The organism is uncultured Sphingomonas sp., from assembly GCF_937859915.1.
In the GTDB taxonomy this organism is placed as follows: Bacteria; Pseudomonadota; Alphaproteobacteria; order Sphingomonadales; family Sphingomonadaceae; genus Solisphingomonas.
On sequence record NZ_CALMAW010000118.1, the window covers coordinates 25677 to 139809 of the forward strand.

The following is a 114133-nucleotide window of genomic DNA, read 5'->3' on the forward strand; positions in this document are numbered from 1 at the left end:
CCAGATCGTCGACACCGCGTCGGGCCGCGCCGATCGCTCCTTCCAGCAGATCATCATCCGCGGCTTCACCCCGGCGGTGGCGACGCTGCCGACGACCTCGATCTTCATCGACGGCGTGCCCGTCTCGACCGCCACCGCGGTGCAGAACATCGAGGATCCCGAGCGGGTCGAAGTGCTCAAGGGCCCGCAAAGCGCCTATTTCGGCCGCCAGACCTTCGCCGGCGCGGTCAACGTCGTGACCAAGGATCCGACCTCGGAGTTCAGCGGCACGGTCGACGGCTCGCTCGGCACGCACAACAATCACGACGCGCAGATCGCGGTCAGCGGCCCGATCCTCAAGGACGACATCCTCGGCTTCCGCGCCAGCTATCGCGACTGGGCGAAGGACGGCTCCTACAAGAATGCCGGCGATCCCAGCCAGACGCTGGGCGACCAGCGCACCCGCAGCGCGACCCTGTCGCTGGTGTTCAAGCCGACGTCGAACTTCAAGGCGAAAGCCTTCGGCATGTATTCGACCAACAATGACGGGCCGAGCGCGACCGGCCTGATCTCGGCCTATCAGGTAACCAACGGGGCCGGCCAGACGATCCTCGCCAACCAGTCCAACTGCACGCTGACCGGGCGCACCTCGACCGGCGCCGCAATCGCCAATCCCTATGTCTGCGGTACGCTGCCGTCGCTGTCGACCAACCAGCCCTCGGCCACGACCGTGCTCAACCCGACGGTCCAAAACTACCTCAACAGCTCGGTCGGGCGCGTGATCGACCCGAGCGACGGCGTGCACGACTATGGCCTGCGCAGCCGCTATTATCATCTCCATCTCGCGATGAGCTAGGCGATCCCGGATACCGGCATCACGCTGTCCTCGCTCACCGGCTACAATAATGAGCGCAAGAGCGAGCTCTCCGACCTGTCGGACGTCTATGACGTCAGCTCGCCGGTGACCAATCCGAAGGCCGGGTCCGAGACCTATTACGACTATCCCTATCTGGTCGAATATGTGAACCGCGACTTCTCGCAGGAACTGCGCGCCAGCCTCGACAAGGGCCCGTTCCGCGCGACCGCGGGCGTGAGCTATCTCAACGCCTTCTTCCAGAGCGGCGGCGGCGGCAGCCCGGCGATCCCGGTCTCGATCACCAGCGGCGCGACGCGCTCGAAGACCTATGGCGGCTTCTTCGGCCTCGCCTATGACATCACCTCGAAGCTGACGATCAACTTCGACGGCCGGTATCAGATGGACGACCTGATCGCGTTCGCCAAGCCGGGCGGCGTGACGCTGACCTCGAGCACCTTCGCACCCGCCGGCACCTATGCCGCCGGCAGCAAGCTGGTCGAGAAGAAATATTACAACTTCATGCCGCGCGCGATCCTGAACTACCAGATCACGCCGCATACCCTGGCCTATGCGTCCTATTCGAAGGGCATCAACCCGGGCCTGTTCACCACCGTCTTCCTCAGTCAGCCGGCGGCAACGCAGGCGGCCGCGGCGGCGGCGGGCTTCCAGATCGCGGTCAAGCCCGAGAAGCTCGACAATTACGAGGTCGGCCTCAAGGGCAAGCTGTTCGACAACAAGGTCCGCTACGCGCTCAGTGCCTATTACGGGATCTGGTCGAACCAGATCAACCAGCTCAACATCATCGTGCCGGTCAACAACATCCCGACGACGCTGTCGGGCTATGCCAATACCGGCAAGGTCCGCATGCGCGGCATCGAGGGCGAGTTCGCCTTCTTCCCGACCTCGCGTCTGTCGCTCAACCTGAGCGGCGCGATCAACGACAGCTATATTCTCAAGCTGACCAACTATACCGTCACCAGCCTGACCGGCGTCACCAACTATCGTGGCAAGCAGAATCCGCTGACCTCGAAATATTCGGCGGCGGCGTCGGCGGAATATGACGTTCCGCTGCCGATCTACGACGGCCTGGCCGCGTTCGGGCGCGTCGACTTCACCTACAAGTCGGGCGTCTTTACCGATGCTGCGAACATCACGCGGACGCCGGACATGAACCAGGTCGATCTCCACGCCGGCGTGCGGAGCAAGGCGATCACCGTCGAGGCCTATGTCTCCAACCTGTTCAACAACAAGGCCTATGGCAGCGCGATCGACTATTACGCGTTCAGCGCCAACCTGTCGCATCTGGCTTATAATTCGGGCGTCGCGGTGTCGCTGCGCGATCTGCGGACGGTCGGCATGCACATCCGCTACGCCTTCTGATCCGAACCCGGGCCCCGCGCAGGTCGGCGCGGGCCCCTCGGGCAAGAGTGTGTGACGACGGCGATCCGCCTGACGAGCAGTCGTCGGGCGGATCGTTCATAGGCGGCCCGGTCTGCTAGGGCGGCGGGACATGAGAGAGGTGTGGCGATGGCGTTACCGAATCCGCTGATCAACCGCGACCGCGCCGAGCAGGTGATGGACCTGTTCGGAGTCTCGGCGCTGATCCTCGCCGAGCCGATGAACGTCTATCATGCAACCGGCTTCTGGCCGCAGACCGTCGCGATGGGGCAGGCGGGGATATCCTTCGCGATCGTGCCGCGCGACCGCACCAGCCCGGTCCGGCTCGTCACCAGCCAGTTCGTCCATTATCTCTACGATCTCGACGCGCCGCCCCGCGATCATGCGCTGCAGATGATCCTGTACACCGCGCCCGACGGCATCGAGGGTAACGCCGCGCCGCCCTTCTTCTTCGCCGAGGCGGTGGACGGCACGCCCGACCCCTATGATCGATTTCCGCGGGCCGCGACCGCGGCGATGGTCGCCGCGCAGGCGCCGTCTATAAACGCGACGCAGGCGCTGCTCACAGCACTGGCCGAGATGGCCGTCGCGGGGCTTGTCGGCACCGATTCCGGCATCCCGGAACAATTGTTCGGCGGTCGCTTCCGCTATCGTGCCGCCGATCCGCTGTTGCGCCGGATCCGGATGATCAAGACTGCGGCCGAGATCGCGCTGATGCGCCATGCCGCGACCAACAATGCCGAGGCGGCGCGCAGCGTGATCTCGGGCATGGCGATCGGGGACAGCTATGACGACCTCCGCCGCGGCTTCTTCGCCGAGACCGGGCGGCGCGGCGGCATCCCGATGTTCATCTCGACCGACAGCATGCCGGTGCGCCAGCGCGACGGCTTCATCCGCGAAGGCCGCTCCTTCGCGATCGATGCGGTCAGCCATTATGCCGGCTATCACGGCGATTATGGCCGCACCGTCTTCGTCGGCACGCCGGGCGCGACCGTCCGCCGCGCGCTCGACGCGGCGATCACCGCCAATGAGGCGATTGCGGCGGCGCTGCGCCCCGGCCTGCGCTATTCGGACGTGACCCGGATCGGACGCGAGGCGGTCGCCAAGGCCGGGTACAGCATCACCGTCGCCTGCGGCGCGTACAGCGTCGGGCTGCTCCACACCGACGAGGCCTTTAAGGATGACGGGCTCGCGTTCAGCAAGGCCGACCATCTCATCGAGGAGAACATGATCCTGTCGGTCGACTGCCCGACGCTGCAGGTCGATGCGGCGGGCAATGTCCATCTCGAGGATCTGTGGCTGATCACCGCCGAGGGGTGCGAGCCGCTGTACGAGCGCGACGAGCCGTTCATCCAGATCTGAGCGGGCGGCCGCGGCGCCGACTATCCAAGGAAGATACGATGTCCCTGCCTACCCCGTTGATCAACCGCGACCGGGCGGAGCAGGTGATGGCGCAGTTCGGCGTCGGTGCGCTGGTGCTCGCCGATCCGATGAACGTCTATTATGCGACGGGATTCTGGCCGCAGACTCTGGTGATGGGCCATATCGGCTCGACGGTCGCGGTGGTGCCCGCCGACCGGACCAAGCCGGTGGTGATGGTGACCGCGCAATTCCTCCATTATTTCTTCGATCTCGACGCGGTGCCTGCGGGCAGTCCGCTCCACATCCTGCTCTACACCGCGCCCGATCAGGACGGCGAGGGTGCGCTGCCGCCGTTTTTCTTCCGCGCGGCGGCGGACGGGGTTCCCGACGCGCATGAGCGGGCGACGCGCGAGACCACCACCGCGCATCTCGCGGATCATCCCGCCTTCGCCAGCGCGACCCGCGCGCTGCAGGCGGCGCTCGACGGCGTGGTCGGCGATCTCGCCTCGGACGATCTCGTCGCGCAGGCGCTGCTCGGCGGCGCGTTCGTCCCCGCCGGTCCGCTGCTGCGACGCATCCGGATGATCAAGTCGCCGCACGAGATCGGGCTGATGCGGATCGCCGCGCGCTGCAATCGCGACGCGGCCCATGCCGCGGTCGCCTCCGTCGGGCGGGGGGCGCGCTATATCGACCTCCAGCGCGCCTTCTTTCGCGAGACCGGCGCACGCGGCGGCAAACCGGTGTTCATCTCGACCGACCACAGCAGCTATCGCAACCGCGAGGGCGTTATCCGCGAGGGCCGCGCCTTCTCGATCGACGCGGTCGCCAGCTATGCGGGCTATCATGGCGATTATGGGCGCACCGTGCTCGTCGGCGAGCCGCAGCCCGCGCTCCGCCGCGCGCTCGATGCCGCGATCCTGTGCAACGATGCGGTATCGGCCGCGCTACGCCCCGGGCTGCGCTATTCGGACATCATCCGGATCGGGCAGGAGACGCTGGTCCAGCACGGCCACGACATATTGACGCCGTCGGCGCCGCACAGCGTCGGGCTGCTGCACACCGACGAGGCGTTCAAGGACGATGCGCTGACCTTCGTGAAGGCGGACCATCTGATCGAGCAGGACATGATCCTCAGCATCGACTGCCCGATGCTGCAGACCGACATGGGCGGCACGGTCCATATGGAGGATCTCTGGCTGGTCACCGCCGACGGCTGCGAGCCGCTCAACGACCGCGCGGCGCCGTTCATCCGGATCTAGCTCCGCCGCGACGTCGCGGGGACGGTCGGACGACCGCCCCCGCCGGTCGGTCAGCGGTGACGCATCGGGCCGTGGTGGATCGGGTGATGCATCATGTGGTGGTGCATCGGACGATGATGATAGGGGCGTGCATCGGCGACGGTGGCGAAGGCGAGGGTGCTGGCGAGCACGGTCGCCGCGAGAAGGACGGTACGCATCTGAAGGATCTCCTGGCGCGCATCGTGCACGCTCCTGGCAGACGCGCCCCGCTTATGATCGTTCCCCCCGGTGCGTGGACGCACCCAAATTGTCAGCGATCGAGGATCGTTCGGTAGAGCGCGAGATAGTCGTCCGCCATCCGGTCGATCGAGAAACGATCTTCGACGGCTTGGCGTACCGTCGCGCGGTCGAGCGTGCCGATCCGGTCGAGCGCGGCGCGCGCCTCCTCGGGCGTCTCGACGAGAAAGCCGGTGACGCCGTGCTCGATCAGTTCGGGCATCGATCCGCGCCGGCTGGCGATGACCGGGGTGCCGCACGCCATCGCCTCGATCACCGACAGGCCGAACGGCTCGTCGAAGTTGATCAGGTGCAGCAGCGCGTGCGCATGGCCGAGCGCGTGCGTGCGCTGCGTGCCGCCGACGACGCCGTGGAAGGCGATGGCGCCGCCGTCGACCGCGGGCGCGACGCGCGTCTCATAATAGCCCTGATCCTGGACCAGCCCGTACAGGTCGAGGCGGCGGCCTGCGTGGCACGCGAGCGCGATCGCCTCCGCGGCGCCCTTGTCGGGGTGGATGCGCCCGAAGAACAGCAGATCGTCGCCGCCGTCGGCCACGAACGGAAAATCCGCGATCGGGATGCCGTGATGGATCGTCGCGGCATAGCGCAGCGCCGGGTGGCGGTCCGCCGCGCTGATCGCGACGAAATGCACGCGGTCCTGATAGGGCGCGTACATCGGCAGGATGCGGTCGGACGAGAAGCCGTGGATCGTCGTCACCATCGGCGTGTCGATCAGCGGCGCGAAGGCGTGCGCGGGAAAATCGGCCTGGTTGTGGATCAGGTCGAACCGGTCCGCCTGCGCGAACAAATGCGACAAATGGCGATATTCCCACACCTTCGCGTCGATCGCGGGATCCTCGGAGTAAGCGGCGGGGACGACGCCGTCGAGCGTCGCGCCGGTCAGGCTGTCCAGCGTCGCGAACAGCGTCACATCGACGCCGCGCGCGACCAGCGCCTCGGTGAGCAGGCTGGTGACCAGCTCCCACGGCCCATAGCCGCGCGGCGGCGTACGCCACGCGATCGGTGCCAGCATGGCGATCTTCATGCGATGATCAGTCCTTCATTGGCGCGCAGCAGGCCGGGCACGGACGGACCTTCGAGGGTCGAGAGAAGCGGTGTTCCGTGCCAGTCGACGATGGCGTCCTGTGCCGTCAGGTTGAGCAGGATGCGCAGCCGCGCGTCGCCATGCGCGCGCGCATAGACGAGGACGCCGTCCGGCGCGTCGAGCAGCGACATCGTGCCGACGGACAGCGGCGACTGGGCGCGCCGCAGCCGCAGCAAATCGCGGTACAGCTGCAGCATCGCCGTCGGATCGCGGTCCTGCGCGGCGACGTTGCGCGTCCGCCAGTCGGGGTTGAGCGGCAGCCAGGGCTCGGTCGTGCTGAACCCCGCGAACGGGCTGGCGTCCCACGGCATCGGCGTGCGCGAGCGGTCGCGACCGATGCCGAGGCCGGGCTGGCGCAAATCCTGCGGATCGCGCACCCGGTCGGGCGGAATCGGCACTTCGCCGATGCCTAGCTCGTCGCCCTGATAGAGCGTCGGCGTGCCGCGCAGCGTCAGCAGCAGCATCGCGGCGACCCGCGCCTGGGCCTCGCCGATCCGCGCGGCGATGCGCGGCGCGTCGTGGCTGCCGAACACCCAGTTCGGCCAGCCGAAGGCCGGCAGCGACGCCTCATAGTCCGCGATCACCCGGCGCAGCACCGCCGCGTCCCAGGCATTCTCGACCAGCTGGAAATTGAACGGCAGATGCACTTCGGGCGTGTCGGGCGTGCCGTACCAGCGCGCGTGCCGGTCGTTGGGCAGGAAGATCTCGCCGACCAGCACGCGGTCGCCATAGCCGTCGGCGAGCGCACGCATCTCGGCGGCGATGGCGTGCGCCTCGGGCTGGTCGGTCGAATGGCGCTGGAGCAGCCGATCGCGTTCGGTGATGCCGGGGTGCCAGTCGGGATTGACGGGATTGTCGGGGAACCCCTCGGCCTTGACGATATGCCACAGCACGTCGATCCGGAAGCCGTCGACGCCGCGATCGAACCAGAAGCGCATCGCGTCGAGCATCGCCGCGCGCAGCGCCGGATTGCGCCAATTGAGGTCGGGCTGCTCCTTCAGAAAGGCGTGAAGATAATATTGGCCGGTGGCCGCGTCCCATTCCCACGCCGACCCGCCGAAGTCGCTGATCCAATTGTTGGGCGGCCCGCCGTCCGGACCGGGATCGCGCCAGATATACCAGTCGCGCCTGGGATCGCTGCGTGACGAACGGCTCGCCTGGAACCAGGGGTGCTGGTCCGAACTGTGGTTGGGCACGAAATCGAGCAGCAGTTTCAAGCCCCGCGCATGGACCGCGGCGAGCAGCCGGTCGAACGCGGCGAGATCGCCGAACATCGGCGCGATCCCGACATAGTCGGCGACGTCATAGCCGAAGTCGGCCATCGGCGAGGGGAAGATCGGCGACAGCCAGATCGCGTCGACGCCGAGCGTCGCGACATGGTCGAGCCGGGCCTCGATGCCGGCGAGATCGCCGATGCCGTCGCCGTCGCTGTCCTGGAAGGAGCGCGGATAGATCTGGTAGATGGTGCCGCGCTGCCACCAGGGCGCATCCGTCTCGTCGTTCGTCATCGGATGCTTCCAGCGTTCTTGGCGACCTAGCGTTCCGTCCGCGCCATCAGCTCGGCGAGATCCGCCGTCCAGTTGACTGCCCACGTGTGGGTGCCGTGGCCATGCGTGTCCGCGGTCTCGGGCACCAGCCGGAAGCGCGCATGCGGCATCCGCCGGACCGCCTGCTGCGGATAGTCGAGGTTGCGCGGGTTGATGAAATCATCCGCCGAATTGATCCACGTCATCGGCGCGGTGATCGTCTCGAGCCGGCCCCAGGGATCGTAGCTGCGCGAGGAATCGACCTGGTAGATCAGGTCGTTGGCGTCGATCTGCGGGAGCGCTTTCGCGACGCGATCCTCGGCGAAGTGCGCGGCGGCGTCGCGGTTCGGATAGAGTTTCTGATAGTTGAGCGGTGCGGCGCCGGCGATGAACAGGATCGACTCCGCGGCGCGCAGGCCCTGCTGGGGTTCGCCGACATAGTCGCCATGCTGCCAGGCCGGATCGGCCTCGATGTCGTCGATCAGCAGCTGGCGCCACATGCGGTTGAGCCCGGCCAGCTCGACCGGTTCGCAGGCGAGCGGCATCAGCGCGCGGGCGAAGTCTGGATGCGTCTCGCCCCAGACGAAGGCGTGCATGCAGCCCATCGAGGTGCCCATGATCAGCCGGGCATGCGCTATGCCCAGCCCCTTGGTCAGCAAGCGATATTGCGCCTCGACCATGTCGTCATAATCATAGTGCGGGAACGTCATCCGCAGCCCGTCCGAGGGTTTGGACGATTGTCCGTGGCCGATATTGTCGGGCAGGATGATCCAGTAGCGGCGGATGTCGAGCGGCTGGCCGGGTCCGTAGAGCTGGTCGGCGAATTGCGGACTGAGGAATTGCCGGCCGGTACCGCCGGTGCCGTGCAGCACCATCACCGCATTGTCGATCGCGCCGCTGGCGTCGCGATGCGGCTGTCCCAGCGTCGTATAATGGATGCGCAGCGTCGACAGCGTGGCGCCCGACCGGAACCGGAAATCGGGGATGTCATACTCGGCGTCCCGCGTCGGCCAGCTCCGCGTCGGCGGTGTCGTGGGGGCGAGCGGCGCCGAGGCCTTGGTCGGGGTGGCGGCAAGCAGAGCCAGCGCAAGCAGGAGCATCGAGATCCCTTCCGGTCGTGAGCAGCGATCCGCTGGTCCGCGATCACGGCTATCGCAAAAACCGTGCAGCGTCCAAGCGGCCTGGGCCCGCCGACCCCGGATCGGCGCGGGTGCCTCGCAGTCGGCGCCGGCATGGCGTGGACGCGCTGGCGGCGATCACACCGACATTGGGCGACGCGCAAAATCGTATCGAGGATCGGAACGCCGCGCCATGGGTTGGATCGACGACCGTCGGACGAGCCGCTATTGGCGTGCGGGGTGCTCAGCGAGGTAGGTCGTGCAGAAGTTTGATGCGTCGTTTCTGGCCGGGGGCGGCGAGATGGGCGTTTTGTTGCGGGCAACCGACTGGTCCGCGACGCCGCTCGGGGCGGCCGAGACCTGGCCGTCCACGCTGCGGTCGATGCTTTCGGCGCTGCTCAATTCGCCGATACTGGGTGCGGTGCTCTGGGGGCCGGAGCTGCTGTTCCTCTACAACGACGCCTATGTGCCGTCGCTCGCCGATCGCCACCCCGCGGCCTTGGGACGCCCGGTGTCCGAGGTGTGGGGGGACGCCTGGGCGCAGGTGTCTGCCCCCTTCTATCATTGTCTCGCAACCGGCGAGGGCTTCAAGAGCGAGGACGTCGTGCTGCCGATCGTGCGCCACGGCGTGCGCGAGACGACCTATTGGGATTTCAGCGCGACCGCGATCCGCGACGACCAGGGCGCGATCGTCGGGCTGCTCAACCAGGGATTCGAGACCACGCAGCGGATCCGCGCGCAGCGCGAGCTGATCTCGGCCGAGGCCTCGTCGGCGCAGGTGCTCGATGCGACGTCCGAGGCCTTTTACGCGGTCGATCGCAACGGGGTGACGACGCTGTGCAACACCGCGTTCGTCAAGATGCTGGGCTTCGACAACAAGGCGGATGTGATCGGCCGCGCGCTTCACGGCCTCATCCACCATTCACACCCCGGCGGCGCCCATTATGACCGTGTCGACTGCCCGATCTACCAGGCCGCGGCGAGCGGCATCGCGGCGTTCGTCGACGACGAGCTGTTCTTCCGGCTCGACGGCACCGCCTTCCCGGTCGAGTATCGCGCCGAGCCGATCGTCGTCGACGGCGTGCTGACCGGCGCGATCTGCACCTTCTCCGACGTCACCGAACGCCGCGCCACCCAGGCGGCGCTGGCGCAGCTCAACGAGACGCTCGAACAGCAGGTCGTCGCGCGCACCGCCGAGCGCGACCGGATGTGGGAGACCTCGCTCGACCTGCTGCTGATCCTCGATTTCGACGGCGTGCTCCGCCGCGTCAATCCGGCCTGGACGACGATCCTCGGCTATGCCCCGCACGAGCTGGTCGGCCACCATACCGTCGAGTTCGTCATCCCCGACGATCATGACACGGTCCGCGCCTACACGGCGGCGGCGGCGGGACACAGTCCGCGGATCGAGAATCGCTGCCGCCACAAGGACGGCTCGATCCGCTGGATCTCCTGGGTCGCCGCCCCCGCCGGCGGCATGACCTATGCGACCGGCCGCGACGTCACGCTCGACAAGGCGCGCGCCGAGGAACTCGCCGAAACGCAGGAGGCGCTGCGCCAGAGCCAGAAGATGGAGGCGGTCGGGCAGCTGACCGGCGGGCTCGCCCACGACTTCAACAATCTGCTGACCGGGGTGATGGGCAATCTCGAATTGCTCCAGCTGCGCATCGCGCGCGGCCGGTTCGACGACGTCGATCGCTTCATCAACGCAGCGCAGAGCGCCGGGCGCCGCGCCGCCGCGCTCACCCAGCGGCTGCTCGCCTTCTCGCGCCGGCAGACGCTCGATCCGCGGCCGACCGACGTCAACCGGCTGATCCTCGGCCTGGAAGAGATGCTGAGCCGCACCGTCGGCCCGGCGAACCGCATCGAGGTGGTCGGCACCGCCGGCTTGTGGACGGCGATGATCGATGCCGGCCAGCTCGAGAACGCGCTGCTCAACCTGTGCATCAACGCGCGCGACGCGATGCCCGACGGCGGCCGGATCACGATCGAGACCGCCAACAAATGGATGGACGACCGCACCGCGCGTGACCGCGATCTTGCGCCCGGCCAATATCTGTCGATCTGCGTCACCGACACCGGCACCGGGATGACCGCCGACACGATCAAGCGCGCCTTCGATCCCTTCTACACCACCAAGCCGATCGGGCAGGGGACCGGGCTCGGCCTGTCGATGATCTACGGCTTCGCGCGGCAATCGGGCGGCCAGGTGCGGATCTATTCCGAGCTCGGGCAGGGGACCACGGTGTGCATCTATCTGCCGCGTCACGTCGGCGAGGCGGATCTGCCCGTCGTCCACGACGACGGCGCCGCACCGCATGACGGCGAGGGCGCGACCGTGCTGGTCGTCGACGACGAGGCGAGCATCCGGCACCTCGTCGACGAGGTGCTCGAGGAGACGGGCTATAGCGTGATCGGCGCCGCCGACGGCGCCGCGGGGATCAAGATCCTCCAGTCCGCCAAGCGGATCGATCTGCTGATCACCGACGTCGGCCTGCCCAACGGCATGAACGGCCGCCAGGTCGCGGACGCCGCCCGCGCGCTGCGGCCCGGGCTCAAAGTGCTGTTCATCACCGGCTATGCCGAGAATGCCGCGGTCGGCAACGGCCATCTCGAACCGGGGATGGAATTGCTGACCAAGCCCTTCGCGATGAGCGATCTGGTGCGCAAGGTGCAGGAAATGCTCGCGCCTTCGCCCGGCGGCTGAGCGTCGTCGCGCCGAACTTTTTTTGGCGGTGGACCAGCGCTACGGCGTGACGGCGCGCGCGGAGCATGCGACGACGCCCCGATCTGAGGAGACCATCGCCATGAAGACCCGTGCCGCCGTCGCGTTCGAGGCGAAGCGCCCGCTCGAGATTGTCGAACTCGATCTCGAGGGCCCCAAGGCCGGCGAGGTGCTGGTCGAGATCATGGCGACGGGCATCTGCCACACCGACGCCTATACGCTCGACGGGCTCGATTCGGAGGGCCTGTTCCCGAGCGTGCTGGGGCATGAGGGCGCCGGCATCGTGCGCGAGGTCGGGGCGGGCGTCACCTCGGTCAAGCCGGGCGATCATGTCATTCCGCTCTACACCCCGGAATGTCGCCAGTGTAAGGCGTGCCTGTCGGGCAAGACCAACCTCTGCACCGCGATCCGCGCCACCCAGGGCAAGGGGCTGATGCCCGACGGCACGACGCGCTTCTCCTACAAGGGCGCGCCGATCTTTCATTATATGGGCTGCTCGACCTTCTCCAACTTCACCGTGCTGCCCGAGATCGCGGTCGCCAAGATCCGCGACGACGCGCCGTTCAAGACCAGCTGCTACGTCGGCTGCGGCGTCACCACCGGTGTCGGCGCGGTGGTCAACACCGCCAAGGTCCAGGTCGGCGACACGGTGATCGTGTTCGGGCTCGGCGGGATCGGGCTCAACGTGCTGCAGGGCGCGCGGCTGGCGGGGGCGGGGATGATCGTCGGCGTCGACATCAATCCCGACCGCGAGGCCTGGGGCACGCGCTTCGGCATGACCCACTTCGTCAATCCCAAGACCGTCGAGGGCGACATCGTCGCGCATCTCGTCGCGCTGACCGACGGCGGCGCGGACTATACGTTCGACTGCACCGGCAACACGAATGTGATGCGCCAGGCGCTCGAGGCCTGTCACCGCGGCTGGGGCACCTCGATCGTGATCGGCGTGGCCGAGGCGGGCAAGGAGATCTCCACCCGCCCGTTCCAGCTCGTCACCGGGCGCAACTGGCGCGGCACCGCGTTCGGCGGCGCCAAGGGGCGCACCGACGTCCCCAAGATCGTCGACTGGTACATGAACGGCAAGATCGAGATCGACCCGATGATCACCCATGTGCTGACGCTCGACGACATCAACAGGGGATTCGAGCTGATGCACGCCGGCGAGAGCATCAGGAGCGTGGTGGTCTACTGACATCCCGAGTCACCCCGGCGTCCGAGCCGGGGTCTCGCTTCTTCGTTGAGGCGGTCTGGGCAGCGGAAGCCCCGGTCGAGGCTGGGGTGACGAAGAGATTGCAAGGGAAACGCATGGACACGCTATCGACCAATATGGCGTTCGGCGGCACGCAGGGCGTGTACCGCCACGCTTCGTCCGCGACGGGCACCGACATGACCTTCTCGGTCTACATCCCGCCGCACGCCGAGGGGACGACATTGCCGGTGGTCTGGTATCTATCGGGCCTGACCTGCACCCACGCCAACGTCACCGACAAGGGCGAGTATCGCGCCGCCTGCGCCGAGCTCGGGCTGATCTTCGTCGCACCCGACACCTCGCCGCGCGGCGAGGGCGTCGCCGACGATCCCGACGGCGCCTATGATTTCGGGCTCGGCGCGGGCTTCTACCTCGACGCCACCGAGCCGCCGTTCGCGGCCCAGTATCGGATGGCGTCCTACATCACCGCGGAATTGCCCGCGCTCGTTGCGGCACACTTCCCTGCGGATATGGCCCGCCAGTCGATCATGGGCCATTCGATGGGCGGCCACGGCGCGCTGACCCTGGGGCTGACCCATCCCGACCGCTACCGCGCGATCTCGGCCTTCGCGCCGATCGTCGCGCCGAGCCAGGTGCCCTGGGGCCGCAAGGCGTTCGGCGGCTATCTCGGCGCCGATCCCGCGGCCTGGCGCCGCCACGACGCGGTCGCGCTGATCGAGGATGGCGCGCGGGTGCCGGCGCTGCTCGTCGACCAGGGTGACGCGGATAAATTTCTGTCCGAGCAACTCCGGCCGGCGCTGCTGGCGCACGCCTGCGCCGCGGCCGGGATCGACCTCGAGCTGCGGATCCAGCCCGGCTACGACCATAGCTATTATTTCATCTCGACCTTCATGGCCGAGCATCTCCGTTGGCACGCCGCGCGGCTAAGATAAGTCTCGATACCGTCATTGCGAGCCGCACCCCCGGGCCGGGCCCGGGGTCGCCATGACGCGTTCGGGAAGATCGACTACGCCGCCAGCGCGTAGCGCCGACAATGGTCGAGATAGGCCGCCTCGTGCGTGCCGGCGAGCGAGACCACGCTTTCCCACAGCCAGGTCGGCGCGTCGATCGATCCGGCGCGGTCGGTGTCGAGCAGGGCCAGCCAGTCGCGCCGCGTCGCGTCGTCCATCTGCCGGGCGTGCGCCTTGCCGACGACGAAGGCGAGATAGCGCGCGGCCTTGACCGCCTCGCTATGGCCGAACTGCTCGATCTCGATCTTGAGGTCCTGCGGCGCGAGCTCGCGGATGAACAGCGAGCGGCCGAGCATCCGCACCGGGATGATGCGGTCGCCGAGATGCGGCGACAGCGCACGGGCGGCGGCGGCGACGCGGTCGCCATTGTCCTTGGGCATCTTGGCGCCGGGGCTCGCGGGGGCGATCGGTGCGGTCGCCTCCTTGAGGTCGACCAGCGCATAGTCCGATCGGCCCTTGGCGTTCTTGAGCCCGAGGATCGCGGCGAAGCGCCATAGCCCCAGCGAGCTGCAGCCCTTCATCCAATAGGCGGCATCGACCAGCCGGACCTCGCGGTCGAGGTCCTTATGATCCAGCGACAGCACAAGGTTGGCGACGCCTGGATCCTCGAACACGTCCTTGAGCGCGGCGCGCTCCTTGGCGTCGAGCGCCCAGAATTTGCGCCCGAGCGGGATCGTCGGTTCGACCGCGTCGAGGCGTTCGCGGGCGAGATGCCGCCAGCGCCGCCCGATCGCCCGCTTGCGCACCGAGGTGACGACCTCGGGCTCGGGGCCGGATGCGCCGCTGGTCGGGTCCTGCATCGCCGCGGCATAGCCCTCGATCATCGCCTCGATCATCCGCGCCGTGGTGACGCCGGGGAGGTCGGAGCCGCGCGCGGCGGTCGCCAGCGACAGGCCGAGCCGGATCAAATCGTGCGCGGGGTTGCCGATCACCGCCTGGTCGAGATCGCGGATCTGCACCTCGACGCGACCGTCGCCCGCGGCGATCGGGCCGAGATTGCCGAGATGGCAGTCCCCGCAGATCCAGATCGACGGCCCCTGCGGCACCCGCCGCGCGCTCGGCGAGGCGGCGAGCCATTCGTAGAATTTGGCGGTGTTGCCGCGGACATAGGCATGCGCCGAGCGCGCCATCTTGAGCGTGCGCTTGGCCTCGAGGATGGTCGCGCGTTCGGTGATGTCGGGCGTGGGCTGGGGCATGCTGGCAATTGTCCTCGATAGATGAACGCTCAACGACCGGCGCGGCGGTTCGGCTTCGTTTAGGCCATATATTTCAGGGTGATGGTCCAGGACCGAATGCCGCGCGTTCAGATGTCGCAAGCCCGATGCCGGGCGACAGGAGATGCGATATGGCGACGACACTCAAGGCCCATTTCGAGACGCGGCGCGACGCCGACATGACAGTCGAGCGGCTGGTCCAGGAATTCGGCGTCGAGCGCACCGATATCTTCGTCACCACCACCGGCGGCGAGAACAGTGCGGGCGAAGAGACGGCGGGATCGGACGGCGAGGCCGGGCAGCCGGCTCCCGAGGCGCGCGACGATGCGGCGCTGCATGGCCCGATCGAGGTCTCGGTCGATCTCGAGGACGAGGGCAAGGTCGCGGATGTCCGGTCGGCCTTCGCCGAATTCGGTGCCGCGGATCTGGCGGAAGGCTGAGCGACACGATCTATCGGATCAGCAGCCCTCGTCACCCTGGCCTTGCGCCGGGGTGACGGGGTTGTGGCCGCTGCGTCACCGACGACGCAGCGGCCTTAGCTCATTTGTCGGCGCGCAGCAGCGCGGTCTCGGCGAGATGCTCGGCGATGAACCAGACCTGCGGCTCGTTGGTGCGGATCACATTGCTGACGAGCAGGTCGTTGGTGCCGTCGTCACCCGATTCGTCGGCCTGGTCGGCGCCCTCATGCGCCTGGCGCAGGATGATCTCATGCGCCTCGAGCAGACGCGACAGCTGCGTCGGCACGTCCTCGCGGCCCTTGGGTGGGCGGGGGATCTTGGTCATCTCGGCGACATCGGGTGCCATCGCGATGCTGATCCCGCCGAGCGCCATGATCCGCTCGGCGATCATGTCGACGAGCTCGACCTGCGCCTCATAGTGCGTGTCGAGCAGCAGATGGAGCTGGTAGAAGGTCGCGCCCGACATCTGCCAATGATGCTTCTTGTACATGTCGCGGAGCGTCATCGTGTCGGCGAGCATCTGGTTGAGCGTCGCGACGCTCTGCGTCCGCGCATTGTCCTCGAGCGCGAGCGGCAGGTTCTTGAGCGTGCCATAGGGCTGGATTTCGCGATATTCGACCTTGTACTGCGGCTGGGCCTCGGTCGTCGGTTTCGCTGCGGCGGGTTTCCTGGCCATGTCTGTTTTCCCTTCCCGGACGGCAGGATGCGCCGCCAATTGGTGCTGCTCAAACGGCACCGGCGCGATTAAGTGCCGATGCCGTTGAGACATTTGATGGTGCCGCCGCCGGGCGAACCCAGCGGCGGTGGTCGTCAGGCCGCGGCGGGCGCGAGAAAGGCCGCGGCGTCGAGATCGGTGGTCAGTTCGCGATCCCACAGGCGAAGCTGCCCGCAGGTCTTGACGAACGTCTTGGCGTCGGCGGCCTTGCCGAGCTCGATCAGCCCCGCGTCCATGTCGTCCTCGCCGATCCCGGCCTTGTCGATCAGCGGTAGCGCATCGGCGGTATAGCCGATGAACTTGCTGTGCCCGAAGGCGTCGCTGACGAAGTCCTTGGCGGTCTTGTCCTTGGCGAGCATCGCCGCGCCATCGACCGACAGCACCAGCGCGACGGCATCATAGAGGATCGACGGTCCGCCATCGATCTTCTGCTTGCCCTCGACCAGCGTGCCGTCGTCGAGCGTCGCACCCGCGACCTTGGGGGTGATGATCTCGTACACCGCCTTGGCAGCGACGACCGCATCGATCAGCGCGGTGACGATCGCCGCCTCGGCGCCGTCGGTGACGAGAATGCCGAGCTTGCGGCCCTCGAAACTGCCCTTGGCGGTCTTGGCGATGCTGAGCGCATCGGACGGCGGCAGGTCGGTGCGCGTCTCGACCGCGGCGGGGGCCGGCGCCGGCATCGCCTTGAGGCCGAGACCGGTCGCGACGGTCTGCGCGAGCTTCGCGTCGATGTTGAGCAGATGCCCGACCATCAGCTCGCGGATATCGACGCGCTCGACCTTGGAGAGCTCGAACACCAGCGCGTCGCCGATATGCTTCTGCTCGATGTCGGTCTGGCTGATGAAGAACTGACGCGCCTGGCTATAATGGTCGGCGAAGCTCGCCGAGCGCACCTGCGCCTTGCGACCGGTCTCCTCGGCGGCGAAATGCTTGTAGCCGGTGGTCGGGCTCTCGCGCGGGCCGGCCCAGCTGTTTGGCTCGTAATTGGCGCGACCCTTGGGGTTGCGCATCGCCATGTGGCCGTCCTGCTGGAAATTGTTCACCGGCACATGCGGCTGGTTGATCGGGATGTGCGTGAAGTTCGGGCCGCCGAGGCGCTTGAGCTGCGTGTCGAGATAGGAGAAATTGCGGCCCTGGAGCAGCGGATCGTTGGTGAAACCGATGCCGGGTACGACATTCTGCGTGCAGAAGGCGACCTGCTCGGTCTCGGCGAAGAAATTGTCGACGACGCGGTCGAGCACGAAGCTGCCGATGATCTTGAGCGGGATCTGGTCCTCGGGGATCAGCTTGGTCGAATCGAGCACGTCGAACTCGAACTTGTCCGCGAACTCGTCGTCGAACAGCTGGACGCCAAGCTCCCACTCGGGCGGCGTGCCCATCGTGATCGCGTCCCACAGGTCGCGGCGGTGATAGTCGGGATCGGCCCCGTTGATCTTGACCGCCTCGTTCCACAGTACCGACTGCAGCCCGAGCTTGGGCTTCCAGATGAACTTGACGTAGGTGCCCTTGCCCTCGGCGTCGATCAGCCGGAAGGTGTGGACCCCGAAGCCCTCGATCATGCGGAACGAGCGCGGGATCGTGCGGTCGGACATGATCCACATGATCATGTGCATCGATTCCGGGGTCAGCGAGATGAAGTCCCAGAAATTGTCATGCGCGGTCTGCGCCTGCGGGAAGCCGCGATCGGGTTCCTGCTTGGCGGCGTGGATCAGATCGGGGAATTTGATCGCATCTTGGATGAAGAACACCGGGATGTTGTTGCCGACGAGGTCCCAATTGCCCTCCTTGGTGTAGAATTTCATCGAGAAGCCGCGCACGTCGCGCGCCAGATCGGGCGAGCCCTTGTTGCCCGACACGGTCGAGAAGCGGACGAACATCGGGGTCTTCTCGCCGACCTCGGACAGGATCTTGGCGGTGGTGATGTCCCCGAGCGATTCGGTCAGCGTGAAGGTGCCGTGCGCGCCGAAGCCGCGGGCATGGACGACACGCTCGGGGATACGCTCATGATCGAAGTGGAAGATCTTCTCGCGGAAGTGGAAATCCTCGAGCAGCGCAGGGCCGCGCGCGCCGACCTTGAGATGATTCTGGTCGTCGGCGACCGGAATGCCCTGCTGTGTGGTCAGCACCTCGCCGTCGGCACCGGCGATCTGGTGGGTCTCGCCCCCTTCGCCGATGATCGTCTCGAAACTGGTCGCCTGCGATGCAGCGCCCGTATCCTTGCCCAATGTCTTTGCCATGATCCGCGAACCCTCTGTGTGCACCTCTCAAAAGCGCACGCGCGTCGAGAGAGTTGCCGGATAATCGGGAATGTTAACCTAGAGCATAACGATTGTCCGCTGCCCACCGTGCCCGGTCGGTAGGCCTGCCGAGATCGCATCATCGCGTCGCGGTTTCCGCACCGCGCGCGCGTTTGTGGGGTCCGGCTGCGCAACCTCGACGGGTGCGGAACATTGGGAGCGGCGGGACGATCGCTATCGCCATTCAAGGAGACGTGATGATGGAAATGCGGAAATTGGGCGCGCAAGGCCTCGAGGTCTCCGCGCTCGGGCTGGGCTGCATGGGCATGTCCGAATTCTACGCCGGGCGCGACGAGGCGGAGTCGATCGCGACGATCGACCGCGCGCTCGATCTCGGCGTCACCTTTCTCGACACCGCCGACATGTACGGCGTCGGCGCCAATGAGGAACTGGTCGGCCGCGTCGTGCGGCAGCGCCGCGAATGGGTCGTGGTCGCGTCCAAGTTCGGCAATGTCCGCGGCGCCGACGGCAGCTATCAGGGCATCAACGGCCGGCCCGACTATGTCCGATCCGCTTGCGACGCGAGTCTCAAGCGGCTCGGGCTCGACGTGATCGACCTCTATTACCAGCACCGCGTCGACCCCAATGTCGCGATCGAGGAGACGGTCGGCGCGATGGCCGAGCTGGTTCAGGCCGGCAAGGTCAAATATCTGGGTCTCTCCGAGGCCGCGCCCGCGACGATCCGCCGCGCGCACGCCGTCCACCCGATCTCGGCGCTGCAGACCGAATATTCGCTGTGGAGCCGCGATCCCGAGGCGGAGATCCTGCCGACGCTGCGCGAGCTCGGCATCGGCTTCGTGCCCTACAGCCCGCTCGGCCGCGGCTTCCTGACCGGCCAGTTCAAGTCGGCCGCCGACATCCCCGAGGACGACTATCGCCGCAACGCGCCGCGGTTCCAGGGCGCGGCGTTCGACAGCAATCTCGAGCTCGTCCGTGCGATCGAGACCATGGCCAACAATAAGGGGTGCACGCCGGCGCAGCTCGCGCTGGCCTGGGTGCTCGCGCAGGGCCTCGACGTCGTGCCGATCCCGGGCACCAAGCGCCGCACCTATCTCGAGGACAATCTCGGCGCGCTGAATGTTACGCTGAGCGCCGCCGATCTCGCGCGGATCGACGAGATCTTGCCGCCCGGCGCCGCCGAAGGCACCCGCTATGCGGCGCCGCAGATGGCGTCGCTCAACCTGTGAAGCGTGCGCGGCCGCTCCGGCGGCCGCGTTTCGCCCGTTCAGCGGGGCGTCATCCCTTCGTCCGCCCGCCGGCGGCCGCGATCGCGGCGACCATCGGCGCATTGCCCTGTGCCTCGGCGACCGACGCCGCGCTGTTGCCGGCCGCGTCGGTCACGCCCGGATCGGCGCCGGCGGCGAGCAGCATGTCGACGATCGCGGCGTGCCCGAACAGCGCGGCCATCATCAGCGCGGTTTGGCCGGACTCGTTACGCAAGTTCACGTCGGCGCCGGCCTCGATCAGCAGCGCGGCGATCTGCGGATAGCCTTTGAAGGCGACCCCCATCAGCGCGCTGTTGCCGCGCGCGGAGTCGACGAGATCGACCGAGCCGCCGCGGGCGAGCAGCAAGGCCGTCGTCGTCGCCTGGCCGCTGTAGCTGGCGAGGATCAGCGGCGTGAACCCCTTCGCGTCGCGCGCATTTACGGCGACGCCGGCGTGCAGCAGCGCCGGGATCACGTCGTCGCGACCACTCCGCGCGGCATCCATCATCAGTTCGACCAGCCGCTCGGGGGAGGGCAGCGGCCGGGGTTCGTCCGAGGAAACGGTGTCGGTCATGGTCTGGCTCCGCATTCGGCCGGCCTATCCGATCGATCGTGCCGGAAACCGTCCAGCCGGGATTCGGTTCATCGCGCCTTTTCAACGCCGCCACGATCGGTTGCGGGAGCTCGCCGCTTTGCTTGCGTTCGGCGGTGGCGCCTTTCATGACGTCGATGTCCTGCAAGCGGAGACGGATATGGCGTGCTTTGTCCTGGTGCATGGCGGCGGTCATGGCGGCTGGTGCTACGCAAAGGTTGCAGCGCTGCTGCGCGCGGCCGGGCACGACGTCTATACGCCCACGCTGACCGGGCTCGGCGAACGCAAGCATCTGCTGACGGTCGATACCGATTTGTCGACGCATGTCGCCGACATCGTCAACACGCTCGTCTATGAGGATCTGCGCGACGTGCTTCTAGTCGGGCACAGCTATGGCGGGATGGTGATCACCGGCGTTGCTGACCGCGCGCCCGAACGCATCCGCGAGCTGGTCTATCTGGATGCGGCGCATCCCCGCGACGGTGAGTCGCTGGTCGATACCGCGCCGCAGGCGATGGCGTTCGCGCGGGCGTCGGCACGGATCGTCGACGGCATCGAACTCGCGATGTGGCCGACCGAGGAGATGATCGCGGCGATGGGGTGCCACGATCCCGCCGACGTCGCCTTGCTGCGGGCGCGGATGATGCCGCATCCATGGAAGGCGTTCGAGGAGCGGCTGCGCTTCGTCAATGGCGAGGCCGCGGCGCGGCTGCCGCGGACGAACGTCAACTGCAGCGCGTCGCTGCAGCACAGCTCGCCCGACGACCGCGCTCGGCAATGCGACGGGCATCGCAATGTCGAGATCGATACCGGCCATGATCTGATGATCACCGAGCCGCGGCGGGTCGCGGATATCCTGCTCGACGTCGCCGGCAGCTGATCGTGGCGCGTCGGCGCCTATCCGTCGTGCCTCACGTGCCGCGCAGCATCTGCATCACGCGGGCGCGGATCCGGCCATAATTGTCGGGGCGTAGCGGGCCGAGCAGGCCGTGCTTCTCGGGCGGCAGATGCGCGAGCGGATGGCCGTCGCTGCGAAACACATAATGGTCGAAGTGGGATCGCCAGGCGGCCCGTTCGGGCGCGGGCCGCTCGGCGATCGCGATCATCGCCAGCAGCAGCGTCGCATAGGGCGCATCGGGTCCGGCGCTGAACGCGTCCCACCAATGATTGACCAGGCCGTTGAAACCGCTGGTGGCGTCGACCTGATGCCACCATAATTTCGGCAGATACAGCGCGTCGCCGGGGTCGAGGTCGGCGATGATCGCCTGATCGGCGATGGTCGTGAAACGCGGGAAGCGCGGATCGCTGCGCGGCGCCGAGGTGGCGAGGCTGGTCGGTTGGCCCGCCATGGTGTGGTCGATCGGACCGACATACAGATCGCCGATTGCCTCGGGTGGATAGAGCGTGAAGCGGCGTCGACCCGCGACCACGCAGGCGAGGTTGTCGAGCGTGTCATAATGCGTCGCGATCGTCGAGGCATGCCCCAGCCAGATCCGCGCACTGCTGGGCTGCGACAGCAGCGCTGGCCGATTGGCAGCCGAGAAGCCGGGCAGATAGGCGTTGATCGGTAGCGAGCCGACGTACAGCGAGGGTGCTGCCGGGTCGTCGCGCGGGGCGAGCATGGCGGCCAGCGCGTCGGCGAAGCGCATCCGCCGCCGGATGAAGTTGAAGCCGTCCGGCGCATCGCCATAATCATAGCGGCCGGCGATGCCCGGCGGCCCGACAAAGGCCTCGACCTCGGCACCCGCGTCGAACGGCGAGAGATAGGCGGCGAGCGCGGCGGTGCCCTGCGCCGCGGCGGCCACCACCGGCCAGTCGCGGGCGAGGCCGCGCAGGATGACGGGCCGACACGGCGAGACGATGTCACGCAGGAAGGCGTCCGGTCCGGCAACGCCCGCGGCGTCGATCTCGGGCGCCGTCGCCATCTCAAAGCACCCCGGCGCCAAGCGGGGCGGCATCGCCCGCCAGTCGCGCATTCTTGATCGTCGCAAGCCGGGCGATATTGCGAAACGAGGCGATGATCAGATAGATCAGCTGGAGATAGCCGCGGTGAAACAGGTCCACTATGACCTCGTCGTCGAGACCGCGCAGGCGATCCTGGCTGATCGTATAGAGGCCCTGGAGCGTCCGGCGGCTGCCGTCGTCGAAGCTCAGGCCGATGTCGACGGGCTCGACCAGCTTGTGGTCGAGCACCATATGGATGAACGCCTCTGTCGGTTCGGCCCCGGCGCGGAAGGTGCCGAGCGCGGCGATGATCCGCTGGAGCGGCGACGCGGGTTCGCCGTCCGGCGTGAACAGCGCGTCGCCGTCGAGATCGGCGGTCACGCGCGGGCTGTCCAGATCGACCGCGAGGCCGGCCTCGCCGATGTAGAAGCCGGTTCGCGTGCGATCGAACGGGCAGTGGCCGAGCGTGATACCCTCGGGGCCGTCGAACAGGTCCTCGCCTGGGTCGATGCCCAGCATTGCGCCGCAAAAGAAGCGCCCGGTTTCCGGGTCCTTGGACAGCAGGATAGGCAGATCGCCGGCCAGCAGGGGGATTTCGACCGTCACGATCGGGCTGAACCGCTCGGCGGCGCATCCCCGGCCCAAAGGCTTCGCGATCAGGCGGAGATGACGATGATGAGCGCTATCAAGCGTGACGATATTCGGCATTGTCTCTCCGTTGATTTGATATCCCACCCGCGCGACTCTTGCGGTCGCCCTGTGACCAAGTCCCTGTTTCGCAAGTCACGCTGCAATGCGACACAGTCAGAAATATTTCAAAGATGACCAATTCGAGTATTGATAGCGCTAACGTCGCGGCGTATCCAGAGCGCAGATAGTCTTCTGGGGAGGAGAATCGGCGGCTGCGCAAGACCGCCTGCGTCTACAGCCATAGCATAGCGACAATAAACGGCAGGTCCGAAGAGGCTTGTCGTGACCAGGGAGGATGCGACTGCCGGCCGACGACCAGTCGGGTGCGCGAGCACTTGCGCGCGAATGACACGGCAGCGTGTGTTTGTCAGACCGCACACGGGAGAGGGAACGTGGCTCAGGCTCACGACATCATCATGACGCGTCATCGGCAGCCGGCAGCGCGGCGCAATGCCCTGCTGTGGGGGGCGTCGTTGCTCGCACTAGGCTATGCCGCCAGCAGCGCGAGCGCGCAGGCCGCGCCGCAAAACGGCACCGCCCCGCCGACATCGCTCGGCGCCTCGGTCAACAGTGCGCCGCCCACCGGAACGGGCGTCGCGCCGGTCGACAATGGCACCGCGACCGACAGCGATTCCGCCGCCGCCGCCGGGGCACCCAAAAGCGCCGCGACCTCGCCGTCGGATTCGCAGCGCAATGGCGAGATCGTCGTCACCGGTCTGCGCGGTTCGCTCCAGCGCAATCTCGACATCAAGCGCGAGTCCGCCGGGATCGTCGATGCGATCTCGGCCGAGGACATCGGCAAATTCCCGGACTCCAACGTCGCCGCCGCGCTCCAGCGCGTGCCGGGCGTGTCGGTCAGCCGCGGCACGACCAGCCTCGGCGGCCTGCCCGGCACCACCGGCGATGCCACCGCGATCACCGTGCGCGGCTTCGGACCCGAGTTCAACGAGACGCTCTATGACGGCCGGCCGGTGTCGTCGGGCACGAGCAAGCGCAATTTCGATTTCAGCACCGTCGGCGCCGATTTCGTCGGCGAGCTCGACATCCTCAAGACCCCCGACGCGGCGCTGACCGCGGGCGCGATCGGCGCGACGATCAACATCAAATATCCCAAGCCCTTCGATCATCCCGGCCTGCGCATCGCGGGGTCGGCATCGGGCTCGATCAACGACGGCGCGGGCAAGGTCGCGCCCGCGGGCGGGCTGCTGGTCAGCGACACGTTCGACGACGACAAGTTCGGCATCCTCGCCGACGTGATCTACACGCAGCACAAGACCGAGACCAACCACATCAACAACCAGGGCTGGGAGGGCGGCTATTACGCCGCCTGCCAGCTCACCCCGACCTGCACCGACGCGCAGCTCGCCAACAAGACGATCCCCGGCTTCTACAGCCAGGATTACGGCATCTATCAAGAGCATACCACCGACACCCGGATCGACGGCCGGATCGCGCTGCAATGGCGGCCGAGCGACAATCTGCTGTTCACCGTCGACGACAATTATTCGCGCGAGAAGGTGCGGGCGGATCAATATGGCGACAGCGTCTGGTTCAACCAGGGCAATCTGCGCGACGTGCAGCTGGATTCGAACGGCACGACGCTCAACTTCATGCAGACCAACTCGCCGACCGACTTCCAGGGGCAGATCAACCAGCAGGTGCTGCAGAACAACCAGCTCGGCGCCAACGTCAAATGGGACGCGACCGACCATCTGAGCGTCGTCGCCGACGGCAGCCGGTCGCGCTCGTGGCTCAACCCCGACGGCCAGTTCAGCAGCCTCGACGTCGACGTCGGCTATGGCGGCACCAACGCCAGCACGATCGGGCTCGTCAACAACGGGTCGAGCGGCATACCGACGCCGACCGGGATCGGCCCCGATGGCAATGCCGCGAACTTCCTCGGCAACGGGATCATCGGCTCGCACGTCGTGCCGATCACCAGCCAGCGCAACCGCGACACGGTGACGCAAGGGCGGCTCGAGGCGGCGTGGAACCAGGACGGGCTCAAGATCCGGCTCGGCGGCCAATATGTGAAGGACGTGTTCCAGCTGTCGAACTACGACACCTTCACCAACAATTTCTGGCAGGCCTATTCGGGCTACGGCCCGGCCAGCGGTTCGGCGACGGGCGTCGCGCTGCCGTCCAACCTGTTCAGCGGCAGCTTCAGCACGGCCGGTTTCATCCCGGGCTTCTCGGGCGGCGGCGGTCTGCCGCCCCGCGTGCTGATGTTCGATCCCTATGCGGTGCTCAGCTATCTACAGGGGCTGGGCAATCCGCAGACGATGAACATCCCGGGCTATAATTACAGTTCGGTCAACGGCTTCACCGGCACCTACGACACGGTGCTCAACCCGGCGAGCTACCAGCGGATCAGCGAGCAGACCTGGTCGGGCTATCTGACGATCAAGCAGGACACGCATATCGGCGCCATGCCCTTCCACATCAATCTGGGCGCGCGCGAGGAGGTGACCAAGGTCGTGTCGGCGGGGCTCGGGCAGCTGCCGACGTCGCTCGCGATCCAGCCCGGCGACATCACCGCCTTCCTGATCACCTATACGCCGACCACCGCGGTCTCGACGACGCACAAATATTCCTATTTCCTGCCCAATCTCGATCTCGGGCTCGAGGTGACCGACAAGCTCAAGCTGCGCTTCGACGCGTCTCGAACGCTGACCCGGCCGGCGCTGAGCCTGCTTACCCCCGTGCTCAACGTGCCCAACACGCAGCGCGTCGGCGCCCTGGTCGCAACCGGCGGCAATCCCAAACTCAATCCCTATCTCGCCGACAATTTCGACGTCGGTGCGGAATGGTATTATCGCCGCAACAGCTATGTGTCGGTCGATCTGTTCGCCAAGCGCGTCACCAACTTCATCGTCGGCGGCTCGATCCAGGAGCCGATCAACGGCGTCATCGATCCGACCACCGGGCAGCCGGGATCGTTCACCGTGACGCGGCAGGTCAACGGCCCCTCGGCGGTGATCAAGGGGGTCGAGCTCGCGGTCCAGCACGTCTTCGCGGACACCGGCTTCGGCTTCACCGCCAACGCCACCTTCGTCGAGACCAACAAGAAATATGATCCCAAGAACCTCACCGTCAGCGGCTTCGCGGTGACCGGTCTGGCCAATTCTGCCAATTTCGTCGGCTTCTACGACAAGAACGGGTTCCAGGCGCGCGTCGCGGTCAATTGGCGCGACGAATATCTCGACCATTTCGGCCAGACCCAGAATAATTCGGCGTTCGGCACCGAGCCGACCTTCGTCAATGCCAGCACGCAGGTCGATTTCAGCAGCAGCTACGACATCAGCAAGCGGATCAACCTGTTCTTCGAGGCGCTCAACCTCAATGACGAGACTCTGGTCACGCACGGGCGCTACAAGAACCAGATCCTCGACGCCTTCCGCTATGGCCGCCGCTTCACCGTCGGCGTGCACTTCCGTTTATAGGGCCCCCTCCTGGCGGGGAGCCGATCCTGGTCGGCTCCCCGGCTTTTTGACGGTATTGCGGGAGCAGCTCGGCCGATGCAGGATGGCAGCATGATCACGCCGGTGCGCGATATCGTCATCGTCGGCGGGGGCACCGCGGGCTGGCTGACCGCGGGTGTGATCGCCGCGCGGCACAAGGCGCGGATCGCGGCGGGCCGTGTGTCCGTGACGCTGGTCGAAAGTCCCAACGTGCCGATCATCGGGGTGGGCGAGGGGACGTGGCCGACGCTGCGCGCGACGCTCGAGAAGATCGGCGTGTCCGAGACCGACTTCTTCCGCGAGTGCGACGCCGCCTTCAAACAAGGCGCCAAGTTCGCGCGCTGGGCGACGGGGGCCGACGACGACGCCTATTATCATCCGCTCATGCTGCCGCAGGGCTTCACCCAGTTCAATCTCGCCCCGCATTGGCTGCAGGACGGACAGGGCCGCAGCTTCTGCGACGCGGTGTGCGCACAGGGGCAATTGTGCGAGGACGGGCTTGCCCCCAAGATGATCACCACGCCCGAATATGAGGCGGTGGCGAACTACGCTTATCATCTCGATGCCGGCAAGTTCGCGCCTTTCCTCCAGAAACATTGCACGACCAAACTGGGCGTCCGCCATATCCTCGCCGATGTCGGCGAGGTTCGCCTGGCGGAGAATGGCGACATCGCCTGCGTCGTCACCGCGCAGGCCGGCGCCATCGACGGCGACCTGTTCGTCGACTGCACCGGCTTTTCGGCGCTGCTGCTCGGCAAGACGCTCGGCGTCCCGTTCCGCGACTGCGGCGACGTGCTGCTCTGCGACACCGCGCTGGCGGTGCAGGTGCCGTACGCCACCCCCGACGATCCGATCGCCTCGCACACCATCTCGACCGCGCAGCAGGCCGGCTGGATCTGGGATATCGGGCTGCCGACGCGGCGCGGCGTCGGCTATGTCTATTCGAGCCGGCACAGCGGCGAGGCGGACGCCGAGGCCGAGTTGCGGCGCTATATCGGCCCGGCACATGCCGCGCTGCCGATCCGCAAGATCGCGATCCGCTCGGGGCATCGCGAGATCTTCTGGTCGCGCAACTGCGTCGCGGTCGGGCTCGCGGCGGGCTTCCTCGAGCCGCTCGAGGCCTCGGCGATCGTGCTCGTCGAACTGTCCGCCAAGCTGATCGCCGAGCAGATGCCGGCCTGCCGCGAGGTGATGGACATCGTGGCGGCACGCTTCAACGAGGTCACCACCTATCGCTGGGGCCGGATCATCGATTTCCTCAAGCTCCATTATGTGCTCAGCAAGCGCACCGACAGCCGCTTCTGGACCGACAATGTCGATCCCGCCACGGTGCCGCCGCGATTGCAGACATTGCTGCGCCTGTGGACCTACCAATCGCCTTGGTTCTTCGACGAATTCGATCGGCTCGAGGAGGTGTTCCCGGCTGCGAGCTACCAATATGTCCTCTACGGCATGGGGTTTCGCACCGAGGTCGATCCGCTCGATGTCGTCGACGGCGCGGGCACCGCCGCGCGGCTGCGGCGCGAGACCGAGGCGACGACGCAGTCGCTGCGGCGGCAGATGCCGCGAAACCGGGATCTGATCCGCAAGATCCGCGACTATGGCCTGCAGACGATCTGATCACGACCCGCATCGATGGACAGGGCAGGCGGTGACTGATAAATCAGGGGTCTCGATATAGGGGTGCATGACTATGCCGGTGACGGGTATTGGCGGCCTCTTCTTCCGCGCCGCGGATCCCGGCGCGCTGTCGGCCTGGTACAAGGCGCGTTTCGGCATCGATTACGGGCGCGAGACCTGGCATCAGGCGGCCGGTCCGACGGTGTTCGCGCCATTTGCCAGCTCGACCGACTATTTTCCGGCGGACAAGCAATGGATGCTCAATCTCCGCGTCACCGATCTTGAGGGCGTGCTCGGCGATCTCGCGGCGGCCGGGGTCGCGATCCAGCGGGATCCCGAATGGGATTCGCCCGACACCGGCCGCTTCGCGCGGATCCAGGATCCCGAGGGCAATGTGATCGAATTGTGGGAGCCGCCGGCCGATTAGGGCTTGCGCGCCAGCCAGATGACGTGGCGCGGCGCATCGGCATAGTCGTTCGCCGCCAGGTCGAATTCCTCGACCGCGAAGCCGGCATCCTCGAGCCGATCGAAGAAGTCGCGGTCCGGATAGGACGACCAGACGGCGAGGATGCCGCCCGGCCGGAGCGCGTCGCGCGCGGCGCGCAGTCCCCAATTGCAATAGAGCCGGTCGTTGAGCAGGTCGATCAGCCCGTCCGGGCCATTGTCGACGTCGAGCAGGATGCCGTCGAACGCCGCCGGATTGCGCACGATCACATCGTGCACGTCGGCAATTTCGAGCGACACGCGCGGATCGTCGAGCCTGCCCTCGAACAGATGCGCGAGCGGCCCCGCCGCCCACGCCGCGACCTCGGGCACGAGCTCGGCGACGCGGATCGAGGCGGCGGGCGTCGTCGCGGCGAGCGCGGCGGCGAGGGTGAAGCCCATGCCGAGCCCGCCGATCAGCAGCCGGACGTCGGGGAGCGCGAGCCGGTCGCAGACCATGCGGGCGAGGCCCTGTTCGGAGGCGCTGTCCCAGCTCCCCATCAATTGCTCGCGACCGTACATGATCGCGAACTCCCCGTCGCGGCGCATCAGCCGCAATTGCCCGCCGTCGGGCAGCGCGGCGGTGTCGACGAGGATCGCCCATGTGTCGTCGTCTTCGAACCAGATCGGCTCCGGCGTGGCGCTTTCGAGGGTCATGACGGCGCCTTGTATGCGCCCGTACGCGGGCGGCGGATAATGGGAACGGGCGAAGGCGCGAGCGCTGAATAGGCGTGACAGAGATCAACCGACCGTCACCCGGCCTCGAGCCGGGGTGACGGTGGATGGGTTGCTACGGACGATCGCCGGCGCTGGTGGTGCGCGCCGCGCGGAATTCGCTGTCGGCGCTCCAGTTCGGCCATTCGCGGCTGGTGACGAGCTTCTGCCCGACGTCGTAGACCAGGGTCAGCGTCTGCGTCACGCCCTGCCAGTTCCAGTCGGCATGCCACTCGTCCGAGGGCTGGTGATAATGGTCGCGGACATAGGTCTGGGCGAGCGCATTGCCACGCGCCTTGCCGCCCTCGACGAGGTCGCGACCCGATTCGACGCTGACCGCGGGCACGCCGCGCTTGGCGAAGGAGAAATGGTCCGAGCGGTAGAAATGCCCGGCGGCGGGATCGGGATCGGGGGTGAAGGCGAGGCCGAGCGGCTTGCCCGCCGCGACCAGATCGTCGAGCAGGCCGAGCTTGGCGCTGCCCGAGATGGTGAAATCATGCGCGGCGCCGCTGACCGAGAGCGCGTCCATATTGATGTCGGCGACGGTGCGCCCGAGCGGATAGACGGGGTTCGCGGCATAATATTCGGAGCCGAGCAGGCCCTTCTCCTCCGCGGTCACCGCCATGAACACGACCGAGCGATCCGGCTTGGGCGCGTGTGCGAAGGCGCGGCCGAGTTCGATCAGCGCGCTGATCCCGGTGCCGTTGTCGATCGCGCCATTATAGATGCGGTCGCCGCGCGCATCGGGGGCGCCGATGCCGAGATGGTCCCAATGCGCGGTGTAGAGCAGCGTCTCGTCGGGGTGGGTCGTACCGGCGACGCGGCCGAGGATGTTGTGCGAGCGGATCACGCCGACGTCGGCGGCATAATGCGCGTCGAGCGTCGCCTTGAGCGGCACCGGCTTGAAGTCCTGGCGCTGCGCGGCGCGCTTCTCGGCGTCGAAGTCGAGCCCGGCGGCCTGGAACAGCTTGACCGCGAGATCGCGCTGGATCCACGCCTCGAGCGGGGCATGCGCCGCCTTGGGATCGGCGCGGACGATGTCGAACTGCGGGTTGGTGTTGGAATTCTTGACCGTCGCCCAACCGTAGGCGGCGGGAGCGGTCTCGTGGACGATCAGCACGCCGGCGGCGCCCTGCCGCGCGGCCTCCTCATATTTGTAGGTCCAGCGGCCATAATAGGTCATCGCCTTGCCGCCGAACGCGCCTTCGCCGGTCTCGAAATCGGGGTCGTTGACGAGCACGACCGCGATCTTGCCGTGGAGGTCGACGCCCTTGAAGTCGTTCCACTGCCGCTCGGGTGCGGTGACGCCGTAGCCGACGAACACCAGCGGCGCCTTGGCGAGGTCGACCTGCTTGGCGCCGTCGAGCGGCGCGCGCACCGCGATCTCGCTGCCCTGGGTGAGCGGCATCGCGGTGCCGCCGATCGTCATGGCGAGCTGCGGCTGGCCGACGATCTCCGAGCGCAGCAGCGGCACCTCCTGTGTCCACTGGCGCTTGCCGCCGACGATCGCACCGCCCGGTGCGAGCCCGGCCGCCTGCATCTGCTGGATGATATAGGCGACGGTCTTCTGCTCGGCGGGGGTCGCCGGACCACGGCCCTCGAACGCATCGGACGACAGCGTCTTGTCGACCGCCGACAGCCGTTCGGCGCTGAACGTCGGCGGCGGGGCGGCGGCGGCGAGGGCGAGCGGCGAGATGGCGGCGAGGAGGAGGGCCCAGTTGGTACGCATCGGTGACGGTCCGTTCGTCAGAGTGAGGCGCGACCGTAGCGGACGCGGTCCGCCGCGCAAGCATGGCGATCGCCGCTGCCCGTCGCGCACAATAAGACTTTCCAGCGCGCATCGGACCGCCTAGACGGCGCGTATCCCCGGGGGGCCGCTCATGCGCGGCTGAGAGGTGGGCAGCAGCCCACGACCCGCTGAACCTGATCCGGCTAACACCGGCGTAGGGAGGGTCCGCGGCCGGTCCGTTGTCCCTCCATGTGGAGCGGAAGCGAGACGATGGCTGACGACAACCTTCATGACTGTTGAAAATGGCGCGCGCGGTCTCGGGGCGCTGTATAGAGGTGCGGCCTGGCGCGCGCTGGCGATGCCCGCGCTGCTCCTCGCCTCCTCCGCCCATGCCGCCGCCGCGCCCGACGACACGGATCCCGCGAGCATCCGTGTCGTCGGGCGTCCTGATCCCGAGGGGCTGCTGCCGGCGCAGGCCGCACCGAAGGCGGTCAGCGCGATCTCGGCGGACTTCATTTCCAAGCAGGCGCCGACGCTCAACGCCTTCCAGCTCGTCAGCCTGCTCCCCGGCGCGAACGTGTCGTCGAGCGATCCCTACGGCCTGTCGGTGAGCTCGAGCCTGACGCTGCGCGGGCTCGGGCAGGACGAGATCGGCGTGCTGATGGAAGGCGCGCCGCAGAACGACATCGGCTATTATTACGCCTATCCCTCCCAGCTCGCCGACGCCGAGAACATCCGCCAGATCAGCCTGTCGCAGGGCGCGGTGGACATCGACTCCCCGACCGTGGGCGGGGCGGGCGGGCTGCTGTCGCTGTCGCTCGACGACCCGCACGCGCGGCGCGGCGCGCTGGTCGATCTGTCGCTCGGCTCCTATGCCGAGCGCCGCGCCTTCGTCCGGCTCGACAGCGGGACGATCGGGGCGACCGGGCTCAAGGCGTTCCTGTCCTATTCGTACAACCGCGCCGACAATTGGCGCGGCGCGGGCTTCGACACCCGCAGCCACGTCGACGCCAAGCTGCTCGACGAATGGGGCGACGGCAACCGTGCCAGCGTCTCGGTGTCGTTCAACGACGCCGACACCTCGACCTATCCGAGCCCGACGCTCGCCGACTGGCAGGCCGAGGGGCGCGGCTTCAACTACGACAAGCACTATAGCGACGGCGACACCAATTACTGGCGGCTCTACCGCAGCCCGTTCCGCAACATCTATGTGTCCGCGCCGGTGCATGTCGCGCTCAGCGACCGGCTGACGCTCGACAGCACGAGCTATGTGCAGTTCGGCTACGGCAATTCGCCTTACGGCACGACGCTGGGCGAGACGGGCAATTATCTCGGGACCGAGGCGCTCGCGCCGATCGCGCTGCCCGGCGCGGAGGGCGGCGAGGCGACGGTGCTCGGCAATTTCACCGGCAACCAGTTCCGCGCGGGCAATGTCAGCAAGCTCGGCCTCCACCTCGGCGCGCATCGGCTCGTCGCGGGCCTGTGGTTCGACGACGGCACCGATCACGACGTCCAATCCTATACGGCGATCAATGCCGACGGCCACCCGACCGACCCGTGGGGCTATGCCGACAACGCGATCCGCACCAACGACGGCCGGCTGCTCGCCTATGAGAATGAGCGTACCCGCACCGTCACCAAGGGCTTCTTTCTCGCCGACAGCATCGCGGTGACGCCGCGGCTGACGCTCGACATCGGCTTCAAGGGCGTCGACGTGCTCCACCATGGCCGCAATGATCTGCCCGGCCCGCAATCGAGGGTGCGCTTCGACAGCTTCGCCGCGCTGCCGCGTGTGGCCGCCCACTACCAGATCGACGACCGCCAACAGATCTTCGCCAACGTCACGACGAACTTCCGCGCGCCCGACGAATATACGCTCTACAACAGCTATGACGGCGGCGAGATCAGCGGGCAGGGGACGACCAAGCTCAAGAATGAATATTCGGTCTCGGAGGAGCTCGGCTACCGCTATATCGGCGCGAACCTCTCGGCGTCGCTGACCGCCTTCCACTATCATTTCCGCAACCGACAGCTGGCGACCGTGATCGACGACGGCGGCGCGCTGATCAACTCGACGATCAACGCCGGCCGCCAGACCAGCTACGGGCTCGACGGCGAGATCGACTATCGGCCCGCCAAGGGCGTCAGCCTCTACGTCTCGGGCGAATATCTGCATGCGCGGATCGACGACGACCTGCCCGTCGACGGCGACTATCTGCCGACCAGGGGCAAGCATGCGGTGTCGAGCCCGACCGTCCAGCTCGGGCTCGGCGGCACCTATGACGACGGCCGGCTGTTCGGCAGCGCCGCGCTCAAATATGTCGGCCGGCAATATGCCACCTTCACCAACGACGAGAGCATCATGGGCTATGCGACGCTCGACCTGTCGGTCGGCGTGCATCTCGCAGGACTGATCGATGCGCAGCGCACCGATCTGCGGCTCAACCTGATCAACGCGACCAACCCGCATGTGCTCTCGGGCGTCGAGGCGATCAGCACCAACGCGCAGGACACGGTCGGCCGCAACGGCACGCCGATCGCCGGATCGCCGCCGGCTTATTATGTCGGCAGCGGACGGGCGCTGGTCGCGACGGTGTCGCGGGCCTTCTAGCGATGAGGGGCCGCGCCTATACGCACGCGCTGCCGATCCGGGCAGACCGCGGATGAGCAGCGTGGCGCCGCCCTCGAGCCATCTCGTCCACGGCATGGGGCTGGCGCTCGAGACGCCGCGCTGGCCGGCGATCACGACCGCGGAGGCGGACGCGATCCTGCGCCGCTTCCCCGCAGCCGGCCGACTGGTCGGGCTGCGCTGGCATTCGCCGCGGCCCTTCTCGGCTGCGACGCTCGTCCAGACCAGCCGCGGCGAATTCCTGCTCAAGCGGCATCACCACCGGCTGCGCGACGCCGCCGGTCTGGCCGAGGAACATGCCTTCATCGCACATCTTGGCGCCGCGGGCCTTTCCGTGCCGGACATCCTGACGGCGGACAGCGGGGCGACGGCCGTGATCGCGGGGGACTGGAGCTACGAGCTGCACCGCAAGGCGCCGGGCGCCGACCTCTATCGCGACCGCCCCTCCTGGACGCCCTTCCTGTCGCACGACCATGCGCGCGCCGCCGGCGCGGCGCTGGCCCGGACGCATCGCGCGGCGCGCGACTTCGCCGCGCCCGCACGACCGCCGCGGCCGCTGGTCGCCAGTTTCACGATCCTGCCTGCCGCCGACCCACAAGCTGCCGCCGATGCCTATGTCGCGGCGCGGCCGGCGCTCGCGGCGTTCCTGGCGCCGCGGGCGTGGCAGGCGCGGATCGCGCAGCTGATCGACGCGCTGGGCGAAGGGCTGGCGGACCGCCTGGCCAACCAGCCGTCGCTTTGGACGCATAACGACTGGCATCCCTCCAACCTGCTCTGGTCCCGCGACGGCGCGGTCCGGACCCTGTTCGACTTCGGGCTGGCGACGCGGACCTGCGCGGTCCATGATCTGGCCACCGCGATCGAGCGGACCGCCATCGCCTGGCTGGACCTGGGGAACGGGCGCGACGACACCATCGCCGACGCCGATGCCGCGGCAGCCCTGATCGCCGGATATCGGACCGAGCTTCCGCTGAGCAACGACGATGTCGAGACGGTCGCGCGTCTGCTGCCGCTCGTTCATGTCGAATTCGCGCTGTCCGAGATCGACTATTTCACGGCTATCCTCGCCGATCCGGACCAGGCGGCGCTGGCGTGGGACGGCTATCTGATCGGCCATGCCGACTGGTTTTGCTCGACCCCGGGGCACGCATTTCTCGCGCAGCTGACCATCGCGGCGTCGGCCTGATGTCGTGGCTCGAGATCGTCGCGGTCGTCATCAGCTTCCTCGGAATCTGGTTTACCGCGAAGCGGTGGATGCTGTGCTGGCCGATCAACCTGCTGGCCTGCGCGCTGTACTTCGCGCTGTTCCTGGACGTGCGGCTCTATGCCGACATGGTGCTGCAGGCGCTGTTCGGCGCCGCAATCGTCTATGGCTGGATCGCCTGGGCATCGGGGAAAGCGAGCGGCGGCGATATTGCGGTCGCGCGGCTCGCGCCAGCGCCCGCGCTCGGCGGATTGCTGGCCGGCGCGGTCGGCGCCGTCGCGATCGGTTGGTTCACCAGCCGCCACACCAATGCGGCGCTGCCCTGGACCGACGCGACGCTGAGCAGTTTCAGCCTCGTCGCCCAATATTGGACGGCGCGCCGCCACGCCGCGAGTTGGCTGCTCTGGATCGTGGTCGACATCGCCTATGTCGGGATGTTCCTGTTCAAGGGGTTGCTGCTCACCGCCGGTCTCTATGCTGCGATGGTCGCACTCGCGGGGTTCGGCTATGCGCGGTGGCGGAACGCGGCGACGTCCGCCTAGCCGGTAGGACGGGCCGTTCCCGAACCGCTCGACGATCGCACCCATTTCTGCGATCGAGGCCGCGATGGCGACTTCCAATCGACTGCGGCGATCCGCGCGGATCATCATGCTCGACGAGGCGGGACGCGTGCTGCTGCTCCGCTTCGCCATCCCGCGCAAGAGCGGCCCCTATCGCTTCTGGGCAACGCCGGGCGGCGAGGTCGAGCCCGGCGAGGCGCTTCTCGCGGCGGCGCAGCGCGAACTGCTAGAGGAGCTCGGCCTCTCGCTGCCGCTTACCGGGCCGGTGCACCACGCCGCGGGCGTGTTCGAGTTCAAGCATGAGGTGGTCGACAATCGCGACGTCTTCTACCTTGCGCGCTTCGTGGGCGGACCGATCAGCCTGGGCGGCATCGACGAGGCCGAGCGATCGGTCCTGCAAGACTGGCGGTGGTGGAGCGCCGCGGAGATCGAGGCGAGCGCCGACCCGATCTATCCGCCCGATCTCGCGAGCGTGGTTCGTGCGCTAGGCGGCGATATGGAACGGGTTGTTGGCGGCGCTGCGCCGACCGACGACGATCGCCTGTCCCGATAGCGGCGCCGGGAGCGAGCGCGACCAACGCGCCGACGCTGCGGGGCGAGCCCCGCACGCGCGTCGCGTCAGATCAGCTTGGACACTTCCCAGACGATCGGCGCCCAGAGCAGGGCGGAAAGCGGTACGGCGAGCAACAGACCCCTGATGGCGCCGCCTTCGGGGCGCGCCGCCGGCTCGGAGACATGCTGCGGAAGCGCCATCGATCGGGGTTGGGCCGACCGTGCGCGCCGCCGGGGCGCGCGCGAGATCGGCGCATAGCTCACCCTGAGATTGTAATCGGCTTGTGCCATATTGCCTCTCCTCGCTTGCTTTCGTTGATCGATTAACCATCAAGGAGAAAGTTGGTTGCAAGGGGGCCGCGGCCGTCCTGCCCGGTTAGGCCAGCGCTGCTGGCATGCGGCACGCAGACGTCGAGCTTTGCCGCTATTGGCGACCGTTCACCCGGTCCCAATAGGTGAAGGCGCGATCGATCTTCTCGGCGAGCGGCGAGCGGCGGGGCGGCGCTTCCGGAAGCGCGGGCGTGGTATCCGGGCGGCGAGACTGCGGGAAGATGCCATCGACGAGCGTTTCGCTCGCCTTGGCGGCGGCGACGTCGTCGGGGGACAGGATCTGCAGGAATTCGCAGCCGACATCTGTTCCGGCGCGGCGCACCGCGCGGGCGGCGCGCACGCCGATGCCCGCGATGCCGATCGTCATCATCATGCCCGGCTGGATCTCGATCGCCCCCGACAGAAGACAGCCGGTCGTCGAGAGATCGACCAGTTCGACGTCGATCGGCAGATCGTCGATCGCGCGCAGCGTAGACGGTCGGGCAACCATGTCCCGGCTGGCCCGGTCGATCCGAATATGCCCGATAATCGCCATACACCACCCGAACTGATAGCCGCAGTCGCCGTTCGGCCTAGGGCCCAATGGTAACCGCGACGTTAACTTGCAAGCCGTTGCACAGCCTTCATTACTGTAACATGGACCGCCCTACCGCATGAATAGGGCTGCAACAATCGCGCAGCGACCGGCGCGACCGGCGCACGGCCCATCGCATCGCAGCCGTGCCAATGCGACGGCGTTCGAAGTGATGGCGTGCGCGGATCATCGTGCCGCGTATCCAGCGGCGCGGCGGGGCTGGACGGCCGCGCAAATCCCGGTATCGCGCGAAAGGCGGGCAAGCGTTGCGCGGAGAATGATCTGATGGCCTTTCCGATAGATGCCGTTCGCGCACAATTTCCGGCGCTGGCCGTGTCGGACGACGGGCGGCCGCGGCTCTATTTCGACGCGCCCGGCGGCACGCAGGTCTGTCTCGCCGCGATCGAGGCGATCGGTCACCATCTTCGCGCCGGCACCGCCAATCTCGGCGGGCCGTTCGCAACCTCGCTCGCCTGCGGCGCGCTCAGCCGCGCGGCGCATGCCGCGGCGGCCGACCTGATCGGCGGCGATGCCGACGAGATCGCCTTCGGCCCCAACATGACCACGCTGACGCTCGCCCTGTCGCGCGCGCTCGCGCAGTCCTGGCAGGCCGGCGACGAGATCGTGCTGACCCGGCTCGATCACGACGCCAATGTCGCGCCGTGGCTGCTCGCCGCGCGCGACCGCGACGTCACCGTCCGCTGGCTCGATTTCGACCTCGATAGCGGCGCCTTGCGCTGCGACGATCTCGCCGCGCTGCTGTCGTCGAGGACGAGGCTGGTCGCGATCGGCGGGGCCAGCAACGCGCTCGGAACGCTCAATGACGTCGCCGCGATCGTCGAGATCGTGCGGCGCGGCAGCGATGCCTTGATCTTCGTCGATGCGGTGCAGTCGGTGCCGCATGTGCCGACCGACGTCGCCGCGCTCGGCTGCGACTTCCTCGCCTGCTCGCCCTATAAATTCTTCGGTCCGCATATGGGCGTGCTGTGGGGCCGCACCGCGGAAATGGCGAAGATCGCGGCCTACAAGGTCCGGCCGGCGACCGAGCAGCCGGCGGCGCTGCGCTTCGAGACGGGGACGCCGTCGTTCGAGGCGCAGGCCGGGCTGGTCGCCACGGTCGACTATCTTGCGACATTACGTCCCCCGCTGCCCGTGGCGGGCGATCGACGGACCGCGTTGCGCGCGGCGATGACCGCCTGCGCCGACTATGAGGCCGGCTTGACGCAGCGCCTGCTCGACGGCCTGTCGCGTGTCGCCGGGCTGCGGCTCTACGGGCCGCCAGGCGTCGCAGGGCGGGTGCCGACCTTCGCCTTCACGATCGCCGGCCAGGCCCCGTCCGCCGTTGCCGCGCAGCTCGCGGCGCACGGAATCCACGCCTGGGCCGGCCATTTCTACGCGGTCGAGGCGATCCGGCGGCTCGGCCTTGCGGACAGCGGCGGGCTCGTCCGCGTCGGGCTGTGCCACTACAACACCGCTGCCGAGGTCGACCGGCTGGTCGAGGTGCTGGTCGCGATCGGGCGCGGGCGCGTCGCATGACCGAGGCCGATCATGAGGCGAAGCAAGGCTGCACGCACTTTCTGTCGCAGCATGTCCCCGTTGCCCCGCGGACGCTGCTCGCGACGCTGGCGGCGCATCCGGCCGCGGCCGCGCGCGCCGACGTCTATGGCGAGGGCGGGGCGGTCGGCCTGCTCGAACAGCGCGTCGTCGCGCTGCTGGGCAAGCCGAGCGGGCAGTTCTTCATCAAAGGCGTGACCGCGCAATTGTGCGTGCTGCGCGCCTATGCCGAGGCACGGGGCACGCGCAACGTCGTGATCCATCCGCTGAGCCATCTCGACCATGACGAGAGCCACGCGATCGAGCGTGTCGCCGATCTCACCGCGATCCGGCTCGGGCGGCATGCGCCGTTCACCGTCGCGGATCTCGAGCGGGTCGACGTGCCGCTCGCCGCCGTCGTCGTCGAGCTGCCGCTGCGGCGGGCGGGCTATCTGCTGCCCGATTACGACGCGCTCGTAGCGATCGCCGCCTGGTGCCGGGCGCAGCGCGTGCCGCTGCATATCGACGGCGCGCGGCTCTGGGAGGCGGCCGCCGGCTACGGCGTCCCGCTCGACCGGATAGCCGCGCTGGCGGACAGCCTCTATGTGTCCTTCTACAAGGGTCTGGGCGGGCTCGGCGGCGCGCTGGTGGCGGGATCGACGGCATTCATCGCATCGCTGGCGGCATGGAAGACACGCTATGGCGGCGATCTCTACACCGCCTATCCGCAGGCGATATCGGCGCTCATCGGACTCGATCTGCAGCTGCCGCGCATGCCCGACTATGTCGCACGCGCCCGCGCGCTCGCGAAAGGGCTCCAGTCGTTGCCGGATATCCTTCTCCAGCCACAGATACCGCACGGCAATGCCTTCCAGATCTGGATGCCCGGCGATCCCGCGGCCCTGGCGGACCGCCATCGTGCCTTTGCGCGCGCGCACAGAGTGTGGCTGTTCGGCGGGTTCCAGCCGACCGCGCTGGCGAGCCATGCGATGGCCGAAATCGTCATCGGCGACGGCTCGGATCAATATTCGATCGAGCAGGCGGTCGGCTGGATCGGCGCGTTCCTGAAGCAGCGCGACTGAACGATCCGCGCCGCCACGATAAATGTTGCAGTCACCCCACGAAGTCCGCAATCTCAACAGCATGAAACAACCGCTCCTTGCTTTGCTGCTGGTCGCCGCCGCGCCCGCCCCCGATCCTGCCGCGCTGCGCGCCACCATCACCAAGCTGGTGGCGTTCGGCACGCGCCACACCCTGTCGACGACGACCGATCCCAAGCGCGGCATCGGTGCGGCGCGGCATTGGGTGTCGGGGCGGATGGACGCGATCGGCGCGGCGTGTGGCCATTGCCTCGCGGTCGAGACGATCGGCGCGACCGTGTCGGGCCCGCGCGCACCCGCCGGGGTTCGGGTGGAGGACGTGATCGCGGTGCAGAAGGGGACGGGCGATCCCGATCGCGTGGTGATCGTTCAGGGCCATATCGACAGCCGCGTCAACGATGTGATGGACGCGACCAGCGACGCGCCCGGCGCCAATGACGACGCCTCGGGCGTGGCGCTGGTGCTCGAGGCGGCGCGTCTGCTGTCGCGTGAGAAATTCCCGGCGACGATCGTCTATGCGGTGCTGTCCGGCGAGGAACAGGGCCTGTGGGGCGGCAAGCTGCTCGCCGACACCGCGCACGCGCGCGGCTGGAAGGTCGCCGCCGTGCTCAACAACGACATCGTCGGCAACACCCACGGCATCGGCGGCGAGCATGTCGACGATGCCGTGCGCGTGTTCAGCGAGGGGATCGAGGCGGCCGCCGACGCCAAGGGCGTCAAGCAGCAGCGTGCGATCGGTGGCGAGGACGACTCCCCGTCGCGCGCGCTCGCTAAGGCGATCGTCCAGGTCGCCTCGGCCGACAAGGCGATCGGGCTCGACGTCATCGCGGTGCGCCGGCCGGACCGGTTCCAGCGCGGCGGCGACCATATCCCCTTCCTCGAGGCGGGCTATCCCGCGGTGCGCTTCACCGAGGCTACCGAGGATTATGACCGGCAGCACCAGCTGGTCCGCACCGAGAACGGTCGCCGCTACGGCGACACGATCGAGTTCGTCGACTTCCCCTATCTGGCGCGGGTGACCGCGCTCAACGTCGCGACGCTGCGGCAGCTGGTGCGCGCGCCGGCGGCGCCCGCCGACGTCACCATCGCCGGCGCGCTCGCCGACGACACGCATGTCGCCTGGAGCCCGGTGCCGGGCGCCACCGGCTACCGCGTCCGCTGGCGCCGCGCCGACCGCTTCGTCTGGACCGACATGCGCGATCTGCCCGCCTCGGCGACCGCGGCCGACCTGCCGCACGTCAACATCGACGACCATTTCTTCGGCGTCTCGGCGCTCGGCATGGGCGCGGAAAGCCTGGTGAGCTTCGCCGGTGTCCCCCCGCGCCCGGCGCCGGGCGCGACCAAATAATTGAGCCCCCTGTGACGCTCGCTCAGAATGTAAAGGCCGGCGCCCTTTCTTCCGTCATGCTGAACTTGTTTCAGCATCCCGCCTCTTCAAGACTTCGCGCTTATTGGGGCGGGATCCTGAAACGAGTTCAGGATGACGGTCTATGGTCGTTCAGGACAGGATCTTGTCGATCGCGGCGGCGGTGAGCGGATGATAGGTCGGGCGGGCGTGCGCATAGATGCGCCGCGCGATCGGCTTGCCCCAGTCGCCCTGCGATTCGAGATCGCGGTAGAGCGGCACGATCAGCAGCTGGCGGCCGACGCTGCCGAGATACTGGTCGAGCGCGGGCACGATCGGATCGTAGCGGTTGCCGATCGCCAGCGCGAACCAGGCCGAGCGCAGATAGGCATTGGGTGAGGTGGACAGGGCGAAACCCTTGTCCATCTCGGCGAGGCGCGCGGCGGTCTGCGTGCGCGGCAGGCTGTCGAGGAAGCGCAGCCATTCCTGCGTCGACCAATGCGTCGTGTCGATCGAGGCCACCGGCGCGCCCTTGTCGAAGGCGGCGACGACGGTGTCGATCCGCGCCAGCGTCGCCGAGCGGACATGCACCGCATTGTCGGGCAGCCCTGGCTGATACGCCCAGCGATCGAGCTGGAGGCTGGCCTCGAGCGCGGCATCGCCCTTGATCAGATGGGCGCGCAGGTCGGCGAGGAAGCCGGCGGTCGTCTGCGGCTGGAAGGCGTGGCGATCGAAATAGCCCTTGAGATAGGCGTCCCAGCGCGGCCGGCCGACCGCCTGTTCGATCGTGCGCAGAAAGGTCGAGCCCTTGTTATAGTCCATCTCGCCATAGGCGCCCTCGGGATCGCCGTGCAGCCTCGTGCCGGGCGCATTCGGGCCGCCGGCGGCCTTGATGTCGCGCTGGAGATTGTCCCACGACAGGTCGGCGAGCGTCGCGGCGCGTTCCTTGCCGTAGACCGCCTCGTCGATGCGGTTCTCGAAATAGACGGTGAAGCCCTCGTTGAGCCACGAGTCCGACCAGGTCGCGTTGGTCACCAGATTGCCCGACCAGCTGTGCGCGAGCTCGTGCGCGATCACGTCGACGTTGGACTTGTCGCCGGTGATGATCGTCGGCGTCGCGAAGGTCAGCGTCGGATTCTCCATCCCGCCGAACGGGAAGGAGGGCGGCAGCACGAGCACGTCGTAGCGGCCCCAGCGATAGGGGCCGTAGAGCGCCTCCGCGGCATCGACCATCTTCTCGGTGTCGGTGAGCTCATGCGCTGCGCGATCGAGCATCGTCGGCTCGGTGTAGACGCCGGTGCGCCCGGCCAGCGGACGGAAGGCGAGGTCGCCGACCGCGAGCGCGATCAGATAGGGCGGGACATTATGGTCCATCCGGAAGCGATAGCTGTGCCGGCCGGGGCCGGCGGGCTCGCCGTCCGGGGTCAGCCGCTCGGCGCTCATCACCGCGCTCAGCTCCTGCGGGACGGTGATCTTCGCGGTCCAGCTCTGGCGGATGCCGGGGCTGTCCTGCGTCGGGATCCAGCTGCGGTTGTTGATCGATTCACCCTGGCTGAACAGATAGGGTTTCGCCTTGCCCGCGGTCAGCGCCGGGGTGAGCCATTGCAGCGCGCCCGCGTCGGGGCTCGAGCGATAGCGGATCACGATTTTCCGCGCGGCGCCGATCTCGACGGTCAGCGGCGCGCCCTTGTACGGATCGCTGGCGCCGACCGACCAGTGCAGCGGACGGCCCGCCGTGTCGGTGATGCTCGCGATCGCCAGCTTGCTGTCGTCGAGCACGATCCGCGTCGCGCCGGGTGCGGCGAGGATGTCGAGCGTCGCGGTGCCCGCCATCGTGTGCGTCGAAAAATCGGCGGCGAGATCGAGATCGACATGGACGACGCGCGCGACCTGCGGCTCGGCATAGCTGAGCGCGTCGTGCGCCTCGGGCGTCGTCAGGATCGGCGAGGGCGGATCGGCCGCTGCGATCAGCGGGAGCAGCGAGACGGCGGCGAGGAGAGAGCGCATGACGAGACCTTCGACCCAGAGACGACGCATGGCTAGAGCGTATCCACCGCCATCGTGCAATCGTAAGCGCGCCCGTCCTCGATCGTCATCGCAGCGGAAGCCGGGACGACGAAGACATCCGATGGCCGATCCGCGCTACCCGAGGCGCGCCGAGGCGGGATCACCGACCGGTACGAGGATGCGCCGGCGCCGCTCAGCGCCGCAGCGCGCCCGCGAACGGCGCCAGCGTGCCGTCATTGGGGAGCGGCGCGATGCCGAGCAGCGTCATCACCAGCGGATAGACGTCGACATTGTCGAAGCCGGGCAGCACCGCCGGCACGAAGTCCGGGCCGTTGGCGATGAAGATCGCCTGCATCTCCGGCGCGGCGGGATCGAAGCCGTGCCCGCCCTTGTCGGGGTCCTTGCCGTCGCCGGGCGGCCCGTTGGCGATCGTCCAGCCGATGTCGGCCAAGCAGATGATGTCGGGGACGCGCGGATTGCGGCCGTAATGAAAGCGCGCGGGCAGCGCCGCCTTCGGCCAGCAGTGGACATGATCATGGGCGCCGGCCAGCGCCGCGGTCAGCTCCGCCCCGTGCCCCGCGACGGCATCGACCCCGGCATAAGGACCGCCGGTGATCCAGCGATAGCTGCCCGCCGGCGCGATCCGGTCGAGGCGGACGACGCGATCCGGGCTGATCGCGGCATCGCCCCGTCCATCGGCGTGCGCGGGGTGCGCTCGATCTCGTCCTGCGCGTCGGGTGGCGGCAGCTGCGCCAGCGCCCAGACCGAAGCCAGCAGCAGCGGCGCAAACAGCAGGCCGGTGGCGGCGGGCATCCAGCGTTCGCTTGCCCAGCCGCCGACGAGCAGCGCCTCGCCCGCCGACTTGACCACGCCCGAGGAGAGGATGAACGTCGCGCACAGCATTGCGCCGAGCACCTCGGACAGTCGCCGGCCTTCGAGGAAGCCGAACACCAGCCCCCAGATCATGCCTAGCGCAAGGCCGTTGAGGAAGAGTGCGGCGACACCGACGATTGCGGGCAGAACGGCGAAACCGAGCAGCGCCAATTCGGCGATGCCGATCAGCAGCAGGATCGCGCCGGCGCGCCGCGCGGGCGGCATCTCGGAGACGACCTTCACCCCGATGATCTTGGACAGCGCGTATCCCGCGACCTGGGCGATGACGAGCGTGATCTTGAAGTCGATCGCGAACGGCCAGCCCGCGACATGCGCATAGCCCGCCGCCGAGAAGGGCTTGCGATAGGCGTACATCGCGAAATAGGTCAGGAAGGCCGACAGCCCGCCGTACAGCGCGAACAGCGTCGGTGGCGCTGTGCGCAGCCAGCGCATCACCGCGCCTTCGCGGATCGGCGGCGGCGCGAAGGCGGCGGCGACGGCGGTCATGCCGGGGGTCGCTGCCCGTCGGCGATCCGCGCGGCGATCGTCTCGAGCACCGGCCAGAGATCGGCGACGCTGTCGACGACATAATCCGCACCGGCGTCGCGCAGCGCATCGGAGGCGGCCCCGATCTGCCGCGCCTGCTCATCCTGCGGCAGCGCCAGCAGCTCGTCATAGGTCAGCCCGATGCCATTGCCCGAGGCCGCGACACCGACCGTCCAGCTTCCCGCCGCCTTGCCCTCGCCGATCCCGACCGTCGCGTCGTCGACCTTCACGCAGGACCAGGCAGGCCAGACGCCGAGCTCGACCAAGGCCTTCCACAGCATCAGCGGGGAGGGGCGCCCCGCCGCGGTCTCGCCGGAGCAGACGAGGACGTCGGGGGCATAGCCTTGCGCGGCGGCAAGCGGCAGGATGTCCGCCATCATCTCGCGCGTGTAGCCCGTGCAGGAGGCGATCGGCACATTGTGCGCGCGCAGCCGCTCGACGAGCGCAAGCGCGCCGGGGATCAACGCGGCGCAGTCGCGCGCCGCCGCGCGCATGATCGGCGCGACCGCATCGTGGAGCCGCGTGACGTCGGTCTCGTCCGGCGCGACACCATGCGCCGCGCGCCACTCGCGATCGACGCGCGGCATCGCCAGGATCGCTCGGATATGATCGCGTTTGGCGCGGCCCATCTCGGCGCGGGCTTCGGCCTCGGTGATCGGCACGCCCGCCTGCTCGAACAGGCGGAGCAGCGCGACGACCGGCGCGCGGCTGCCATGATCGATCATCGTCCCCGCCCAGTCGAGGATGACGGCTCGGATCGCAAACGTCATGCATCGGCTCCCATGGTCTGATTGGTGATGGCCTGGTCGATCAGGCCACCGATCACCTCTTCGGCAAGCGCAAAGCCGGTCGACGCGCCGGTGCCGCTGGTCACGACGACGAGCCGTACGCCCTCGGCGGGCGTCTCGACGAGGCTGTGGGTCCGCGCCGAGGCATAGGTGCCGATCCACCGTTCGGTCACCGGCGGGACGGTGCCGAACAGGGCGGCGAATTCGTCGAGGATGAGGCGCTCGACGGTCTCGGATGCGAACGGATCGGGGGTCTGCGCATAATCGTGGCTGTCGCCGACGATCAGGCTGCCGTCGGCGCCCTGCGCGACGATCAGGTGGATACCGTGCGCGAGATGCGCGGGTTGCTCCGCCTCGAGCCGCGTCCGCAACGCGGCGGCCTCGGGCAGCGCGGCATAGCCGAGATAGCGCACCAGGCTGAGATCGGACATCAGCGTCGCGGGCAGGCGGTAACCCGGCGAGGCGAGCCGCAGCATCTGCAGCTTGCAGCGGGTCAGCCCGCCCTTCGCCAGCGTCTCGGGGAACAGGGTCGCGAGATCGTCGCCGGGGCAGACCACGATCGCCTCGGCATGGAGGGTGCCGGCGCTGGTCTCGATACGACCGGTGCCGACGCCGTGCACCGCAACACCGCGCCGGATCGTGACGCGCCCGCTCGCCTCGAGCCACCGTGCGAGCGCGGGAACCGCATCACGCGACTCGACGCGCAGGTCGACCGGGCTGAACAATCCGCCCGCGAGGCGGGCCAGCGTCGCCGGGCCCAGCCGGGCCTGCGTGGCGGCGCGATCGAGCCGGATGCAGTCCTCGGCCATGTCGGTGCGCAAAAAGGCATCAAGCACCGCCTCGGCCTCGGGTCGCTGTGCGACCATCAGAAGGCCCTGCTGCTCGATCGCGATCCCCGCCGGTCCGGCCACCTCCGCCCAGATCGCGCGCGACCGGCGCGCGCGCCGCCAGACCGCGCCCTGTTCCTGTCCGGTCACGGTGACGAAGCCAAAATTGCGGACCGAGGCGCCATTGGCCTGCGCGTCGCGGTCGAGCACGATCACGCGCAGACCACGGCGGCTCGCGGCAAGCGCATGCGCGAGCCCGACAATGCCGGCGCCGACTATGGCAACATCGAACGAGGTTTCGGGCAAGCGCCTCTCCACATCACATATCCAGGGATGGGTTCCGTGTCGGCCGATCGCGCGGTCCGCGCCAAGTCATTGCACGAATGTCGCACATAGGCGGCATCTATGCGGCGTGGCAGCAATCGTCACGGATCCGTCACGGCGTCGCGATAGCGCCCGGGCATGGCGGCAAGCTATCAGCATCTTCGGGCGTTCCACGCGATCGCGGTCGAGCGCGGCGTGTCGCGCGCCGCGCGGCGCCTCAACGTCTCGCAGCCGACGCTGTCGCAGCAGCTGAAGGCGCTCGAGGCCCGGCATGCGGTCTCGCTGTTCGAAAATCGCAAGTCGCCGCTCAAGCTCAGCCCCGCGGGTCGCGACCTGTTCACGCTCACGCAAAGGCTGTTCGCCACCGCCTCGGACATTGACGATATGCTTGGCGAGACCTCGGGGCTGACCGGCGGCGTGCTGCGCCTCGGTGCCGATTCCCCGCTCTATGCGGCGCGGGTGGTCGACCGCTTCCGGAAAAGCCATCCGCAGACCGGCGTGCAGGTGCGCATGGGCAACGCCAAGGAGGTCATGCAATGGCTGAGCGAGGCGCAGATCGATGCGGCGCTGGCGAGCGATCCGCCGGGCGATGCGATGTTCAGCTATGATCCGCTCTATACCGATCGACTGAGCTGCGCGGTGCCGATCGGTCATCGCCTCGCCGTGCTCGACGCCATCCCGGTCGCGGCGTTCGCCGACGAGGTGCTGCTGTCGCGCGAGCCAACGTCGAAGACGCGCGCCTTCACCGAACGCGTGCTCGCGGATGCCGGGATCGTGCCGGCGACAATCCTCGAATTCCAGGGCCGCGAGACGATCCGCGAGGCGATCGCGCTGGGCCTGGGTATCAGCATCTTCTTCGCCTCGGAATGTCCCCCGGACCGGCGTATCTGCTATCGCCCGCTCGACACCGGCCGCGACACCTACGAACTGCGCGGCTTCCTGCTCTGCCAGAGCGAACGCCGCCGCAGCAGCCTGATGCGCGCGCTCAAGCAGGTCGTGTGTGATATCCGCGAGCGGGCGCCCCTATCGGGCGACGCCCACTGCCAGAAGATGCCGTCATGAGCCCTGTGTCCAGCATCGACGAAATCGTCGCGCTCTACGCGCTGCGCGGCGGACGGACCTATGGCGAAGGCGTGACGCAGACCGAACATGCGCTGCAGTGCGCGATGCAGGCAGAGGCCGCGGGGGCGTCGCCGCACCTCGTTATCGCATCGCTACTCCATGATATCGGGCATCTGCTCGTCGATCCGGACGATCTGACCGTCGACGACCGCCACGAGCAGGCGGGCGCCCGGGCGCTCGAGACGCTGTTTCATCCCGCCGTGTCCGATCCCGTCGCGCTGCACGTGTCGGCCAAGCGCTACCTCTGCCGTACCGAGCCGACATATCTGTCGGGATTGAGCCGTGCATCGCGGACGTCGCTTGCCCTTCAGGGCGGCGCCTTCGACGAGGCCGAGGCACGCGCCTTCGAGCGCCTGCCGCATTGGCGGGACGCCGTCTCGCTTCGCCGCTTCGACGACATGGGCAAGCGCGACGAGTCCGCGAACCGCGTGTTCGTCGACTATATCCCCCTGATGCGTGAGCTTGCGATCGCTCCGGCGCGCGGCGCCTAGTCGCGTCGCGAGGCGGCGGGCCGGCCGCCATGCCTTGCTGCTCCGCAAGCGGTCGAACGCGCAACAGTCAGCCGTCTCAATTCCTAGCGATGACGAGTGACAGCGGTATGACATCGCAGCACAATCGGCCATAGTTCTGATCTATGCATGCCATTCAGCCAAAGACTTGGCATTGCGGCGCCGATTCAGACGAGAGGCGCCCCAGGGTTCGTAATTATACGACTTGGGGGCGTTATCATGAAGGCCGACTATCTCATTTCCTGTGCGCTCGTCGCATTGCTGGGTACGACTGCGGCGCACGCCGCCGACACCGCGACCGCGGCGACCGCAGCGACAGCGGCTGACGCTCCGGCGCCCGAAATTGCCAATGGCGACATCGTCGTCACGGCGCAGCGCCGCACCGAGAGCATCCAGAAGGTGCCGTTGACCGTCCAGGCGTTCAGCGGGGACACGCTGTCCAAGCTCAATGTCACGACCTTCAACGACTTGCTCAAATATACCCCCAACGTCACTTTCAGCAGCAACGGCCCCGGCTCGGGCGCGATCTTCATGCGCGGCCTGTCGACCGGCTTTGCGGGCAACCAGTCGTCGGCGACGATCGCCTACTTCCCCAACGTCGCGCTGTATCTCGACGATCAGTCGATGCAGTTCCCGGCGCGCAACGCCGATGTCTACATGGCGGACATGGAGCGCGTCGAAGTGCTCGAGGGGCCGCAGGGCACGCTGTTCGGCGGCGGCGCCGAGGCGGGCGCGGTGCGCTATATCACCAACAAGCCCAATCTCGACAAGTTCGGCGGGCATATCGAGGGCAGCGCGGGCGGCACCGTCGGCGGCGCGCCCAACGGCTCGTTCAACGCCACGATCAACGTCCCCATCATCCAGGACAAGCTGGCGATCCGCGCCGTCGTCTATGACGACCACCGCGGCGGCTATATCGACAACGTGCCGAGCACCTTCACCCGCGCCGATACGGACACGGGCAACCACTATCTCAACAATGGCGGCAAGACCCTGCCGGCGAGCCAGCAGTCTAACGACGGCCAGTATAACAATTACGCCCTGGCGAAGAATAATTTCAATCCGGTCGATTATACCGGCGGCCGCGTCTCCGCGAAATGGGCGATCGACACCGATTGGGACCTGCTGATCTCCGAGAGCTACCAGAAGATGGATGCCGAAGGGACCTTCGCCACCTATCCCACGGGCTCCGACTTCCAGCCGCTCGGCAAGCTGCAGACGACGGTGTTCACACCGAGCTACAACAAGGACAAATATACCAATACCGCCTGGACGCTCAACGGCAAGATCGGCGACCTCAAGCTCGTCTACACAGGCGCCTATATGGACCGCCACATCGAGACTCAGCAGGACTATTCCAACTATTCGCGTACCGGCGGCGGCATGTATTATCAGTGCACCGGCGGCAGCACGGGCTGGGGCACGGGGGCGCCCTTCTGCTACTCGCCGGTCGCCTATTGGCACGATACCGTCAAGAATACGCATCTGAGCAACGAGGTACGCCTCTCGACCCCCGAAGACAAGCGCATCCGCCTGATCGTCGGCGCCTATGAAGAGCGCTTCCGCATCAAGGACGTGATGAATTTCGACTATAAGACCATTCCAACCTGCACGACCTCGCTGATCGCGACGGCTGCCGCCTGTTCGGGCGTGGTGCAGACCGTCCCGGGCTCGACTGCCAACCAGCCGGGCCTCGAGCCCAACAACACCGCGTTCGGCGAGGACGTGCAGCGGGGCTACGACCAATATGCCTTCTTCGGCTCGGTCGATTTCGACATCCTGCCCAATCTCACGCTCACCGCCGGCACCCGCTATTATCATTATAAGGAGTTCGAGGTCGGTTCCCAGTTCGAGACCTATGCGAGCAATTGCTACGAGACGCTCGTCTGCACGGTCGCCGGGTCCGGCAACGTCAATATCGACGCGAGCAACGACCATGTCGTCTATCATGGCTTCAAGAGCCGTGCGTCGCTGTCGTGGAAGCCGTTCGACCACACGCTGGTCTATGCGACCTTCAGCCAGGGCTTCCGCCCGGGCGGCTTCAACCGGGCGACCAAGCTGATCCTGCCCGACGTCAACGGCACCGCGCAGCTGCTGCGCCCCAACGGCTACAAGCCGGACACGCTTACGAACTATGAGGTCGGTCTCAAGACCGATCTCTTCGATCACAAGGTCCAGCTCAACCTCTCAGCCTATTATATGGACTGGGACAATGTGCAGATCGGTTTCTTCAATCCGGCCGGCGGCTTCGGCAACACCAGCTTCGTGACCAACGGTGCCAATTTCCACGTCAAGGGCATCGAGGCCCAGGTCGTCGCCCGGCCGATCTCGGGGTTCAGCGTGCAACTCGGCGCGACCTACAATGACAGCAAGCAGGTCTCCTCGCCTTGCTTCATCTCGAACGTCACGGGGTCGACCAGCTTCGGCAAGTGCATCACCTCCTATTACAGCAACGGTGCCGCCATACCGCTGCAGAGCCCGTTCGGCTCGGAAGGGTCGAGCCTGCCCTACGCACCGCATGTGCAGGCCGATCTGCGCGCGCGCTACGAATGGACGGGTGCAGCCCGTCTCGGCTATTTCGTATCGGGCGGGGTCTCCTATACCGGGCCCACTTACAACCAGCCTTCGACCTATCCGTCGGGCGAGGGCGTGTTGATCCCGGGCACGACGCTGCTGCGTTACCGGATGTCGGGCTATGCCCTGCTCGACGCCTCGGTGGGCATCCAGCGCGACGCCTGGACAGCGTCGCTGTTCGGCGAAAATCTGAGCAACAGCCACGCCAGCACCTTCACCTCGTCGGCCCAGTTCATCAAGTCCGAGGTGGTAGTCCGCCCGATGACCTACGGTCTGCGGATCGGCTACACCTTCTGACGATCGGATGATGCGAGGGCAGGGGCCGACACCTGCCCTCCTATCGGGACCGACAAGCGATCCGCGAGGCTCGTGTCGCGACCGCGCGACATGTCCTGACGCTCATTCGCGGCGGCGATCGCCAGGCGCGTGAACCGATACCGCCTGCTTGGCGGTGATCATGGCGCGGCGCATCGCCGCAACGGGGCGGCGGTCGACGCCGCTTCGCTGGCCGGCGAGCAGCAGCATGCCGGTCCGGCGTCGACCAAGCGCGCACGTGCTTGAATAGGTCGGTGATGATGCTTGCCGCCGGACGCGGACCGTGACACCCCTTGGTGCCGCACCCTGAAAGGACTTCGGCATGATCGTCCTCGCCTTCGTCATCGGCATCGTCGCGGGATTGCGCGCGATGATGGCACCCGCCGCCGCCGCCTGGGCCGCCTCGGCGGGCCGACTTCAGCTCGACGGCAGCTGGCTTGCCTTCCTTGGCTACCGGTTCACTCCTTGGATCCTCTCGCTGCTCGCGGTGGGCGAGCTGGTGACCGACCAGTTGCCGTCGACGCCGAGCCGCAAGGTGCCGGTGCAGTTCGGTGCGCGGCTGGTGACCGGCAGCGTCGCCGGCGCGGCGATCGGCAGCGGCGTGGGCTCGTGGTTCATGGGGCTGCTGCTCGGTCTCTTGGGCGCGGTGATCGGCACGCTGGGCGGTGCGGCGCTGCGCGGCAGGATGGCAGCCGCGTTCGGCAGCGATCGGCCGGCCGCGCTGATTGAGGATGCGGTCGCAATCCTGGGCTCGGCCGCGGTCGTGCTGCTGCTGTGAGCCGCGCCTTCGACGCGATCATCGTTGGCGCGGGGCAGGCGGGGCCGCCGCTCGCCGGACGGCTGACCGCGGCGGGGATGAAGGTCGCGCTGATCGAGCGCAAGCTGGTCGGCGGCACCTGCGTCAACACCGGCTGCATGCCGACGAAGACGCTGGTCGCCAGCGCCTATGCCGCCCACCTCGCGCGGCGCGCGGCCGAGTTCGGCGTCTCGACGGGGGCGGTCGGCATCGACATGCCCGCGGTCGCCGCGCGTGCTGAGAAGGTGGTGACCAAGGCGCGGACGAGCAACGAACAATGGCTGGAGAGCATGGAGGGGCTCACCTTCCTGCGCGGCCACGCGCGCTTCACGGCGCCCGGCGTTATCGAGGTCGACGGCGAGGCCCTCACCGCGCCGCGCATCTTCCTCAATGTCGGCGGGCGCGCGACCGTGCCCGACATGCCGGGAGTCGGCGACGTGCCGCACCTCGACAACACCGACATGGTCGTGCTCGACCGCGTTCCCGATCATCTGGTGGTGGTGGGCGGCAGCTATGTCGGGCTGGAATTCGCGCAGATGTACCGGCGCTTCGGCGCGGCGGTGACGGTTGTCGAGCGTGGCGAGCGGCTGATCGCGCATGAGGACGCCGACGCGTCGGACGCGGTGCGCGACATATTGCAGGATGAGGGTATCGTCGTGCGTACCGGCGCCGACTGTATCGGTTTCGAGGCTCACCCGCGGGGCGTGTCGGTGTCGGTCGACTGCGCGTCGGGCGAGCCCGCCGTGATCGGCAGCCATGTACTGCTCGCGGTCGGGCGGCGGCCGAACACCGACGATCTGGGCCTGGAGGTCGCCGGCGTCGCGACCGACTCCCGCGGTTACATCGAGGTGGACGACCGGTTGCAGACTAATGTCGCGGGCATCTGGGCGCTGGGCGATTGCAACGGCCGGGGCGCTTTCACCCACACCGCCTACAATGATTTCGAGATCGTCGCCGCCAACCTCCTCGACGGCGAAGACCGGAAGGTCAGCCAGAGGCTGCTTGGCTATGCGCTCTACACCGATCCGCCGCTCGGCCGCGTCGGCCTGAGCGAGGCCGAGGCCCGCCGGAGCGGCCGGCCACTGCTGGTCTCCAAGCGGCCGATGACGCGGGTCGGGCGGGCCGTCGAAAAGGGCGAGACCAAGGGCTTCATCAAGATCGTCGCCGACGCCGAAACGCAGCGTATCCTCGGCGCCGCGATCCTGGGCACCGGCGGCGATGAGGCGATCCACGGCATCCTCGACATGATGAACGCCGATCAGCCGATCGCGGCGCTGCGATGGGCCGTGCCGATCCACCCCACCGTGTCCGAGCTGATCCCCACCGTCCTGCTCGGGCTCGCCCCTTCGAAGCAGGAACCGTAACCGACTGCTCCCGCCGCGCGCTACCGCGCCTTGAGCCGCGGCGCTGCGCGCCTGGCAATGACGGGCAGTCGGGATTGCTTCCGCCCCACTAGCCAGCGCGCCAGACCGGCATGCCTAGAACATGACGCCTAAGGTCAGCCGCCCCGCATTGTCCGAGCCCGCGCCGCCCATCAGGCCGGTGTAGCCGGCGCTGATGCGAAGCTTGGGGGCGGGCTGCCAGGCGATGTCGGCGCTTGCGGCGGCGGCGTCGCGCGAGAGACCGGCGCCGGTCACCGCGAAGGCGCCGGCGGTGCCCGCAAAGCTCAGGATCGCGGTCGGATCGATGCGGCCATAGGCGCGCTGCCAGGCGATCCCGGCATGGACCGAGACCGCCGCGACCACGGGCGTCTCGATCTTGAGGCCGACGTCGGAGAATTGCACCGAGTCGGTGTGGCGCGCGCCGTCGAGCGCAGTCGCGCCACCGGTCTCGGCGAAGCCGTCGGTGTGGACGCGGTAGGCCGACCCGCCGACGAACGGCTGGACCGTGCCGCCGCCCAGCGGCAGCGCGTAGCCGAGCTCGCCGAAGCCGTGCAGCGTGTCGCCGTCATAGCGCGCGTCGTCCAGATCGGAGAAGCCGCCGAACGACAGCGAACGCCGGGTGTCGATCCGCCCCCAATCATAGCCGATGCCGAAGCGCGCGCGCAGCGCGCCATAAGCGCCGCCGGCATAGGCGAGCACGTGGCCGGTGCGCAGCCGCGCCGAACTGCCGCGGTCGTCGACGGTCAGCTTGGTGTGGGTATAGCCGCCGGCGACGCCGATCCGCAGGCTGCCGAGCAGCGCGATGTCGTAGCCGCCGATGCCGCCATAGGTGTTGCGCTCGGTGTCGGCCGCGCCTTGCCGGCCATTGTCCTCGCCGTGATTGCCGAGGAACTGGCCCCACAGCCCCGATGGCTGGGCGGCACCGGTGTCGAGCCGGCCGATCGCGGCGCCCTCGACGAGCATCGCGTCGTGGACCATCGCGGTCCGTGCCGAGGCGTGGACCTCGCCCGACAGCTGCGACAGCGCGCTGCGGACGCCCGCGTCCGACGGATCGAGCGTCAGCGCGGCATAGGCGGCGTTGCCGGTGCCGAGCGCGCCGAACACGCCGGCGACATTGGCCTGGTTGGGATTGACCGCGAGCGTCTGCAGCGAGGCGCCGGTGCGTGCGAGATCGACGAACACGCTGTTGGCGGTGCTGCCGAGCCGCAATTCGGTGCCGTTCACCGGCGTCTGCGCGAGCGTGTAGCTGCCGGTGATGCCGCCGGTCGCGGTGAGCAGCAGATAGCGCGTGCCGATCAGCAGATCGCCCGCGCCGCGCGCGACCGTGATCGTCGCGGCGCTGCCGATCGTCGCCGTGCCCCCGACCGCGATCCGGCTGCTGATCGCGCCGGGCAGGATGGTGGCCGCATAGGTCGAGCCGGCCTGCTGGTTGAGGGTGCCCGTGATCACGAGCGTGCCGACGCCGGGCGCCAGCACGCCGCCGCCATTGACCGTCGCCGACGCGATCTGGCCAGTGCCGGCGAGCTTCGCCCCCTGTTCGACGGTCACCGCCGAGGCCAGCGTACCATTGAGCAGCAGCGTGCCGTTGACGACGTCGGTCCGCCCGGTGAAGCTTTGCGAGCCGATCGTCAGCACGCCCGCGCCGGTCTTCTCGAGCAGACCGGTGCCCGCGAGCGACGCGGTCAGCGTGCCGTCGGTCGGCTGGTTGACGATCAGCGCGCCATTGTCGGCGATCGATCCGATCAGCACCGCCGCAGGGCCTGTCAGCGCGGCGCCGGCATCGATGCTGGTGCCGTTGGTGAACGTCGAGGCGCCGGTCAGCGTCCAGACGCCCGATGCGACGTCGAGATGCTCGAAATTGGTCGCGCCGGCGAAGCTGCCGAAGCCGGTGCCGGCGAGCGTGACCTGATCGGTGCCCGCGCCGCCGTCGACGCTGCCGATGATCGTCGATCCGGGGAGAAGGGTGAGTTGGTCGTTGCCCGCACCCATGCTGATCGCGACGCCGTTGCCGCCGCTGATCGTCCCCGAATTGACGATCGTGTCGTTGAAATTGCCGACCAACGTGATGCCCGCCCCGGTGACACCGCGGATCGTGCCCGCATTGGTGATGCTGGTGGCACCCGCAGCCGATCCGCCCGCGCCGTCGTCGACGAGGATGCCGTTGCCCTGGCCGCTGATCAGCGCCCCGGCATTGTTGACGACGGTGCCGCCGCCGATCGCGATGCCTTCGCTCGAATTGGGATTGCCGCCCTTGTCGACACCCGCGGCGCCGGTGCCCTGGATGATACCTGAGTTGGTGATGTTGGCGATGAAATCGATGTCGACGCCGTCGCCATCGCCGTTGGCGCTGACGCCGTTATAGGCGCCGGTGATCGTACCGAAATTGACCACCGTGCCATTGCCGTCCGATCCGACCCCCGAGCCGTTGCGACCGGTGATCGAGCCGAAGTTGGTGACGGTGAGCCCGGTGCTGCTGGTGATGCCGTGGCGCTCGCCGGAGATCACGCCGGTCGTCTCGTTGATGACGGTGGCGGTGTGCGCCTGCATGTCGATGCCGTCGTTGCTGTCGTCGAGCACGCCGTCGGCGAAGATCGTGCCGGCATTGTCGATGATCGAGCCCTGGCCCGAGCGGATGCCGTCGGCGCCGAAGCTCTGGATCACGCCGCCGGCGAGATTGTTGATCCGCACCGTCGCGCCTGGCGTCGTGATCGCGTCGAAATCGATCGCCTGGCCGCCGTTGGTGGTCTTGATCGTGCCCGCATTGTTGACGGTGATCGTGCCCTGGCTGACGTCGAGATTCACGCGGAACGCATCGTCCTGCGAGGTGATCAGCGCGCCCGCGGCGTTGGTGAGCGTGATCGTGCGCGGCAGTGCGGTGCCCGAGACGTTGATCGCGCGACCACCGCTGGCGGTCGACTGGATCGTGCCGCCATTGGTGATGACCACGCCGGTCGCGGCGGTCTTCTCGGTCACCGCGGGATCGGCCGGAGACACGATCGCGCCGCCCGCTTGGACGGTCAGCGTGTCGGTGCCGCCGACGGTCTGCTGCGCGGTTGCGGTGGTGCCGCTGGCGACCACGATCGCCGCCGCATCGGCGGGCGTCGTGGCGACCGCGATCGCAAGCAGGCTGGAGACCGCGCCGGACAGGCCGACGATGTGCCGATTCCGCATGATGATGTTTCCCCTTGGATTATTGCGATGCCGGTTAGACCGCGCGCATGACGCCTCGGTGACGCGATCGGTGGATTTTCAACGCCGTTCGCGCCCGATCCAGTCGATCGCGACGATGCCGCGGCGACCGTCGGCGCGGCCGAGTTGGACGATCACGTCGATCATCGATCGCGCATAGGCGAGCGTGTCGTCGCGCCCGAGTCCGAGCCCCGCCTGCATCACCATCAACACAAGCTGTTCGAGCGCGCCGGCCGGCGAACTGGCGTGAATGGTCGAGAAGGAGCCGGGGTGGCCGGTGTTGATCGCGCGTAGGAAGCTGACCACCTCGCGGCCGCGCAGCTCGCCGAGCACGATGCGATCGGGCCGCAGCCGGAGCGCCGCCTGGAGCAGATCGTCGGTGCCCGCACGCGACTCGCCGAGCTCGCCCTTGACCGCGACCAGACCGAGGCTGTTGGCGTGGCGCAGCTGGATTTCCGGCGTGTCCTCGATCAGCACGATGCGCTCGTGCGCGGGTACCTCGCGCAGCAGCGCGTTGAGGAAGGTCGTCTTGCCGCTCGACGTGCCGCCGGAGACCAGGATCGTCTGCCGCGCACCGACCGCGCGGACCAGAAAGCCGACCGGATCGGTCTGCGGATCGGGCCACGCCGTAACGGTCTGCGTGCGCGCAAGCGGGCCGTGATCATAGGCCGAGAGCGGCAGGTCGACGAGGCGATGGCGGCGGATCGCGAGCGCCCAGTGCGCGCGCGTGGCGGAGGGCGCGACGAACTGCACGCGCGCGCCGTCGGGCAGGACGGCGGCGAGCAAGGGCTGCTCGCGATTGACACCCTGATGGCTGATCCGCGCGACCTGCTCGGCGAGGCGGCGCAGGTGGCGATCGTCGAGTGCGGGAAGGTCGATCCGCTCCATGCCGCGGCCGGCAGCCTCCACCCAGATCTCGCCGGGGCGGTTGATCAATATCTCGCTGACATCCTCGCGCGCGAGCCAGGGCTTGAGCGGCGCCAGATAGGCGTCGAGATAGACGCCGCCGCCGATCGCTTCGACCGCGCCGCTCATCCGCCCGCGGACGCGGTCGAGAAGTCGAGGTCGCGCGCGGTGAAGACGCGGATCGGCTGGCCCTGCGGCACGCGCACCGTCGGCGCGATCTTGGTGTCGTTCTGTGCGGCCACCGACGCCGCGCTCTGCCCGCCCGAGACGACCACCGAGGCATTGCTGATCGCCGACAGCCCGCCGACCACCGAGAGCAGCACCGCCGAGCCGAAGCGCTTGAGGAAATGGCTGTCGACCTTGCCGCCGAGCCCTGATCGGCCCTCGAAATCGACCGCGGGCGAGCCGAGCGCGACCGACACGCCGTCCGGCCGGATCAGTCGCGACCAGATGACGTAGGCGCGCGTCTGGCCGTCGGCGAGCCCCGATTTATATTGGCCGATCAACCGGGAGGAGCGCGGGATGAGCACCTTGCTCCCGTCGAATCCGCGCACGTCGCGGCTGACCACGGCGCGGACATAGCCAGGCAGATCGGTGTCGATCGCGGTTTCGAGCACGGCGGGGATCAGCGTGCCCTGCGTCACCGTCAGCGATGGACTGCGCATCGGCTCGGCGGTGGCGACGTCGGACGTGCCGCCGACGCGCAGCGCGAACTGGTCGTTGTCGTCGCCGGTAATCGCCGTCTTGCCGTCGCCAGTCTTGGCGGGGACGGCGGCAGCGATCGACGCCGTCTGGCCGCCGGGCGCCTGCGAATTGTCGATCACCATCGCGGGCGATGCCGCCGCCGCGACCGCGGGCGCGGACACCTGCGGTGCGGCGAAGGGCAACGGCGCGGGGCGCGTCGCCTGGTAGGGGACGACCGGCGCCAGCACGGGCGGCGGCGCGACCGGCGCGAGCATCTCCGGCTTGGGCGCGGGCGGCGTGCGGTGCGCGCTCATCGACCAGAAGGTGACGCCGCCGAGGAGCAGCGCAATCCCGGCGCCGGCGACGAGGCCGGTCGAATCGGATTTCTTGCCCTGCTGCGCGACCAGCGGATAGGCGTTGCGGCTGGCGAGGACGAGGTCGCGCGGCTCGGCATGGAGGCGCGGATCAATGTCCTCGATCGGGCGCAACAGGATCGGGGGACGCGTGCTCATGGTCGGGCGCTCGCGGTCTGCGCGACGCTTGGCTGCGCCGCGGGCTGGGGCGGGATGGCCGGCAGCGCCTGAGGCGCAATCGGTCGCGGCGAGGGGGTGAGCGTCGCGATCAGCTTGCCTTGGCGCAGCACCAGCTGCGCGGGCACGCCGTCGACCACGACATAGTCGCCTTGCACATGATAATTGACCGGGCCTTCCTCGCCATTGGGCTCGCGCACCAGGATCGCGGGCATCGCGCTGTCCTTGGGCCAGGCGAGCCACGTCGCCCTGCCGTCGTCGAAGGTGCGCGCCGGCAGCAGCTGTTTCGCGCCGGCGCTGGTCCAGCCGAAGTTGAGATCGGCGGGGGTCGGCGCGGGTGCCTTGTCGGCGACCTGCGGTGCCGGCTCGGGGGTCAGCGCCACGGCGGGGACGGGCGGCATCGGTCGCTTGGGTTCGGGCGGATAGGTGAAGCGCATGACATAGACCGGCGTCGCGCCCGGCGAGGCGACGAGATCGAACAAATAGGTGCGCTCGTCGGTCACCACGGTCATGTTGGTGTGCGCGGTCGGCTGCATCGGCTTCACGAACAGCAGCGAGGCATGTTTGTTGGGCGTCACCTGCCAGTCGGCCGAGTCGCCGACCGCGACATTGTCGATATGCTCGTCGGGACCGAATTCGATCGTCGACTGGATGCCGGTGTGGCCGCGGACCACGACGATCTGGCCGGGATCGTAGAAGCGCGTCGCGATGCGCGGATCTTTGGCGAGCGCGGGCGTCGCGACCAAGGCGGCGAGCAGCAGGATGCGGTTCATGACAGGCGGGCCTTGGACGGGGTCTCGGGGCGGGAGCGGAAGCGGCTGCCGACACCCTGAAGACGATTGTCGGTGCGCGGTGCTGCGGCGATCGCGCTGGTCGGCATGATGGCCATGACGGTGGTACGAACATGCGACGACGGACCGCCCGCGGCGGCGGCGGTGTCGCCTGCGGAGGCTGGCAGCGCCGCCAGCATCGAGCGCATCCGCTCGCTTGCCGGCGACGCGCTCGCTGATCCGCTCGCGAGCGGCGGCAGGATCGTCGCCATGGGCGCGTGCGATAGCGTCGCGGCGGCGGGCTCTGGTTGCAGGAAGGGGATGCGCCAGCCGGAGACGATCGTGCCCGCGGTGCGCGCGACGATCAGCATCAGCGCGCTGTAGACGCAGGCGGCGAGGAACAGCGCGGTCGCGCTGCGTGTCGCGACCTCGCTCGAGTCCATCAAGGCGTTGCGGATCAGCGGCGCGATCAGCGTCAGCGTCGCGCCGCCGATGAGCACGGTGAACAGCGGCACCAGCGCGCTCGACACCACCGCCTTGAGCCAACCCTCGAACAGCCCGCGCGTGCCGGGAAACAGCACCAGCACGATGAACACCGGTCCCAGCGCGAGCAGCGCCGCGAGCGCGACCTTGGCGGTGACCAGCACGCCGACGGTGCCGACCAGCAGCATCAGTCCGGATATCCACAGCAGCCCCTGCGCGGACAGGATCGAGATGCCGGTGGGCGATGCGCCATTGGCGGTCGCGCCCGCCGCCGAGATCGCGCTCGTCGGCGTCTGCTTGGTGCTGTCAGCGATCGCGGTAAAGACCATGTCGAGCTTGTCGGCGAAGGCATCGGTGGCGGAGCCGTGGGTGCCCGCGATCATCGTCGCGAGCTGGTCGGGCGCGCCCACCGCCAGCGTCCAGACGACGTGCTGATAGGCGAGCCACGAGGTCGCGAAGGTCAGCACCAGGCCCAGCGTCAGCATCCGCGGGGTGAGCGCGGCGACGCCGAGCCGGGTGCGTCCGGTCAGTATCCCGATCGCGAACAGCGCGACATAGAGGGTGAGCAGCCCGGTCAGCGCGGGAAGCAGCGCGCCATGCTCGCCGAACAGCCGGCCGAAGGCAATCTGCGTGCCCTCGCCGGTGCGGCAGTCGACCGCGCGCAGCGCCTGCGACAGCCCGCCGCCCTCGATGTCGAGCGCCGGGCAGGTCACTCCGCCGCCTCGGAATAGCGGATGGCGTCCGCCGTGGCGGGCCACGGCGTGCCGGTCAGCGCCTCGAACCAGGCGGCGGGCGCGTCGCCATGCGCCTCGCGCAGCCGATCGAGCTTGCGGACACTCGCCTCGCGGCCCGAGAGCACGGTGAGCAGATCGGGCTCGCCGCCAAGATCGAGCCGCGCCACCACCGAATGATTGGCGTGGCGGACGAGAAAGCAGCGGCTGTGCGCGGGCAATTGCCGGATCAGCTCGAGCTCGTGCGCGGACAGGCCGAAGCCCTCGCAATAGTCTTCCGCCCGCGCGCGTGGATTGGGGGTGAAGATCATCGTCGCGGTCTGCTCGACGATCGCGCTCGCGATGCGGCTGTCGAGCGCATCGCGCGCCGACTGCGTCGCGAAGCCGACCAGCGCGTTGCGCTTGCGCAAGGTCTTGAGCCAACCGCGGATGCGCGCGGCGAAGACGGGATCGTCGAGCGCCTTCCAGCCCTCGTCGATCAGGATCATCGTCGGCTCGCCGTTCAAACGTTCGTCGACGCGGTGGAAGAGGTAGAGCATCGTCGGCGTGCGCAAGGTCGGGCTGTCGAGCAGCGCGGTCATGTCGAAGCCGAGCGTGCGCGCGTCGAGATCGAGCGCGTCGACCGGATTGTCGAACAGCCAGGCGTGCTCGCCTTGGCCGATCCACGGATCGAGCCGCGAGGGCAGGTCGCCCATTTCCGGACGGCGCGCGCCGCCGAGCAGTTCGCGGAAATAGCGCAAGCGGCGGAAGGCGGGGTCGGCATCCATGCAGGCGTCGATCGCGGCGGCGACCGCGGCGAGTTCGTCGGGGCCTTGCGCGGCGAGCATCAGCCCGAGCCAGTCGCGCAGGAAGCCGCGATTGACTGGGGTGTCGGGTAGCGCGAGCGGGTTGAAGCCGGTCGGCTGGCCCGGCTGAAGCTGCGCATAATGACCGCCGCAGGCGCGGAGAAATATCTCGGCGCCGCGGTCCTTGTCGAACAGGATCGTGCGCGGCGCGAACTTCTGCGCCTGCGCGGCGAGGAAGTTGAGCACCACCGTCTTGCCCGAACCCGAGGGGCCGATCACGGTGAAATTGCCGAGGTCGCCCTCGTGGAAATTGAAGAAATAGGGGGTGGCGCTGGTCGTCTCGAACACGGTCGCGGCGGGGCCCCAGTGATTGCCCTCGGGCTTGCCGAACGGCATGCCGTGCAGCGACAGGAAGCCGGCCGCATTAGCGGTCGAGATCAGCGCGCGGCGCACCAGATAGGCCTCGTTGCCGGGGAACTGGCCCCAGAAGCAGGGCTCCATGTTGACGTCCTCGCGGACCGCGACCGCGCCGATGTCGGCGAGCGCGGCACCGGCGGCGGCCATTGCGCCGTCGAGGCTGGCGAGATCGTCGGCGCGGACCATCAGCGAGAGGTGGTGGTCGCCAAAGCCAGCCTGGCCCGCGCCCAGCGCATCGCGCGCCGTGAGCATCTCGCGGCGTTCGGCGCCGGCTTCCTCGTCGGCCGAACGGAGGCGGCGGATGGCGAGATCGATCCGCTCGCGTGCGACCTGGCGATCGGCGGGTGCGAAGCTCTCGGTCAGCACCAGTTCGTGCGGCAGGCGCAGGATGTTGTCGATGAGGCCGGCGCGGGTCGCGTCGGGATAGTCCTTCACCGACAACATGCCGGCAAAATTGCGGCCGCCCGCGCCCGCGGTCTCGATCGCGTCGAGCCCGAACGAGACGCGCGCATAAGGGATGTGGTGGCCGAGATCGGTCTCCTCGGACGGCAGCAGCACCGGCCGCATCTCACCATTATAGATGGCGGAGAGCATCTCGAGCGGTTCGGAGCAGAGCCCGCCGACGCCCTGATACGTACCGAGCGGCCGCGCGCCATAAGCCTCGAGCGCCGCGATCAGCGCGGTGGCGGCGGCGTCGAGCGCGCGCAGGTCGGACGTGTCGGGTTCGGCGGCCTTGCCGGCGAGCTTGCGCTTGATCCGCTCGGGCCAGCCGGTCTTGCCGCGCGCGGGGCGGCGGACGATGGTCAAGACCTGTTCGTTGACGAACAGCCGGCGGGCATCGAGCCGGCGCTGCCAGCGGTCGTGCAGCAGTGCCGCGAACGGAGCCTCGGGCACACCGTCGAGCGTCACGGTCACGCGGCGCCGCACGACATGGTGATAGACGACGAAGCGCGCGTCGAGCACCGAGCGCAGCATCGTCTCGCGCACCGCGAGGTGATGATCGAGCGCATCGTCGTCCTCGGTTTCGAACGGCAGCCCCGGCACCTGGATCATCCGCATCACCGCGCCGTCGCGCAGCCGCAGCGTCGTCGCGTCGAGGTGGCGCGCATAGGGCAGACGGTCGCCCGCCTTGGCTTCCTTGGGGCCCCAGGCCGCGGGTCCGGTCCATTTGGTCATGGCGTATAGCTGTTGCAGCCCCAGCGCTTCCAGTTGCGGATGCGCGGGGTCCGGCTGACCTTGGTCAGCCAGAGGTCGAAGATGCGCGGTTCGCGCAGGCAGGCGAGATAGCCGACGCCGTGGACGAGCAATGCCACCGGCAACGCCCAGAAGCTGCGCGTGATCAGAAACGCCTCGGTGGTGACGCCCATGTTGATCACGAAGAAGCTGTAGGTCACCCCGCCGAACATCTGTGGTCGCGTCAGCGCGCGGAAGACCGGGGAGCGGTTCATGTCAGTGCGCGACCTGCGCGGTCGACTGGATGCCGGTGACGATCGCGCCCGCGCCGAACAGCACGAAGCAGCCGATGATCACGGTCGCGCCGAAGCGCCAGTTCATCCGCCCGGTGAGCATCATGAAGCCGACCATCGCGACCGCGATCACCGCGACCGCGGTCGCGACATTGCCGAGCAAGGTGCCCTGCAGCCAGCCGAGCGCCGCGACGATCGGCCCCGAGCCGGCGGGATTGACCGCGGCGCTCTGCGCGAAGGCGGCGGTGGGGAGGAGGGCTGCGGCGAGGCCCGCGAGAAAACGCTTGGTCATTTACGGACGTCCTGTGGCGAGGTCCGGCGTCAGCCGGTCGATGATCGTGGAGACATAGGCGCGGGTCTCGGCGATGGCGGGCAGGCCGCCCGCGCGCAGCACGCGCCCCGGCCCGGCATTATAGGCGGCGAGCGCACGCTCGACGTCGCCGTCGAACAGGTCGAGCATCTGGCGCAGATAGTGCGCGCCGCCGTCGAGATTGGCGGCGGGATCGCGCGCATCGACGGTGAGCGCGCGCGCGGTCGAGGGCATCAGTTGCGTGAGCCCGACCGCGCCTTTTGCGCTGACCGCCGCGGGGTGCCAGCGGCTTTCCTGCCAGACCAGTGCGGCGAGCAATGTCGGGCTGACACGATAGCGCGCCGCGGCGGTCTCGAGCGGCGCGCGCCAGCTGTCGGGCATGACCGGCGCCGCGATCGACGTGAGTGCGCCGGCCGGAACGGCAAGCGCCACCTTGGCGCCCGTGCCGGCTTCCTCCTCCGTCGCGTCGACCCCCCTCGCGTCGACCCCCGTCGCATCGACCCACGTCACGTCGGCCCCACCGCCGCGAACACGCACGGCGCCGTCCGCGCCTATTTCCAGCACATCGGCGGACGCCGGCGCAGCCGCGATCTGCAGCAGCATCGTCATCGCCAATAGTATCGCCGGAAACCGCACGCCGCGCCCCAAATGTCATTCAGAGGAAAGGAGATATCGAGTTCCCCATCGGCAAACCGCATGACAGTTCAGCGTCATCGCGTTGACGGTTTCGCGAATCGGCGACCTGCGAAATTCTGTAAACGCCGACGACCGGCCGGAAACCCTGGCCACCCGCGACTATGGCGAGATTTAGTTCCCAGATTAAAAACTGTTAATGGAGACCCGTCATGTCGCTGTCACGATGCGGTGGTGGGTGCCGGCCCAGGGCACGGGGGCCGTGACCTGCAGCATTGCTGTCTTTCTGGATTCGTCTCGTCGTCGATGCCCCCCGAGGGCCGACACGGCTGGCTGTGGAGAACATGATGTTCCGCAACGCGCTATCATCATCGGTAAAAATAGGCTGCATGGCACTCTTGCTGAGTTCCTGCGGCCATTCGGGCAACAGCGGTTCGAGCGGCGACACCAGTCCGACGACACCCCTGTCGGCACAGGATGCGCTGGCGACGGCGACACCGATCAAGCATCTCGTCGTGATCTTCGGCGAGAATGAATCGTTCGATCATTATTTCGGCACCTATCCGCAGTCGGCCGATCCGACGGGCGAGCCGACCCAGAAGTGGGCTGCGCCCAGCAACGTCGCCACCGTCAACGGCTATGTCCGCAACGCGTCGCTGCTGACCGCGAACCCTAATACGACCAACGCCGCCAATCTCGCCAAGGCGGCTTCGGCGGGCTTCCCGGCGAGCTTCATGAACCCGTTCCGGCTCGATCGCGCGCAGTTCGACACGTCGAGCCAGAACCATGCCTATACGCCCGAGCAGCTCGGCACCGACAATCTCAAGATGGACGCCTTCGTGGCGAACACGGGTGCCACCAACGCGGCGGGCGCCGCCGGCTCGTTCGGCACGGTCGCGCAGGTGATGGGCTATTTCGACGGCAACACCGTCACCGGCATGTGGAACTACGCGCAGAATTTCGCGATGAGCGACAATGCGTTCACCGACTCGTTCGGGCCGTCGACGCCGGGCGCGATCAACGTCGTCTCGGGCCAGACCAACGGCGGCTCCAACGCCACCTCGTCGACCGTTCCCGACGGCCAGGGCGGCTTCACGCTGATCAACGACTCCGATCCGACCGGCGATACCTGTTCCGCCAAGCCGGCTGCGGGCTCCACCGCACCCGTGACGATCCAGATGGCGGGCAAGAATATCGGCGATCTGCTCAACACCGCCAACATCACCTGGGGCGGTTTCATGGGCGGCTTCGACCTGACCGCGACCAACGCCAACGGCACCACCGGCTGCGCACGCAGCACGGTGTCGCCCAACACCAATCGCACGGTGACCGACTACACGCCGCATCACGCCTGGTTCCAATATTATGCCTCGACCGTGAACCCGCAGCACACCCGGCCGAGCTCGACCGCGATGATCGGCCACACCGAGCCGACGCTCGACGCGGCGGGATCGACCACCCCGGTCCATCATCAATATGATTATAACGACTTCGTCGCGTCGGTGAGCTCGGGCAATTTCGCCTCGGTGAGCTACATCAAGGCGCCCGCCTTCCAGGACGCGCATCCGGGCAATTCCAACCCGCTCGACGAGCAGGCGTTCGTCGCCAAGGTGGTCAACTTCCTCGAGCAGCAGGCCGACTGGAAGAACACTGCGGTCATCGTCGCCTATGACGATTCGGACGGCTGGTACGATCACCAGGCGCCGAACATCCTCACCTCGTCGTTCGACTCGATCACGTCCGAGAGCGTCAACCTGCCGAGCAAGACGGTGATCGGCGCCGACCAGATGAATTCGCCCGGCGTCTGCACGGGGCCCAATGCCAAGCAGGGGATCGGCGTCAACGGCAAGACGGTCAACGGGCTCTGCGGCCCCGGCACGCGGACGCCGTTCATCGTGATCTCGCCTTACGCCCGGGCGAATTATGTCGACAGCACGCCGATCACCCAGGCCTCGATCGTCCGCTTCATCGAGGACAATTGGCTGAACGGCCAGCGGCTCGGCGGCGGGTCCAAAGATGCCGCGGCGGGCAGCATCATGGCGATGTTCGACTTCACCTCGGCACCGCACACGACGCCCGTCTTCATCGACCCGACCTCGGGCAACAAGACGGCGACCGCACCCGCCGCCTGAACAGGCCGTCCGTCCTAAACACCCTCCCGCCGGCATCGCGCCCGGCGGGAGGGTCTTTGTCTTTGCAAGGCATCCGTATCCCATCATGACCGATCAGCCGATCACGCCCCCAGCCGCACCGGCCGCCGCTCCTGGCGGCAAGCCGGGTTCGCCACGCTGGCGCTATGCGGCAGGCGGCGTCCTGTTCGTGCTGCTGCTGGCCGCAGGGCTCGCCGGCTTTTTCCTCGCCTACCCGGCAAAGGCGCCCGACGCGCTCGGTCGCGCGATCGAGGACATAACCGGCGCCAATCCGCATCCGGTCATGCTGCTGCGGCCGTCCAGCCAGCCGCTCAGCGCGCTGGCGCAGCTTGGCGCGCAGATCTTCCGCGATCCGGCGCTCTCCGCCTCGGGGCGCCAATCCTGCGCGTCGTGTCACAGCCCCGACCGTGCCTTCGGCCCGCCCAACGATCACGACGTGCAGATCGGCGGCCCCGGCATGACGACCGAGGGGGTCCGGCCGCCGCCGTCGCTCGCCTATCTCTATCGCCAGGGGCCGTTCACGATCGGCCCCGCCGCGGGCGAGACCGACGCCGTCATCCCGCTCGACCAGTTGGCCCAGCAGGCGCAGGGCGCGCCGCGCGCCAGCAAGAGCGCTGGCGTCAGCCCGGCCGCCGCGGCGATGGTGCCGAGCGGCGGGCTGTTCTGGGACGGTCGCGACGACACGCTGATGGGCCAGGCGCGCGGGCCGATGCTGAATCCGGCCGAGATGGCGAACAGCAGCATGGAGGCCGTCGCCGCCAAGCTCGCACGGGCCAGCTATGCCGGCCAGTTCACGCCGCTGTTCGGCAAGGCGGTGCTGCACAATCCGGCGATGCTGTTCACCGAGGCGATGTCGGCGTTGTCGCGCTACCAGATCGAGGCGGCCGCCTTCCACCGTTTCGACAGCAAATATGACCAGTGGCTCGAGGGCAAGGCGCGGCTGTCGCATGCCGAGATGCGCGGGCTCAGGCTGTTCAACGATCCGCTCAAGGGCAATTGCGCGGGCTGCCACCTCAGCCAGCCGACGCGCGACGGCCTGCCGCCACTGTTCACCGACACCGAATATGAGGCGCTCGGCCTGCCGCGCAACCCGCGGCTCGCGGCCAATCGCGATCCGCATTATGCCGATATGGGCCTGTGCGGACCCTATCGCACCGATCTCGCCAAACAGACGCAATATTGCGGGATGTTCCTGACCCCGACGCTGCGCAACGCCGCGCGCCGCGGCGTCTATTTCCACAACGGCGTCTATCACAGCCTCAAGCAGGTGCTCGACTTCTACAATTATCGCGACGTCCAGCCCGGGCGCATCTATCCGCACGATGGCGCGGGCAGGATCGCCAAATATAACGATCTGCCCGCGCGCTATCACGTCAATGTCGATGTCGCGGACGCCCCGTTCGATCGCAAGCCCGGCGACCAGCCGGCGCTGACGGACGCGGAAAGCGCCGACATCATCGCCTTCATCCGCACGCTCGACGACGCAGACCGACGGGCGGGCGGTGCATCCATGCGGTAACCGGAAGCGCTTCCTGCTGCCAGGTCCGGCGGACGCCTGCCAGCGCGAGCGGCGCGGGTGCGCTCGATCCAGCGACCGGCGTCGCAAAAAATGTCGTACCGCGGACAGGTAAGATCGCGCTGACTCAAACCGCGGCGAGGCGGCGACATTCGCGTTTTTTCACCGTCGTCATGTTCCATTCGCTGCGTTCGGGCAGATTCTGGAGCTGAAGCCCTGTGCGCGGCGGCTGGGTTGGCACGCTCCACACGGCCGGGCGCCATGTCGCGGACGTCGACTTGCGCGTCATCGTCAGCCGGAAGGAATGGCCGATTGCGCGGCGTGGCGGACCGGGACCAAGGAACGGTTGATTGACGAGCCCCTGATCCGTGCCGAAGGGATAGATGTCGCCCTTTCAGTCGTCGGAGACAAAGCCGACGAGGGGGGGCGAGCAGTTCATGGGCGAGCCGCAAAATCTCACGGCGCGAGGCTGGTGCTCGGCCAATTCAGCGCGGCATGCCCTGCGCGGCAGGCAGCGCGACGATGTCGGAGGATCCGGACCATAGGTTGATGCCCCCATCGACGGCCGCGTCGTCGATGGCCGTGAGGTCTTCGGCGGTAAAATCGAGCTGTCTGATCGCATCCAGCGAGTCATCCAACTGATCGACATTGCGGGCCCCGATCAGAGCCGAGGTGACGCGCGGGTCGCGCAAGACCCATGCGATCGCCATCTGCGCAAGCGTCTGACCTCGCTGGGCAGCAATGGCATTTAGCCGATTGATCGCGGTCAGGTTCCGCTCGGACAGCAAATCGGGCGACAGCGATCCGTTGCGGCTGGCCCGCGCGCCCTTCGGTACGCCGTCGAGATATTTGGCGGTCAACATACCCTGGGCGAGGGGGGAGAAGGCGATGCAGCCGGTTCCCAGATCGTCCAACGTCGCGAGCAACTCGCTCTCCACCCAGCGGTTGAGGATGGAATAACTGGGCTGATGAATGAACAGCGGCACGCGTTCTTCGGCAAGGATCGCAGCGGCGCGGCGGGTAAGCCCGGGATCGTAGGACGAAAGCCCGACGTAGAGCGCTTTGCCCTGACGGTGGAGCTGGGCCAGCGCGCCCATTGTCTCTTCAAGCGGGGTCGCGGGATCGACACGGTGAGAATAGAAGATGTCGACATAGTCGAGACCCATTCGCTTGAGACTCTGCTCGCAGCTCGCAATCAGGTATTTCTTGGATGAGCCGATGTCGCCATACGGCCCCGGCCACATGTCCCATCCCGCTTTGGTCGAGATGATCAGTTCATCCCGGTGCGCGGCAAAGTCAGACGCAAGCATGCGTCCGAAATTCTCTTCGGCCGATCCGTAGGGCGGCCCATAGTTGTTCGCGAGATCAAAATGCGTGACACCGCGATCGAACGCGCGGCGTAACACCGCCCGTCCGATCTCGAAGACATCGTCACCGCCGAAATTCTGCCAGAGCCCTAGGCTTATCGCCGGCAACCGGAGCCCGCTGCGCCCGGTACGCCGATAGGGCATGCCCGCATCGTATCGCGCGGGGTCGGCGGCATAGGCAGCGGTAATTGGCATGATCACTCCTTGATGATGTGGCGGCTTAGCCGCCCCTATGGTCTTGGCCAACCCGCCGGACGCCTGCGCCGCCCGTCGCGTTCCCCTTCCGCCCGTTTTCAGGAGATCGTCGAACCGGTTTGATTCCCTGATCGGCGGCCGTCTCGGGCTTCGGCGAGCATGGCGTGGCTGGAGATGACGCCTCCGTCCTCGCCCGTCAGCCACGCGGCCGGTCCGCGATCGATGGCGGTGTCAGGTCGTCTGTCGTGTCAGATGCAGATACCGCTCGTTGAAATCCGCAACCGCCCGAAGACCGTTGGGGTCGGGGAAAGTGACCGCTCGACCGAGGCGTTCGGTAAGGCCTTCTGCCTGCAGTTCCTTGAGCATCCGATTGACCTGATGCGAGGAGATGGCGTTGAGTGAATCCTTCGGATTGGCTGCGGAAGCGTCCCTTTGGTCGGCTGCGGCCAAGCTGTCGTCGGTACGTGATCGTCTTCTGCCGTTGAGGTGCGGGCATCGATGGCCGCACGCCTGACCTCTGTCGTTACCGAGCCGGAACAAGTCGGTGGTGGGTGCGTTTCCTTCGCAAGGAACGCTCTGATGACTATCCGCATTGTAACCAAACACGTCGACGGCTCCGAAGACGCGATTGATTGGCTGGTTCACGATCGGGCTGGCGCAGCCAGTTTTGCGATCGCACGCGCCCATGAGCTCGGCGTGAAGCGGCAAACCGATCCAAACATGACCGAACGAGCGGTCGAGATCTGGCACGGGCCCGCTATCTATCTCTCGATAGCTATTCGTCCGGGTGGTCTTGATCCGGTGAAAGGAGCTTCAAGATCTCCAGCCATGCCGGCTTAGTCTCGGCGCCGACGGTCCAGGCCTGCGTCGCCGCCACGATCGCGCCGCGATTGCCGAACTTTTGGGTAAGCGCATCCGCGATAATGGCGGCCGAATCGGTTTCAGCAGGCGGAATGGGCGCGATCGGGGCGGCGAATGTCATATCTGCTCCCTTCGGGAGCATGCCCGGCCCAAACGGTCGACCATGAAGCGTAACGCCTTAGCATAGCTCAGCTAACCGCCCTACCGATCATATCGGGGATAGAACGACAGTCCGTCTATCGACACGGATGGACGGGCGACGGGACGGCCGTTGGATCGGTATCAGCATGTGGCATCGGATTTTTCGTGGTTTCGGCCAGCCTGGCCGCTGCGATCGGGACCGCGAGCGATCGTAAATTATAGGGCTTGGTAATGATCCCGATCGCGTCAAACGTGGGAGACAGGCCCAGTGACTCGCCGTAGCCCGTCGCAAACAGGAACGGCACATGGCGATCGAGGAGCGCCTGCGCCACGTCGAGGCTGGTTTCGTCGCCAAGATTGAAATCGAGGATCGCGAAATCGAGCGTGCCCTGCCGTACGACGGTCATCGCGCCATCGGCGGTGGATGCGATCTGAACTTCGCTCGCCCCGAGTTCGCGGAGCGCGTCTTCGCCGTCCAGCGCAACGATCATACTGTCTTCCACCAGGAGAACGCGGCATCCGGCGAGCGGCTCGACGGGCATCGGCGCTATCGACTCCGGGGTGACCTCGGCGAGAGGTAAGTCGGGAAGCAGGTCGCCCACGAACCGGGACGGTATCAAGAAATCGGCCTCGAAGCCGGTCGTCGCGTAGGTGACACGCGCCTCGCCTCCGAGATCATAGGGGATGGACTGCCTGATGATCGTCGACCCGAAGCCGCTGCGGGTCGGGGGGCGGACAGGGGGGCCGTCGATTTCGCGCCACTGGATGGCGAGCCCGGCATCGGGATCGACCGTCCATCCAATCGTGATCAGGCCGTTGCCGCTGAGTGCGCCATATTTGGCGGCGTTCGTGATCAGTTCGTGCACCACGAGCGCCAGCGCGGTGAATGCGGTCGGATCGATCAGCACGTTGGGCCCGTCGATCAGCACGCGCTTTCGCCTGTCGCCCAGATAAGCCCCGCTCTCGGTCATGATCAGATCGATGAGCCGTGCCTGACCCCATCGATCGGCGGTCAGTTGATCATGCGCACGCGCCAGCGCCTGAACCCGATCGCCCAGGGTCGCGACGAACGCGTCGGCAGACAGCGACTGGTCGCGACTTTGCGAGATGAGCCCGCGGATCAGCGCCAAGATGTTGCGGACACGGTGATTGAGCTCGGCGATCAGCAATTCCTGCTTCTGCTGTGCGCGCTTGCTGTCGCGCGCCGCGCCGTCCGACATGCGCACGACGACCTCGAGCAGCGCGACGCGCAGGCTTTCGGCGAGGCGCCGCTCGGGGGCCGTGAACGGCAGCGAGGTGCCTTTGACGAGTTCGGACCATTCCTCAAAACTCTTGCGCGGCGTCAGTCGCGCGCCGTTCGGCCCGTATTCGATGCGTTTCTCAGGATTGCCCGCCCAGCGTACCGCGCGCAAGCGCTCGCTTCGGAACAGGACGACATAGTCTCGCGGCGACCTCGATAGCGGAATCGTCAACATGCCCGCGACCGTCGTCGAATAGGCGCCAGCCTCCGGAAACTGCGCCATGATGCAGTCCGTCGCAAAGACTTCGCTCCCGGTCAGCTGGTTGAGCATCCCCGTCAGTCGGCCGAACTGGTCACGATCGGGCGTCAGCCCGGACAGGACCACCGTGCCGTCTATCGAGATGCCGACGCCGTCGGCGGGCACCGCTTTGCAGATCATGTCCTCGAGCCAGGACGCATTGGCGAGAAGCGCACTGTCTTCGGCGATCGCGGCCATCAGGCGATCGGCGATCATCCGGCCGTTCGTTTCATATTGGGCGGCAAGATGGCGTTCGCGGATCTCGAGCATCATCGCGAACATCCGCCCGAACAGCTCGGCGGCGCTGCGTTGCGCGAAGCTCGGCAGCAACGGTGCGTGATGGTGGCAGGCGAACAGACCCCACAGCCGGCCCTCGACGACGATCGAAATCGACAGCGACGCCTCTACCCCCATATTGCCGAGATATTCGATATGGATCGGCGAGACCGCGCGCAGCACCGACAAGGATTGATCGAGCGGCGCGCCGCGGAGATCAATTGTGGGGATGATCGGAACCGGCGCGGCGTTGACGTCGGCGATGATCCGGAAGATGCTGCGGAGATAGAGGCTGCGGGCCTGGGAAGGTATGTCCGAGGCGGGATAATGCAGCCCCAGGAAGCTGTCGACTCCCGGCCTGACCGCTTCGGCCACGACTTCGCCGTTTGCGGCCGCATCGAAGCGATAGACCATGACCCGGTCGAAACCAGTGAGCGCCTTGATCTGCCGGGCGCCCTCGCGGAGAAACGCGCTCGGGTCGGCGATCAGGTCGAGCCGCGTCACCATCGATCGAACCAGCGTGGCCGCATCGAACTCGTCGACCGCGACGGGTTCGGCTTCGATGACGACCGACCGCTCCGAGAAATGGATCGCGATATCGAACGCGGGGCCATCCGTGCGAAGCTGAAGGTTGAACAGACGCTCGACCGCGTCTGGAGATTGCAGGCGCATCGTCGCGTTGCGCAACGTATGGACCGCCGATGCCGACAGGAGTTTGTCGATCGCACCGCCCAGCGCGGCTTCGGGCGGGATGCCGAGGAACGCCTCGATATTGGCCGACACGCGCGAAACAAGCCAGTCGGACGATACCGTGATCAGAAAACCGAATGGCTGGATCGTGCCAAGCACATGAATCGGCTCGCGATCACAGTTCGTGAGATCAATATGTTGCCCAGCAGTCATGACCGCCCCCGTTTCAAGCGGGAGCGCGACGCGTCTCTCAGTCGCCGGATGCCCATGGCCCGCGTCGGCGATGTCGAGCACATAGCGGCGCTGGGAACGAAAAGCGAGGCAATTGAAGCGCGTGGCCGACTGTGTGGGTCGCGCTTGGTCCGCTACGCCGTGATCGGAAGCGGATCTGCGGAACGTGATCGTCGGTCGGTCAAAGCCGCATGCCGATACGGCGGCATGCGGCTAAGCCCGAACGTCCCTGAAACCCGTCACCGCGTCAGCTTGGCCGTCGCCACCGCGCGGGTGAATAGTGTCTGCAGCGCGGAACTGATGTCCTGGTCCGTCGAGACCGTATACATCAGGTCGGGAGAGGACGCGCAGGTCGTGAGCTGCTGCGCGATGGTTTTGGGCGTCGTGATCGCCGTCGTCGCTATGGCGCGCTGGTTTGGCTCGTCATCCTGGATAGAGGCGACCGTATATTCCGTGTAGAGGATGGCAATCTTGATGCCACGGCCTTTCAGCGCCGTGCATTGATCCAGTTGCGCCTGCTGCATCGCCGCGCGCGTCCGTCCGGATCCGACATCCTCGTCGCTCATCCCGTCCGTCACGAGAAAGAGGAAAGCCTGCGGCGTATCTCCAGGAAAGTTGGTACCCTTTCCGGAGGTTGCCGGCATATCCGAACTCATCTTGTTCATGACGCTCTGAAAGCTGGTGAACAGGAATTGGTTCGAGTTGCAGCTCGTCGGTCCAGGGGGACAGCCACTGCCGGCCTTGTCGTTTACCGTGACGACATCGATCGTGCTCGACGCTGTGGTGATGCTGTCCAGATTGGAGGTCAGGGGCGCAATCGTCTTGATGTCGTTATAAGGGCTCGCCCCATAGTCAAAGGTGTAGAGCGCCGCTCGATAGGTACGCTTGTTCTGCGTTGCATAAGACTTGGCCAACGTCATCAGGTCGCCAACCGCCCCCCGTTCGGCGGTCACGCGCATGCTTATCCCCTGGTTCAGGGCATACCAATAGCTATCGACGAACGTTCCATCGGCGTTATAGACGCACGTATCATACCCGTTACCGTCGGCACACATTTTCTGTATTCGGGTATCCGAGATGGTCTTCGTGGCGGGGGCGTTATAATATACGTACGTACCTTTTGCGTCTATCTTATACTCCGTGTAGCCGTTGCTGCCATTGACGGTGCTTCCATAGTTGAGGCTGTAGTTGATATTATATGGATTGTTGGAAAGGCTTCCGGTGATGAGCCCCTTTGGCATGGACTGGCCGCCCGCCGTGTTCTCGATCTTGTTCGAATGGCATGCGAATGTACATGTGAACTTGCTATCCATCTGCGCCAACCCGGCGGACGTGGTAGGAAGCGCCATTGAGGGCGACGTGTCGAGTGCCAGATAGAAATCGATGTTCGGCGCCGCTGTAGCCGTCGCGGATGAAGACCCATGAATAGAGAGCGTGGCCATATGTAGAATGCCGGCGAACGCGTTCGTCGAGGCGGCAGTATAGCTGACCACCGCCGTGCGCGTCGACGTTACCGAGTCGTTGCCGGTTACGTTGACTGTCGGCTGGACATTCATGAGGCCCGGCAAGCCGGCACTTTGGGTTGCGAACATGTTTGTCGCAGCGGTCGTTGCGGTCGGATTGTCATTGAGCATCATCGGCTGTGTCACGGCAGCCAGCGCGGCTGCGTCCGCCGCAGCGTTGAGCTTCGTCTGAAGCCGCATCGCTCGGCTATAATCGATGCCCATTCCTGTGGCGAACGTCAGGGCGAATATCGCCAGGCCGGTGATCAGCAGCACGTTGCCTCGCTGATCGGTTTTGAACCGCCGCGCGGCACCGCATGCGGCACCGGCTACGGTACGAAGGAGTCTCCAAATCATGATTGCAGATCCACAGTGCTCGAGACGCGAGGATTCATATAGACGGTATCCGAAAGCGTGAGCGGGCCGACTGTCCTAAACGTCACGGCTGGCGTGTAGGAGTAGGTAACTTCGCTTAGGACAATACTCGTACTGTTCGCCTTGATGGCAGGAGGCAGGATGAAAGACGATCCCTTCGATCGTCCGCCGCCGCGGTTGTCCATGCTCCATGTCACCGTCGTATTGCCACTCGAGTCTGTGGTAAATTCCGTCACGCGAATGAGGGCGTTCGACGCGGAATAGGGCGTTAAGACCTTGCTGGACGCGCTGAGTATCGTGTTGACCTGTGTGGTCGTTACAGCCGAGTTTTGCGTGATGAGATCCGCCACTGCGCGCGTCGCGATCGTCACCTTTCGATTGCAGGACAGCGCGTCCGTCAGCTGGTAGCCGGCCAGATACATCAGCAACAGCACAGGCAGAACGCAGGCGAACTCGACGAGGGCTAAGCCGCGCTGGTCTTCGACAATGCGCATACGACGAACCGTCCGCATCATGATGTATACGGCTCGGTCTGGGCGACGGACGTCGCGATCAGCAACCGGTTACTCGTCCCGGGCTGATTGCCAAGGTTGAAGCCGAGCGGACCCGTCGCGATGGGCAGGAGGTACATCAGGCGCACGATCACGATATCGCCTGCGCCGCCGGTCTGATACGGCATGATAGGATTTCCGTTGGCATCGTAGGTGATCGTGGGAGGGGCGGTACTAGCCGCGCTAAAAGACGCGACCGTCTCGACGTCGACCATCAGTTTGCTGCAATTAAGTAGGGGGGGGAGCTGGTTACAAACCTGCGTTTTATACTGCGCGGCCGTCCAGCCATTTTGCTGGGCTTGGCCCGTCAGGATAAGACGAGCAGCCGCCTCCCCCGCAGTCTCCAGTGTCTGCTGTGCAAAAAAGACCAGACTCGTCACGAGGATGGCTAGCAGCAATGCGATAAAAGGCGGCGCCACCAGCGCGAACTCGACGATCGTTGCACCACCATTGTCTTCGACGCACGCGCTCAAGCACGAGCGCGCGGACCTATCGCCGCCGCAGCCGCCTATTTTGGCTCTCATTCCACACTCCCCCGTCCAGCGTCTTTTGCCAAGCAAAGCTTAAGGTACGGTGAAAGCTGCGTTTTTATGGGACGGTCTATCAGGCCTTACGACGGGCGGGATTTGCGTTGCCGGTCGGTCTTTTCAATCCAACTTCGCTATCGGCGGACATCGTGGATCCCGGTCTGATCATCGGCTGCCGAGCAACCCGCTCAGGCGGTCGGGCCTGCCCGCAATCCGTTCCAGTCTCGGGTAACGGAGACCGCCAGCGTATTGGATTTCCAGCGCTCGACGTTGCCCGTCCGCCGAGATTTCCAGCCGGATCGTTGCCGTCGACCGCGCCGTGGCGAGCCGCAGGGCCTCGCGGGAATAGGGTGCGCCCTCGACCGTAAGGATGCGCGCACCCGGTGCCAGGCCCGCGCGGAACGCAGGGCTATCCCAGGCGACGCTGTCTATGCTGCCGTCGTCGTCGACGACGGCACCGACCGAATAGCCGAGATCGAGACCGCCGCCTTCGGCCTCGTTCTGCAGGAAGGTCTCGCTCGGTACCGGCGTGTAGACGAGACGCCATCCCGCGCGCGCGAGGCCGGCGGTTGCCTCGGCGTCGTCGTGCGTGTCGAGATGGCGCGTCAGGAATGTGCGCCAGTCGTCGTGCGCGATCGCATCGAGCCCGCGGCAGACGTCGTCGAACATATAGGTCGAGACGACCCCGTCCGGCTGTGCGGCATGGAAGAAGCGGCGCGCGAAGTCGTCGAGGCTCCGCTTGCCCCCGCTGAGCTCGCGCAGCCGGGCATCGACGTCGAGCCAGAGCAGCACGCCCTCTGGATAATAGTCTTCGCGGCGCTGCCAGTCGCGCCAACCGACATGATGGCCCGCCATGTAGATCGCGTCGTTGGTGGTGTCGGCGAGCGACTTCCACAGCCGGCCGGGACGGTTGGCGACGGTGGCGGCATCGAGCGCGAGCTTGTCCAGCGTCTCCTGGCGCGACCGCATGCCCGAGCGCGCCGCCAGCACGCGTCCCCAATATTCGGTCTGCCCCTCATAGACCCACAGCAGGCTGCCACCTGCGGGATCGTTGAAGGTCGGCGTCCACAAATCGGCGGGCTGGCGGAAGCGGCCGTTCCAGGCGTGGACGAGTTCGTGCGCGATCAGATCCCGGTTGTTGAGCTGCGTCTCCGGCCGCAGCAGATAATCGGCGGGGAGGTTGTTCTCACCTTCCTCGAGATGCTCGATGCCGCCGGCACCCACCGTGTCGTCGAGTACGACGATCGCATCATAATGGCGAAACGGTGCCGGTCCGAAGACATGGCGCGTCTGCGCGAGCAGCGCGCGCAGTTCGGCGGTCTCGCGGTCGCCGATCGCGAGCTTGGTGCTGTCTCTGGCGACAAGATCCAGGCGCACCGGCTGCGGATCGCCCGGCTCCAGATCGATCTGCCGCACGGTCTGGGCCGCATAGACCGGCGCATCGACCAGCCGATCGAGCGCTGTCGTGGCGAATTGCAGATCGGCAGGGTCCGTGCCGATGCGATCGAGCGCGGTGAACGGGGTCATCCCCGCGGGGAAGCGCAGGCGTGCGGACACCGGCAGGTCGCGCGCGAACCAGCCCGCAGGATAGAGCAGCGCGCGCTGCCACTGCAGGTCGATGCGGTCGCGGTGGAGTGTGTCACGGTCCGCGATGATCGTGAAGCCGAGCGTCATCGAACGGGCACCGGCCGGCACCGGGACATGGAACGCATAGACGGCGACCGGATCGCGCCGCCATTCGACACGGCGGCCATCGATGCGGACCTCGAGCCCGGTCAGCGATGCTAGCGGAACCGTCGGCGCATGGCTCGCGGTCTCCCATTGCGGATAGAGGAGGACGAAATCGCCAGCCGCCTGGACCGGGATCGTCTCGTGCACCGTGACGATCCCGCGCGCGGTATCGGTCGCATCGACCGCCAGCGTGAGCGTGCCGGCGAAGGCCCGGTCCTTCGGGATGGGCAGGCCAGCGGGCGCGCTCGCGGGGAGGGGGCCGACGCCGACCTGCGCCTGGGCGGCCGGCGCAGTGGCGGCGATCAACGCGATGGCGAAGGGCAGTCTGAGCATGGGCGGTTCCGGCGCTGGTCGTGAACGAATGTTATCGGTCTGCCGAACCCGGCGGGCAGAGCCGATATGTCGGGCCGGGCGCGACCGTACCGGCGGCGGCATAGGCGAAGACGCCCCGCGCGCGAACGCGCAGTGTCGCGATTTCCGTCGTTGGCGTTGCCGGTGAGCCGTCGCCATTGGCGCGGCAGGTCGTGGCGACGCGGTAGCGGCGGCCGGATCGTGTCAGGATGCGCGATCGGCACTGCGCCGAATGCGGATCGCTCAGACCCTTGCCGTCATAGCGCATCATCGCGGCGAAGGGCGCATTCCGGCAGGGCGTGCCGGACAGGACATAGGTGCCGGTCTGCAGCGGCACGATCGTGGCGGCGACAGCGGGACCGCAGGCCGCGAGCAGGACCGCGACGACAAGGCGCTTCACGGTACATCGCTTCCCGTGTGCCGCGAGGGCGGCAAGGTCATCGGCCTGCCCGCGTGCATCAGCCGGCATGTCCGGTATAGAATTCGCTCGCGATCTTCCACCGCCCGGCAACCTTGAGCAGCTGCATCGTCTTCCAGCCCCAGCTCCTGCCCTGCGGCGCGGTGTTGACGAACACCAGCGATACGCTCGCCAGCGGCCCGTCCTGCGCGATGTGGATATCCTGGAATCGCTGGGTGAACGGGCCGCCGCCGAACACGTCCGCGCGAAACGCCTGATATTGGTTGGTGACGCCGGGCGCACCGCTCGCCACGCCGTTCGGGCCCACGCCGGCGAAGGGAACGTCCGTGTTGAGCAGCAACGTCTCGAACAACGCTTGGTCCTTGGTCGATACGGCTTGGGTGTAGCTGTCGAGGAGCGCCGCGATCGCCTGCCGATCCGCGCCGACACTGTCGAACTGCGCCGGTATCGGCACGGCCTCGACGGCCGCGGGCGACAGGCTTGCAATCACGAGCAGCAGCGGGATTATCGACAGTCTTGGCATCGGAACACCCTTTCGTCTGCGATCCGCCGGCCACCGAGCCTTGGCGGAACGGCGATCTTTGCATCCTGCGACATGTCGCCGCCCGCAGCACGATATGTGCCAGCTTCGCAAGTCCTTGCGATAGCATCGGAACCGGCTTCTTGCGATCTGGAACGGATGCGTGCAGCCGTCCGGATCCGGACAGCTGGCGTCCGCGTCCGGACAAGCACAGGGTGCGCCGGTGGGGTCGCACCGCGCGTAACCGCTCCGGCGCTAGCGGCGGCGGATCGTCGCGACGACATCATCGATGCAGGCGCGCAGCTTGGGCGGCTGTGCGATCAGCCGAACTTCTCGAGCTACCGCTTCGGGTCGTCGAGAGTCCGCCAGCCCTGATGAATCAATGTCCGCAAGCTGGAAGATTCACCAGGGAGGCTCAGCGTGTGCTCCTGCTCGCGTATGATGTGTGCCGCTACCTCAGGGCAGCGAATAGGCGACGACGTAGTCGCCCAATGTCGTTCCGAACGAGCCGTGACCCCCGGCAGCCGTTATGACGTACTGCTTGCCGTTCTGCGCGTAACTCATCGGTGTCGACTGGCCGCCGGCGGGAAGGCGCGCCTGCCACAACATCGTGCCGGTGGTCACGTCGAAGGCGCGAATATAATTGTCCATCGTTGCGGTCAGGAAGGCGACGCCGCCACCCGTCGACATCGTGCCGCCAAGCATCGGCATGCCGAGCTTGAAAGGCAGTGGCACGACCGAGTCCCGCGTCGTGCCGACCTTGTGCTTCCAGACGATCTTGTTCGTGCCGAGATCGATGCCCGACATATAGCCCCAGGGCGGCGCCATGCACGGGAAGCCGAGCGGCGACAGGAAGGGGTGGAGTTCGACGCCGTAGGGCACGCCGTACATAGGCTGGACGCCATTCTCGCTACCGGGCGGATGCGATCCGTTGGGCTTGGCGGGGTTGTTCGCGCCGCGCGGCAGCAGCTTGGAGACGAACGGAAAGACGATCGGGTTTGCGATCGCGATTTGACGGTAGGGATTGACCGAGATGCCGCCCCATTCGAACATCCCGACGTCACCCGGGAAGACCAGCGTGCCCTGCGTGCTCGGCGGCGTGAACGGGCCGTCATAGCGCAGCTGCTTGAACAGGATCCGGCAGGCGAGCTGATCGAACATCGTGGCACCCCACATGTTCGCGTCCGTCAGCCGCGCTTTGGGTTGGAAGCTGAGGTTCGAAAAGGGCTGAGTCGGCGACACGCGATCGCCGGGTGCCGCCCCCTGCGGCACCGGCCGCTCGGGCGCGCCGACGATCAGCTTGCCGGTGCGGCGATCGAGCACGAAGATGTTGCCGCTCTTCGTCGGCGCATAGATGGCGGGCACGATGCCGTGCGGCGTGCGCAGATCGAGCAGGCTGGGCTGCGAAGGCAGGTCCATGTCCCACAGATCGTGATGCACGGTCTGATAGGACCAGACGCGCTTGCCGGTGGCGACGTCGAGCGCGACCAGCGCGCTGCCGTAGCGTTCCATCTGCGGTGTGCGGTTGCCGCCCCAGATGTCGGGGGCGGGGCCGCCCATCGGCAGGTAGATCAGCCCGAGCTTCTCGTCGACCGCGGAGATCGACCAGCTGTTGGGCGAATTGGCCGTGTAGTGATGCGTGGCGGAGGCCAGCGCATTCTCGTCGAGCGCGCCCGCGTCCCATGCCCAGATCAGCTTGCCGGTATAGACGTCGAAGCCGCGGACCACGCCCGAGGGCTCGTTGGTCGAATAATTGTCGATGACGGCGCCCGCCATGATCACCATCGACTTGGTGACGACCGGGGGCGAGGTGCCTTCGTAGAAGCCCTTGTGCTTGACGGTCATGCCGTCCTTGAGATCGATCACGCCGTTCTGACCAAAGCCGGCGCATGGCTTGCCGGTGGCGGCATCGAGCGCGAACATCCGCCCGTCGTTGGTCGGCAGGAACAGACGGTCCCGGCATTCGAGCGGCGCGGGCACGCCGTCCGACGTCGTCGCGCCGGCCGCGGTCGCATGGTAGGAGACCCCGCGGCAGGTAAGGTGCTGGAAGGTCGGATCGTCAACGACCTTGGGATCGAACATCCACTTCTGCTTGCCCGTCGCGGCATCGAGCGCGAACACCTTCTGGTGCGGCGAGCAGAGATAGACGGTATCGCCGATCTTCAGCGGCGTCACTTCGTCGGTCGTCTCCAAAGAGTCGTTCGGCCCCTTGCTGTCGCCGGTCCGGAACGTCCACGCGACCTTCAGATTTGCGACGTTGGCGGGCGTGATCTGGGTCAGCGGCGAGAAGTGATCGCCGGCCCCTGTGCGACCATAGGCATGCCATTCATCATTGGGCACCGCATCGGCGTCGGTTTGAGGCAGCGCGCCGACGACGGCGGTCGGCAGCCGGCCGGCGACATCGTCGTTGGTTGTGGCAAGCGCGATTCCGACGATGAGGATCGACGCGACGACCGCCCCGACGAGCGGCATCCGCCACGGCCGACGCTCGGCCGGGAAGGAGCGCACCACCCACGGGGCGAGCAACCATAGTCCAAACGGCACCAATATGTCGCCGCGGGGCGCGAGCGGCCAGAAGTCGAAGCCGACCTCGCACAGCGCCCAGATCATCGTAGCGACAAGGATCAGCGCATACAGGGGGTAGGCGAAGCGCTGCCCACGCCACAGCAACACGGCGTCTGTAACAAGCGCGACCCCAAGGAGCAGATAATAAGCCGAGCCGCCGAGTATCGCGAGCCAGCCGCCCGCAATCACCGTGACCAGACCGAGCAGCAGACACGAGGCCGCCGAGATGCGGGCCCAAACACCTGTGCTCATTCTAAATTCCTGACGTGCGTGCGCTGAACGGCAAAGTTCACTTCGATGGTGCCATGCGCGGGTGCCCGGCCTGGCTAAGTGTCCAAAACCTCTTGATCTCAATTAAGTTGCGTTAGAAAACGCAAAATCCTCCTTTGTCGCTCTCGCACGTGAAGAGTCTCGGTCGCGACGGCAGGCCGTCTTGGAGGCAACAGGCGACATCTCAAGCCATGCGGGTCAGCCATCGAGGTGCGGAACGTCTGCTACCTGGTCGTCCGACATGATCAGTCTGTGCGAGCGTCAAGCAGCGCGCGCAGCCGCGCGGCGTCTTCCGGCGTGGCGGGATTGTAGATGATCATTCCAAGCTCCGGTCGCCCCTCGACCGCGAACGAGGAGAATTCCATCGCGAGCAGACCCGCATCGGGATGGTGAATGCGCTTCACGCCTTCGCCATGCGCGACCACGTCGTTGTCCTGCCATAGCGCTTCGAACGCGGGGCTCATCCGGCATAGCTCTGCAACCAGTCTCGTGACCTCCGCGCTGCTGCTCGCGCCGGCGCGCGCCACGTCGGCCCGGAAGGCGCCGACGACAAAGCGCGCGACGCCGTCCCAATCCTCGTTGCGGATCCGGCTGTGGTCGCTGCCAAACATCAAGCGGAGGATGTTGCGCCCTTCGCGCGGCAGCAACGCATAGTCGGTGAGGAGCGTTGCCGCCGCGCGGTTCCAGCCGACGACGTCCCACATCGCCGTCTTGATGATCGCGGGGCTTAGCACCATTCCGTCGAGTACGCGCTGAAGCCGGGGGGAAATCCCGTCGACCGGCTGGTAGCGTGCCTCCGGCGCGCGGTTGAGACCCAGCATATAAAGGTGCTCGCGCTCGGGCTCGGTCAGCATCAGCCCCTTTGCCAGCCGGTCCAGCACGTCGGCCGACGGCGCGCCGCCGCGACCCTGTTCCAGCCAAGTGTACCATGTCGGGCTGATGTTTGCGCGGCTGGCCACTTCCTCGCGGCGCAGCCCGGGGGTGCGCCGCCGGCCGCCGCCAAAGCCCAATGCCACGGGGTCAAGCCGGGCGCGACGGTCGCGCAGATAGGTACCGAGCGGATTGGGCGCTTCGCTGGTCATGAACGATCCTGTTACAGCCTATACCCTGATAAGATCACTACTTTAACAGGGTCGGGCGACCCGCGATACGCCGCCTCGGCAAGAAGGAGAATTTTTTCATGCGCGTGTTTCTGACCGGGGCGACCGGCTTTATCGGCTCGCACATCATTCCCGAACTGCGCGATCGCGGCCATCAGGTGCTCGGTCTCACCCGCTCCGACGCCGGCGCGCGGCAGCTGGAAGCGGCAGGCGTCGACGTCCATCGCGGCGATCTGGAACGGCCCGAGACGCTCGCCCAAGGCGCCGCGGCGGCCGACGCCGTGATCCACTGCGCATTCGATCATGATTTCCAGACCTTCTTCGAGAATACGAGGAAGGACGAACGCAACATCGCCGCGATGGGAGAGGCCTTGGAGGGGACGCAGAAGCCGATCCTCATCACCTCGGGCGTCGGCATCGGCACACCGCTGAACGGCGGCCCGGCGACCGAGGACGTGCTCAACCCGCGCCATGCCAATCCGCGCATTGCGACCGAGATCGCCGGCGCGGCGCTGATCGCGCGACGCATCGACGTCCGCACCATCCGGCTGCCGCAGGTGCACGACACCAGCAAGGCCGGGCTGATCACGCCGCTGCTCGCCGAGGCGCGCCGCGCGGGGGCGGTCGCGTATCTCGGCGAGGGAAAGACGCGCTGGTCCGCGGCGCACGTCAGCGACGTGGCGAGGCTGTACGTCCTGGCACTGGAGAAGGGCGAGCCGGGGGCGCGGTACAATGCGTCGGCGGAGGAGGGCGTCACGGCACGGGCCATTGCCGAGGCAATCGGAAAGGGCGCCGGACTGCCGGTCCGCTCGATCGCAGCTGACGAGGTCGAGCATTATTTCGGCTGGATGGCACCCTTCGCGGCGCTCGACATGATCGCATCGAACGCTTGGACCCGCGCGCGGCGGGGGTGGCACCCGACCGGCCCCGAGCTGCTCACCGGCCTTGCCGCGATGGACTATTCGGTCGTCGACTAGGGCCTCGTCCTCCGCCTCCGCTCGCTGGATAGCCAGATCGCCGGATTGCCGGGCCGCGCCTATTCGGGAGCGTCTTTGCGCGCCATCACGGGGTTATACGTTCCAGTCTCGGAACGTCGGCATCGCGGCTCCGTAGGCGGAGCGATACCGGCCGTCGTCGCAAGTCGGGAGGAACCGTGCCGGCGGCCAATAGCCGCATCGGGGCCGAGACGTTACAGGCTAGGAGGTCACGCGACCTGTACGTCGAATGCGAACCATGCCGCCGCCGCGTGATCGTAGAGTTGCACCAGCTGATCCGCCACTTTCGCCGAGAAGTGGCCGGATGAACTTCGATCGTAGCCGCGGGCCATGTCCCCCTCGATCTCCATATGCATGGAGACGCCGTCGCCGGCGTCGCGAATTTCCGGCAGCGTGCCTCCGAACCTCGCGTCGCGGTCGCCATCATAGCCCTTGAGGTGTGGCGTGCGGGCCTCCGCCGCGATACGCAGGTGCTGCCCTGTCGCATGATCGTAGAGGCCGGCGACCCTCTTGCCTGTGACGAGCGCATGGGCGGAGGCGGCGATGATGGCACGAATATGGGGCTGCATGCCTCCGCCTGACACCGCAGCCGTTCGGGATCAAGCCTCGCGGCATTGGATCGTTCCGACACGACGCATCGACGGGGAAGCCACGCTTAGGTCCGGTGGCGTAGCGGAAGGCGGAAAACGCGATCTGATCCTGTCATATATAAGATCGTCCCATGCTCGCCGATCGCGCAATTGGCGATCGCCGAACCGGAGACGACCAGTCCGAGCGGCTCGGCTTCGGGGGTCAGCACCATCATCCCGCCGGGCACCGAGCAGAAATGTGTGCCGTCCTGTCGGATCTTCATGCCGTCCGGCAGACCGGGGGCCCCGGCGCCCTGGAGCGGCTTGGCATCGAGCCACAGCTCGGAGCGCCGCGGCATGCCGCGCGCATCGAGATCATAGACCATGATCCGCGGTGCCGCCTCGTCGGACACCGAAACATAGAGTCGCCGCTCGTCGGGCGACCGCGCGATGCCATTGGGCCGCGTCAACGTGCCGTCGACCAGCATCACCCCGCCGTCCGGCGCCAGGCGGTACACGCCGTTCTGGGCAAGCTCCTTGATCGGCGAGGTGTCGCCATCGGCCAGCCCATAAGGCGGATCGGTGAAATAGATCGCGCCATCGCGCGCGACGTGCAGGTCGTTGGGGCTGTTGAAGCGCTTGCCGCGGTAGCGATCGACCAGGACCGTGCGACGCCCGGTCTTCAGATCCAGCCGGTCGATGCTGCGGCCGCCGCTATTGGCAATCAGCAGGCGGCCTTTACGATCGAGCGCGAGCCCGTTGGAGCCAGGTTCGCGCACCAGCGCCGGATCGGTATGCGCCGCGCCCGAAGGCGAGAGGAAGCGGCGCGTGCCCTCCGCCCGCGTCCAGCGCCGCATCAGATTGGCGGGGGGATCGGAAAAGAGCAGGCCGGTGCCCGGCACCCACAGCGGACCCTCGGCCCAACGGATGCCGGTCGCGATCGTCTCGACGATGCTACCGGGCGCGATCAGCGCATCGGCCGCGGGCGACAGCCGGCGGATCGTGACGGCGGCCGGCGGCTCGAGCGCGAGTGCGGGGGCCGCAGCCAGCCATGCACCCGCCGCGAGCAGGCCGCGACGGCCGATGACGACGCTCATCGCTTTGCCTGCGGCAGCTTGATCCCCAACAGGACGAGCTTTCCATCGTCGACGCCGAACCAGTGGGGCGTATTGGCCGGGATCAGCATCGCGTCGCCGGGTTTGAGCGGGATGCGTGTGCCGCCGTCGATTTGGCTGCCCTCGACCAGATCCGGCCGGGTGACGGTTGGATCGACCAGTCGACCGCCGAGCACGAGCGTGCCGGCGCCCTCCATGACGATGGTATATTCGGCGTCGGTCGGGTGCAGGGCAGGGCGCCCCGGCGCGGTCCAATATTCGAGCGCGGCGACATCGGCGCCGTTCGACAGCACCGGCCGCCAGGCGAAATGCTGGCCGGGCTTGAGATCGCGAGCCATGGCGGCGATCGTGGCGTGCAAATCGGCGGATCCGGCGAACGTCGTGCCTGCGGTCGGCGCGACGTTCGGGGCCGGCGGCGGGGCGGCCGCGAGCAGCGCCAGCGCGAGCAGCGCCCTCATGCGGTCGTACCCAGCCGGATCGTCCGGCCCTCGCGGGCGGAGCGGTAGATCGCCTCGATGATCCGCATGTCGCGCAGACCCTCCTCGCCCGACACGATCGGTTCGCGCCCATCGACGATGCAGCGCGCGAGATGATCGAGCTGCCCGGCGAACTGGGTCTTGCCCGGCCCCGGCGGCGGCGTGCGTTCCTGCTCGCGACCGTCCTTGCCGGTCCACATGCGGTTGCCGTCGTAGCGCGTCGCGGGTTCGAGCTCGATACGGCCGAGATCGCCCATCAGCAGGACATGATTCTGGTTCGCGCTGTACATCGACTGACAGCCGGCGATCGCGCCGGAGGGGAATTCGAGCGTCCACTCGATCATGTCCTCGACCTCGTGGAAGCGCGGATCGCGCCGGTCGGTGGATTCGCGTGCGGTCACCGCCACGGGCTCCTCGCCGATCATGTAGCGCGCCGCCTGGAGGCTGTAGATCCCCATGTCCATCAGCGAGCCGCCGCCCGCCAGCGCGCGCTTGAGCCGCCATTTCGACGGATCGCGCTGGACGAAGCCATGTTCGGTACGCACATAGCGGGTGCGTCCGGCGACGCCGCTGCGCGCCAGCCGCATCGCCTCCAGATTATAGGCCTCGAAATGGCAGCGATAGCCGATCATCAGCTTGCGGTTGGCGGCATGGCAGGCCGCGATCATCGCCTCACATTCGGCGACCGAGATCGCCATCGGTTTTTCGCACATCACATGCTTGCCGGCGCGCGCCGCCCGTATGGTATAGTCGGCATGCATCGCGTTGGGCAGGCAGACATAGACGATGTCGGCGTCCGGATTGTCACGGATGCTGTCGAAATTCGCGTAGGAATAGATTGACGAGCTGGGCAGGCCGTGCGCCGCGGCCACGGCCTTCGCCTTGGCCGGATCGCCCGACACCACCGCGGCGAGCCGGCTGTGCGTGCAATTGGCGAATTGCGGCATGATCACGTCATGGCCGTAGGTGCCGAGGCCGACGATCGCATAGCCGAGCGGCTTGGCTGTTCTACCCTGCGCCCAGGCACCTGGTTCGATGCCGGAGGCAAGCGCCGCCGCGGTGGCCGAGAGTAGGAAATCACGGCGTCCAACATCGATCATCTTCACCTCCCGTGCGCTCTTCAACTTGGCAAGCATTGGCGAGAATGCCGATTGGCGTCCATATCGGCGATCCTACGCCTACGGCCGGACATCTATTTATCCGGCGACAGCGTCGCGGCGATCGTCGTGAACGGCCTGGCGAGCACGTCATAGACCGCGGTCGCCAGCAGGCCGGCGATCGCGGCGGCGCCGGCCGCGATCAGGATGAACTGCATCGCCGAAGCACGGTGACGGCTGCGCTGCAACCGATGCGCGAGGTCCGCATCGGTCGTTACGCGATCCGCCAGCCGGCGATCGGGCTTGGCATCGGCGCGTGCGCGGTCGGCAGAGGGGCGGCTGGCAAGCCTGGGCTCGCTGACGAACCCATCTACGTCCAATACATCCTGCGCCCTGACGCCGAAGAACCGCCCCTTCCGCCATACCACCCGCCCTATGATGATGCGCGAGTCGCGCCGGATGTCGACATAGTCACCCGGCCGCGGCGGGTGCTCGCTCGCCACCAGAAGCCCGCGCGATGACATATTGTGGATGCACACATCGACCCACAGGGTCCCGGATCGCATGCGCGACGGGATCGTCACCTGCCGTCGGGCTTCGCGGGGCTTTGTGTCAGGCCGCTGCAGCTTCCACCATCGCGCGGCGCCTTCCTCACCCCTCAACTGATTGGAATAACGCAAAGTTTCGATCATGAACATCGATGGCGATTGCGCGGATGTCAACGATGATGATGCGCGGTGACGGCTGCCGAGACGTGGATTCCGCATCGGAGCCCCGGTCACGAACTTATCGGTCGCGTCCGCGAACGGCCGGTGCGGCGTAGGGACTATTCCTGCTTCGTCTCACCTGTTGTCAGGCGATAAGCGATCTCGCGGTCTTGTAGCAGTCTTCGATATGCGCGTTCCCCACCATCTTCATCGCGCCGAAGCCGAGGCCCGCGGCGACCAGCGATCCGAGGACGGGAACATATTTTGCGACCGACGCCGTCGCGACGCGGACGCCGACGCGCCGCAGCACCTGGATCACCAGCGTCCTGGTCACCATGCGGCCGATCACATTATTGCCGAGACCCGCGGCGACAACCAGCGCCTGTTGGGCCAGATGGGGATCGAGCTTTTCCACCTGCGCATGATCAAGGCCGAACCGCGCGCTGATCGTCGGGAGCAGGGTGGTCAACAGCCCGACGTCCGCGACGACGTCCGCACCCGGCACCGGAACGATGGCCGCGCCGGCGGACATCAGCGCGCGCCGAGTGACCAGGCTGCGACATTCGATCCGGATGCGGTCGAGTTCTGCCACGGTTGCGATCATGCGACGTCCTCCGCTTCGGTGCCACCCTCTGCGGGGCCGGCAGGGGCGATCTCCGATGCGAGCGGATTGATCGGGCCCTTCTGCGATCCGACCCACTCGCGCCACAGCAGAATGAGCGCAGCCATGATCGCGGGCCCCATGAACAGCCCGACCAGGCCATAGGCCTCGACCCCACCGAGGATGCCGAGCAGCACCCAGACGAACGGCAGCCGCGTCGCCCCGCCGATCAGCACCGGGCGCACGAAATGGTCGGCGATGAAGGTGACCGCGAAACCGAGCACGAGAATGACGATCGCGGCGACGGTCGAGCCCCCGGCCAGCAACACGAGCGCGGCCACGCAGAAGGCGATCGCGGCACCGAAGGGGATCATCGCGAGCAGGGCGGTGAGCAGTCCGAACAGCGTTGGATGGGGAACGCCGGCGACCGCATAGGCAATGCCCAAGATCACGCCCTCGCCGAGGCCGACGAGGACCAGGCCGTTCACCGTGCCGTGCACCGAATTGATGATCTGCCGCCCGACATCCTCGCCCGCGGCACCGAAAGCGCGTCGGCTGCCGACGCGGAGCTGCTCGACGACGTCGTCCGCGTCCCGAAGCAGGAAGAACAAGGCGAGCAGCATGAAGCCGATCAGCACCAGCCGGTGAACCGCCTGCGCACCGACCGTCCGACCGGTCGCAAGCAGGCCGCCTTGCATCGCGTGGCTGGCGAGCGCCGAGATCCCGCCCGGGCGTCCCAGCTCCTGCTGCCATAGCGGTACGAGCTTGGCGCCGTAGGGCAGCTCGCCCAGGAAAGCGGGCGGCGCAATGCCGGTCTGGTGGACCTGCGCCACCCAGAGCGAGGCGGCATGCGCGTCGGACAGCAGCGGCACGACGATCATCACGACGGGCACGATGAAGACGAGCAGCACGATTGCGATGGTGAGCATCGGGATCAATTCATGACGATGGCGGGGCCAGCGTCGCGCCGCCTTGCTGAACGTCGGCCACAGACCGATCGCGAAGATCACCGCCCAGATCAAGGCGGGCAGGAAGTCCTTGAGCGTGACGACGCCTGCGATGAACAGCATCGCGGCTGCCACCAGGCCCGCACGCTTCTGCGGTACCGACATCATATCCTGGTTCGCACGTGTCCATGTGCCCGCCGGCGAACCCTGGTCTTCCTGCTTCATCAGACGCCTTCGTCAATATCCATGGCCCGCTTCGGGGGCTTTCGGCGCACTGAACGCGGTCGCATCGATATCGGGTACATCGATAATGGCACCGCCTGTCCGTCCAGGCACATTGTCACGGTCGCTCTTGTAGAGCGTGCGATCTGCGATTATCTGGAAATCTGCGGGACCGGGCCCCTCTGGCGATGGCGTAACAGCCTCGTGATGTCGGACCGCATCGAGCGTGCTCGGTGCTGGTTGGACATATCGACGGTCGTCCTTCCACCCACCGGCACCTCGATCGAAGTCAATTCGATGGAGGATGATATGAACAATCTGATCGAGCGTCTGATCGCGGCGCACCGCATGCTCAACCGGGAAATCCGGCGCGAGCTCGCGCACCGCATCCCGGACCATTTCCGCGTCGTGCGGCTCAAGAAGGAGCGGTTGGCGGTCAAGGACCGGCTGGTCCGCCACCTTCCGGACGCGCGCGACCTGCGGCACGCGGCGCGGCGCGCCTTGAGCCGCATGCGGATGGACGGCCCCGCCCTTAGCCGCGGGAGGAAGTGACGATGGACCGCATACTCAAGCCGGCGATGCTGGCCGGCGAGCGCGACGCGGGTCTGCGCCGCCACATGCTCGGCATCTACCGCTATATGGGGCTGGGGCTGGCCCTCACCGGGCTGGTCGCCTTCACGGTCGCCAGTTCGCCGACATTGGTCGCGGCGATCTTCGGCACGCCGCTCAAATGGGCGGTGATGCTGGCGCCGCTCGGCTTCGTGATGCTGTTCAGCGTCCGCGTCCAGCAGATGACGACCGCGTCGGCACGCCTGACCTTCTTCGCCTTCGCGGCGGTGATGGGCGTGTCGATGGCGAGCATCTTCCTGGTCTTCACCGGCATCAGCATCGCGCAGACCTTTCTGATCGCGGCGACGATGTTCGCCGCCGTTAGCCTGTGGGGCTACACGACCGGTCGCGATCTCACGCGTGCCTCGACCTTCCTGATGATGGGGCTGATCGGCGTGGTCATCGCGTCGCTGGTCAATGTCTTCGTGGGATCGAGCGCGATCCAGCTCATCGTGTCGCTGGTCGGCGTCGTCATATTCACGGGGCTGACGGCCTGGGACACGCAGCGTGCCAAATCCGACTATCTGGCCTTTGCGGGCAGCGAACAGGCGGAGAAGTTGGCCGTGATGAACGCCTTGTCGCTTTACCTGAATCTGATCAACATGTTCCAGCTGCTGCTGAGCTTCTCGGGCCAGCGCCAGTCATGATGAGGAGAGGCGCCGGTTCCCGGCCGGCGCTTCTTACCGAGGTTTCACGGCGCGGACATGAGTGCATCGAATTATCCAGTTTTTTCAGACGAAAGGGTGGACATTTAGCGCCGCAGTCCTATTTGCGCGGCTCCCCTCCGGAGTCACCAAATGTCCGACAACAATCTGATCGACCTGACCGCTGATATCGTCACCGCGCACGTCAGCAACAACAACACCGCGACTGCCGATCTGCCGGGTCTGATCCAGAGTGTTTTTGCGGCGCTGTCCGCGACCGCCAATCCGGTCGAGCCGGAGGCACCCAAGCAGGAGCCGGCGGTTTCGGTCCGCTCCTCGATCAAGCATGACTATATCGTGTGCCTCGAGGATGGCGCCAAGCTCAAGATGCTCAAGCGCTATCTGCGCACCAATTTCGACATGTCGCCCGAGGATTATCGCGCCAAATGGGGTCTGCCCAAGGATTATCCGATGGTCGCGCCGGCCTATGCCGAGACGCGCCGTACGCTCGCGCATTCGATTGGCCTCGGTCGCAAGAAGGACACCGCGCCGGCGCCGAAGGCTGGCTCGAAGCCGAGCATCGCCGCGGCCAAGGAGCATCTCGCAGGGGACGCGACCGCCGCCAAGAAGCGTGGCCGTCCGGCCAAGGCCAAGGACGATGCACCCGTGGCGGCATCCGAGACGGTCGAAGCCTAAGAACACACCGGCCAGGGCCCGCCACCACCCGTGTGGTGGCGACGCCTTGGTCGTCAGGTCAGGCGTCGGTCTGACCTTCCGGCAGCAGAATCATCTGCTCGCGCGGGCAGCGGTCCCCAACCGTCTGCCCGCGCGGGAATGCGGCTTCGAGCGCATCGATGTCGGTTGCATCGAGGCTGACCATATTGGCCGCCCAATTGCTCTCGAGATGGGTGATGCTTCGAGTGCCGGGTATCGGCACAACGGCGCGCGCCAACGTCCAGGCCAGGCTGATCTGCGCCGGGGTCGCCGCCAGCCGCGCGGCGATCCGCTCGATCACCTGCCGCGGACGCGCATTGGCCTCGACAGCACTCGTTTGAAAACGCGGATGGAAGTTACGCCGATCCGCGGCTTCGACGGGCATCGCACCTGCCAGAAATCCGCGGCCGAGCGGCGAATAGGCGACGAAACCGATGCCGAGGCGGGCGGCGGTGGGCAGGATGTCGTCTTCGACCTCGCGGCTCCAGAGCGAATATTCGCTCTGCAGAGCCGTGATCGGGTAGGTTGCGTGCGCGCGACGCAGGCAGGCGGCGCTCACCTCCGACAGGCCGACGCCGCCGATCTTGCCGTCGTCGACGAGCCGGCCAAGCTGGCCGACGGACTCCTCGATCGGAATTCCGGGATCACGCCGGTGGAGATAGTAAAGATCGATGTGATCGACACCAAGCCGGGTCAGGCTGGCGTCGACCGCATCGCGTGCGCGCAGCGGAGGCACATCCGCGCCCCGATCGTGCGTGAACTTGCTCGCCAGGATCAGTCCGTCACGGCGGCCGCGGATCGCGCGGCCTAGCAAGGACTCATTATGCCCTGCGCCGTACCCCGCGGCGGTGTCGAAAAAGCTGATGCCGAGATCGATCGCGCGGTGGATCGTGCGGATTGATTCCGCATCGACGGCCGCGCCATATACGCCGGAAAGCCCCATCGCGCCAAAGCCCTGCGCGCTTACGTCCAGTGCACCGATGAGAGGAATGGCCTCGCTCCTTCAGAGGGGTGATCGCAGATCACGCGATATATAGGGTCCGGCGAGCCGCTCTGGCTTGCGAAAAGCGTGATCGGATCGGATCGGCGCTGGATGTCGACGGGCGCGGATCGCGGCCGGATCCTTCTCGACGGCGCGGATTGCATGCGGATCCGGACGATCGGCACGATGCCAGGACGCGAGCGCGCCACCATCCGCGTGCCTAAAAAGGACGGTTATTCGCAGACTGTTGCGACGGGACACGTTGCGCATCGCGGCCGATTGCGATCAAAGATTAACAAAATCGCGAGTCGATGCGGGGATGTCGATGTCGGAACGGCCATTCGAAGCGCTCACCGATCGGCAGCGCATCATGCTGCGGCATGTTCTGGTCGGACGGACCTCGGCGCAGATCGCGCGCGAGCTCGGTACGACGCCGACCACCGTCGACGATCAGATGAAGAAGGCGATGGCGAAGCTCGGCGTTCCGACCCGCGCCGATGCCGCGCGCGAATTCGCCGCCTTCGAAGCCGGGCTCCAGCGTCCGGACCCCCACGCACCGGAGCTTCGCAACGCTGCGCTTTGGCCGCTTTTGCTGCCGGTGCCGACCAAGTCGCGGCCGACGAATGAACTGACGTGGGTGCAGATCCTGGCATGGGGCGCGATCATGGCGATCGGTTTCCCCTTGCTCATCACGATCGCCGCACTCCTGATGATCACGCTTCGGCAGCTTCTGGGCGGCACTGTGCACCACTAGCGGCGCGCCGACCTCGTCGGCGTGGCGAGGAGAACATGATGATCGAAGCAACTCAAGCCGGTCCCGTCGTCGCCGGCGATCTGCGCGCGGCCGAACGCTCGGCGATGATCACCACGCGCGATCTCGCGCAACTGATCGTCTCGACGGCCGACGCGAACCTCAACCTGCCGCTGTCCCCCTGCGTCGGCGCGCGCGCGATCGATACCGTGCACCAGGCGATGGGCGCCGCGATCTCGTCTCAGCGTCTGCTCCGCCAGGCGCATGCGGAACTCGAGGTCATCGGCCGCAGGATCGGCCTGACCGAGGAGATGTGGGGCGGCGGCTATCCGAAGGACCCGCCCAGCGCCGAACCGGCAACCCTCCGGGCGTCGCCGCAATCCGTCGCTGCCGCTTAGGACTTGCAAGGGGGGATCGACCATGCATCTCGTTGCCCATGAGCAATCCGGCCATACTCGCATATGCGTACAATCTTACGCTATTCGTAACCGGTATCTTCGCCCTGCTTCGCGGCAGCGGACCGGAAAGGGTCGGAGCGGCCGTCAACATCGTAGGGTCGAACGCAACAACATTGCTCATGGCGGCGGGTATCCAGAAATGGGGCGCCGGCTACGCCGCGACGTGGATGGTCGATCTTTCCGTCATCGCAATATTTTACTGGTTGGCCGTCACGAGCATCCGGTTCTGGCCGATCTGGTGCTTCGGCTTCGCCCTCTGCGATATCCTTCTGCACCCGGCGTCGGTCCTGATGCCGCGCGAGATCGCCTTCTATTACGAGTCGGCACAGGTGATTTGGGCCTATATGTCGCTCGGTGTGCTGGCGGTCGCGACAGCGCGGTTGTCGCCCGGTGAGCGGGGCAAGTCCCTCCGCGGGTGGAGAGCATCCCGTGCTGGAGCCGATCAGGTCGACCACGAATGGCGTGGTTGCTAATGTGATGCGGTTCGCGCGCGGGATCGAAACGCAGGTCGCCGAGACGGCGCGACCGCCGGTCGGCGCCAGCGGCGATCCCGCGACCGCAAGCCTGCGAGAAACGGACGCGGGACGTCGGCGCCGGATCAAGGCAATCCTTGCGGACCGCAGGATGCGCGCCGCGCTCTTTCCAAATGTCGACTTCGGCGATGGGACGTGGGACATCCTGCTCGGCCTGTACGAGGCCCGATTGGACGGCAGGCGCCTGTCGGCGCAGAATCTGCGGACGGCCGGACGGCTGCCCGCCCACAGCGCTCTGCGGCACATCGCGGTCATGGTCGAGCGGGGCTTGCTGGTCCGTCGTCCGGGCGGCGACGACGGGCCATGCGCGCCGGCCTATCTCTCATCGGACGCAGAGTCCGCGATGGCGCGGTATGTCGATGGGCTGAGCGCGACGCTATCCGGCCCGTCAGGCGACGCAGGCGGCGGCCAATAGACCGACGACCACGCCGACGCGCGCTGACACGGCGTATCAGTTGCACGGTGGGGTCCCGCAAACTGCGCGGCGGCGCGTCGGCATTTTCCTGTGGCGTCGCGCACGAAGCGTGGCATTCTCGACGCCATGATCAAGCATCCCCCGATACGCGGCCGCCGTACCCTCGAAGGCGACGTGCTGACGCTGTACGATACCCTGCTCGACTGCGTGGTTCGGCTCGATCTCATTCGGGAGACGGATGCGGCGGTGTTGGTGACGCAGGCGATCGAGCAGTTGGTGGACGCGCCGCCGGCCGCCGAGATGAGCGATGCCGATCGCGCCCGGCATTGTGACGAGATGAACGCCTATATGGACCAGCTCCCCCCGGCCGATCGTGACGACCTTCACTAGCGTCATAGTGCGCCGTGCATGGGTGGCGGGCGAAGCCTCTCGCGCACGAGAGCGCTACGGATGGTCCTACGGCGTCGGCAATCGACGATCCGACCGGCACCGTTTGAGTGCCACCGGCGTGGCGGCGTAGACGCGCGTCACGCGCATCGTCTGGCGCTCGGTGGTCACCGACAGGCAGGCGCATCCATGGCCGTGCGGGCCGTTGGTCTCGATCCATCCTGCGGTCGACATGTCCGGCATCCGATCGAAGCCTGACGCGGTATAGCCACCCTGTTCGCTGATCGTCCATTGGCCCTGGCGATCGTCCAGCTCGAAATTGCCCGGGGTCTCGTTGACCAGCCAACCGCACCGCCGCTCGACCGGTGCCGCCGCTGCAGACGACTGGGAAGCCGCGGCCGCGGCGATCACGGCGAGGCCAATCGACAAAGCGGGCAATCGGCTGGGCATGTGATGTCCTAGCAGCCCACGATGGCTCGCGAAACCCGGACCGTCGCGGTGGGCTGAGTCCCGTCGCTCATCGCGAAGACGGGAGGCCGGTCTCGCACTCCAGCGTGCGCTGACCCATTCGGACATGACGAGGGCACGGGCGGGCGGCGCGTCCTGCGCCGTTCCGGGGTCGCCGATCAGGCGGCGCGCGCCGCCATCCGCGCGGCCATCTTCTCTTCCTCGGTCCAGACCTTGCGCTCGCGCGGGGCCTTCTCCGGCTTGACCTGCTTGGCGGGTCCGCCGCCGAGCACGGGCGCGCGCTTGGTCGAATGGCGCGCGACTTCGCAATGCCAGGGATGGTCGTCCTGCACGGTCAGCGCCTGGCCGATCTCGCGCTCGACATCGTGGAGCCAGGCGCGCTGCTCGGCATCGCACAGCGTGATCGCATGGCCGCTGCGCCCGGCGCGGCCGGTTCGCCCGATGCGGTGGACATAGCTTTCCGGCAGGCTCGGCAGATCATGGTTGAAGACGTGGGTGACCGTGTCGACGTCGATGCCGCGGGCCGCGATGTCGGTCGCGACCAGCACTTGGACGGTGCCGGCGCGGAAGGCGTCGAGCGCACGCTCGCGCTGGCCCTGCGACTTGTTGCCGTGCAGTGCCTCGGCGGTGATGCCGCCCTCGCTGATGAACGCGCACACTTCGTTGGCGATGTTCTTCTGCAGCGTGAAGACGACCGCCTGGCCCATGTCCGGCGTGCGCAGCAGCTCGAGCAGCGCCGTCTTCTTGTTGGCGGCGTCGAGGAACATCACCGACTGCGCGATCCGCTCGACGGTGGTCGAGGGCGGCGCGATCTCGACCTTCGCGGGATCGGTCAGCAGGCTCTCGGCGAGCGCCGCGATCGATTTGGGCATCGTCGCCGAAAACAGCAGCGTATGGCGATCCTCGGGCAGCGTCGCGACGAGGCGTTCGATCGGCTTGGCGAAGCCCATGTCGAGCATCTGGTCGGCCTCGTCGAGCACCAGCGCCTCAAGCCGCGAGAGATCGCACAGGCCCTGATCGACGAGGTCGAGCAAGCGCCCCGGGGCGGCGACGATGATATCGACGCCGGCCTTGAGCGCTTTGACCTGGTGGAACTGGCTGACGCCGCCGAAGATCGTCGTCACGCTGAGTGACAGATGGCGACCGAAGCTTTCGAAGCCCGCGGCGATCTGCGACACCAGTTCGCGCGTCGGCGCCAGCACGAGCAGGCGCGCACCGTTTTGGGGCGCGGGCCGACGGTCCGCGGCGAGGCGGTGCAGCAGCGGCAGCGCGAAGGCGGCGGTCTTGCCGGTGCCGGTCTGCGCCATGCCGAGCATGTCGCGACCCTGCAGCAGGAGAGGGATCGATTGCGCCTGAATCGGCGTCGGGCTGACATAGCCTTCCTCGCCGAGCGCCTGGAGCAGGAGCGGCGACAGGGCGAGATCGGCAAAAGTCATCGTCATCGTCACGCGGCGCCTCCAGCGCTGAGCAAGGCTGCGCCGGATCGGGCTTAGCGTCTTGAAGAGCGCGGGCAGTTAGATTTTATGCTGCACTGCGTCAACGTCGAAAATGGGGAGCGGCCTCATCGATTGCGCGCGTGGCGTCCGCTTCCGGCAAGCGCGCACCATGTGGCTGTCGACCGACCGTCCCGACCGCACCGGCGTGTCGCGCGTTCCTGACACGACCTCGCTGGCGACGGCCGCGCGTCCAACCTCCTACGTCGCCTCCGGACGATGACGGGGCTTCCAGCCAAGTCGCCGCCTGATCGCCTGGTCATAATATCTGTCCAGCGGGAAGGAAATCGCGAGCAGGAACGATGCAAAGCCGATGCCGGCCCACGGAGTGAGCGCAGGATAGATGTCGGTGCGGTGTACGAAGACGATGATCGTCGTGATCAGGTCATACAACGGCTTGTGGATAATATAGATCGTATAGGACGCCATGCCCAGATAGGCGAGTAGCTGACGCGCGACGTCGCTGCATCTGATCTGCATACCGATATAAATGAGGATCGGAAAAACGACGAACGCGGCGGTGCAGTCCCACACGAGCGACAGCCATCCGGACGGCTGCGCCGCAAGCGTTCCGGCGACCAGAAGCAGCAGCAGGATCGCGGTTAGGACGGGCTGTGTCCGGCATATGCTAAGCGCGGGAAGGCGAGACGAAAACCGATACAGCAAAAGCCCAACGCCGAAGGAATAGCCGACCCGCGGGAAGCCAGCCACGAACGTCCGACGCGTCCAGCCCATATCGAAATCATGGGCCGGCGATACGATCGCGCACGCGCCGCGAGGCAAACAACACTACGATACAGCGGATGTAAACGACGGCGGACCTGAACCGCAATGGCAAACCATCCGGTCACATCATTGATCGCACGGTCGTAGAACGGCTATCCCGCAGCCTGCAGCATGATCTGGATGAACGCCCGTTTCCGCTGTGTACGCTCGGCAATCGCGTGACGAGACACCGTCGGGTGAGTCTCGCATCGACGACTTGATCACGCCCAAAGCCGGACGTCTGGTCTCGCTGTGCCCAGCGGATTCTATGGAAACGCGCGCACCGACCGCCTGGATGGCTTACGAGACTTGCAGTCTTCAAGACAGAATGACCGGAATTGGCTCTGTATAGCAATTCGTCCGCTTACGTGATCAGGACAGGGTATGGCGGAACGTTGCTACCGTCTCGCGCCGCTTGCCGGCGCTTTTCGGTCTCTTGAATCGCAAAACTATGCCGTTTCGGTTCTGCGCCCAGGACCGGTCGGCTTGGCCACGCTCGAAGCAGCGCTCAGGTCGACAGATCGAGCGTCAGGAACTGATTGTGTGGGCTGGGCGCATAGTCAGCAAAGGCGGCGCAGGGCACAAACCCCGCGCTCCGATAGAGCGATAGGGCAGGGCCGTGCAGCGCCGCCGTGCCGGTCTCCAGGCTTAGCCGCGCATAGCCCCGTGCGCGCGCTTCCGCGACGATATGGGCGAGCATGGCGCGTCCCACCCCCATGCCGCGCGCGGCCGGCGCTGCGCGCATCGACTTCACCTCGCCATGGTCGTGCGCCAGCTGCTTGAGCGCCCCGAACCCCGCCAGCGTCCGATCATGCCAGGCCGTCCAGAAGGTCACGTTCGGCATAGACAGGTCCGAGGCATCGAGCGCCGAGGCATGCGCGCCCATCACGACCTCGAGTTCGCGGCGATGATAGACGAGGAGGTCGGCGACATACGGCGCCGCCGGATCGTCCCGTCGTATGTCCATGTACGCGCCCTCCCATCGCGGTGCGTCGTAGCGGCTACCCGATTGTGAACGACCTATCGATCGGCAATGCTAGCCGATTGCGATCAGCACGAGGCTGATATTGTCGGCACCGCCGGCGGCGAGCGCGTCCGCCATCAGCTCGTCGGCGATCGTGGCGAGCGGACGCCCGCAATACTCGAGCAGGGCGGGGTCGGCGTGGCCGCGCGTCAATCCGTCCGAACAGAGCAGGAAGAGGTCGCCGGGCCGCACGGTGACGTCGCGCCGGTCAATCGCGACCTCGGCGGCGGCGCCGAGCGCGCGGGTGATGACATGCGCCTGCGGATGGCGGTCGGCCTGTTCGGGTGTCAGCGCGCCCGAATCGACCAGTTCCTGAACCAGACTGTGGTCGCGGCTGAGCCGTTCGAGCCGGCCGTCGCGCGCGCGATAGGCACGGCTGTCGCCCGCCCAGAAGAGTGTCGCGCTGCCGCCGTCGGCATGGAGCGCGACGATCGTCGAGCCGCTGACCCGCGACGATCCCGCATTGCCCGCATGAATGTGCCGGCCCGCCGCGATCAGCGACGTCTCGATCATGTCGTCGTCCGGCGTCGACGGCGAGCCGACCAGCGCGCGCAGCGTCTCGATGATCGCCTCCGCGGCGACATCACCTGCGAAATGGCCGCCCATGCCGTCGGCGACCGCCCACAGGCCGTGCTCCGTGCTGGCAAAGACGCGGTCTTCGTTGATCGTGCGGACTCGCCCGACATGCGTGCGCGCAATCGATTGGGTGACGGCGGCCGCATGGGCGGGCGACGCTGCGGCGGCGCCGGACACAGCGTATCGCCGCCAGCCCGACAGCAGGCCTGCCAGATTCATGCCCGCGGCCTGTCCGCCTGCGCTTCCGCATCGTCATAGCCTTTGACGAACGCGTCGTCGAGCGAACCGCCCTCGGCCTGATCGAGCTGGCGGCGCAGATCGGCGTGGCGGTCGGCGACCTCCTGCCATTGCAGTGCGGCCTTGCTCTTGAGGATCGAGCCCTTGCCGGCGACCGCGGCGTCGACGGTGGTCGGTGCGAAGCTGTCGACTGCGGTGCGCAGCGAGGCCTGCAGGCCGGCGAAGGTCGAGACGAGGTGTCGCTTGATGTCCTGGAAGGACGCCTGAAGCGCGGCGGGCCCCGACAGGAAGCCGCTGGTGCCGGCGAGCAGCAGGTCGATCGCCAGCCGCTGCGTCGGTGCCCATTTGAAGGGATTATTGCCGGTGCCGCTGATCGTCGTACGGCTGAGATGGTAGCGGACGCGGGCGCGATCGCGCTCGGTCATCAGGTCGCCGATGCCCAGCACCATCTGGCGATAGACCGCGCCGGCGCGGCGCATGATCTCGACCGGCTCCTCGCCCGACAGCAGCGATGCGTCGAGCCCTGCGCCTTCGCAAAACGCCTCGAGCAGCGACCCTTCCTCGAACACGCGTGGCTCGGGGGTGGCGTCGCTCCAGTCGGTCGGCACCTCGGTGGAGGCGCCGAGCGGCGGCGTGAGCACCATCGTCCGCGTCTCGTTGCCCGCCATCAGCCCCTCGTGCGGAGCGGGGGCTGCGATCAGCCGGAAGCGGCCGAGGCGCAGCGTGCTTGGCAGATCGAGCCAGACGTCGGTCTCGTCGGGCAGTCGCGCGCCGGTGCTGTCGTCATAGACGCCGTTGGCGCCCGAACAGCGCAGCTTAAGTCCGGTCCCGTCGGCATCGAAGGCGCAGTGCGTGCGCGAGATCTCGCGGTCGGGATCGGGTATCGCCCAGTCGCAGGCGGGATCGCGGCCGATCCGCATCACGCCATCGCGCAGCATCCGGGCGTCGATCGGGTGGACCGGGTCGCTCTCGTCGAACAGGCGAAGCATGTACACGACGTGGTCCCTCAGGCGGCCCGGCGCGGCGCGATCAGCGTGGCGGTGAGCGAGATCTCGGGTTCGGCGGCGACACCGATCTGCGGCTCGAGCGCTTCGGCGGCCGCATTGAACGCGTCGAAGGCGGCGCCGAACTCGTCGCGGCGATCATGCGAAATGCGGAACGAGAGATTGCCGGTGGCAGCATCGTCGAGCGCGCGCCGCAACCGAGCAATCGGACGCGTGATCAGGCTGGCGCTGAACCAGCCGATCGCCAGCACGACCAGCATCACGAAGGCGGACAGCGCGATCAGCAGGTTGAGCGTGCTGGCGACCGCGGCATCGAGCGTCGCCCGGCGCAGCAGCAGGTCGACCTTGCCGAAATTGGCGCCGGCATAGCGGATCGGGCGGATGAAGCGGAAGCCGGCGTCGTCTCGCGCCGCGGTGACGGTCGCGCCGTCGGCCGAGATAATCGGCGCTTCGCCCGGTGCGGCGGCATAGGGGCGCCCGATCAGGCTGCGATCGCTGGCAGCGCGCACGACGCCGGTCGCATCGGTCACGACGAGACGGCGAATGCCGGTGTCATGGGCCGCGGTGTCGACGAAGGCCTGCAGCGGTGCCCAGTCCTGCTGCTCCGGCGGCAGGCCCGCATTGTCGGCGGCGAGCACGGCGGCGTTGCTGGTGATGAAGGCGGTGATCGACGAGCCCGACACCACCGCCATATGTTCGAGCGCGTGCTGCTGCCGGTCGAACACCGTGACGACGCTCGCGGCCAGCGCAAGCGCGGTTGTCGCCGCGAGGATCAGGGGCAATTTCAGGCGGAGCGGCAGGCCGCGCCGGCGGCGCGCAGGATTTTCGGCGGTGGCGGTCTCGAGATCGCGGCGTAGCGCCTGGGCGAGCTGGTCGCCGCTGGCGAAGCGCCGCTCCGGCTTCTTGGCCAGCAGCTTGTCGATGATGAAGCGAAGTCCCTTGGGACAGTCGGCGGCGCTGCGCTCGACGGGATCGGGCTGCGCCTGCGCGATCTGGAGGACCAGCGTCGCGAGGCCGGCGCCGGCGAAAGCGGGTTTGCCGGTGACCATTTCGTAGAGGACGATGCCGAGCGAGAACAGGTCCGAGCGGTGATCGACCGGAAGCCCGAGCGCCTGTTCCGGGCTCATATAGCGGGGCGTGCCGATCATCTGGCCGACCTGCGTGCGGACCAGCTGGCTGGAATCGGTGTCGCCGATGCGGGCGACGCCGAAGTCGAGCAGCTTGGCGGTCAGTCCGTCGTCGGAGAGCAGGATGTTCGATGGCTTGACGTCCCGGTGCACGATGCCGCGGGCGTGCGCGTAGGCGAGCGCGTCGGCCATCTGTGCGCCGAGCGCCAGGACGCGCTCATAGGGCATCCGGCCCTGGGCCTTCAGCACCTCGTCGAGCGGCCGGCCGGCGACCAGTTCCATCGCGATATAGGCCACGCCATCGGCCTCGCCGACGTCGTAGATCGTCGCGATATGCGCATGGCTGAGCGTGCCGGCCGCGGTCGCCTCGCGCAGGAAACGCCGCGCGATCTCGGGATCCCGGCGGTATTCCGGCTTGAGCGCCTTGATCGCCACGACGCGGTCGATCCCGGTGTCGTGCGCACGAAACACCTCGGCCATCGCGCCTTCGCCGATCCGCGCGTCGATCCTGTAGCGGCCGAGCATGGTCATGCTGGGGTGTCCGGTCATATCCATAGTCGCCGGTTCTACGCGGGCAATGGTTAAACAAGGCTTGTCGCGGCCATGCCTATTGATGCGTCTGGACGGTATGCGCGATCCGCTGGGCGCGCGAAAGGTCGCGGGCGATCAGCGGGTTGGCAGGATCGAGCGCCGCTGCACGACTGAGCAGCGCGACCGCGCGGTCGACCTTGCCTTGGTTGAGCGCGGCGAGGCCGGCGCCGCGCAGCTGGCGCGCCAGCGCGGGGTTGGCCGCGGGCGCGGCTGATGCCGCCGGGACGGGCGCGGTAGACCCCGATGCAGCCTTGCCACGGCTCGGTTTCTGCGAGACCGGTTCGCGCGCCGCGGGACGGGCGGCGGCCGGCGGTGCGGGGGGCGTGCCGGGGACGCGCAGGACCGTGCCCGCGGCCAGCGTTGCGGGTATCTTCACGCCATTATAGCGGGCGAGCTGGTAGAATTTGACCTTGTTGCCGAGAAAGCGTTCGGCGAGCATGATCATCGTATCGCCCGGCTGCACGGTATAGGGGAAGGATTTGGGGCCGAGCAGCTCGACCGGATCCTTCTCGATCGATTCCTCGAGCACGCGCGCGGACGGATCGGTCGGATTGCGTCGCTGGATCGCCTTGATCTGCTGGAGCGCCGCGGCTTCGTCGCCCTGATTGAGCAACGCGATGACGCTGTCGGACGTCTCCAGCGCGGGCGCGGCGGAGACCGGCTGCGGTGTCGCCGAGGGACCGTGCGAGCAGGCCGACAGCACCAGCGTGGCGCCGAGCGAAGCAAGCATGATGCGGGCGTACGAGCGGGAGATGGTCATAGGCTGAGCCTTTCGGTCCGGGATTGTAGGGGCGGCCCCAGCAGCCGCGAGAGATGGGCGTCGTCGCGCACGAACGCCTGGAAGCGCTCGGGATCGAGCGGTTGCGCGAAGTAATAGCCCTGGAAATGCGTGCAGCCGTGGCGGCGCAGCCAGTCATATTCCTCGCGCCGCTCGACACCCTCGGCGAGGACGCGGATGCCGAGCCCCTGGCCGAGCGCGATCATCGACCGGCAGATCGCCTGGCTGTCACGCCGCTGGTCGACCGACGTGACGAATTCGCGATCGATCTTGAGCTTGTCGAAGGCGAGCTGGCGCAGCGCCGAGAAGCTCGAATAGCCGGTTCCGAAATCGTCGATCGCGACCTTGACGCCGAGCGCGCGCAAGTGGCGGAACACCGTGGCGCTGCGCTCGGCATCGCCGGCCGCGACGGTCTCGGTGAGCTCGACTTCCAGCGCATCGGGAGACAGCGTGTGACGGGCCAGCGTGCGCTCGATCAGCGCAGGAAGGTCGCTGCGCTCGAGCTGGTGGCCCGAGATGTTGACCGCGACACGCAACCCGTCGAGACCTTGACGCTGCCAGGTCCGCGCCTCGCGGCAGGCGGCGTTGAGCGCCCACAGGCCGACTTCGTCCGCAAGCCCGGACGCCTCGACGATCGGGATGAAGCGCGACGGCGGTACCGGACCGTGTACGGGATGCGTCCAGCGCAGCAGCGCCTCGGCGCCGCAGACGCGTCGCGCATCGACGTCGACCAGCGGCTGGAAGCGAAGCTCGAACTCGCCGCGATCGATCGCCCGCCGCAGATCCTGTTCCATCGCATAGCGCTCGCGCGCCGCCTCGACGGGATCGGCCGCCGGTTCGGCGGCGACCATCGCGCCGGCCGACAGGGAGGCGATCGCGCGCGCAAGCAACCCTTGCGGTGTAGCCCCCTCGGTCGGCACCGCGGCGATCCCGATCGCGACCTCGGGGAGCCATTCCTGTGCGCCGACATGGATCGGCGCGCCGAGCGCATAGCCGAGCGCGTCGAGCTGCGCGCGCGCCGCGTCGGCGTCGGCCTCGGGACCATACCATATGGCGAGGCGGAAGCGGTCGATCTGCGCGAGCATCCGCCGGTCGCCCAGCATGCGGCGCGCCCTGTCCACGATGGCGATCAGCATCTGCTCGGCGAGCGCCGGGTCGAATGCGGTGAGGCGCTCGAAATCGGCGAGGCTGATGAGGCCGAGCACGCCGCCGGGCGCGTCCGCGCAATCGGCTTCGATCGCCGCGAACAAGGGCTCGCGCGTCGGCAGCCCGCTGATCGGATGCCGCTGCGTGACGCGCTGCTCGAGCGACCCGACCAGCTTCGACAAGCCGTCGAGCGCCTGGCCGAGCCGATCGAGCGGGCCGCCGGTCAATGTCGTTGAGTCATGATCGACCAGGATGCGCTGCGCGCGGCTCGCGAGCTCGACGATCCGGCCGTCCCGCGCCGCCCAGCAGCCTAGCGCCAGCGCGGTCGCGCCGGCTGCCAGCAGCCAGGCCAACGCCAGCGCAGGACGCGATGCCGCCCAGCCAAGCGCGAGCAGCGCGGTGAGCGTCGAAGCGCACAGCGCAGGCCGGCTCGCCGCGCCGCGCTTCGCTCCTTCGCTCCCGATCGTCATGCCCACTATCGTCTCATGTGCCTGTTGTTGCGGACGACTACACCGCCAAGCGAGAAGGAGGCGTTAATGACGGCGTCCGCTATGTCGCACCGGATGCGCTTGGCGGGTGGGTGTCGCCGGCTCAGGGGCATGGATAGCATCCCGCCGAGCCGGCCCCCTATCGCGAGACGCGCACGATCATTTCGTGAGGCGCAGGTTGCCCGCCGTGATCGCCGAGAAGACCTGGGCCACGTCGGTCGCGATGTCCGCATTGTTGCTCGCGGACAGATAGGCACCGGGCGATGCGCAATATTGCATGGCCGAGGTTATTCCGGTGTCCATGCCCGTGTTGGAAATCAGAGCGGCATATTGCGAGTCGCCCGGTATGCTCGGATATGTCGCTTCGATCGAATAGATGTTCGGTGCCGAGCTGGTATCGCCGTTGACCGTCGTCGCCTTGATCGTGTCGCAGACGGCCTTGTAGTTCACCACGACCTGCCGATTGGCATAGGTGGTGCCGACGATGTCCTCGGCGCCATCGGTCAGAAGGATGAAGAACGTCTTGCGGTGCAACGTGTCGGCACCGTTGCCGAGCGTTGTCTTGGCATCGAGCAGCGCCGAGGTGAAGGCGTCCGAGGTATAGGTGTAACCATGGTTGAGCGGCATCGTCACGGCCGTCGCCGGCTCGATGTCGATGGCCTGGCTGACCGACTGAAGCTGCGAATAATAGGTCGAGATGTTGGTGGCCGTAGGCAATGGGCCGGATGCCAGATTCGGGAAGATCTTCGTCTGCTTGCCGGCGGAGGCGAACGTCCAGATCGAGATCTGATACTGGGTCGGTGCGGCGGTCATCGGGGTCTGCAGGCCGGCAACGAAGGTCTGGATGGCGCTGTTCACCGCGTCGATCTTGAGCTGATAGCCGAGATATTTCGCAAGCACGCGCTTGTCGTCCCACATCACGCAGTCGATCGGACTCGCCGTCTGGGACGTCGCGGGACAATAGGTCAGGCTGCCCGCCTGGTAGACTTGCGACGTCGTACAGTATTGATAGCCGAAGAACGTCGTGCAGGTCTGTTTCGAGACGTTGCCGCCTGCGCAGTTTATGTTGGAGGGATTGTTGTGGCAATAATAGCTCGTGGGCTTGTTGGTTTCGGTCGAGTTGGGATCGTGGCAGGCGAACGCACAGGTGCCGGGTGAGTTGAACCGGCTGTCGGCCTGGAGCTGGGCGATCGTCGCGGCGTCCCCGCCGATCGCCATCGAATTGGAGACATCGACGAGAAACACGATCTGATAATAGATCTTGCCGCCGCCGGTCGCCTGCGCAACCGAACTGATCGGCACCGTATAGATGCCGACAAGCCGCATGAATGTCGTCGGCACGGTGGCAGTCGCGCTGACGGTCGCCGAAACGCTTCCGTCCGCGTTGAGCGCCATCGCCAGGCCCGGTGCGACCGTCTGCGCGCGCGTATCGCTGGCCTCGTTGGCGGTGAACACCTGGCTGTACTGCGCCTGCCCCAAGACCTGGGCCTGGGTCCAGGCGCTCGAGACATTTCCGTTCTGATTCATATAGCTCTGCGCGGCGCGCGCCGCTGCCAGCGCGGCCGCGTTGGCGGCCTCCAGCATGTGCGAGCGGGACCGCGCCGCCTGCGAATAGTCTACCGCGGCGCCGACAGTCGCCATCAGGGGGATGAGAGAAAAAGCAAATGTCATCAATACGTTACCGCGTTGGTCGCGTGTCATGCGGCGCAGTAAAGAGCATAATGAACGATAGTAGACGTGCATCGGTATCTTTCAGCGTGCCAAGCGTTGACAGACGTATCTTGGGCAGCCGCGGAAGGCTGTAGGTCTCCGCTATCGGATCATGATCAACGAATCTCTAACAGGATTCGCATATATCTTTAGTCTAATGGATTCCCGTTTTAGGATATTGGTAATCCGGCCCTGGCTATGCGACCTCGAAAGGGAGCCAAAAGCCACATGGCAATCGCTATAAAAGCCCGGCAATCGCGTGCCGGGCGGCATCCGACGCGGTCGGTCGACGGGCGGCGGCGGTCCGTGCGTCTGCTCGTCCGCGATGTCAGCGGCGCGGCGATCGTGGAGTTCGGGATCGTCGCGATGCCGTTCTTCCTGCTGTTGATGGCGATTTTCCAGACCGGCCTGATCTTTTTCGAGCAGGAGATGTTCCAGACCGCCGTCAGCGATGCGGGCCGGCTCATCTATACGGGGCAGGCCAACTCCGCCGGCTACACGCAGGCCGCGTTCAAGCAGCAGGTGTGCAACCGGCTGCCCGCGCTGATTTCCTGCGCCAATGTCGCGATCGACGTGCGACCCTATTCGAGCTTCGCGTCTGCAGGACGGTTCTCGCCGGTCAACGCCAAGGGGGTCTATGACCCCACGCTGGTCACGTACAACAGCGGATCCGCGCAGACGATCGTCGTCGTCACCGGCTACGCCTTGCAGCCCGTACTCTTCCCGATGATGAGCCCCTTTGTCAGCAATGCCGGCAGCGGCAGCATCCTGCTTACCGCCTCGGCCGCCTTCCGCAACGAGCCCTGGACATCATGACCGTCCTCGCCAAAGCATTGGGTGTCGCCCGTGCGTTGAAATCCTCGTCTCGTGGCTTGGCGCTCGTCGAATTCGCGCTGCTGTTGCCGATCATGATCGCTTTGTACTTCGGGACCGTCGAGATTACCAAGGCGGTCATTGCCAAGCGCAAGCTGAATCTTGCCGTCTATACTTTGGCCGATCTGACGTCGCAGGCGCAGGGCGTGTCGCAGACCGACCTGACGGCGATATTCGGCTCGGCGAGCGCGGTGATGGCGCCGGTGAATGTGTCCACGCTGCAGATGCGCCTGTCGAGCATCATCGTCTATCCGACCGGCAAGACCTGCGTCGATTGGAGCCAGGCCAGCGGCACGGGCATTACCCCGCTGACCGCGGGCAGCACGACGTTCGTCATGCCGACCGTCATCACCGCGACCCCGACCACCGACACGCGCGACTTCATCGTTGCGGAGACCTATCTCGCCTATAATCCCGGCTCGCATGGCATCATCGCGGGCACGATCGCGTTGCACGAGGGGCCGACCTATGTGGTGCCCCGCAAGTCGCTGCGCGTCATCGCCGACACGAGCATCCAGTCCTCGTCGCCCTGCAGCTGACAGCCGCGCGTCCTGATCCAGTGCGCGGCCTAGACGGCGATCCGCGCAATCGAACCCAGGTCGTCGCGCAGGCGGAGATAGAGAGTGCCGCCGATCGGATGCGGGACCGCGATCGCGGCATTGGGATAGCCGTCGGGCACCGCGACCGCCTGTTCGAAGCCCGGCGTCGCGGACAGCGCCGCGATCAGGAAGAGGCCATCGCCCGACAGGCTGCACTGCGCCGACGCATCCGGCGGGCAGGTCAGCTGCGCCAGTCGCGGCAGACGCACGAGCGTGCCGAGCGCGACCCACTCGCCGGCCACGCCGTCGCGGACGACGCGTGCCCGCAGCGGCCCGAAGGCGGAGGCGCCGAGCACCGCGGCCGGGGTCACGCTGACGAGCGCGACCTGCTGGTCGGCCAGTCGCAGACCATTGGCGCCCGATAGCGTCGCGGTGGCCCCGCCGGCCTCGGCGGCGATCTCGATCGTCTCCTTGCCGACGAAGCGTGTGCCCTTGTCGGCGCGCAGCGAAACGGTGAGCACCGCGTCGCTCGGGATATCGTCGGTACCGGCAAGCGTGATCGGGATCTGGCCGGCGGCTGGCGGGCGCTGGACGGCGCGTGCGATCATCGCGGCGTTGATGCCTTTGGGCTGCGGCGCGCGCGCCAGCGTCACGCGGTCGGCGCCGGACGGCTCGGCGATGTCGATAGCCGTCCCACCGGCCTGTGCGGTCGGGGTGGGCAATGTGACGCCGATCGAATCCGGCCCGGTCGTCTTCCAGGCGGCGGGCTGCGCGGGGGCATCGCTGGCCTGGGTCGTCACCCCGGATACGCAGGCCGCGACACCGCCCGTGAGCGTGACCGTCGCGCCATGTGCCGCTTGGTCCGCGGCAAGATGCCATTGGCCGGGCTGCGGCGATGCCAGCCGCACCGACGGTCCGTCGAACGGCTGGAACCCCCAGATGCCGTGAAGCGTGGCCTCGAGCGGCGTCTTGCCGTCGGTCGGCAGGCGGCCGTCATTTCCGATGACGAGGCCGCCGCGTTCCGCATCCGGCGTCGCGGGCAGATCGACCGTCCGGCCGCCGGGAAGGCGGACGCGCAGGACGAGGTCGTGCGCATAGCGGGTCGCGAAGATCAGCGGCGCGCCGCTGACCTGCAGGAAGGGCTGCTTGGCCGCCGCGCAAAGCTGGGGCATCGGTTCGACGAGCTGGATCGGAGGTATGTGGACCGGGGCGACGATCGGCAGCGCCGTGACCAGCACCGATTTGGGATTGTGGAACGAGGGCGGCGCGTTGAGCACCAGCGCTATGCGGTCCCCGTCGAGCGTCGCGAGCGCCGGGATATATTGATATTTGGCGGTGCGGATCGAGCCGAAGATGCCGATCACGTCGCGGATCGCGGCGATATAGGGGCTGTAATAGCCGAGCCCGCCCTGCGGCGTGGCGCTGAGCTGGAGCGCGAGATCGGCGCCCGGCCCGTTGACGGCATCGGTGATTGCGTTGCTGTGCCCGTCGTCGAGTACCAGCGCTTCCTGGTTCTGGAGCAGGCAGGCGGCCTGCAGGTCGGGCAGCTTGGCCAGGCAATCGGGGTTGATCTTGACCTGCAGGCTGCGCGACAGCAGCGGCGTGATGCGCTCGAGCCGGCCGGGGTCCCCTGCGACGGTCTTGCGGACCGCGGTGAGATAGGTGTCGAGCCGGCTGCGATCGAGCGAGGCCTGGGCCAGTTCCTGCGCCGCGCGGACGAAGGCGCCGGGGCGCCCCTGCACGGCGTTGCGCAGCGTCGAGAAATCGCCGCCGGTGGCAGGCGCCAGGAACAGGGCGACCTGTTGGGCGCCGTCGGGCACGGTGAGCGACAGTCCCTTGCGACCTTTCTTCGTCCAGATCTCCGCCTGGAAGAACCATTTGTCGGGCGGCGGATTGGTCGCACCGCGCAGGAAGGCCGCGATCAGCAGATAGTGGGCGGATTGGTCGTCCGGCAGGTCCGCGGCGATCGCGATCCGGTCTCCGGTCGCCAGTTGCGGCACTTGCGCGATCGGCAGCGTCGCACCCTGGTGCGTGACGCTCACCCGCAGCGCCGGCCCGGCAAGATCGAACTGGCTGGTCTCGGCACGTGCGGGCCCGGCTAGGGCGCCGATCAGGGCAAGAAATGCGAAGCGGCGGCGCATAGGCAAGCGAGAAGTCCCTCGGCGCAAGTGGATCCAAGGCGCAGGATTGCCCCATATCGCCAAGACCCAGGATGAACACGGCCGACGGGACACGCCGCCACCACTCCCTTGGCGGATGAGCGAACCCTGCGCGTCGTCCCTCATGCGCCGCTCAGCGCTGCCGCCAGTGCGGCGCCACGGGCCTGTTTGAGCACGCCGCAATCATGCACCAACTCGACGGTCCGATCGAGCGACAGCGCGCCGCGCTGATATTGCTCGACCTTGGGCCGCATCGCGGTCTCGATTGCCGCCGCCTTCTCGACCGAGCAATAGCGCGCCGCCATCGCGGGCAGCGTCGAGGCGGTGAAGATGCCATTGTCCTTCACGACCATATCATAATGCGCGACCAGCCAGGCGAAGGCGGTATCACGCGTCGTCGGCTCGTCGAACAGGCCGCGGAGCAACCCCAGGCGATCGCTCGAGCGCAGCCGCGTGTCGGCGAAATGCGCGATCAGCCAGCCGGCGGTCCGGCTGTCGCCGGTGCGGCCGAGCGCCCCGATCGCGGAGTCGCGGAACAGCGTATCATCGCTGCCGGCGGCCTTGTCGAACAGCGCCGCGCGCGCTGCATCGCCGCCCTGGGCGAGATAGGCGCCGAGCGCATCGCCGTATAGCGACTGATCGAGCGCGGCCTTGTCACCGCCGAGATAGGCGATGGCGGCGCTGGCGAGGGTCGCGCTGACCGCCGGGTCGCGCGCCTCGCCGGCGAGCAGCGCCACGGTCTCGCTGCGCAGCTGCTGGCGGTCGGGATCCTCGCTGAGATAGGCGCCTGCCTTGGGATCGAAGCCCAATTGCGCGAGCTTGGGCGCGTAGATCGCGGCGATCAGCGCGCGATAGGCCGGCAGCTGCGCGTCCGGGACAAGGCCGCGCGTGCGCCATGTCGCGAGGCGATGGCCACCATCGACCGCCGCGCCCGAATAGGGGTTTGCCGCCATGGCCTTGGCCGCGGCGATCAGGAGGGCGGGCGCGACATGGCCCGCCCGATAGTCCGCCCACAGGCTGTCGGTCATCGCCAGCGCCTCGCCCGGCGCAAGCGTCGGCGCCTCGGCGATCAGCGCGCGCCATTCGGGCTCGGCCATGGAGAAGCGATAATAGCCGGTCCCGCCGGCATTGGGCATGATCGCCCCCGCGCCTGCTGCCGGCAGGGTGTCCGATGGCGTGGTCAACAGCTGGCAGGTCCGCGCGCTGCCGATCCGGTAGCACAGGGGGATCGACCAGGTTGCGGGCGCCGCATCGCTGCCCAGCATCGCATAGCGCGACTGCGCGACGGTCAGTCGGTTGTCGGCACCGCGCGTGACGCGGACGACGGGCACGCCCTGCTGATCGACGAAGCTTTTGAGCGCGGTCAGCACGCGCGGGTCATGCGCGGCCTCGGCGAGCGACGCGAAGAATTGCTCGGTCGAGGCATTGCCATAGGCGTGGCGGTTGAGATGGAGCCGGACGCCGGCCTGGAACTTGTCGTCGCCGAGGAAGGCGGCGATCATCGCGACGACCTGTCCGCCCTTGCCGTAGGTGACCGAATCGAACGCGCTGTCGATGTCGCCACTGGTGGGGATTGGCTGATGGATCGGTCGCCCGGCCTTGAGCGAGTCGATGTCCATCGCCTCGAACGCCTCGTTGATCGCGCCGACGCCGATCTTGAGATCGGGCCGCCATGCGTTGCCGATGCGATAGCCCATCCAGTTGGCGAAGCTCTCGTTGAGCCAGATGTCGTCCCACCAGGCCGGCGTCACCAGATCGCCGAACCATGGGTGCGACAGCTCATGCGCCACCACCATGCCGAATTCCTGCTTCTGTCGGGTCGAGGCACCCTTGTCGAGAAACAGCAGGCTGTCGCCATAGGTGTCGGCGCCGGCGTTCTCCATCGCACCGGGCATGATCGGCGAACCGATCTGGTCGAGCTTGGGGAAGGGGAAGGGGCGACCGAAATAGGTCTCGAGCAAGCCGACGATCGGGCCGCTGTTCTGCAGCGCGAAGTCCATCTGGTCGCGATTGGGCTGCGTGCCGAGGATGCGGACCGCCATCGGCTGCGCGCGCTCGGCGGTCGGCGCCGCCGATCCGCTGACCGAGGCGAACGGCCCGACGCCGAAGGCGACCAGATAGGTCGGCAGCGGTCGCGTCGGCAGGAAATGATGCGTCACCATCGCGCCGGCCTTGCTGGTGCCGGACTCGGGCGCATTGCCATAGACGGTGAGTCCCGGCCGCGTCGTCACCGAGACGGTGAAGGGCGTCTTGTAGCCGGGCTCGTCGAAGCCGGGATAGGCGGCGCGCGCATCGATCGATTCGAACTGCGTCCAGGCATACCATTGGTCGCCGACCTTGACGTGGAACAGCCCGGCCGCGCCGCTGCCGAACGGCGCGTCATAATCGAATGTCAGCGTGACCTTGCCCGCGGGCAGCGGCTGCGCGAAGTCGAGTCGCACGACCCCGAGCGGATCGACCTGCGTATAGCTCGCCCGGGTCTTGAGCATGCCTGCGTGCGCGGTGGCGCTGGCGACGTGGAGATCGCGGCCGTGGATATAGAGCGACCGGGTCTGCGCCTTGAGCGTCACGTCGATCTCGGCATGCCCGGTGAAGCGGTCCTGTTCGGGCTGGATGGTCAGATCGAGCCGATAGGCGATCGGGGTGGCGACGTCTGGCAGCCTGCCCTGCGGCACGGGCGCGGCAGGCGAGGCTGCGCAGAGCGCGGCGGGCGAGGCGGCCAGAAGCGCCGCAAGGAGGATCGAGCGCATCGGACACCCTTTATCGGTTGAGCAAGCGATCTCCGATATGGGTGGGCCGCATGGCCTGCAAGCGTTGATATAGCCGGGAAATGCCGGTCATGCTGGCGCCGTCGCACGCTGGCGTCCCCGGCGCGTCTGGCGCATGCCGTCAGGCGACGTCGAGGCCGGCGGAAATTTGGCTGGTCGTATCCTGCAGGGCCAGGAGCGCGTCGGCCCGGCCGAGCGTGGCGCCGGGGCCATCGACGAAGGGAACCGTCAGCGCCGCGAGCGCCGCGCCGTTGCGGACGATCGGGGCCGAGAGGTCGGTGATCGCGGTCAGCATCGGGCTTGGCATGGTGATGTAGCCCGCCCCCTTCACCTTCGCGAGCAGCCGCAGCAGCGCCTTGCGATCGAAGGCGAGCTTGGCCTGTTCGGTGGCAGCGAGCATGTCCTCGCGGTCGCGGTCGGGCTGGAACGCCATCAGCACGTGGCCCGATGCCGAGTGGATGAGCGGGCGCCGGTAACCCATGCGGATCGCGAAGCCGAGCAGACCCGGCGCCTCGACATTGGCAACCACGACCATTTCCGCGCCGGATGCCATCGCCAGATGGCAGCTCTGTCGCGTCTGCGCGGCAAGGTCGCGCATCGCGGGGAGCGCATGGCTGAGCAGGTCGCGGATCGGCGGCTGCGCCATGCCCAGCGCGAACAGCCGGTTGGTGACCCGATAGCCTTCGCCCGAACGCGCGATATAGCCCGATTCTTCGAGCACCTGGATCATCCGGAAGATCTCGCTCACCGAGCGGCCCAGCGCCGCCGATATGTCGACGGTCGGCATCGGGGTGGGCGAGGGCGCCAGCAGCTCGAGGATCTCGAGCCCCTTTTGGAGCGCGGGCGCCCGGTATTTTTGCGCTGATGCCATCGTCGCTCGCGTCCCCCCGAAGCAAGTATCGTCCCGTCGCTACGCAGTTCCCGACGCCAATTCAACGGTGTGAAAAAATCACATCTGAAACGCAATTTTATATTTCACATTTCTGACGGCGCTGCTAATGGCCGCCGCAAGGCCCTGCATTCGGTGCAAAGAGGCTGCTGGAGGGGGAAGCGCGCGGCCAACGGGTCGCCGCCCATCGAAAGCAGTTCGCTTCGCATCCGAAGGCAATGGAAGACGCTAGGTGGCGTCCCGGGCCAGCGAGGGGACGACATATGCTCAAGACCAATCTATTCAGCTCCGCCCGCGCGCCGCTGCTGCTCACCTGTTCGGTGTCCGCGCTGCTCGCGACGCTGGCGTCGACGGCTGCCCAGGCGCAGACGACGACCCCGCCCGCCCGAACCACCAGCGGCGGCAATTCGGTAGCGAGCGGTGATCAGGGCCAGGCCGACACCCAGGCCACCGATGCCGCCCCGTCGATCGTCGTCACCGGCGTGCGCGCCAGCCTCCAGTCCGCCGAGAATATCAAGCGCAACTCGCCGCAGATCGTCGACTCGATCGTCGCGGAAGACATCGGCAAGCTGCCCGATCGCAACGTCGCCGAGGCGCTGCAGCGCATCCCCGGAATCCAAGTCAACCAGAGCTATGGCGAGGGCACCTCGGTCGCGATCCGCGGCCTGACCCAGACCCG

At 67.2% G+C, this 114133-nt stretch carries 100 protein-coding genes, 1 pseudogene and 1 riboswitch (2 of these 102 only partly in view); of the genes and pseudogenes, 39 read left to right on the top strand and 62 right to left on the bottom strand.

Going from position 1 to position 114133, the window contains the following annotated elements:
• The 4 genes and pseudogenes from Q0326_RS15390 to Q0326_RS15405 form a co-directional block, all read left to right on the top strand.
• A pseudogene (locus Q0326_RS15390) lies at nucleotides 1-835 on the top strand (TonB-dependent receptor plug domain-containing protein) (it extends 398 nt beyond the left edge of the window).
• A gap of 24 nt (nucleotides 836-859) precedes the next feature.
• The gene (locus Q0326_RS15395) at nucleotides 860-2215 is read left to right on the top strand and encodes a TonB-dependent receptor (protein ID WP_363304256.1); all 1356 of its coding nucleotides are present in this window, start codon (nucleotides 860-862) and stop codon (nucleotides 2213-2215) included.
• A gap of 147 nt (nucleotides 2216-2362) precedes the next feature.
• Complete coding sequence (locus Q0326_RS15400; RefSeq protein WP_298692074.1) at nucleotides 2363-3595, top strand: M24 family metallopeptidase; 1233 nt, start codon at nucleotides 2363-2365, stop codon at nucleotides 3593-3595.
• Nucleotides 3596-3633: 38 nt separating this feature from the next.
• A complete protein-coding gene (locus Q0326_RS15405) occupies nucleotides 3634-4854 on the top strand; it encodes a M24 family metallopeptidase (RefSeq protein WP_298692076.1) in 1221 nt (406 codons plus the stop codon).
• A gap of 50 nt (nucleotides 4855-4904) precedes the next feature.
• On the opposite strand, the gene Q0326_RS15410 is transcribed toward Q0326_RS15405, so the two are convergent.
• The 4 genes from Q0326_RS15410 to Q0326_RS15425 form a co-directional block, all read right to left on the bottom strand.
• On the bottom strand, nucleotides 4905-5051 hold the full coding sequence (locus Q0326_RS15410; protein WP_298692078.1) for a hypothetical protein: 147 nt from the start codon (nucleotides 5049-5051) through the stop codon (nucleotides 4905-4907).
• A gap of 92 nt (nucleotides 5052-5143) precedes the next feature.
• Entirely contained in the window at nucleotides 5144-6154 is a 1011-nt protein-coding gene (locus tag Q0326_RS15415; RefSeq protein ID WP_298692080.1) for a glycosyltransferase family 4 protein, read from the bottom strand.
• On the bottom strand, nucleotides 6151-7722 hold the full coding sequence (locus Q0326_RS15420; protein ID WP_298692082.1) for an alpha-amylase family glycosyl hydrolase: 1572 nt from the start codon (nucleotides 7720-7722) through the stop codon (nucleotides 6151-6153). Before Q0326_RS15420 ends, Q0326_RS15415 begins: the two co-directional genes overlap by 4 nt.
• Before the next feature lie 26 nt (nucleotides 7723-7748).
• On the bottom strand, nucleotides 7749-8840 hold the full coding sequence (locus Q0326_RS15425; protein WP_298692084.1) for an alpha/beta fold hydrolase: 1092 nt from the start codon (nucleotides 8838-8840) through the stop codon (nucleotides 7749-7751).
• 277 nt (nucleotides 8841-9117) lie between these two features.
• On the opposite strand from Q0326_RS15425, the gene Q0326_RS15430 reads away from it, so the two are divergent.
• The 3 genes from Q0326_RS15430 (at nucleotide 9118) to fghA (ending at nucleotide 13725) form a co-directional block, all read left to right on the top strand.
• A complete protein-coding gene (locus Q0326_RS15430; protein WP_298692086.1) occupies nucleotides 9118-11565 on the top strand; it encodes a PAS domain-containing sensor histidine kinase in 2448 nt (815 codons plus the stop codon).
• 100 nt (nucleotides 11566-11665) lie between these two features.
• Complete coding sequence (locus Q0326_RS15435) at nucleotides 11666-12775, top strand: S-(hydroxymethyl)glutathione dehydrogenase/class III alcohol dehydrogenase (protein WP_298692089.1); 1110 nt, start codon at nucleotides 11666-11668, stop codon at nucleotides 12773-12775.
• Between the two features lie 113 nt (nucleotides 12776-12888).
• Complete coding sequence (fghA, locus tag Q0326_RS15440) at nucleotides 12889-13725, top strand: S-formylglutathione hydrolase (RefSeq protein WP_298692091.1); 837 nt, start codon at nucleotides 12889-12891, stop codon at nucleotides 13723-13725.
• 74 nt (nucleotides 13726-13799) lie between these two features.
• On the opposite strand, the gene Q0326_RS15445 is transcribed toward fghA, so the two are convergent.
• On the bottom strand, nucleotides 13800-14999 hold the full coding sequence (locus tag Q0326_RS15445; protein WP_298692093.1) for a DUF2252 family protein: 1200 nt from the start codon (nucleotides 14997-14999) through the stop codon (nucleotides 13800-13802).
• A 149-nt stretch (nucleotides 15000-15148) separates the two neighbouring features.
• On the opposite strand from Q0326_RS15445, the gene Q0326_RS15450 reads away from it, so the two are divergent.
• The gene (locus tag Q0326_RS15450) at nucleotides 15149-15457 is read left to right on the top strand and encodes a hypothetical protein (RefSeq protein WP_298692095.1); all 309 of its coding nucleotides are present in this window, start codon (nucleotides 15149-15151) and stop codon (nucleotides 15455-15457) included.
• Nucleotides 15458-15557: 100 nt separating this feature from the next.
• Here the strand turns inward: Q0326_RS15450 and Q0326_RS15455 are convergent, their stop codons facing one another.
• Together Q0326_RS15455 and Q0326_RS15460 are read right to left on the bottom strand one after the other, a co-directional pair.
• Nucleotides 15558-16151 carry a DNA starvation/stationary phase protection protein gene (locus Q0326_RS15455; RefSeq protein WP_298692097.1) on the bottom strand — a complete coding sequence of 198 codons (594 nt, stop codon included), beginning with the start codon at nucleotides 16149-16151 and terminating at the stop codon, nucleotides 15558-15560.
• Between the two features lie 134 nt (nucleotides 16152-16285).
• Nucleotides 16286-18430: a catalase gene (locus Q0326_RS15460; RefSeq protein ID WP_298692099.1), complete on the bottom strand. Its 2145-nt coding sequence runs from the start codon at nucleotides 18428-18430 to the stop codon at nucleotides 16286-16288.
• Between the two features lie 257 nt (nucleotides 18431-18687).
• On the opposite strand from Q0326_RS15460, the gene Q0326_RS15465 reads away from it, so the two are divergent.
• Nucleotides 18688-19677: an aldo/keto reductase gene (locus Q0326_RS15465; protein ID WP_363304228.1), complete on the top strand. Its 990-nt coding sequence runs from the start codon at nucleotides 18688-18690 to the stop codon at nucleotides 19675-19677.
• A 49-nt stretch (nucleotides 19678-19726) separates the two neighbouring features.
• Here Q0326_RS15465 and Q0326_RS15470 read toward each other — a convergent pair whose 3' ends face one another.
• Nucleotides 19727-20269 (bottom strand): ankyrin repeat domain-containing protein, encoded by a 543-nt coding sequence (locus Q0326_RS15470; RefSeq protein WP_298692102.1) that lies wholly within the window; start codon nucleotides 20267-20269, stop codon nucleotides 19727-19729.
• 178 nt (nucleotides 20270-20447) lie between these two features.
• On the opposite strand from Q0326_RS15470, the gene Q0326_RS15475 reads away from it, so the two are divergent.
• Nucleotides 20448-21167: an alpha/beta hydrolase gene (locus Q0326_RS15475; protein ID WP_298692104.1), complete on the top strand. Its 720-nt coding sequence runs from the start codon at nucleotides 20448-20450 to the stop codon at nucleotides 21165-21167.
• Nucleotides 21168-21198: 31 nt separating this feature from the next.
• Here Q0326_RS15475 and Q0326_RS15480 read toward each other — a convergent pair whose 3' ends face one another.
• On the bottom strand, nucleotides 21199-22212 hold the full coding sequence (locus tag Q0326_RS15480; RefSeq protein ID WP_298692106.1) for a cupin-like domain-containing protein: 1014 nt from the start codon (nucleotides 22210-22212) through the stop codon (nucleotides 21199-21201).
• Between the two features lies 1 nt (nucleotide 22213).
• A complete protein-coding gene (locus tag Q0326_RS15485; RefSeq protein WP_298692108.1) occupies nucleotides 22214-22939 on the bottom strand; it encodes a SapC family protein in 726 nt (241 codons plus the stop codon).
• Nucleotides 22940-23337: 398 nt separating this feature from the next.
• Between Q0326_RS15485 and Q0326_RS15490 the strand changes: the two genes are divergently transcribed.
• The 3 genes from Q0326_RS15490 to Q0326_RS15500 all read left to right on the top strand — a co-directional run bounded on the left by Q0326_RS15490 (nucleotide 23338) and on the right by Q0326_RS15500 (nucleotide 28429).
• Nucleotides 23338-26364 (top strand): TonB-dependent receptor, encoded by a 3027-nt coding sequence (locus Q0326_RS15490; protein ID WP_298692110.1) that lies wholly within the window; start codon nucleotides 23338-23340, stop codon nucleotides 26362-26364.
• Between the two features lie 90 nt (nucleotides 26365-26454).
• Nucleotides 26455-28002 carry a tryptophan halogenase family protein gene (locus Q0326_RS15495; protein ID WP_298692112.1) on the top strand — a complete coding sequence of 516 codons (1548 nt, stop codon included), beginning with the start codon at nucleotides 26455-26457 and terminating at the stop codon, nucleotides 28000-28002.
• 73 nt (nucleotides 28003-28075) lie between these two features.
• The gene (locus Q0326_RS15500; protein ID WP_298692305.1) at nucleotides 28076-28429 is read left to right on the top strand and encodes a VOC family protein; all 354 of its coding nucleotides are present in this window, start codon (nucleotides 28076-28078) and stop codon (nucleotides 28427-28429) included.
• On the opposite strand, the gene Q0326_RS15505 is transcribed toward Q0326_RS15500, so the two are convergent.
• Together Q0326_RS15505 and Q0326_RS15510 are read right to left on the bottom strand one after the other, a co-directional pair.
• Nucleotides 28426-29142, bottom strand: coding sequence for a spermidine synthase (locus Q0326_RS15505; protein WP_298692114.1), 717 nt, complete (start codon nucleotides 29140-29142; stop codon nucleotides 28426-28428). The genes Q0326_RS15500 and Q0326_RS15505 overlap by 4 nt on opposite strands.
• A 133-nt stretch (nucleotides 29143-29275) precedes the next feature.
• On the bottom strand, nucleotides 29276-30928 hold the full coding sequence (locus Q0326_RS15510) for a M28 family metallopeptidase (RefSeq protein WP_298692116.1): 1653 nt from the start codon (nucleotides 30926-30928) through the stop codon (nucleotides 29276-29278).
• Between the two features lie 128 nt (nucleotides 30929-31056).
• Nucleotides 31057-31166: riboswitch (TPP riboswitch) on the top strand.
• Nucleotides 31167-31286: 120 nt separating this feature from the next.
• Between Q0326_RS15510 and Q0326_RS15515 the strand changes: the two genes are divergently transcribed.
• From Q0326_RS15515 to Q0326_RS15530, 4 genes are all read left to right on the top strand, one after another.
• Nucleotides 31287-33539: a TonB-dependent receptor gene (locus tag Q0326_RS15515; RefSeq protein WP_298692311.1), complete on the top strand. Its 2253-nt coding sequence runs from the start codon at nucleotides 31287-31289 to the stop codon at nucleotides 33537-33539.
• Nucleotides 33540-33591: 52 nt separating this feature from the next.
• A complete protein-coding gene (locus Q0326_RS15520) occupies nucleotides 33592-34743 on the top strand; it encodes a phosphotransferase (RefSeq protein ID WP_298692118.1) in 1152 nt (383 codons plus the stop codon).
• Nucleotides 34743-35303 carry a nicotinamide riboside transporter PnuC gene (gene pnuC / locus Q0326_RS15525; protein ID WP_298692120.1) on the top strand — a complete coding sequence of 187 codons (561 nt, stop codon included), beginning with the start codon at nucleotides 34743-34745 and terminating at the stop codon, nucleotides 35301-35303. The genes Q0326_RS15520 and pnuC overlap by 1 nt, the downstream gene beginning before the upstream one ends.
• Before the next feature lie 64 nt (nucleotides 35304-35367).
• Nucleotides 35368-35874, top strand: coding sequence for an NUDIX domain-containing protein (locus tag Q0326_RS15530; RefSeq protein ID WP_298692123.1), 507 nt, complete (start codon nucleotides 35368-35370; stop codon nucleotides 35872-35874).
• Between the two features lie 65 nt (nucleotides 35875-35939).
• On the opposite strand, the gene Q0326_RS15535 is transcribed toward Q0326_RS15530, so the two are convergent.
• Both Q0326_RS15535 and Q0326_RS15540 read right to left on the bottom strand, forming a co-directional pair.
• A complete protein-coding gene (locus Q0326_RS15535; RefSeq protein WP_298692124.1) occupies nucleotides 35940-36164 on the bottom strand; it encodes a hypothetical protein in 225 nt (74 codons plus the stop codon).
• Between the two features lie 133 nt (nucleotides 36165-36297).
• Nucleotides 36298-36738 (bottom strand): hypothetical protein, encoded by a 441-nt coding sequence (locus Q0326_RS15540; RefSeq protein WP_298692126.1) that lies wholly within the window; start codon nucleotides 36736-36738, stop codon nucleotides 36298-36300.
• Between the two features lie 324 nt (nucleotides 36739-37062).
• Here Q0326_RS15540 and Q0326_RS15545 point away from each other — a divergent pair, with 324 nt between their 5' ends.
• From Q0326_RS15545 to Q0326_RS15555, 3 genes are all read left to right on the top strand, one after another.
• Nucleotides 37063-38313 carry a cysteine desulfurase-like protein gene (locus tag Q0326_RS15545; RefSeq protein WP_298692128.1) on the top strand — a complete coding sequence of 417 codons (1251 nt, stop codon included), beginning with the start codon at nucleotides 37063-37065 and terminating at the stop codon, nucleotides 38311-38313.
• A complete protein-coding gene (locus tag Q0326_RS15550) occupies nucleotides 38310-39392 on the top strand; it encodes a beta-eliminating lyase-related protein (protein WP_298692129.1) in 1083 nt (360 codons plus the stop codon). The genes Q0326_RS15545 and Q0326_RS15550 overlap by 4 nt, the downstream gene beginning before the upstream one ends.
• 61 nt (nucleotides 39393-39453) lie before the next feature.
• Nucleotides 39454-40758, top strand: a complete 1305-nt coding sequence (locus tag Q0326_RS15555) for a M28 family metallopeptidase (RefSeq protein WP_298692131.1) — start codon at nucleotides 39454-39456, stop codon at nucleotides 40756-40758.
• A 150-nt stretch (nucleotides 40759-40908) separates the two neighbouring features.
• Here the strand turns inward: Q0326_RS15555 and Q0326_RS15560 are convergent, their stop codons facing one another.
• From Q0326_RS15560 to Q0326_RS15580, 5 genes are all read right to left on the bottom strand, one after another.
• Entirely contained in the window at nucleotides 40909-42762 is a 1854-nt protein-coding gene (locus Q0326_RS15560) for a M1 family metallopeptidase (RefSeq protein ID WP_298692134.1), read from the bottom strand.
• A 193-nt stretch (nucleotides 42763-42955) separates the two neighbouring features.
• Entirely contained in the window at nucleotides 42956-43438 is a 483-nt protein-coding gene (locus Q0326_RS15565) for an alkaline phosphatase family protein (protein WP_298692314.1), read from the bottom strand.
• On the bottom strand, nucleotides 43321-44142 hold the full coding sequence (locus tag Q0326_RS15570) for a DUF5690 family protein (RefSeq protein WP_298692137.1): 822 nt from the start codon (nucleotides 44140-44142) through the stop codon (nucleotides 43321-43323). The genes Q0326_RS15565 and Q0326_RS15570 overlap by 118 nt, the downstream gene beginning before the upstream one ends.
• Entirely contained in the window at nucleotides 44139-44951 is an 813-nt protein-coding gene (gene phnX, locus Q0326_RS15575) for a phosphonoacetaldehyde hydrolase (protein ID WP_298692139.1), read from the bottom strand. The genes Q0326_RS15570 and phnX overlap by 4 nt, the downstream gene beginning before the upstream one ends.
• Nucleotides 44948-46102 carry a TIGR03364 family FAD-dependent oxidoreductase gene (locus Q0326_RS15580; protein WP_298692142.1) on the bottom strand — a complete coding sequence of 385 codons (1155 nt, stop codon included), beginning with the start codon at nucleotides 46100-46102 and terminating at the stop codon, nucleotides 44948-44950. Before Q0326_RS15580 ends, phnX begins: the two co-directional genes overlap by 4 nt.
• Before the next feature lie 156 nt (nucleotides 46103-46258).
• Here Q0326_RS15580 and Q0326_RS15585 point away from each other — a divergent pair, with 156 nt between their 5' ends.
• The 3 genes from Q0326_RS15585 (at nucleotide 46259) to Q0326_RS15595 (ending at nucleotide 50622) form a co-directional block, all read left to right on the top strand.
• The gene (locus Q0326_RS15585; RefSeq protein ID WP_298692144.1) at nucleotides 46259-47182 is read left to right on the top strand and encodes a LysR substrate-binding domain-containing protein; all 924 of its coding nucleotides are present in this window, start codon (nucleotides 46259-46261) and stop codon (nucleotides 47180-47182) included.
• Nucleotides 47179-47733, top strand: coding sequence for an HD domain-containing protein (locus Q0326_RS15590; protein WP_298692148.1), 555 nt, complete (start codon nucleotides 47179-47181; stop codon nucleotides 47731-47733). The genes Q0326_RS15585 and Q0326_RS15590 overlap by 4 nt, the downstream gene beginning before the upstream one ends.
• A gap of 237 nt (nucleotides 47734-47970) precedes the next feature.
• Complete coding sequence (locus tag Q0326_RS15595; protein WP_298692150.1) at nucleotides 47971-50622, top strand: TonB-dependent receptor; 2652 nt, start codon at nucleotides 47971-47973, stop codon at nucleotides 50620-50622.
• A 102-nt stretch (nucleotides 50623-50724) separates the two neighbouring features.
• Here Q0326_RS15595 and Q0326_RS15600 read toward each other — a convergent pair whose 3' ends face one another.
• Nucleotides 50725-50850 carry a hypothetical protein gene (locus tag Q0326_RS15600; RefSeq protein ID WP_298692152.1) on the bottom strand — a complete coding sequence of 42 codons (126 nt, stop codon included), beginning with the start codon at nucleotides 50848-50850 and terminating at the stop codon, nucleotides 50725-50727.
• 112 nt (nucleotides 50851-50962) lie between these two features.
• Between Q0326_RS15600 and Q0326_RS15605 the strand changes: the two genes are divergently transcribed.
• Both Q0326_RS15605 and Q0326_RS15610 read left to right on the top strand, forming a co-directional pair.
• Nucleotides 50963-51418, top strand: coding sequence for a DUF4126 domain-containing protein (locus tag Q0326_RS15605; protein ID WP_298692154.1), 456 nt, complete (start codon nucleotides 50963-50965; stop codon nucleotides 51416-51418).
• Nucleotides 51415-52800, top strand: a complete 1386-nt coding sequence (locus Q0326_RS15610; RefSeq protein ID WP_298692156.1) for an FAD-containing oxidoreductase — start codon at nucleotides 51415-51417, stop codon at nucleotides 52798-52800. Before Q0326_RS15605 ends, Q0326_RS15610 begins: the two co-directional genes overlap by 4 nt.
• A gap of 114 nt (nucleotides 52801-52914) precedes the next feature.
• On the opposite strand, the gene Q0326_RS15615 is transcribed toward Q0326_RS15610, so the two are convergent.
• The 9 genes from Q0326_RS15615 to Q0326_RS15655 all read right to left on the bottom strand — a co-directional run bounded on the left by Q0326_RS15615 (nucleotide 52915) and on the right by Q0326_RS15655 (nucleotide 63698).
• Nucleotides 52915-55989 (bottom strand): autotransporter domain-containing protein, encoded by a 3075-nt coding sequence (locus Q0326_RS15615; protein WP_298692158.1) that lies wholly within the window; start codon nucleotides 55987-55989, stop codon nucleotides 52915-52917.
• 78 nt (nucleotides 55990-56067) lie between these two features.
• Nucleotides 56068-57042: a P-type DNA transfer ATPase VirB11 gene (virB11, locus tag Q0326_RS15620; RefSeq protein WP_298692160.1), complete on the bottom strand. Its 975-nt coding sequence runs from the start codon at nucleotides 57040-57042 to the stop codon at nucleotides 56068-56070.
• Entirely contained in the window at nucleotides 57039-58109 is a 1071-nt protein-coding gene (locus tag Q0326_RS15625) for a TrbI/VirB10 family protein (protein ID WP_298692162.1), read from the bottom strand. The genes virB11 and Q0326_RS15625 overlap by 4 nt, the downstream gene beginning before the upstream one ends.
• Nucleotides 58106-58900, bottom strand: a complete 795-nt coding sequence (locus Q0326_RS15630; protein ID WP_298692164.1) for a TrbG/VirB9 family P-type conjugative transfer protein — start codon at nucleotides 58898-58900, stop codon at nucleotides 58106-58108. Before Q0326_RS15630 ends, Q0326_RS15625 begins: the two co-directional genes overlap by 4 nt.
• The gene (locus Q0326_RS15635) at nucleotides 58897-60093 is read right to left on the bottom strand and encodes a type IV secretion system protein (RefSeq protein ID WP_298692166.1); all 1197 of its coding nucleotides are present in this window, start codon (nucleotides 60091-60093) and stop codon (nucleotides 58897-58899) included. The genes Q0326_RS15630 and Q0326_RS15635 overlap by 4 nt, the downstream gene beginning before the upstream one ends.
• Complete coding sequence (locus tag Q0326_RS15640; RefSeq protein ID WP_298692168.1) at nucleotides 60090-62489, bottom strand: VirB4 family type IV secretion/conjugal transfer ATPase; 2400 nt, start codon at nucleotides 62487-62489, stop codon at nucleotides 60090-60092. Before Q0326_RS15640 ends, Q0326_RS15635 begins: the two co-directional genes overlap by 4 nt.
• Complete coding sequence (locus Q0326_RS15645; RefSeq protein ID WP_298692170.1) at nucleotides 62486-62761, bottom strand: type IV secretion system protein VirB3; 276 nt, start codon at nucleotides 62759-62761, stop codon at nucleotides 62486-62488. The genes Q0326_RS15640 and Q0326_RS15645 overlap by 4 nt, the downstream gene beginning before the upstream one ends.
• 1 nt (nucleotide 62762) lies before the next feature.
• Nucleotides 62763-63071: a TrbC/VirB2 family protein gene (locus Q0326_RS15650; RefSeq protein ID WP_298692172.1), complete on the bottom strand. Its 309-nt coding sequence runs from the start codon at nucleotides 63069-63071 to the stop codon at nucleotides 62763-62765.
• Nucleotides 63072-63698 carry a lytic transglycosylase domain-containing protein gene (locus tag Q0326_RS15655; protein ID WP_298692174.1) on the bottom strand — a complete coding sequence of 209 codons (627 nt, stop codon included), beginning with the start codon at nucleotides 63696-63698 and terminating at the stop codon, nucleotides 63072-63074.
• A gap of 413 nt (nucleotides 63699-64111) precedes the next feature.
• On the opposite strand from Q0326_RS15655, the gene Q0326_RS15660 reads away from it, so the two are divergent.
• Nucleotides 64112-65854, top strand: coding sequence for an alkaline phosphatase family protein (locus Q0326_RS15660; RefSeq protein WP_298692176.1), 1743 nt, complete (start codon nucleotides 64112-64114; stop codon nucleotides 65852-65854).
• An 85-nt stretch (nucleotides 65855-65939) separates the two neighbouring features.
• Nucleotides 65940-67391, top strand: coding sequence for a cytochrome c peroxidase (locus Q0326_RS15665; RefSeq protein ID WP_298692179.1), 1452 nt, complete (start codon nucleotides 65940-65942; stop codon nucleotides 67389-67391).
• 482 nt (nucleotides 67392-67873) lie between these two features.
• On the opposite strand, the gene mgrA is transcribed toward Q0326_RS15665, so the two are convergent.
• From mgrA to Q0326_RS15725, 12 genes are all read right to left on the bottom strand, one after another.
• Nucleotides 67874-68950: an L-glyceraldehyde 3-phosphate reductase gene (gene mgrA / locus Q0326_RS15670; RefSeq protein WP_298692181.1), complete on the bottom strand. Its 1077-nt coding sequence runs from the start codon at nucleotides 68948-68950 to the stop codon at nucleotides 67874-67876.
• Nucleotides 68951-69181: 231 nt separating this feature from the next.
• On the bottom strand, nucleotides 69182-69700 hold the full coding sequence (locus Q0326_RS15675) for a helix-turn-helix domain-containing protein (RefSeq protein ID WP_298692183.1): 519 nt from the start codon (nucleotides 69698-69700) through the stop codon (nucleotides 69182-69184).
• 25 nt (nucleotides 69701-69725) lie between these two features.
• Nucleotides 69726-69932: a hypothetical protein gene (locus tag Q0326_RS15680; RefSeq protein WP_298692185.1), complete on the bottom strand. Its 207-nt coding sequence runs from the start codon at nucleotides 69930-69932 to the stop codon at nucleotides 69726-69728.
• A 115-nt stretch (nucleotides 69933-70047) separates the two neighbouring features.
• Nucleotides 70048-72669 (bottom strand): HWE histidine kinase domain-containing protein, encoded by a 2622-nt coding sequence (locus tag Q0326_RS15685; protein ID WP_363304240.1) that lies wholly within the window; start codon nucleotides 72667-72669, stop codon nucleotides 70048-70050.
• A 257-nt stretch (nucleotides 72670-72926) separates the two neighbouring features.
• Nucleotides 72927-74465, bottom strand: coding sequence for a pilus assembly protein TadG-related protein (locus Q0326_RS15690; protein WP_298692189.1), 1539 nt, complete (start codon nucleotides 74463-74465; stop codon nucleotides 72927-72929).
• Nucleotides 74466-74542: 77 nt separating this feature from the next.
• Nucleotides 74543-75058 carry a TadE/TadG family type IV pilus assembly protein gene (locus tag Q0326_RS15695; protein WP_298692191.1) on the bottom strand — a complete coding sequence of 172 codons (516 nt, stop codon included), beginning with the start codon at nucleotides 75056-75058 and terminating at the stop codon, nucleotides 74543-74545.
• 17 nt (nucleotides 75059-75075) lie between these two features.
• The gene (locus Q0326_RS15700; RefSeq protein WP_298692193.1) at nucleotides 75076-75639 is read right to left on the bottom strand and encodes a TadE/TadG family type IV pilus assembly protein; all 564 of its coding nucleotides are present in this window, start codon (nucleotides 75637-75639) and stop codon (nucleotides 75076-75078) included.
• A 168-nt stretch (nucleotides 75640-75807) separates the two neighbouring features.
• On the bottom strand, nucleotides 75808-77706 hold the full coding sequence (locus tag Q0326_RS15705; RefSeq protein WP_298692194.1) for a peptidase M61: 1899 nt from the start codon (nucleotides 77704-77706) through the stop codon (nucleotides 75808-75810).
• Nucleotides 77707-77737: 31 nt separating this feature from the next.
• Nucleotides 77738-78124: a hypothetical protein gene (locus Q0326_RS15710; RefSeq protein ID WP_298692196.1), complete on the bottom strand. Its 387-nt coding sequence runs from the start codon at nucleotides 78122-78124 to the stop codon at nucleotides 77738-77740.
• A 58-nt stretch (nucleotides 78125-78182) separates the two neighbouring features.
• Nucleotides 78183-78665 carry a nuclear transport factor 2 family protein gene (locus Q0326_RS15715; protein WP_298692198.1) on the bottom strand — a complete coding sequence of 161 codons (483 nt, stop codon included), beginning with the start codon at nucleotides 78663-78665 and terminating at the stop codon, nucleotides 78183-78185.
• Nucleotides 78666-79118: 453 nt separating this feature from the next.
• Nucleotides 79119-81479 carry a glucose/quinate/shikimate family membrane-bound PQQ-dependent dehydrogenase gene (locus Q0326_RS15720; RefSeq protein ID WP_298692201.1) on the bottom strand — a complete coding sequence of 787 codons (2361 nt, stop codon included), beginning with the start codon at nucleotides 81477-81479 and terminating at the stop codon, nucleotides 79119-79121.
• A gap of 263 nt (nucleotides 81480-81742) precedes the next feature.
• Nucleotides 81743-82579, bottom strand: coding sequence for a helix-turn-helix transcriptional regulator (locus Q0326_RS15725; protein WP_298692204.1), 837 nt, complete (start codon nucleotides 82577-82579; stop codon nucleotides 81743-81745).
• A gap of 98 nt (nucleotides 82580-82677) precedes the next feature.
• Here Q0326_RS15725 and Q0326_RS15730 point away from each other — a divergent pair, with 98 nt between their 5' ends.
• Nucleotides 82678-83574, top strand: coding sequence for an SDR family oxidoreductase (locus Q0326_RS15730; RefSeq protein ID WP_298692206.1), 897 nt, complete (start codon nucleotides 82678-82680; stop codon nucleotides 83572-83574).
• A gap of 227 nt (nucleotides 83575-83801) precedes the next feature.
• On the opposite strand, the gene Q0326_RS15735 is transcribed toward Q0326_RS15730, so the two are convergent.
• The 7 genes from Q0326_RS15735 to Q0326_RS15765 form a co-directional block, all read right to left on the bottom strand.
• A complete protein-coding gene (locus Q0326_RS15735; RefSeq protein WP_298692208.1) occupies nucleotides 83802-84161 on the bottom strand; it encodes a hypothetical protein in 360 nt (119 codons plus the stop codon).
• A gap of 86 nt (nucleotides 84162-84247) precedes the next feature.
• Nucleotides 84248-85258 (bottom strand): SMP-30/gluconolactonase/LRE family protein, encoded by a 1011-nt coding sequence (locus Q0326_RS15740; protein ID WP_298692210.1) that lies wholly within the window; start codon nucleotides 85256-85258, stop codon nucleotides 84248-84250.
• Nucleotides 85255-85734, bottom strand: coding sequence for a cupin domain-containing protein (locus Q0326_RS15745; RefSeq protein ID WP_298692212.1), 480 nt, complete (start codon nucleotides 85732-85734; stop codon nucleotides 85255-85257). Before Q0326_RS15745 ends, Q0326_RS15740 begins: the two co-directional genes overlap by 4 nt.
• Nucleotides 85731-86849, bottom strand: coding sequence for a Gfo/Idh/MocA family oxidoreductase (locus Q0326_RS15750; RefSeq protein WP_298692316.1), 1119 nt, complete (start codon nucleotides 86847-86849; stop codon nucleotides 85731-85733). Before Q0326_RS15750 ends, Q0326_RS15745 begins: the two co-directional genes overlap by 4 nt.
• A 95-nt stretch (nucleotides 86850-86944) precedes the next feature.
• A complete protein-coding gene (locus Q0326_RS15755) occupies nucleotides 86945-87547 on the bottom strand; it encodes a PilZ domain-containing protein (RefSeq protein WP_298692214.1) in 603 nt (200 codons plus the stop codon).
• 154 nt (nucleotides 87548-87701) lie between these two features.
• Complete coding sequence (locus tag Q0326_RS15760) at nucleotides 87702-88160, bottom strand: hypothetical protein (protein ID WP_298692216.1); 459 nt, start codon at nucleotides 88158-88160, stop codon at nucleotides 87702-87704.
• Entirely contained in the window at nucleotides 88157-89329 is a 1173-nt protein-coding gene (locus Q0326_RS15765; protein ID WP_298692217.1) for an AI-2E family transporter, read from the bottom strand. Before Q0326_RS15765 ends, Q0326_RS15760 begins: the two co-directional genes overlap by 4 nt.
• A 21-nt stretch (nucleotides 89330-89350) precedes the next feature.
• Here Q0326_RS15765 and Q0326_RS15770 point away from each other — a divergent pair, with 21 nt between their 5' ends.
• The 3 genes from Q0326_RS15770 to Q0326_RS15780 all read left to right on the top strand — a co-directional run bounded on the left by Q0326_RS15770 (nucleotide 89351) and on the right by Q0326_RS15780 (nucleotide 91275).
• On the top strand, nucleotides 89351-89878 hold the full coding sequence (locus Q0326_RS15770; RefSeq protein ID WP_298692219.1) for a YdcH family protein: 528 nt from the start codon (nucleotides 89351-89353) through the stop codon (nucleotides 89876-89878).
• A 2-nt stretch (nucleotides 89879-89880) separates the two neighbouring features.
• Nucleotides 89881-90582 (top strand): Bax inhibitor-1/YccA family protein, encoded by a 702-nt coding sequence (locus Q0326_RS15775; protein WP_298692222.1) that lies wholly within the window; start codon nucleotides 89881-89883, stop codon nucleotides 90580-90582.
• Between the two features lie 150 nt (nucleotides 90583-90732).
• Nucleotides 90733-91275, top strand: coding sequence for a MucR family transcriptional regulator (locus tag Q0326_RS15780; protein WP_298692224.1), 543 nt, complete (start codon nucleotides 90733-90735; stop codon nucleotides 91273-91275).
• A 58-nt stretch (nucleotides 91276-91333) separates the two neighbouring features.
• Here the strand turns inward: Q0326_RS15780 and Q0326_RS15785 are convergent, their stop codons facing one another.
• Complete coding sequence (locus tag Q0326_RS15785) at nucleotides 91334-92236, bottom strand: aldo/keto reductase (RefSeq protein ID WP_298692227.1); 903 nt, start codon at nucleotides 92234-92236, stop codon at nucleotides 91334-91336.
• 358 nt (nucleotides 92237-92594) lie between these two features.
• Between Q0326_RS15785 and Q0326_RS15790 the strand changes: the two genes are divergently transcribed.
• From Q0326_RS15790 to Q0326_RS15810, 5 genes are all read left to right on the top strand, one after another.
• The gene (locus Q0326_RS15790; protein ID WP_298692228.1) at nucleotides 92595-93029 is read left to right on the top strand and encodes a helix-turn-helix transcriptional regulator; all 435 of its coding nucleotides are present in this window, start codon (nucleotides 92595-92597) and stop codon (nucleotides 93027-93029) included.
• 104 nt (nucleotides 93030-93133) lie between these two features.
• Nucleotides 93134-93424, top strand: coding sequence for a hypothetical protein (locus Q0326_RS15795; protein WP_298692230.1), 291 nt, complete (start codon nucleotides 93134-93136; stop codon nucleotides 93422-93424).
• A gap of 38 nt (nucleotides 93425-93462) precedes the next feature.
• Nucleotides 93463-93957, top strand: coding sequence for a hypothetical protein (locus Q0326_RS15800; RefSeq protein WP_298692232.1), 495 nt, complete (start codon nucleotides 93463-93465; stop codon nucleotides 93955-93957).
• Between the two features lie 151 nt (nucleotides 93958-94108).
• Entirely contained in the window at nucleotides 94109-94432 is a 324-nt protein-coding gene (locus Q0326_RS15805; protein ID WP_298692234.1) for a helix-turn-helix domain-containing protein, read from the top strand.
• Between the two features lie 90 nt (nucleotides 94433-94522).
• A complete protein-coding gene (locus tag Q0326_RS15810) occupies nucleotides 94523-94822 on the top strand; it encodes a hypothetical protein (protein WP_298692236.1) in 300 nt (99 codons plus the stop codon).
• Between the two features lie 66 nt (nucleotides 94823-94888).
• On the opposite strand, the gene Q0326_RS15815 is transcribed toward Q0326_RS15810, so the two are convergent.
• From Q0326_RS15815 to Q0326_RS15860, 10 genes are all read right to left on the bottom strand, one after another.
• Complete coding sequence (locus Q0326_RS15815) at nucleotides 94889-95269, bottom strand: DUF4087 domain-containing protein (protein ID WP_298692238.1); 381 nt, start codon at nucleotides 95267-95269, stop codon at nucleotides 94889-94891.
• A 176-nt stretch (nucleotides 95270-95445) separates the two neighbouring features.
• Nucleotides 95446-96729: a DEAD/DEAH box helicase gene (locus Q0326_RS15820; RefSeq protein ID WP_298692318.1), complete on the bottom strand. Its 1284-nt coding sequence runs from the start codon at nucleotides 96727-96729 to the stop codon at nucleotides 95446-95448.
• A 252-nt stretch (nucleotides 96730-96981) separates the two neighbouring features.
• Nucleotides 96982-97515 (bottom strand): acyltransferase family protein, encoded by a 534-nt coding sequence (locus Q0326_RS15825; protein ID WP_298692240.1) that lies wholly within the window; start codon nucleotides 97513-97515, stop codon nucleotides 96982-96984.
• 538 nt (nucleotides 97516-98053) lie between these two features.
• The gene (locus tag Q0326_RS15830) at nucleotides 98054-98512 is read right to left on the bottom strand and encodes a GNAT family N-acetyltransferase (RefSeq protein ID WP_298692242.1); all 459 of its coding nucleotides are present in this window, start codon (nucleotides 98510-98512) and stop codon (nucleotides 98054-98056) included.
• A 69-nt stretch (nucleotides 98513-98581) separates the two neighbouring features.
• Nucleotides 98582-99364, bottom strand: coding sequence for a protein phosphatase 2C domain-containing protein (locus Q0326_RS15835; protein WP_298692244.1), 783 nt, complete (start codon nucleotides 99362-99364; stop codon nucleotides 98582-98584).
• Entirely contained in the window at nucleotides 99361-100371 is a 1011-nt protein-coding gene (locus tag Q0326_RS15840) for a type VI secretion system-associated FHA domain protein (RefSeq protein ID WP_298692320.1), read from the bottom strand. The genes Q0326_RS15835 and Q0326_RS15840 overlap by 4 nt, the downstream gene beginning before the upstream one ends.
• 17 nt (nucleotides 100372-100388) lie before the next feature.
• Complete coding sequence (locus Q0326_RS15845) at nucleotides 100389-102044, bottom strand: serine/threonine-protein kinase (protein ID WP_298692247.1); 1656 nt, start codon at nucleotides 102042-102044, stop codon at nucleotides 100389-100391.
• 76 nt (nucleotides 102045-102120) lie between these two features.
• The gene (locus tag Q0326_RS15850) at nucleotides 102121-102864 is read right to left on the bottom strand and encodes a LysM peptidoglycan-binding domain-containing protein (protein WP_298692249.1); all 744 of its coding nucleotides are present in this window, start codon (nucleotides 102862-102864) and stop codon (nucleotides 102121-102123) included.
• Nucleotides 102861-104498 (bottom strand): EAL domain-containing protein, encoded by a 1638-nt coding sequence (locus tag Q0326_RS15855; protein ID WP_298692251.1) that lies wholly within the window; start codon nucleotides 104496-104498, stop codon nucleotides 102861-102863. The genes Q0326_RS15850 and Q0326_RS15855 overlap by 4 nt, the downstream gene beginning before the upstream one ends.
• A 177-nt stretch (nucleotides 104499-104675) precedes the next feature.
• Nucleotides 104676-106259: a pilus assembly protein TadG-related protein gene (locus Q0326_RS15860; RefSeq protein ID WP_363304249.1), complete on the bottom strand. Its 1584-nt coding sequence runs from the start codon at nucleotides 106257-106259 to the stop codon at nucleotides 104676-104678.
• 273 nt (nucleotides 106260-106532) lie between these two features.
• Between Q0326_RS15860 and Q0326_RS15865 the strand changes: the two genes are divergently transcribed.
• A complete protein-coding gene (locus Q0326_RS15865) occupies nucleotides 106533-107042 on the top strand; it encodes a TadE/TadG family type IV pilus assembly protein (RefSeq protein WP_298692255.1) in 510 nt (169 codons plus the stop codon).
• A complete protein-coding gene (locus Q0326_RS15870; RefSeq protein WP_298692257.1) occupies nucleotides 107039-107638 on the top strand; it encodes a TadE/TadG family type IV pilus assembly protein in 600 nt (199 codons plus the stop codon). The genes Q0326_RS15865 and Q0326_RS15870 overlap by 4 nt, the downstream gene beginning before the upstream one ends.
• Before the next feature lie 29 nt (nucleotides 107639-107667).
• On the opposite strand, the gene Q0326_RS15875 is transcribed toward Q0326_RS15870, so the two are convergent.
• The 3 genes from Q0326_RS15875 to Q0326_RS15885 form a co-directional block, all read right to left on the bottom strand.
• Entirely contained in the window at nucleotides 107668-109779 is a 2112-nt protein-coding gene (locus tag Q0326_RS15875; RefSeq protein WP_298692260.1) for a hypothetical protein, read from the bottom strand.
• 140 nt (nucleotides 109780-109919) lie between these two features.
• Nucleotides 109920-112547: a M1 family metallopeptidase gene (locus Q0326_RS15880; RefSeq protein WP_298692262.1), complete on the bottom strand. Its 2628-nt coding sequence runs from the start codon at nucleotides 112545-112547 to the stop codon at nucleotides 109920-109922.
• A 139-nt stretch (nucleotides 112548-112686) separates the two neighbouring features.
• Entirely contained in the window at nucleotides 112687-113436 is a 750-nt protein-coding gene (locus tag Q0326_RS15885) for an IclR family transcriptional regulator (RefSeq protein WP_298692264.1), read from the bottom strand.
• A 281-nt stretch (nucleotides 113437-113717) separates the two neighbouring features.
• Between Q0326_RS15885 and Q0326_RS15890 the strand changes: the two genes are divergently transcribed.
• A protein-coding gene (locus tag Q0326_RS15890; RefSeq protein ID WP_298692266.1) for a TonB-dependent receptor crosses the window boundary here: on the top strand, nucleotides 113718-114133 show its 5' portion. The gene runs 2410 nt beyond the window's last position; the window shows 416 of its 2826 coding nt (coding positions 1-416); the start codon lies at nucleotides 113718-113720; the stop codon falls past the right edge of the window.

Excerpts from the sequence above, each read along its gene's own strand:
- mgrA (WP_298692181.1), bottom strand. The coding sequence starts at position 68,950 with ATGCCAATTACCGCTGCCTATGCCGCCGACCCCGCGCGATACGATGCG.
- Q0326_RS15420 (WP_298692082.1), bottom strand. The coding sequence starts at position 7,722 with ATGACGAACGACGAGACGGATGCGCCCTGGTGGCAGCGCGGCACCATC.
- Q0326_RS15600 (WP_298692152.1), bottom strand. The coding sequence starts at position 50,850 with ATGCTGCTGCTCGCCGGCCAGCGAAGCGGCGTCGACCGCCGCCCCGTT.
- Q0326_RS15820 (WP_298692318.1), bottom strand. The coding sequence starts at position 96,729 with ATGACGATGACTTTTGCCGATCTCGCCCTGTCGCCGCTCCTGCTCCAG.
- Q0326_RS15540 (WP_298692126.1), bottom strand. The coding sequence starts at position 36,738 with ATGGCGATTATCGGGCATATTCGGATCGACCGGGCCAGCCGGGACATG.
- Q0326_RS15570 (WP_298692137.1), bottom strand. The coding sequence starts at position 44,142 with ATGACCGCCGTCGCCGCCGCCTTCGCGCCGCCGCCGATCCGCGAAGGC.
- Q0326_RS15645 (WP_298692170.1), bottom strand. The coding sequence starts at position 62,761 with ATGAACCGCTCCCCGGTCTTCCGCGCGCTGACGCGACCACAGATGTTC.
- Q0326_RS15745 (WP_298692212.1), bottom strand. The coding sequence starts at position 85,734 with ATGAGGGCGCTGCTCGCGCTGGCGCTGCTCGCGGCCGCCCCGCCGCCG.
- Q0326_RS15850 (WP_298692249.1), bottom strand. The coding sequence starts at position 102,864 with ATGACCATCTCCCGCTCGTACGCCCGCATCATGCTTGCTTCGCTCGGC.
- Q0326_RS15605 (WP_298692154.1), top strand. The coding sequence starts at position 50,963 with ATGATCGTCCTCGCCTTCGTCATCGGCATCGTCGCGGGATTGCGCGCG.
- Q0326_RS15495 (WP_298692112.1), top strand. The coding sequence starts at position 26,455 with ATGATCACGCCGGTGCGCGATATCGTCATCGTCGGCGGGGGCACCGCG.
- Q0326_RS15655 (WP_298692174.1), bottom strand. The coding sequence starts at position 63,698 with ATGACGATGCTGCTGCAGATCGCGGCTGCGCCGGCGTCCGCCGATGTG.
- Q0326_RS15785 (WP_298692227.1), bottom strand. The coding sequence starts at position 92,236 with ATGGGGCTTTCCGGCGTATATGGCGCGGCCGTCGATGCGGAATCAATC.
- virB11 (WP_298692160.1), bottom strand. The coding sequence starts at position 57,042 with ATGAGCGGCGCGGTCGAAGCGATCGGCGGCGGCGTCTATCTCGACGCC.
- Q0326_RS15790 (WP_298692228.1), top strand. The coding sequence starts at position 92,595 with ATGTCGATGTCGGAACGGCCATTCGAAGCGCTCACCGATCGGCAGCGC.
- Q0326_RS15840 (WP_298692320.1), bottom strand. The coding sequence starts at position 100,371 with ATGCTTCGCCTGTTCGACGAGAGCGACCCGGTCCACCCGATCGACGCC.
- Q0326_RS15800 (WP_298692232.1), top strand. The coding sequence starts at position 93,463 with ATGAGCAATCCGGCCATACTCGCATATGCGTACAATCTTACGCTATTC.
- phnX (WP_298692139.1), bottom strand. The coding sequence starts at position 44,951 with ATGACGTTTGCGATCCGAGCCGTCATCCTCGACTGGGCGGGGACGATG.
- Q0326_RS15875 (WP_298692260.1), bottom strand. The coding sequence starts at position 109,779 with ATGCGCCGCCGCTTCGCATTTCTTGCCCTGATCGGCGCCCTAGCCGGG.
- Q0326_RS15400 (WP_298692074.1), top strand. The coding sequence starts at position 2,363 with ATGGCGTTACCGAATCCGCTGATCAACCGCGACCGCGCCGAGCAGGTG.
- Q0326_RS15780 (WP_298692224.1), top strand. The coding sequence starts at position 90,733 with ATGTCCGACAACAATCTGATCGACCTGACCGCTGATATCGTCACCGCG.
- Q0326_RS15500 (WP_298692305.1), top strand. The coding sequence starts at position 28,076 with ATGCCGGTGACGGGTATTGGCGGCCTCTTCTTCCGCGCCGCGGATCCC.
- Q0326_RS15460 (WP_298692099.1), bottom strand. The coding sequence starts at position 18,430 with ATGGCAAAGACATTGGGCAAGGATACGGGCGCTGCATCGCAGGCGACC.
- Q0326_RS15485 (WP_298692108.1), bottom strand. The coding sequence starts at position 22,939 with ATGCCGAATATCGTCACGCTTGATAGCGCTCATCATCGTCATCTCCGC.
- Q0326_RS15835 (WP_298692244.1), bottom strand. The coding sequence starts at position 99,364 with ATGAATCTGGCAGGCCTGCTGTCGGGCTGGCGGCGATACGCTGTGTCC.
- Q0326_RS15685 (WP_363304240.1), bottom strand. The coding sequence starts at position 72,669 with ATGACTGCTGGGCAACATATTGATCTCACGAACTGTGATCGCGAGCCG.
- Q0326_RS15765 (WP_298692217.1), bottom strand. The coding sequence starts at position 89,329 with ATGAAGCAGGAAGACCAGGGTTCGCCGGCGGGCACATGGACACGTGCG.
- Q0326_RS15640 (WP_298692168.1), bottom strand. The coding sequence starts at position 62,489 with ATGACCAAATGGACCGGACCCGCGGCCTGGGGCCCCAAGGAAGCCAAG.
- Q0326_RS15775 (WP_298692222.1), top strand. The coding sequence starts at position 89,881 with ATGGACCGCATACTCAAGCCGGCGATGCTGGCCGGCGAGCGCGACGCG.
- Q0326_RS15505 (WP_298692114.1), bottom strand. The coding sequence starts at position 29,142 with ATGACCCTCGAAAGCGCCACGCCGGAGCCGATCTGGTTCGAAGACGAC.
- Q0326_RS15660 (WP_298692176.1), top strand. The coding sequence starts at position 64,112 with ATGGCACTCTTGCTGAGTTCCTGCGGCCATTCGGGCAACAGCGGTTCG.
- Q0326_RS15555 (WP_298692131.1), top strand. The coding sequence starts at position 39,454 with ATGAAACAACCGCTCCTTGCTTTGCTGCTGGTCGCCGCCGCGCCCGCC.
- Q0326_RS15515 (WP_298692311.1), top strand. The coding sequence starts at position 31,287 with ATGCCCGCGCTGCTCCTCGCCTCCTCCGCCCATGCCGCCGCCGCGCCC.
- Q0326_RS15595 (WP_298692150.1), top strand. The coding sequence starts at position 47,971 with ATGAAGGCCGACTATCTCATTTCCTGTGCGCTCGTCGCATTGCTGGGT.
- Q0326_RS15465 (WP_363304228.1), top strand. The coding sequence starts at position 18,688 with ATGATGGAAATGCGGAAATTGGGCGCGCAAGGCCTCGAGGTCTCCGCG.
- Q0326_RS15855 (WP_298692251.1), bottom strand. The coding sequence starts at position 104,498 with ATGACGATCGGGAGCGAAGGAGCGAAGCGCGGCGCGGCGAGCCGGCCT.
- Q0326_RS15510 (WP_298692116.1), bottom strand. The coding sequence starts at position 30,928 with ATGCGTACCAACTGGGCCCTCCTCCTCGCCGCCATCTCGCCGCTCGCC.
- Q0326_RS15560 (WP_298692134.1), bottom strand. The coding sequence starts at position 42,762 with ATGCGCTCTCTCCTCGCCGCCGTCTCGCTGCTCCCGCTGATCGCAGCG.
- Q0326_RS15770 (WP_298692219.1), top strand. The coding sequence starts at position 89,351 with ATGGCCCGCTTCGGGGGCTTTCGGCGCACTGAACGCGGTCGCATCGAT.
- Q0326_RS15815 (WP_298692238.1), bottom strand. The coding sequence starts at position 95,269 with ATGCCCAGCCGATTGCCCGCTTTGTCGATTGGCCTCGCCGTGATCGCC.
- Q0326_RS15730 (WP_298692206.1), top strand. The coding sequence starts at position 82,678 with ATGCGCGTGTTTCTGACCGGGGCGACCGGCTTTATCGGCTCGCACATC.
- Q0326_RS15550 (WP_298692129.1), top strand. The coding sequence starts at position 38,310 with ATGACCGAGGCCGATCATGAGGCGAAGCAAGGCTGCACGCACTTTCTG.
- Q0326_RS15415 (WP_298692080.1), bottom strand. The coding sequence starts at position 6,154 with ATGAAGATCGCCATGCTGGCACCGATCGCGTGGCGTACGCCGCCGCGC.
- Q0326_RS15705 (WP_298692194.1), bottom strand. The coding sequence starts at position 77,706 with ATGCTCAGACTGCCCTTCGCCATCGCGTTGATCGCCGCCACTGCGCCG.
- Q0326_RS15665 (WP_298692179.1), top strand. The coding sequence starts at position 65,940 with ATGACCGATCAGCCGATCACGCCCCCAGCCGCACCGGCCGCCGCTCCT.
- Q0326_RS15755 (WP_298692214.1), bottom strand. The coding sequence starts at position 87,547 with ATGTTCATGATCGAAACTTTGCGTTATTCCAATCAGTTGAGGGGTGAG.
- Q0326_RS15490 (WP_298692110.1), top strand. The coding sequence starts at position 23,338 with ATGACGCGTCATCGGCAGCCGGCAGCGCGGCGCAATGCCCTGCTGTGG.
- pnuC (WP_298692120.1), top strand. The coding sequence starts at position 34,743 with ATGTCGTGGCTCGAGATCGTCGCGGTCGTCATCAGCTTCCTCGGAATC.
- Q0326_RS15860 (WP_363304249.1), bottom strand. The coding sequence starts at position 106,259 with ATGCACGTCTACTATCGTTCATTATGCTCTTTACTGCGCCGCATGACA.
- Q0326_RS15845 (WP_298692247.1), bottom strand. The coding sequence starts at position 102,044 with ATGACCATGCTCGGCCGCTACAGGATCGACGCGCGGATCGGCGAAGGC.
- Q0326_RS15880 (WP_298692262.1), bottom strand. The coding sequence starts at position 112,547 with ATGCGCTCGATCCTCCTTGCGGCGCTTCTGGCCGCCTCGCCCGCCGCG.
- Q0326_RS15475 (WP_298692104.1), top strand. The coding sequence starts at position 20,448 with ATGGCGTGCTTTGTCCTGGTGCATGGCGGCGGTCATGGCGGCTGGTGC.
- Q0326_RS15805 (WP_298692234.1), top strand. The coding sequence starts at position 94,109 with ATGCGCGCCGCGCTCTTTCCAAATGTCGACTTCGGCGATGGGACGTGG.
- Q0326_RS15695 (WP_298692191.1), bottom strand. The coding sequence starts at position 75,058 with ATGCGCATTGTCGAAGACCAGCGCGGCTTAGCCCTCGTCGAGTTCGCC.
- Q0326_RS15830 (WP_298692242.1), bottom strand. The coding sequence starts at position 98,512 with ATGGACATACGACGGGACGATCCGGCGGCGCCGTATGTCGCCGACCTC.
- Q0326_RS15735 (WP_298692208.1), bottom strand. The coding sequence starts at position 84,161 with ATGCAGCCCCATATTCGTGCCATCATCGCCGCCTCCGCCCATGCGCTC.
- Q0326_RS15650 (WP_298692172.1), bottom strand. The coding sequence starts at position 63,071 with ATGACCAAGCGTTTTCTCGCGGGCCTCGCCGCAGCCCTCCTCCCCACC.
- Q0326_RS15630 (WP_298692164.1), bottom strand. The coding sequence starts at position 58,900 with ATGAACCGCATCCTGCTGCTCGCCGCCTTGGTCGCGACGCCCGCGCTC.
- Q0326_RS15825 (WP_298692240.1), bottom strand. The coding sequence starts at position 97,515 with ATGGGCTGGACGCGTCGGACGTTCGTGGCTGGCTTCCCGCGGGTCGGC.
- Q0326_RS15445 (WP_298692093.1), bottom strand. The coding sequence starts at position 14,999 with ATGCCCCAGCCCACGCCCGACATCACCGAACGCGCGACCATCCTCGAG.
- Q0326_RS15760 (WP_298692216.1), bottom strand. The coding sequence starts at position 88,160 with ATGATCGCAACCGTGGCAGAACTCGACCGCATCCGGATCGAATGTCGC.
- Q0326_RS15425 (WP_298692084.1), bottom strand. The coding sequence starts at position 8,840 with ATGCTCCTGCTTGCGCTGGCTCTGCTTGCCGCCACCCCGACCAAGGCC.
- Q0326_RS15520 (WP_298692118.1), top strand. The coding sequence starts at position 33,592 with ATGAGCAGCGTGGCGCCGCCCTCGAGCCATCTCGTCCACGGCATGGGG.
- Q0326_RS15455 (WP_298692097.1), bottom strand. The coding sequence starts at position 16,151 with ATGGCCAGGAAACCCGCCGCAGCGAAACCGACGACCGAGGCCCAGCCG.
- Q0326_RS15450 (WP_298692095.1), top strand. The coding sequence starts at position 15,149 with ATGGCGACGACACTCAAGGCCCATTTCGAGACGCGGCGCGACGCCGAC.
- Q0326_RS15590 (WP_298692148.1), top strand. The coding sequence starts at position 47,179 with ATGAGCCCTGTGTCCAGCATCGACGAAATCGTCGCGCTCTACGCGCTG.
- Q0326_RS15715 (WP_298692198.1), bottom strand. The coding sequence starts at position 78,665 with ATGCCAAGACTGTCGATAATCCCGCTGCTGCTCGTGATTGCAAGCCTG.
- Q0326_RS15870 (WP_298692257.1), top strand. The coding sequence starts at position 107,039 with ATGACCGTCCTCGCCAAAGCATTGGGTGTCGCCCGTGCGTTGAAATCC.
- Q0326_RS15740 (WP_298692210.1), bottom strand. The coding sequence starts at position 85,258 with ATGAGCGTCGTCATCGGCCGTCGCGGCCTGCTCGCGGCGGGTGCATGG.
- Q0326_RS15725 (WP_298692204.1), bottom strand. The coding sequence starts at position 82,579 with ATGACCAGCGAAGCGCCCAATCCGCTCGGTACCTATCTGCGCGACCGT.
- Q0326_RS15700 (WP_298692193.1), bottom strand. The coding sequence starts at position 75,639 with ATGAGAGCCAAAATAGGCGGCTGCGGCGGCGATAGGTCCGCGCGCTCG.
- Q0326_RS15530 (WP_298692123.1), top strand. The coding sequence starts at position 35,368 with ATGGCGACTTCCAATCGACTGCGGCGATCCGCGCGGATCATCATGCTC.
- Q0326_RS15435 (WP_298692089.1), top strand. The coding sequence starts at position 11,666 with ATGAAGACCCGTGCCGCCGTCGCGTTCGAGGCGAAGCGCCCGCTCGAG.
- Q0326_RS15625 (WP_298692162.1), bottom strand. The coding sequence starts at position 58,109 with ATGAGCACGCGTCCCCCGATCCTGTTGCGCCCGATCGAGGACATTGAT.
- Q0326_RS15545 (WP_298692128.1), top strand. The coding sequence starts at position 37,063 with ATGGCCTTTCCGATAGATGCCGTTCGCGCACAATTTCCGGCGCTGGCC.
- fghA (WP_298692091.1), top strand. The coding sequence starts at position 12,889 with ATGGACACGCTATCGACCAATATGGCGTTCGGCGGCACGCAGGGCGTG.
- Q0326_RS15585 (WP_298692144.1), top strand. The coding sequence starts at position 46,259 with ATGGCGGCAAGCTATCAGCATCTTCGGGCGTTCCACGCGATCGCGGTC.
- Q0326_RS15615 (WP_298692158.1), bottom strand. The coding sequence starts at position 55,989 with ATGCGGAATCGGCACATCGTCGGCCTGTCCGGCGCGGTCTCCAGCCTG.
- Q0326_RS15410 (WP_298692078.1), bottom strand. The coding sequence starts at position 5,051 with ATGCGTACCGTCCTTCTCGCGGCGACCGTGCTCGCCAGCACCCTCGCC.
- Q0326_RS15795 (WP_298692230.1), top strand. The coding sequence starts at position 93,134 with ATGATCACCACGCGCGATCTCGCGCAACTGATCGTCTCGACGGCCGAC.
- Q0326_RS15720 (WP_298692201.1), bottom strand. The coding sequence starts at position 81,479 with ATGAGCACAGGTGTTTGGGCCCGCATCTCGGCGGCCTCGTGTCTGCTG.
- Q0326_RS15535 (WP_298692124.1), bottom strand. The coding sequence starts at position 36,164 with ATGGCACAAGCCGATTACAATCTCAGGGTGAGCTATGCGCCGATCTCG.
- Q0326_RS15405 (WP_298692076.1), top strand. The coding sequence starts at position 3,634 with ATGTCCCTGCCTACCCCGTTGATCAACCGCGACCGGGCGGAGCAGGTG.
- Q0326_RS15885 (WP_298692264.1), bottom strand. The coding sequence starts at position 113,436 with ATGGCATCAGCGCAAAAATACCGGGCGCCCGCGCTCCAAAAGGGGCTC.
- Q0326_RS15470 (WP_298692102.1), bottom strand. The coding sequence starts at position 20,269 with ATGACCGACACCGTTTCCTCGGACGAACCCCGGCCGCTGCCCTCCCCC.
- Q0326_RS15480 (WP_298692106.1), bottom strand. The coding sequence starts at position 22,212 with ATGGCGACGGCGCCCGAGATCGACGCCGCGGGCGTTGCCGGACCGGAC.
- Q0326_RS15680 (WP_298692185.1), bottom strand. The coding sequence starts at position 69,932 with ATGACATTCGCCGCCCCGATCGCGCCCATTCCGCCTGCTGAAACCGAT.